Raw genomic sequence first — 111508 nt, 5'->3', positions numbered from 1 at the left:
CGGAGGTCGGATGATGGCCATGAACCGCGTGCGATTCCCGGCCTGTCGCTGCCACGGGTCCTTGCCTGCGGGTTCGAGTGCCGCGGCAGCAAGTACTGGCACTGCTCGGCCTTTCGCCAACAGACCAGCCTGCGCCGGGAACATTCATGGACAACAGCAATCTGCCGTGGCGCGCCTGACTGCTGGCCGTGTATCTGCGGGGCCAGGGCAAGCCCAAGGCAAGGCCAACCTGTCGGCACTGGAGTTGATGCGCCATCTGGGGTGACATCCGGCCGCCTGGCGAATGAGCCACGAGCTGATGCTGGCCGGATCGCCGTGGAGACCGTGCGAGGCAGCCATCCACGTCATGTGGTCGTCGACCTGACCCGGGAGTCGCGAGTTCGCGCTATCGCACCGGATCGCCTAGCGCTTGCGCCCGGGCTTGGATGTCTACAGCGATGGACCAGGGGCCTTTCTGCAGGGATTGAGGGCGGTCGTCGCGCGGGCTGCGAGCAGGGCAATGCCCGCTGAGTCAAGGTCGTGTTTATCGAATCGGAAGCGGTCGCTGGACGGGACCTATGACGCCTTCAATTTCGCCAAGATATGCTCAGCGCTGCCTCGCCCAGGCTATGTGGAGGCTCAGCCGCGGATGTGATCTGGAAGCACTGGTGTCGCGGCTGTTGCTCGCAGCCGCCATAACCCAGCCACGGTCAGAATCTGCCCAGAGGGTGAGCTGCCGGCCCTGCCAAGCCGGCCGCTGCTTGGCCGGGACATCGAGCCGGTAGGGAATTTGCCGCGACGCGCTTACCTTCGGCTGATCAATCAGTGCGCTTTTTTGGCCTGCGCGAGGTCATCGAGGATCGGGCACCCGGGCCGGTCATCGCCTTGGCACTGGTGCACCAGCGTCTCGAGCGTGCGCTGCATGGCCTGCATCTCCTTGACCCTTTGTGCAAGTTCGGCTGCGTGGGCGTTGGCCAGGCGCTTGACGTCTGCGCTCGCCCGGCTGCGGTCGTCCCATAGGCTCAGCAGTTCCTTGATCTGCTTTGTCGAGAAGCCCAGCGTGCGCGCGCGCTTGATGAACTGCAGGCGCTGCACGTCAGAGTCGCTGTAGAGGCGGTAGCCGGCGAAGGTGCGGGGCGGTTCCGGGATCAGCCCGATCGACTCGTAGTGGCGGATCATCTTGGCGCTCACCGCTGCAAGCGCCGACGCCTCGCCGATGTTGTGCAGCCCCTGCTCACGGGATTGGCCGAGCTCAGGCTTGGGCGGTCTGCGGGTCATGGGCAGTCTCCGATTCGACCTGCGTGGCGGGAGCCCAGCGACGCAGCAGCAGGGTATTGGCCAGCACGCTGACCGAGGAGAAGGCCATGGCAGCGCCAGCGATGACCGGGTCGAGCAGACCGAAGGCAGCGAGCGGGATGCCGATCACGTTGTAGCCGAAGGCCCAAAACAGGTTCTGGTGGATCTTGCGGGTCGTGCGGCGCGAGATGTCGATCGCATCGGCCACCAGCGTGAGCCGCGGCCGCAGCAGGGTCACGGCGGCGGCGTGCATGGCGACGTCCGTGCCTGTCCCCATCGCGATGCCGACATCCGCCGCAGCGAGCGCTGGTGCGTCGTTGATGCCATCGCCGACCATCGCCACCGTCGCCCCCCCGCGCAGCGCCATCACCGCTTCGGCCTTCTGCGCAGGCAGGACGTGTGCGCGCACCTCATCGATGCCGATCAGGCGTGCGATCGAGTGCGCTGCACCCTCGTTGTCGCCGGAGATCATCACCGTGCGTATGCCAAGGGTATGCAGGCGAGCCACCGCCGATCGCGCCTCGGGCCGCGGTTCGTCGCGAAACGCCAGCAATCCCGCCAGCGTTTTTTCAGCGTCGGTGCCACGCGCGAGCCACGAGATCGTGTGCCCCTGGTTGCGCAGTGCGTCGGCCCGGTCCGCGAGCGGCGCGAGGTCGACGCCGGCCTCGCGCATCATCGCCTCCGAGCCCAGCAGCACCCGCTGACCGCCGAGCTCGGCTTCCATTCCGCGTCCGGCGACCGCGCGTGCCGACCTCATTGCCACGCGCGGCAGGCCGGCGGCAGCCTCGAGCACCGCATGGGCGAGGGGATGTTCGCTGCCGGCCTGCAGGCTCGCCGCCAGACTCAGCAGCTGCGATGCATTGCCATTGGCGGGGACAGCCTCCACCAGCACCGGCGCGCCGCGAGTCAGGGTACCGGTCTTGTCGAAGGCGACCACGCCGATCTCGTGTGCCCTCTCCAACGCCTCGGCATCCTTGATCAGGATGCCCGCGCGGGCGGCGACCCCGGTGCCGGCCATGATCGCGGTGGGAGTGGCCAGCCCCAGTGCACACGGACAGGCGATGACGAGCACCGCGACGGCATTGAGGATGGCTTGCGTCCAGTCGCCGCCCATCAGGCCCCACGCGAGCAACGTCACCAGCGCGATCGCAATCACTACCGGCACGAAGACCGCGCTGACCCGATCGACCACACGCTGGATCGGGGCCTTCCTGGCCTGGGCGTCCTCGACCAGACGGATGATGCGGGCGAGGGCGGACTCGGCCCCTACGGCGAGCGTCTCGACCAGCACCGGGCCTTCGCCATTGACCGCGCCGCCGGTGACCCGGTTGCCCTCGACCTTGGCCACGGGGAGCGATTCCCCGGTAATGAGCGATTCGTCTGCGTGGGTCCGGCCTTGGACGATGCGCCCGTCGACGGGGAAGCACTCGCCCGGGCGCACGATGACCGTCTCGCCCACGCGCACCTCGGCCAGGGGGACGTCCACGTCCTGATTGCCGCGACGCACGCGGGCGGTACTCGGGCGCAGCGCCTGCAGCGCGCGGATCGCCTCGGTCGTCTGCCGCTTGGCGCGCGCCTCCAGGAACTTGCCGAGCAGGATCAGCGTGATGATCACCGCCGAGGCTTCGAAATAGAGCGGCCGGATGCCGTGGTCCAGCGCCGGCTGCAGCAGGTGGTAGACGCTCAGGCCATAGCCGGCGCTGGTGCCCAGTGCGACCAGCAGATCCATGTTGCCGGTGCCCGCGCGCACGGACTTCCACGCCGCGCGGTAGAACCGTGCGCCCAGCCAGAACTGCACCGGCGTCGCCAGGGCCCACTGGATCCACCCCGGGAGCATCCAGTGCCCGCCCCAGAGCAGCGCTGCCATCGGCGCGGCCAATGGCAGCGAGAGCAGGGCGGCGATCAGCAGGTGGCGTGCTTCGCGGCTCATGCCGAACGACCCGGCCGTGGCCTCCGGCGGCTGCCCTTCGGTGTCACTCGCCGCCGGACGCTTGGCCGAATAGCCGGCATCGGTGATCGCCCGGATGAGCGCCGCATCCTCCACGCTTGCGGCTGCGGTCACTGCAGCGCGCTCGGTGGCCAGGTTGACGGTGGCGTCGAACACGCCCGGCACCCGCTTGAGCGCCCGTTCCACCCGTCCCACGCACGAAGCGCACGTCATGCCGTGGACCGCCAGGTCGACCGTGCGGGTCCCGATCCGGTAGCCCGCGTCTTCGACGGCTCGGCTGATGGTGGCCAGGTCGAGTGGTGCGGCGCCCTGTATTTCGGCCACCTCGGTGGCGAGGTTCACCTGCGCGGTCGCGACGCCGGGAATGCGGGAGAGCGCACGTTCCACGCGCCCCACGCATGAGGCGCAGGTCATGCCTTCGATCGGGACACGCAGGCTCGAGGCCGGGGCGGGCGGGGATGTCATGGCGTTCATCGTGCACCTTTGGCAGTTCGGACAGGTGCAGCGTCGAGCTTGCCATCGTGGGAAGGTCAACACGGTGTCCCAGCTGAACGTTTCCATACGCGCTGCGGCGACGGGTTTGACCTTCCCATTGGGGCAAGCCGGATGCTCTATCTCGACCGGCATCGGGCCGGGGAGGAGAACGACTCATGAAATTCAATGTCGAAGGCATGACTTGCAGCCACTGCGAGCGCGCGATCACCCGCGCCGCCGCCGCGCTCGGCGGCACCGCCCGTGTAGACATCGCGGCCGGCACCGTCGAGGTCGATGGCGTCACGGACGAGACGCGCGTTCGCAGAGCGATCGAGGACGAGGGCTACCGGGTCCTCGGCAATGATGGGGCGACGGAGAAGGACAGCGGCTGCTGCGGGAGCTGCCACACTTGATCCACCGCCGCCCGTTGGCGGGACACCTTAGCCCGACGTCCAACGTTCACCATTGCTGAACACGGGCTGCTCAACTTCGCAATGGAGTGGAATGAACGATCGAGGCCGATGCGCGACTTCGCTGCGAGTTCAGCCACTGTAACCCACGAAGTAATCACTCGAATCGTGCCTTTCGTCTCGGCCATTGCCGCAGGCTTTGCCGCTCATCGCCGGTGGGTTGCCTTCGTCAACACCGTCTTCCTGTCGATCATGGAGCGGCCCCCGAAGGGGCCGCCAAGTCCAGCAACGCTCAATGCACCAACTGCCGAGCCAGCGCCACCTCCACCGAGTCGCCGTCCTGATTCAGGACATCGAGTCCGGACTCGGGCACGTCGCCGGAGGTGGATTGCGACACCATGATCTTCTTGGCCATCAACCCCAGGCAGGTCATCTGCGAGGAGTTGGCGTAGCCCAGGTAGATCACGCGCACCGACTGCTTCTGACCGATACGCCATGAACGGCGTGCGGCCTGCTGCAGCGAATACACGTTGTAGCCCGACTGCATGAACACGATGGTCGGGAACTCAAGCAAGTCCAGGCCGGTTTTCACCAGTTCGGGATTGGTGATGAGCACGTCGATGCCACGGTCCAACTGCTCGGCGATCCAGTCCTCGCGGCGGGAGGCATCCACGCTCGCGCGCAGCACCGCCACCTTGAAGCCTTCCTGCTCCAGCAGCACCTTCAGGCGCGACGTGGTGTCGCGCGTGCCGGTGTAGACCGTATAGACCAGGGTCTTGCGACCTTCTGCTTTCTCCTGCTTGCAGATCTCGATCAGCTCGCGTTCCTTGGGCATCACCTCCAGCTCGTTGAACTGAGCCGGTACGAACGCCAAGGTGTTGCGCGTGCGCGGATGCACCACGGTTTCCGACCGGAAGCAGCAGTCCGGCCAGGCCAGCAGCACGTTGAGGACCACACCGAGCAGCGTCGTGTCGCGCTTCGCCAGGGCCTGCTTCAGCTCCTGGGTCAGGCGACCCGCCAGATCGCGGTAGGCCGCGGCTTGCGCCGTGTCCATCGCGACTTCGCGGAACTCCTCGTCGTAGGGCGGCAGCACGTTGCCACCGATGTCCTTCAACTTGAGGAAGACGGTGAACGGCAGGACGCAACGCAGCACGCCCTTGGGGCCGAAGCCCGGCGCCTTGACCGTGCGCACCGATACCTTGGTGCCCTTGGCCGTCTTGTGCGCCGTGCCGGTGCTCTCGGAATAGATGTCCTTGAGCACGCCGTGATCCCGCATGAACGCCATTGCGGCCGAGGTCATGGAACCTTGCTTGGTCGGCCGGTAGCCATCTTCGATCATCCGTCCCGGCAGGGCCCGGAACAGCAGGTGGAACAGGTCGTCGCCGTAGCCGCCCATCAGTGTGCCGGTGAGCAGCAGCGTCTTGCGCGCCTTGGCTGCCAACACCCCCATGGCCTGACCCTGGGCGGAGCCGCCGTTCTTGTACTCGTGGGCCTCGTCGGCGATGAGCAGGTCGAACGTGCCTTGGGGAAGCTGCCTCTTGATGAACTCGGAGGGCTGGTAGCCGCCCTCGCCGAAGCCGAACTCCATGTTGGCCATCGCGCGTTCCATCCGCTGGGCTTGCCGGTCCGAGAAGACCAGCTCGCCGCGGTCGTCCATCAGGTTGATGAACTCGTGGATGTTGTCCCCGAGCATCGACGCGAGGAAGGCGTCACCGAACTTCTGCATCAGCTTCTGCGCGGTGATTTCCCCGATGGTGGGGATGCGCTTCAACGCCTTGAGGACGGCGGAGGACTGGTCGCTGGCGGACAGGCCTCTGGGACGGATCAACGACCACAGCGGTGCACGGCAGTGGCTGCACTTGCGGCGGGACTCCTCGGCTTCGAGTTCGACAGGGTTGATCGGCTCGCCGTCGAGGTCGTTGATGGCATGCCCGCAATCCGGGCAGGCCCCCACATCGCCGTGAGGCGTGCGCCGCCGAACGAAGACAGGTTTCCAGTGGAACCCCATCCGCATCCGCACGCGGCCCAGGACGAAGAACTCCTGGCCCTGCGCCGGCACGCCCAACTGCTCGCGCAGTTTCAGCAGCTTGACCAGCGTGTCCGGGCCATTGAGCACCCAGACCTTGGCACCGGCCACCGTCTCCTGGATCTCGCGCCGCCACTTGTAGACCAAGTGGGGTGGCGAGAGCACCAGGGTGCGGCGGTAGCCTTCGGCGTTGAGCACGGCGGCCGTAGCGATGCCGACGGTCGTCTTGCCGCAACCCATCTCGCCATTGACGATCGCGGCGCGTTCGCCGCGGTCGACCAACAGCTCGGTGACGGCGTGGACCACATCGGCTTGCGCCGGGAACAGCTTGCGCTTGAGGGTTGCGAGGATCAATTGCCGATGCACCCGCACCTGGCCGGTGTAGACCGGAGGATTGGCGCGGTTGAGCGAATCGAGCAGCTCGTCGCCGAACTCGGACACGAAGTCCTGCAGGCTGAGCGTGAGGGGTGAAGCGGTCGCTTCGAGCAGGTCGCCCTGCACAGCGGTATCGGGAACGGTTTCGAGATCGAGTGACATGGTGATGCTCCAAAGAGATGGGGCATGCACCGACCCCTGCGGGGCAATGGCATGCCCCTGGGTGGGAAGAAAGACGCGGCAAAGAAAACTGTAGGTGCCGCTGGATGCGGATCAGTATTCGCTGGGCAACAGCAGCGTGGTGACGCTGCGATCCCATTCGGTGATGATCCAGAGCTTCAGGTCGCGCGTGACCTGGTAGGAGGAGAACAGACGATCTTCGCCGGACTTCAGCGCGGCATCGTTCTGCCGTCGATCGCTGTCGTCCAGGTCGCCCCAATCGCCATGAAGATGGCGGTGCAGGTACGGCATGGGGTTGAGCCGGCCCTGTCGGACCAGCTCGTCGACGCCGGCGGTCGTGACCACCTGCCCGGGCGAAAAGCGTGTTTGTGATGCGAGGTTGAGGATTGCGGGTGCCATGGTGATTTCTCCTTCTGGAAGAAGGGGCCACGGCACCCCATCGGGGGCAACGTGACCCCGGTGGGTGGATGAAAGCGACGGCGAACCGTCAGGGAACAGCGATCAGCGGATGGTCAGCACTTCGCCCCACGTGGGCGAGCCCGGCGTCATGTCCCAGGCGCGGATGACCGGCACGAACTTGTCGGTGAGGATGCGTGTCTCGGCCACGGAGCCGTCGTCGCGTTCGGTGTACTCCGTCTGGAGGGTCTTCTCCTTGTGGGTATCACCTTTGACGACGAGCACGCGCCCGCTCTTGGACGTCACCGTGCCGGAGATCGCGCCCGCGGCCAGGGCCAGGGCGAGATGCCAGTGGGACAAGGCCCGCGCGGGCGGACGCAGCGACTGCTGCGCGACGCCCAGGTGGGTATCGAGCGCCGGCCAGAGTCCTTGCAGCCGGCCGACTTCATCGGCGAACTGCTCGGGCTCCATCGTCACGCGATAGAAGTGCTCCGGCTCGGCCGGGCTGGCAGGGACGGTGTACGGCAGGAACGGCCATTCAAGCGGCAGTTCCTCGGCTTCGGCGTCGCCCTGTCCGATCTGCAGCAGCAGACCACGCATGGCCTTGACCGACTCCGATGCCTGGTCGCGCTGGCGAACCCGGCGGCCGAAGATCACCACCTGCTTGAACTGCGTGTCCACCGCACGGTAGATGCACAGGTCTTTGAGGTGGCGCGTCAGCCATCCGACCAGCTCGGGGTCGAGCACGTAGGACGGCACGATGAAGACCAGCACGCCGCCGTACTGCAGCAGCGGCAGCGCGCGCTGATAGACCAGCTTTTCCAGCCGTGCACGGCCCTGGCCCTGATAGCCGATGTTGCCGTTGACGTCCTTGCTCAGGTCGCCATACGGCGGGTTCAGCCACAACAGGCCGAAGCTCTGCCGGCTGATCAGCGTGTCCATCAGGTCACCGTGGATGCAGCGATCGACCAGTTGCCGTGCGTGGCGGGCACGCTCGGCGTCATACTCGACGGCGAAGGCCTGGACCTGCTCGCGCCCGAGGGCGTGGGCGGCTTCGGCAATCGCCACGCCTTCGCCGGCGCAGGGATCGAGGATGGACATGGAGCCGGGAGACGGCGCCAGTGCGGACAAGGCCCGCTCCAGCGTCGGCTCGTCGGTGGGGAAGTAGCCGTTACGGATGAAATTGCGCGCCAGGCGCGGAAACATGAGTGCCATGGATTTCTCCTGGTGATGAGGGAAGGCGGGCACGCGCGGCGCGCATGCCCGTGGGAATGGCTCACGCCACACGTCGAAGCGGTGCGTTCGCGGCCAGTTCGTACTGCGTGGCGCCGAGGGTGCCGTTGCGGATCAGCTCGCCCAACGCCTTCGTCAGCGCCGGGACATCGAGGGCCAGCCGATGGCCTTCCAGCGGCCCGAGGGCCAAGGGAAGACCGGTCAGCATCCGCCGCGTCTGCAACAGCTCCAGCACCGTGTCGCGCCAGTGGTCGAGCAGTGGCAGCGGGCAGGTGTCCTGTACCAGCGTCCACAGCCGGTCGAGCCGGTGAGCGGAATCCCTGGGCAGAAGCGCCAGCGCGCTGGCGTTGGGCTTGTCTGGCTTCACGCAGCGACCATCGAACAGCCACACGTTCGTCAGCGAACCGAATAGCGTTCGCCGATAGGCACGGGTCATGCGCTTTTCCAGGTTCTCGACGTTGCCGACGAAGACCGGGATGGACGCGCCCTGCTCGGTGATGACGTGGAACTGGTCGAGCCCCTGTTCATCCCGGCCGAGGGTCAGGCGGGCGAGGAACTCCTGAACGGCGGTGTCGCGCGCCCAGATCGATAGAAAGACGAGATTGCCCTGCTCGTCACCGACACAACCATCGGCCATGAGGTCGGGGCATTCGTCGATGCGGTACAGCGGTTTCACGGAAGAAGGTGCGGGCATGGTGATGTCCTCTTGAGTAGGAGAGGCGCCCGTGCCCCATCGGGGCGAACGAGTGCCCCGGTTCGGGTGAGAAAAGGCCGTGTCAGACGGTCGATGGCGTGGCCGCCGCTCGTCTGGTCCGGCGCTGTTCGTGATGGGCGCGCACCCTTTCACGCCACTCACTGGATTGCACGGGTGCCATGTCGAGATAGCGCAGCGGGCACGAGTAGTAGTAGGGATGCATGGATTCATCCAGGGGCTTGTGGCCCCATTCGCCGCCCGAGCCTTGCAGCAGGTCGCAGCGGATGAAAGTCGTGGATTCGCCTTCGGCGAGGTCGAGCACGCCCGCCTGCTTGGCGGTCACGCGCACCACGGACCACAGCACGTTGCCGCGCAGGGTGTGGGCGATGCTCTCCGAGCAGGCGCAGTCGCTCTCCTGCGGTCGGATCAGTTCACGGATCAGTTGGTCGCGGGTCTGCCGCGAGAAGTACCAGCCCATGGGAGTTCTCCTGTGAAAAAGGCCGGAGCACTCCCAGCCAGGGAAGTACCCCGGCGGGTGGCGGAATGCCGCGCAAGGCGGCGGTTGAATCAGGCAACCTTGAGGTGCCAGTCCTGGGACAACGGAGCGAAGTCGTAGCCGAGCTCGTCAAGACGGTCGCGCTGTTGACGCAGCACACGACGATCCACGGTCGCATCGAGCTTCACGGTCTCACCCAGCGGCCACAAGGCACCGAACAGCGCCGCGTCGTCTGCCTCGGCCCAGGCCGCAGCGGACACGGGAGCCAGGTCGGTGCCGAACGGCGTGGTATCGACCAGGGGATCACGCGGACTGCGCGGCTTCACCTTCGGCTTGGCCGGGGGCGATGCCGGCGCGGGCGCCTGCACTTCCTCGTCTATCGGATCGACTTCCTGCGGACTCAGCCGACGGGCCTCGTCGCGGCTCAGGGCGTCGATGTTGGACAGGGTCATCCCGCCCAGGAGGGCACGGATCTCGATGACCATGCGGCCGTTGGCGTGGTAGTTGGAGGGGCGGATCTCGACGATGACGAAATCACCGTCGTACTTGCCCTCGCGGTACTGATCGAGTTCGGCGTTCTTCACGACGAACTCGCCGATCGAGGTCGCCAGGCGGCCGACGTTGAAGTCGCCGTTCCTGCCGTGGATGGTCTTGATGGCCAGTTGGCCGGGGATGGTGATCATGAAAGTCTCCTGCGGAAGAAGAGAAGACAAGGCTCCGTGGAATGCGGCCTTGCGGATCAGAACGACTCGGCAACGGCCGATGCGGGGGCATCTGCAGCGTGGGTGACGGACCTGGAAGGCTCCGGTGCAGGGGCTTGCTGCTCGGCGGGCGCGTCGGATGTCACAGGGACTTCCGGGTCGCGCTCGTCGGTCTCGGTCGGCTTGGGTTCGGCCTTGTAGACGAGCTGGCCGTCGACCTTGATCCAGCTGACGAACAGCAGGCGGGCCTTGAGGCTCACTCCCTGCTCGCCGGCACGCTTGCCCTTGGAGTAGGTGAAGGTATCGGTCCACAGGTCGCCCAGGCGGAAGCCGATCATCACCTTCTTCTCGGCGTGGACCGCCTGGATGCAGCGGCGCACCAGATGCTGCGCTTCCGAACCCGATACGCGCGTGTCGAAACGCACGTACGAGACGTCATCGCTGGGACCATTCAAGGCTGCGATGTCGCAGGCCAGGAACGCATCGCCTTTCTTGGGCTTCACTTCGCGGATGCGATTGAGATACCCGAGGCCGGTGATGTGCAGATCGAAGTAGGACTTTTCGGTGGAAGTGGTCATGGTGAATCTCCTGGGAACAGTGAGGCGGAGACACACCCGACCCGAGGCGGGGAAGGTGTGAAACCCCCGCGTGGGTTGATGGAACAGCTTGGTGGCATCACCATCGAGAACCGATGGCCGTTCGCGCATGGATGCCGGTGCGAACTGGTGTGACCAACGCGGTCGGAACCGCGTCGCAGCCTTGAAGATCGTGGCTGCCTGGGCATGTCGCTGACGGACGTCAGCGGAACATGGCCGGAAGCGTGGCGCCGGGACGGCGCGCACGCGAGCGGCAATCGGCACTCGTGGCTGTCCCCATTGCCGGGAAAGAAGAAGCCCCCGGAGCGGGGGCAGGGATGGGCGATCAGTTGCCGCTGGGCGTGGGAGGAGCCGCCTGCAGCGGCGGATGTGTCGCGGTGGCGGACACATCGAGCTCGCCCTCGCTGTGCAGGAGGCGCGCACATACCCCCTCCTGCGGCTCGAAGAACCCGCCAAAGTCATCGCCGCCGAACTCGGCGCGGCACTTCGGCCACGAGCGCGCGATCGAGCACCGCGAACTCAGCCGTCCCATCTTGTCGACGATGACCTTGTCGGTGGTGGCGATGACTCTTCCCTCGGAAGGCTTCGGGTCGATGTGCAATCCCAGCATCGAAACCTTGGGCTGACCGTCGAAGATGTTGAACTTGAACGAAAGGACATTGGAAGGCACATGACCGACGACGAGCGCTGGCATCTGTGCCTGCATGGCTTGGGTAACCGTGGGGAGACTCCTTGTGGTAACCAAGGACTCCCGCCCGCAAGGAAGGTCTGTCCCTTGAAAGTGAGCTGGATGGACGCCGCATCCGTTTGGCGAAACAAACGACCAGCGCCCAGAACGGGGACGCATGTGCCTCGGGGGATGAAAAGACGGTGGGTTGTCAGGCTCGGCTCACCAGCCGTTGTAGTGCAGCGTGAGGTCGGCAATGACCTTGCGCCGCTCCAGGTCGAGGCCGCCGAGGTCGGACAGCCCCTCGAAGCCGCAACGCTTGAGCATCGCGCCGCCCTCGCGGGCGTTGTAGAAGCTGACCATCGCGGACAGGAACATCCGCTGGCCGCTGCTCAGGACGCCGAGGGCATCGATGAGCATCAGCAGGTTCGGGCGCAGATCCCATTTGGTGGTGGCACGCTGCAGGCCTTCGCGTGTGCCGTCGCCGAACCACTCGTGGCCGGCGATCTGTGCGCCGCGCTTCCAGGCCTCGAAGAAGGCCTGCGGTGCAGCCTCGAAGTGCGCCTGTTCCAGCGCCATCTTATCGAGCACGTCTTCGGGTAAAGACAGATTCATGAGAGAACTCCTTGAAGGGTGGGAATCAGGGGTGAGCGCGCTGTGTCCAGGCATCGGTATCCAGAGCGCGCTGTGCTGCCAGGCGAGTCGGGAAATACTCGACGGACTCCCGCGATACCGGGCCTTCGTCGCCTTGTGTGCCGATGTAGTGGCCGGCCGCGCTGCGCAGCACCTGTAGCGGTAGACGCTTGCCGGTCCAGGCCAGCGCCAGTGCACCACTGCGCACAGCGGTTGCAGAGGAAGATGCGGAAGGTTCAGACATGCCGTGCTCCTTGGTGGGTCGGAGAGCGCGCATCCCGCAGGGGATGGGGTTCCCCTCGGGTGAGTGAGAAAAGGGCATCGTCGCCAGGCCGGCGAGCGTCCGCGGTGGGCGATGCGAAGCGGACTGGATCGGTCAACGCGGCGAACCGCGCTGCAGTCTTGAAGACCGGGACTGCCAGGGGCATGCCGCTGACGACTGTCAGCAACGCATGGCGTGAGGATGGGCACCAGGCATGACTGCCGTCGCAGGGAAAACCGACTCGCGGACGGCCCGCTTTAGGCCAAGTCCGCGTCACGGGACAAGGCGAGGACCAGGGCGCCGAAGGCCACGCGGCCTTCGGCTGGAGAGGAAGGAAAACCACCTGTGGGCGGCGTCAGCGCAGGCCGTCGTCAAAGCCATCCGCTGCGTCAGCAATCGCACCCGACCCGTTTCGTGGCTGGGGCCGGAAATCTCTGGCGTGCATCCACACACAAAGGGAGCCCGTTGTTCCGCCGGCGGGCACCGGCACGGAATACCCTCGGCCCAAGGGGCCTCCTCACGGCTCGCGCGCCGGCAAGATGTCAGGAAGGCCCTCGTGGCCGAGGAAAGGCACACCGATCAAGGGAATGGCGGCGGACGCGATTCGTGGAGCAATGACCTTCTCGCCCCGTCGCCCGGCGGTGGGCAGACGGGGCGCGCACACCGTTGCAGAAGGAGACGCGCGCTTTGGAGTCCCACGCGGTGCGGGACGTTTGCCTCGCCGCCAGTGAAGTGGCCGGCGCGGCAGGGGCAAGCGAGGATCAGGACGCCTTGGAGGCAGCGCGCCGCTTGCGCGGTGCGCTGCGCCGGCCCGTGGGAGACTCGATCGGCAACGTGCCCTTGCAGTCTGGGTAGCGCGAGCAAGACCAGAATGCGCCGCCCTTTCCGGTACGCTGGCGCACTGGTGCACCGCACTGCGGGCAGGCCGGCGCCGGCGGCAGCCCGATCGAAAGCGTCGCGCCCCGATACTGGCGCACGAGCTGGGCCACCCAGGCGGATTGCTTGGCGATGAAGGTGTCCGGCGTCATCTGGCCGGCCTCGATCATGTCGAGCGCCTGCTCCCACACCGCCGTGGTGCCGGGGTCGGCGATGGCCGAGGGCACCGCGTCGACGAGCGTGAATGCCGCGTCGGAAGCACGGACGGCGCGGCCCTTCTTGACCAGATAGCCGCGATCGAGCAGGCCCTTGATCGTGCTGGCGCGCGTCGCCTCGGTGCCGATACCCGTGGTGTCCTTCAGCTTCTGCTTCAGGCGCGGGTCAATCACGAGCTTGGCGACGCCCTTCATGGCCTTGACCAGCTCGCCCTGGGTGTAGGGCTTCGGCGGCAGCGTTTTCAACACCTTCAGCTCGACATGCTCGACCCCGCAGCATGATCCGCTCGTCAGCGGCGGCAGTACCTGGCTGCGCTGCGCATCCTCGCCATCGGCATCGTCCGGCTCCGGTGTCGCCAGTACCTGGCGCCAGCCGCTCACGGCGATCTGCTTGCCCACCGCCACGAGCGGCTGCCCGTCGCAAGCGAGCTGCGCCACCGTGCGGTCGAATTCATGGTGTGGAAGAAACTGCGCGAGATAGCGCCCGCGGATGAGCCGGTAGACCGCCAGTTCTTTCTCCGACATGGCCGGGAGCTTGGCCGGCTCCAGCGTGGGGATGATGCCGTGGTGCGCCGTCACCTTGCCGTCGTTCCAGGCGCGCGAACGCTGGTTGCGGTCGAGCTGGCCGATCAAGGGCCGCAGGCTTGGGTCGGTGGCGAGCAGTGCATCGACCACTGCTGGCACTTCCGCGAGCATGCTTTCGGGCAGATAGCCCGAGTCACTGCGCGGATATGTCGTCGCCTTGTGCGTCTCGTACAGCGCCTGCGCGATGTCCAACGTCTCCTGCACATCGAGGCCAAGCTGACGCGAACACACTTCCTGCAAGGTGCCCAAGTCGAACGGCAGCGGCGGTGCCTCGCGCACACGTTCGGTGTCCACCGACACGACCTGCGCATCGCATGCCGCGCGAATGCGATCCGCGGCATGCTGCGCCACCCGCTGCTGAAGGCAGCGACCCGCTGCATCGGTGCTGCCTTCGGGCGGTATCCAGCTCGCAGTGAAGGACTGGCCGGCATGGGACAGCAGTACGTCCACGGTCCAATACGGCACGCAGACGAATCGCGCGATCTCGCGGTCCCGATCCACGACCAGCTTCAGCGTGGGCGTTTGCACGCGGCCCACCGACAGCACGCCGGGATAGCCCGCCTGGCGCCCGAGCAGGGTGAACAAGCGGCTCAGGTTCATTCCGATCAGCCAGTCGGCGCGCGACCGGGCGAGCGCAGAGAAATACAGCGGCAGGGTCTGGGCGGACGGCTTGAGCGCACCCAGAGCCTTGCGGATCGACGCATCGTTGAGCGCCGACAGCCACAGGCGCTGAATCGGCCCGCGGTAGTCGCACAGGTCGATGATCTCGCGGGCGATCATCTCGCCCTCGCGGTCGGCGTCGGTCGCAATCACCAACTCGCCCGCCTTGGCGACCAGCTGCTGCACGACCTCGAATTGCGCCGCGGTCGCCGCCTTGGGCTCGAGACGCCAGCGCTCAGGAAGAATGGGCAGTTGCTCGATGGCCCAGCGCTTGTATTGCGCGCCGTAGCCTTCGGGCGGAACCGCCTCCACCAGATGACCGATGCACCAGGTCACGACGACACCCGCGCCGCGGTAGCAGCCGTTGCCGCGTTGACCGGCACCCAGCACACGGGCGATGTCCTTGCCCTGGGAGGGTTTCTCGCACAGGAACACACGCATGAAGCCTCCTCGGAAATGTGCGACTCGTCGGTTGGGCGCCAGCTTGGCGGGGCCGGGAGATGCCGGCAGCAAGGAAGCCGACTGGTGCAGACACCGCTTTGTGATCGGCAGGCGATGCGTTGCCGCAGCGGCATGCGCGGCAGTGCAACGGCTGGCGCAACGGGGGCGTCGTTTCGGGAGGGCGGCTGGAATTCAGTGGACGACCCTGGCGCTATCCCCTGGGGATAGTTGGTGCATGACGGGCGTCTGACGGTTGCCACAGCCGCCCCTGTAGGGAATCAGCCCTTGGGCTTGCTTTCCTTTGGCGCCTTCGTCGCCTTGGTTTCCTTCGGCGGCGGTACTGCCGCCTCGGGTTCCAGCGTCCGGGGGCTGAGGGTCACGGTCTGGAGGCGGTACGGCAGGATGCCCACGCGCCGGGCCTCGACCTTGAACGTGACGCGCTCGTTCTCGTCAGCGTCCTCCCACTCGTCCTTCACGGTCCGGCCTTCCACCAGCACGCGCATGCCTTTCTGGTACAGGTCCTTCCAGTGGTCGGCGTCTCGATGCCACAGCTCCACCGGCGCCCAAAAGCCGCCGCGGTCCTCGAACTCGCCGTCCTTCTTCGGGATCGGGTTGTCGAAGTAGACGTTCAGGCGCAGCAAACGGCGCGGCTCGTCATTGCCGTTGGGGAATTCGCGATAGTCAGGCGCTGAACCGATATTGCCCTCGCCGACGAAGTGCGTGCTCATGATGACTCCTTGGGGGTGGTGAATGAAACGGTCGCGGTACGTCCGTGGACATGCCGCAGGTAAACCGCTTCGGCCTGGGCGGCCTTGCTGGCGCATTCCAGGGCTTGGCGAGCGATGCTGTGGGTCAGGCTGATCTGCATGTTCAGCGCGATGCGCTGCAACTCCATCGCGTACAGGTCGTCGATCAGCGAGGCCGGCGTCGCCGGGCGGTCGAGCAGCGACTCCCACAGCGCCACGCCCATGGAAGAACGGTCGTGGTTGCGCCAGCGCAGGAAGGTCGTCCCTGCGCCAGTAGCCTGCTGGGCCAGTTGCACGTCGAGCAGGGTGAAGGGATAGGCCCGCGCCTGCTTCAGCACACGCCGCTGCGCCAGCGCGATCAACTCGTCTCGCAGCGCCGTGCATTGGTTGGCCCAGGTCTCCAGACTTCCCTTACCTTTAAAGGGCTGTAAAAGGCCTTTTAGGTAGCCGGCATGTTCCAGACGTTGGAAGTCTGCCTGTTCCAGCGGCGCGAAGCGTCCCGGTTGGCCGGTCGGGGGCGATGCCATCATGGGCTGGCATCCTCAAACGCGGCATCGGCTGCGCGATTCGTGGAAGCTGGTGCCGCCGCATCAGCGGCCGGCGCAGCAGCCGGTGTGCCAGGCTTGCCTGTGCGGCGCGCGATGGGTGGCGCAAAGCGCGAACGACGCGTGCCTTCCAGCACGTCCTGCGGCAGCTCTCCAAACTTCTCTAGCGCCGCACGCGCCGCAGCATTCTTTGCCGCGAAATCGTCGCGCGTCGTGCCGGAGTAGCGGTACTGCTGGGCCAGCGAGAACAGGCTGCGCAGCGCATGCGCCCCATCGTTGAGCCAGCGTTCCAGCGTACTACGGTCGATCAGCGCGGTGTGGTGGGCGAGGATCAGCTTGCGCGCCAGGTCGTCGTAGTCGGCCAGCAGGTACACCGCCATGAAGCCGAGCTGGGCGTTCACGAACAGCGGCAGCTTGACCGGCTGCACGTTCATGTTCTCGCCCAGCGTCAGCGCCGGAGGCACATCGGCCAGCGCCTGGTCCACCTGCTCGCGCAGGGCCTGCAAGCTGGCCTTGGTCTGCGTCAGCTTGTCCTCGATGCGCAACATCCACCAATCCGAGTACGGGTCGTCCTGCTCGGCGCCGCGTTTCATCTTGTTCATCACGCTGATGTAGCCGTTGAGGCCGATGATTCCGGGCCGGCCCTCGGCCGGCGCTCGGCCGTGCCAGATGCGCGAAGCGTGATGCGTATGCAGCGTCAGCGACATCGCGCTGCGCAGCGATCCGAGATTCAGTTGCAGGGGTTCGTTGGCCATGGGTGACGACTCGCGGTAAGGGAGCGAGTCGCCAGCATTGGCATCGGCCAGAAGGCCGTCAGTCAACAAACCGCAGCCCATATGTGCCCGGTTTGTTCGCTGCCGGAAGGCTGGCTGTACCGGCTATCCCCTGGGGATAGCCTGTGAGATGACAGCAGGACGGGGGAAGCCGCCGATGCGGCACCATGACCTCGACTGGTCAGTGGGTGCGAGCCCTGTACCAGGCGGCCGCCGCCCGTCCACGTCACGGTAGCGCAGTTCGAAGAGGCGCGACTCGTGCAGCACCTGCCGCCAACTGGCGCAGCCGTACCTGGCAGGTTGCTGGTCGGGATACCGTTGCGTGATCCGTCGTCCCGCGCTGGCAACGGGTGCCCAGCCTTCCACGGCCAGCTCGACCGAGGCCTCGCGCAGGGCGCGGACGATGCCTGCTGCCGGCCAATCCACCGAGCCATCCGGGGTGATGCCATGGATCACCAGGTCACGGAAGGCGTCGGACTGCACGAACTCGGCAGCCAGGCGCCTGGCCTGGTCCATGTGTTCGGCCCAGCCCCGGAGGCGCTCGAAGTGCTGGTCGATGCGAGCGTAGGCGGCAGCCAGCGCCTCGTGCGCTTCACGACATCCGTCCGAGCTCCACAGGTCGTGCTGGTCGATGAAGTGGTGCACCAGATTATTGCGCAGCGACATCAATTCCCACAGGCCGTCCTGGGTCTGGGCATAGTCTTCCGCGGATAGGCTCAGGTGCATCCGCATGCTGAACGAGGTGACTTCTGCCGGGGCCTTGCCCAAGGCATCGGCGGATGTGTCGGCTCCATCGGTGACGACATACGATCCCAGGAACTGGCCCACCAGGGCGCCGAGCGTCTTGCCAGCGGCATCGGCAATGCGCGCCGCGCGGATCGACTCCAGTGCGTGGGCCGGCCCCGTGAGATCGTGGTACGCCACGATGGCCTTGATCAGGCGCTCGTACTGCTGGAGGCGGAGCATGCAGCGGCCGAGCAAGCGCTGGATTTCATGCTGGTGGTCTTGCAGATCGCCGTCGGCCAACTCGCTCATGAACCGAAGTCGTCCCGGAATCGGTCGATCTGGTGCATCCGCTCGTGCAGGATGGTCACGATGCCGATGTCGCCATTGGAGAGCCGGCGCCAGTAGACGAAGTGCCGTTCGTAGCGGAAGAAGTAGCCTTCGATGCCGAACTCGGCGGGAATGGGCCTGGACGATGTCCGGTGCGTCTGGATGCCGTCGAAGGCCTCGAACAGGCCGGTGATGTAGCGGTCGGCGTGTTCGGTGCCCCAGCGATCGCGCGTGTAGCGGTAGATCTGGTCGAGCCGCCAGGACGCCGCCTCCTGGACCAGGACCTTGGCCACGCAGTCAGCCTCGGTTGCGCGCGATCACGTCGGCGGCAGTCAGGGGACGGTACGAGGTCTCCGGGGCGGCAAAGGCATGGGCCAGCTCGGCCTTCAGCCGGTCGAAGGCTTCCTGCTCCTTGCGTTGCTTGTCGCGGCGGATCAGGTCGCGCATGTACTCGCTGACGTTCTCGTAGTCGCCGTGCTCGCCCACGTTGGCGGCGACGAAATCGCTGAGCGGTCCGCTGAGGCGAACCGTCATGGTCGTGGTCGTTGTCCGGGACATGGCTGGCTCCTGTTGCCGTTATCGTATTCAATATATTCAAAAACGAATACGCAGACAAGCATCCGGCCGGCAGCCGCTTCTGTGGCCGGTGCGTGTCGATCGGAAGGCTTCTTGTTGCAACCATCCCCTGGGGATCGCGCGATGTGCCGCCGTCATGGCTGCTCCAGCATCGAGCGCAGGCGCGTGATGTGAGCTTGTGCAACCTCCGGACCGGCGGCCTTTGGCACAGCGGATGCCGGACCGGACATGGCGCGGGCATTGTCTTGCCGGGCCCACGCACGGAATTCCCCGCGGATCGCCTTCTGGATGATGCCAAATAGATAGCCGGCGGGATTGCGCACCGTATTGCCGCCACAGCGTGCTGCCCACTCGTCGAGCACGGCTTGCCGCTGCGCCTCGTCCACCTGCTGCAGCGCCACCAGCGCGCCGGCCTGCTGCTCGTCCTTCAAGCGCAGGAAGCGCTCGGGCAGCCGCAGGTTCTGCAAGGCCCTCGCGCGCGGTACTGTACGTACTTCATTTATACGATCATTACGTACTGTACGGTCCTCCTTCGGAATCCGAAGAGAGCCGTCTGGCGCGGGTTTCGGCCCTCCTTCGGATTCCGAAGACGGGCGCGCGCCATTCCGAAGCAGGGCTTCATGGCCTTCTTCGGATTCGTGGTCCGCACCCTCCTGTGGATAACCTGGCGTCTTCCAGCCAGGCCGCGCCATGCGCTGCGCCAGCACTTGCAGGCGGGTCGGCAGCGTGCGCCCGCTGAGCAGCGGGTCTTCGGCGATCTCCCGCAGCGTGTTCATGCCCACGACCTGCACCGCCTTCGCCGCGTGCGTGAGCGCCAGGCTCACCAGGCCCAGGTAGTCCGGGTCGAGTTGCATCGCCTCGAAGGGTGACAGCGGTTCGTCGTGCAGCACGTAGAGGTTGCCTTGGATACGGCCGGTCTTGGGGTCGCGCCGCCGCCGCACGAGACTGAGCCAGCGCGTCAGCCGCAGCAGCGTCAAGGCGCGCGCCACGGTCTCGTGCGAGGCTTGCGCCGCACAGGGCATGGACGCCAGATATGGGCGGAGCTGGTCGTAGCTGGGAAAGGCGGTCACGCCGTCGTCATTGAGCTGCAGGCGGAACACCTGCCAGGCATTGCGCTCCAGCGGCGTCAGGCGCCGGTCGAGGAACAACGCGCGCGGCACGTTCTCGTGCCGATTGCCGCTGTAGAGAAAGCTGTCCTGGCACGGCGACGTGCCCTGCGTCGGTTCCTTCGGCTCAAGGTGCCTCAGCGCCTCGTCGAACAACGCCGACAGTGCAATGGGGCCTTCGCGCCGTGGTGCGCCCCCGGTGGTCATGGCCTACACCAGCCCCTGGTCGACCCAGTCCCGTATCGCCGACCAGATCACCGACATGGGCAGGGTCATGGCCTCGGCCAGGTCCATGGTCAGCGCCAGCATCGCCATATCGTCATTCAGCACGATCTGCCGCTCCTTGAGGCCGGCCTTCCAGCGTTCCCACAAGGCCGCGTCCTGCGCCTCGTCGAGCACCGGATGCCGGCCCTTGCGCTTGGGCAGCCCGAGGATGTCGCGGCGCAGCGCCACCTCCTGATGCGTGAGGCCATAGAATTTGCTGACCATCTCCGTGCTCGCCCCCAGGCGCAGCATGCGGTCCACCGTGGCGATCTCCCGCTCCACGTCGTGCACCTGGCTCAGCAGCCGCTTCAACACTTCCCGGTTCACCGACACCGAACACCACGACACCGTGGCATTCACCAGCATGCTCACGAGTTCGGGGTGTTTCAGGGCATCCAGCTCCTCCTCGCCGAAGCCCATGGCCTTGCAGCGGCGCAACTGGCCATTGCGCAGGTCATGCAGGGCCTGCGCGATCACGGCCTGGTTGAGCGGGTGCGGTGCCGACATACGGAAGCCTCCTGCGCGCTCAGGACTCGTGGTCCGAGCCGCCGGTGTCCAGATCCAGCAGCCGGCGCGCCAGGCGCAGCAGACGGAAAAGCTTCACCAGCCCGGAATCACTCAGGCGCATGGCCATGCCGCCGTGACCATGCAGCAGCGGCCCAAGTTCATCGGGTAGCCGCGCGCGATCCAGCTCAGCCGCAGATGCCGGTGCCGCGCTCAGTGCGTCCAGCAGGGTCAGCACCGCGCGAGCAAAAGCCGGCAGTACGTTCGCCTGGCCCAGGGCCGGCGCTACGCAGATGAAGCCGATGCCGCCGTCGCTGACTTCGATGTGATCGGCTACCGCCGCTTCCCCGGCGATTTCGCGCGCGAACTGCGCGATGTGCGCGCGCAGGCGATCCGGCACGTCCAGCCCCGGCTCGACGTACCAAACGTCCGAGATGGGGTAGAGCCCGCCGGCCTGCACGGGGATCGCCCGCAGCGCATCGGCCTCGAAGTCTGGCAGCTTGTCGCCGAGCTGGTCCGCGACCATCCGCTGGATGGACTGCAGGCGCTCGGTGGTCGGTGCCGGTGTCACGATGTGTCCTTGCAGGCGCTCGTCGCGTTGCCCGTGCTGTTCCTCCGGCGTTTCGGGCGATGCAGGCGGTGTCGCTGCTGGCGCCGGATGCGCGACCGGCGTGGTGTCGCGCGGCACAGACGAGGCGGATGGCTGCTGAGCCGCGGAGACAGCCGGGGAAGGGGTAGCAGGCAGGTCAGGCGCTGCCGGTGGCGTCGGCACCGCCGGTTCGCTGCTCAGCGCACGCTGGCGGCTTTCGCTGTCGTTGATCTCCAGCGCCAGTGTGTCGTAGTCCGCCTCCAGCAGCTCGGCCATCTGCCCCACCAGCTCGTCCTGCACCCGCTGCGGCGAGAAGTCGTCGGGCCGTGTGTCGAACTGCGTCAGCACGTCCTGAAACAAGGTGGCGAAGTCCACGGCCACGGTGCGGCCGAGCGCACGCCGTTCCCAGGTGCGCTCGCACGCCTTGCGCAGCACCGCGAGCCGCTCCACCTGATGCCGGCCCAGCCCGCCGTAGAGCAGCGTCGGGATCGCCGGCAGCAGATAGCGCACTGCATCGTTCATGCGGCTGATGTGTGACTGCGGCACCGGATAGCCGTCGGCAGCCAGCCGCCGCGCCAGTTCGCTCTGCGACAGCGCCTGGCCAAATTCCTGCTCGTAGAACTCGCGCGCCTTCTCGATACCCAAGGCCCGCTCGATGAAGGTCAGCCCGCCGCGCAGCTCGTTCTCGGCCAGATGCCCGGTCAGCGCCACGATCTCACCGCGCGCCGGCCACGGGCGGAACAGGCATGCAATGCGGAAGAAGCGTTCCTCCTTGGTCTCGCTCCACAACTCGCGCAGGATCGCCAGCCGCGTGTTGCCGCCGTTGCGAATGATGTAGTGGGCCTCGCCCGGCCTGCGCGTGATCGCGGGGGGCGCGTCCAGCCCGCGTTCGCGGATGGACGCCTTGATCTCCGCATAGGCCGGGTTGCGCGTCACGCGCGGGTCGTGGTCGTAGGGCCGCAACTGATCCAGCGTCACCACCATCGGCGTGTCGGCGATGGGGTCGCTCAAGGTCGCGGCCGAAGGGCCGCTGCGCTCGAAGCTGGTGGCCAGCAGCTTGGCAGCCATGTCCTGCGGCGTCAGCTCAGCCATGGCCGTTCTCCTGCACTTCCCGGTCGGCGCGGCGAAGCTGCGCACGGGCGTTGCGGTCGGCACGGTGGTCGCTCGCAGTCGAGCTGGTGTAGATCGACGCGCAGCCTGCTTTCGTGAATTTCAGGTGCCCACCGGACGTGCGCACCACGCGCCAGCCTTCGCCCAGCGCGAACTCGATCAGCGCGCGCAGCCGTTCACGGCCGCGCGCCAGTTCATGCGCGTTCGCCATGGCCGCCCCCTCCCGCATTGGCCCGGCCGGTGACCAGCGCGAAGCGCTCCCGCCACGCGGGGAACAGCTCACCGGCCAGCGTGCGCATGGTGTCCAGCGCCGCGGGCGCCGTACGCCCCGCCGGCTGCCGGTACTCCACCCGATGCACCGGCAATCCTCGTGTCGCAGCGCGCGGATAGGCTTCGATGGCCGGCACGTCGGTGCCCAACACCTGCACGCCGGCCTGCTCCTGGAACACCTGTCGCAGCGCCTGCTGGACCAGCCGCGCGTTCGACGACACCGGATGCACACGGTTGATGAGCAGGCGCAGCGGCGGTGGCTCGATGCCGAGGTGCCGATACGGCGCGATGTCCTCGATCAGCTGCAGCGTGCCGCGCCGTAGCTCGCGCGCCCCGAGAATCTCCGGCGTCACCGGCGACAGCGCCAGGTCGGACGCCAGCACCGCCATCTCCAGCAGCACGCTGCGTGCGCCCTGGGTGTCGATCAGCAGCAGGTCGTAGTGCTCGCGGAAGACCGGCAACAGGTTGCGCAGCCGCAGGCGCCCGTCGGGCGCGTGCAGCAGCAGTGTGTTCAGTTCGCCGCGCTCGTCGTTGGAGAGCACCAGGTCCAGGCCTACGATCGCGGTGCGCGACACCAGTTGCTCGTTGCGCCGCTCGTTGAAGGCGAGCATCTCGTAGATGCCGCCGGGCGCGTGCACGTCAAGCGTGAAGTAGCTCGACAGCGTGGGCTGCACGTCCAGGTCCAGCAGCAGCACGCGCAGCCCGGCATCGGCAATGAAGCCGCCCAGGTTGGCCGCCGTCGTGGTCTTGCCCACGCCGCCCTTGGTCGAAATGATGGACACCACCTGCATGGGCTTCTCCTCGTCGAATGGCATGAACCGAGAAGAAGCGTCAGGCGCGTTCCCTGAGGCGATCGACGATCCACTGTTCGATCTCCACTGAGTCCCAGCCCACCGCGCGCACGCCCAGACGCAGTGCCTTGGGGAACTTGCCTTCCTTCATCAGGCTGTAGATGTGCGCGCGCTTGAAGCCGGTCCTGGCCTCGACCTCGGCGCGGCGCAGGATGCGGTGTTCGGTCGGTGCTGCCGTGGCGGCGGTCTGCGAAGACATGAGGGTCACTCCTTAACGCTCGGCGGCGCTGATTGGCGTGACTCGAATTAAGAACGCCCGCGTTGAAGAAGGACACCGCAAATGCGGTATCCACGACCGCAGATACAGGTTGGCATCGCTCAGGAATTGGTGCTCTGCAGCCTGCGCCGAGCCAGTGCGAACTTGGCCTGCAGGGTGCGCTCGGTGATACCCATCGCGTTGCTGTGGTGCGCCACCATTGCGCTGATGATGGCCTCCTGAGTCAGGAAGCTGGAATACGGCATTCCGCTAGGCGACTTGCCCAGCAGCAGCGTCAGCAACCCGCCAATGATGTTCAGGTAGGTCGTTTCGCTGCGCGGCCCCGGCGCATTCGCACGCTCCGCGTCGGCCGCGCAGGCGGCGTGCGTTTTCAGCAGCGCCTCGTGCTCGGCGCGCAGCGACTCGTACACGCTCAAGTGTTCCGCCAGCCGTGCCTTGATCGCTTCCCGCTCGACCAGCAATGTGCCCACTGTGTCCAGGCTGATCGCCGGGTGAAGCGCACGCTCGATCTCATCGAACAGAAACGCCGGTTTCTCGCCGGGGTAGTAGTGCGCCATCCAGGCTTTCAGATCGACGTGCCGCACGGTCAGCGACGAGTCGTCCATCGCCAGACCCAGCGTGTCCCGCCCCAGGCCATCCTTGCCATACGGCATTTCGCCGTGGGCCAGCGCATCGAAGATTCTTTCGGCATTCAACCGCAGCATCGGCCAGCGCGGAAACTCCGTTACCTCCGGCAGAGGCCGCTGTTTCAAGGTCGCCAGGATGCGCTGTTCGAAGCGCAGCAACCCACTCCAGCGGATTGCCGCCTCGATCGGGCGGTAGTAGATCTTGGCGCCATCGGCCAGGCTGCTCGACTTCGGCATACCGCGCGCCTCCATTCGTCATCGCATCGAGTCCATGCACGCGCACCCGCCATACAGGCGGCGTGCGTGGCTGTCCAGGAATCTCCGGGCGAAACGAGCAGGCGGCGAAACGGCGAATACCGTGACCTCGGTTTCGTCGCGAGATGTGCGCCTTGTCGCGCAAGGCGCCAGCACTCACAACGCGTAAGCGGTGAAACGTGCTGTCACCAGCGTCATTCGCGGGCACCATGCCCGACCCGGATAAACCAGGCCGAAGTCTTTGCATGGGAAAAGGCCCAGTAAAGCGCGATCAGCTCAACACGCCAGAGCCGATGCACATACGGAAAGCACTGTTGCGCCCCGGGTCTTCGCTGTGACGCGCCGCGGGGGCATGCGGATTCCATCGCAGGATGCCGACCGCAAGTGCGAGCAACGCCTGAGTGCAGCGCTTCAATGGAATTCCACTGTGGAAAAACAGGTCTGGCGCTTTGACCAAAATGGAATCGGCCAACCCGCCTGAATCAACCTCATGCGAGGCGTCGCGCATCCAGCGGCATCTGACCCACACGCTGCGCACGCTCGATGAAGTGGCGCAGCGGCTCCGCCATCGCGCCCTCGGGATGTAGCAGGTAGGTCGTCAGCACTGCCGAGTCTTCATCCAGCGGCCGGACGATCACCTCTGCCTGCCGGCATGCCGCCACGTGCGCTGTGTTGGAAAATCCCACACCATAGCCGGCCGCCACCAGGGCCAGCATCAACGAGTGGGTCGTCACGTACTCGGCCACCACCGGCGGTGTCTCCACGCGGCGCAGCAGCCGCTCGCATTGCCGGCTGCACTCCTCACATACCTGCGGGCGGCACAGCACCAGCGGGTAGCCCACCACCTCTTCCAGTGGCACCCGCTTGTGCGCCAGCAAGGGGTGCCGCGCGGGTATGGCCACTACCAGCGGGTCTTGCCACACAGGGGTGGCGACCACCCCGGTCACCATCTCGCCGGCCATCGCAAGGATGGCGTCGTACATGCCGTCGCTCAATCCGTCTACCGCCTGCGACAGCGGTGCTTCGAACAGCCGGATGCCGAGTTCCGGCGCCTCCTCCCGGCACAGCGCAAGCAGTGCCGACAGCCGGACCCGCCCGATGCAGCCGGCCAAGGCGATGCGCAAGGTGCCCCACTGTCCCGCCGCTACCACTCGCGCCTTGGTCTGGGCTTGCTCAACGGCCAGCAGCACGCGCCGGCACTCGCCGAGGAACACCTGCCCGGCCGGGGTCAGGCGCAGGCCGCGCTGCATGCGGTCCAGTAGCGTCACCCCCAGGGCTGCCTCCAGTTGGCGAATCGTGCGCGACAGAGGCGACTGCTCCACATGCAGCCGCCGCGCCGCCCGGCCGAAGTGCAACTCCTCGCCTACGGCGATGAAACAGCGAAGATGTCGTAAGTTCATGTCCTTCCCCAGAAAGTGGAGTCCATTCCTCTGTCCGTAGGGAATCGCATGAGTGCTTCCCGGGGGCGATGTCGATCACAGAGGCTTTCCAGTTGCCCGCGTCCGGCCTTGTTCAGTCGCTGGAGATACGGTGAGCATCCAAGCAGGGCCGTTCTTCAATCGGTGTTGCGATACCACACAACACCGCGCACAATCAATAAGCAGGATTAGTATCTGTGTCTGAATGGAGGGAAGCAGATCGAGCGCGATGTGGCGATCCACCCGTCAACATTCATGGCAGCGTGCAACGAGGAACACATGGGCGACGAGCAGCTCGCACAGCGGCTGCAGGTATACGCGCCGCGTCGGCCGCGGCCCGGGGATTTCATCGGGGGCGACCGTTTGGTAGGCCTACCAGCGCGTTGCTCAGATGTTGGCCGCTGCGGAGAATTTCGGCTGTGGAAACTGGGCTCGTGACCGCCCCGGCAGCGATCACAGTGAGCCGGAAGACCTCAATGAAACTGCATCGGCACGTCCACCCTGACGTCGGCTTGACGTCGTCGGTTTCGCCGAACCCAAGCTGCAGCATAAGTGAGCGACTGCGGTGTGCCCAACGCCCCAGCAGGCATGAGGCTTTGGCGCGATGCCACGGAAGATGGGCAGATGGGGCGCGGATGGCAGTGCTGGCGGCTGGGAAGCCGGACCAGGAGAGGTAAAAAGGGAGGTAGCATTCTTGGAGTTCAGATTGCTGCGTTACTTTGTCGCAGTTGCGGAAGAACTGCATCTGGCCCGTGCGGCCGAACGTCTCGGCGTCGAGCAATCGCCCGTGTCACGCGCGATGCGCGATCTGGAAAACCAGCTTGGCGTAAAGTTATTCGATCGGAGTACACGCCAGACGCGGCTGACATGGGCCGGTCAGGTCTTCCTCGGCGAGTGCCGGCGCGTGCAGGCCAGCGTGGAGCAGGCAATCAAGAGTGCCAAGGCCGCGGCGCAGGGCTACCAAGGCCATCTGCGCATCGCAATCTGCGACAGCTTGGCGCAGCCACGCATCGCCACCCTGCTGGCACGCAGTCGCGAGGATGAACCCGAGCTGGAGATTCGCGTCTTCGAACTGCCATTCGCGCAGCAACTCAAGATGCTGCACAACGATCTGCTGGACATCGGCTTTGCGTTGTCAAACGCGGTACACGATGGCTTGGTCGCCGAGCCGATATGGACCGATCCGCTGTCGGTGATCCTGCCCGCACGCCATCCCTTGCTGGCACACGTGCAGGTGCCGCTGGGCGAAGCCTTGAAGTTCCCGCTGGTTCTGTGCCATCCCGAATCGGGATCGGGCTGCCGCCATCAGATTCAAGCGATGCTGGAAGACACAGGTACACCCCTCAAGCTGGTCGATGAAGTGGCCAGCCTGGGCGTGATGTTGACCCTGGTTGGCGCTGGCTACGGCATCGGCTTCGCCATCGCCTCCCAGGTGCAGACGCTACAGCGTCCGGACATCTCCATTCGTCCTCTGGCCGGCATACCGCCGATGCTCTCTACCTACCTGCTGCGCCGCCAGGGCGAACCCTCGGAACCCATGAAGCGGTTCATGGAGCGGGTAATGGCAATGACTGCACGGTCGGAGGATTGAGCCCCGTTTTCGTGAAGGTCGCAGGCGCCAGCGAGGCAAGTGCAGGACGTGCTACAACGGTAGACGGCTAGTGTACCGTTCTGTTCTTGAGGGAAGTTGGATGAAATCCATCACTCCAACACTCTACGAGGACGAAGAGTGGAGAGTGCAAGTGCGAGTTGCCCCCCCTCCGTGCCAAGCTCCCCTGAGACCGCTCTTGCTCTGAATCATCTGTAGCATTCCCCATCAGAGAGGCGGTAGGAGAAGCGAAGTGCCCAAGCCGTCCGTTGTGAAGCCTGAAGGTTCCGAAGTGATCGCCGATGAGGTTCTGGATGGCCGTCGGCGTCGAACATTCTCGGTGCAGTTCAAGCGCCGAATACTGGAGCAAGCCACTGCCTGCGAGAATCACGGCGAGATCGCCGTGCTGCTGCGCAAGCATGGCCTGTACAGCTCCCACCTTGCCCAGTGGCGTGCGCAGTTCAGCGAGGGTGGAAATGCCGCCTTGGCTGCGAAGCCCGCCGGCCGCAAGCCCAGGCAGAACATCAAGGATCAGCGGATTGCCGAACTCGAACGGCAGCTTGCCAAGCTGACCAGCCGGCTGGATCTGTCCGAGAAGCTGGTTGCACTCCAAAAAAAAGCGCAGGAACTGTTCGCAGCCCTGGCGTCAGCGGAGACGACCCGGTGACCGCGCTGCTTGTACAACGCGACCCGATGATCTCGCTAACCCGCGCTTGCTCGGCACTCGGCGTTTCCCGGGCCACGATGCATCGCAGGAAACAGCCCCCGGCGGTCAAGCAACCGCGAGCCAAGCCGACATCGGCGCGCGCGTTGAGCCAGGCCCAGCGCAGTGAGGTGATGGCGGTCCTGCACAGCCCCGAGTTCGTCGACCAGCCGCCGCGCGAGGTCTACGGAACCCTGCTCGCGAACGACACTTATCTGTGCTCGGTCAGGACCATGTACCGCCTGCTCACCAACCTCGGAGAAAGCCGGGAACGCCGCGACCAGCGGGCGCCTGTGCACCATGCGGTGCCGCGCCTGTCCGCCACTGCCCCCGACCAGGTGTGGACCTGGGACATCACCAAGCTGGCCACCCTGACCACCGGTGTGTTCCTCAATCTGTACGTGATCCTCGACCTGTTCAGTCGTTGCATCGTCGGCTGGATGGTGGCCAGACGCGAAACCAGCGCACTGGCCCAGCAACTGATCGTCCGCAGCATCGAGCACGCCGGCATCGGCGCTGGCCAGCTCACCCTGCACAATGATCGCGGGGCGCCGATGACTGCGCACACGTTCGACGCGATGCTGACCACGCTCGGCATCGAGGCTTCTCGCAGCCGGCCACGGGTGAGCAACGACAACGCGTTCAGCGAGAGTGGTTTCAAGACACTGAAGTACCAGCCGGACTTCCCCGGGCGCTTCCACGACGCCGAGCACGTCCGATCCTGGATGCGCCAGTTCACGCCCTGGTACAACGAGCAGCACCGCCACGAAGGCCTCAACGGATTCACTCCCAACGAGGTGTACAGCGGTCGCCACGTCGAGCTCTCGGTAGAGCGTCAAGCCACCCTGGACGCCGCTTACGCGCGCCATCCCGAGCGCTGGATCAGCAGACCACCGCTGCTGCCGAAGCCGCCGACCATCGTCACGATAAATCCAGCACCGCCACTACCATCCGCCGCACCACCCGCACTGCAAAACGAAGTCGTCCCCGTCGAATCCAGCGTCGTCAGCTACACCAACTCACACAGAACCAACCGTACATAGATTTCTGAAATTTACGGTCTCAAAGTCCTTGACACGTTCCGCCTCCCGTATTCGAGAACATCAATTTCAGTCTGGAGCAGGGCGAGTTCGTCTGCGTGATTGGCCACTCCGGCTGCGGCAAGAGCACCATCCTCAATGTGCTCGCCGGCCTGGAGGAGCCGAGCAGCGGCGGAGTCATCATGGCTGGCAAAGAAACCGCCGGGCCGAGCCTGGACCGTGGCGTGGTGTTCCAAGGGCACGTTCTGATGCCTTGGTTGACGGTCGAGCAGAACATTGCCTTTGCCGTGAAGTCCCGGCACCCGTCCTGGTCGCGCCAGCAGATTGCCCAGCATGGCGCACGCTTCATCGAAATGGTCGGCCTGACCGGCGCTGCGCAAAAGAAGCCGGCGGAGCTGTCCGGCGGCATGAAGCAGCGCGTCGGCATCGCCCGGGCCTTCGCCGTCGAGCCGAAGATGCTGCTGATGGACGAGCCGTTTGGCGCGCTCGATGCGCTGACCCGCGGGGTGATCCAGGATGAACTCGTGAAGATCTGCGCCGCGACCCGGCAAACGGTGTTCATGGTCACTCACGACGTCGACGAGGCCATCCTCTTGGCGGACAAGGTGATGCTCATGAGCAACGGGCCAAAGGCGCGGATCGCCGAAATCATGATCAACACGCTGCCCCGCGAGCGGACCCGCGAAACCATCCATCACGACCCGCAGTTCTACCGGATCCGCAACCACCTCGTGGACTTTCTGGTGCGTCGCTCGAAGACCATCCAGCAAGGTGGCGAAGGTGTGCTTGGTGACCAGCCGCTGATCGTCCGCCCGGGCCTTGATGAAACCGACCCACCTCCCCCAGATCCGCAAACGCAGCAACCGCTGCGCCGCATTCACGCTGTATGAACCTACCTACTGAAGGAATCGATCGATGATTACCGACCGCGCACAAGTCACCCAGATGATCATCTCCGCCAAGGTCACCAAGGGCATCAAATGGAGCCAGGCCGCCGAGGCCATCGGCAAAAGCAAGGAGTGGACTACAGCCGGCTTGCTGGGGCAGATGGCCTTCGACAAGGGCCAGGCCGAAACCCTCGGCAAGCTGTTCGGCCTCACCGACGAGGCGGTGGCGTGGCTACAGATCGTACCGTACAAGGGCTCACTGCCTACCGCCGTGCCAACCGATCCGCTGATCTACCGCTGGTACGAGATCGTCAATGTCTATGGCAGCACTATCAAGGAGCTGATTCACGAGGAATTTGGCGACGGCATCATGAGCGCCATCGACTTCTCCATGGACATCCAGCGCCAGCCGGACCCGAAAGGCGATCGCGTGAACGTGGTGCTGTCGGGCAAGTTCCTGCCTTACAAGAGCTACTGACCAGCCCGGCCCTGCTTTCCGGTTTCAGGCTCGACACGCCGCAGTCACTGGCTGCGGCTCCGAGCCGGCGAGCCCTCCTAGTGTACCGTTCTGTTCTTGAGGGAACTTGGATGAAATCCATCACTCCAACACTCTACGAGGACGAAGAATGGAGAGTGCAAGTGCGAGTTGCCCCTGAGATTGTGCTGAGCGACGAGGAACGAGCCGAGTTGACGAGACTGGTTCGCTCCAAGCTCACGAGCGTGAGGCTGGCGCAGCGCGCCCGCATGGTGCTGCTGGCTGCGGACGGCGCGCAGAACAAGGAGATCGCCGAGCAAGTAGGGGTGGGGCGCGTACAGGTCTCGCGGTATGCGCAGTCGCGGATGGCCGGGATCGAGCGCGACTTGCCGCGCGGAGCGCCGCCGGCCAAGGTCGACGCGGCGCGGCTGGTGGAGTTGACCACGCAGAGCCAGCCGGCGGCGGCCACGCACTGGAGTACGCGCAAGATGGCCGCCGAGCTGGGCGTGAGCCCCAGCACCGTGATGCGGCATTGGCACGCCCACGGTTTGAAGCCGCACCTTGTGCGCAGCTTCAAGGTCTCGCGCGACCGGCAGTTCGTCGAGAAGCTCGAAGACATCGTCGGCCTGTACCTGTCGCCGCCCGAGCATGCGCTGGTGCTGTGCTGCGACGAGAAGAGCCAGGTGCAGGCGTTGGACCGCACCCAGCCCGGGTTGCCGCTGAAGAAGGGCCGCGCGCAGACGATGACGCACGACTACAAGCGCAATGGCACGACCACGCTGTTTGCTGCGCTCAACGTGCTCGACGGGCAGGTCATTGGCCAGTGCCAGCCGCGCCACACCCACGTCGAATGGCTGAAGTTCCTGCGCCAGATCGACCGCCAGATCGACCGCCAGACGCCCAAGGACAAGACGCTGCATCTGATCGCCGACAACTACGCCACCCACAAGCATCCCAATGCCCAGAAGTGGCTGGCCAAGCACCCGCGCTTCACCATGCACTTCACGCCTACCTCCGCCTCGTGGCTGAACATGGTTGAGCGCTTCTTCCGCGACATCACCACCGAGCGGCTGCGCCGCGGGGTGTTCACCAGCGTGCCCGAACTGACCGCCGCCATCGACGAGTACCTCGCGCATCACAACACCAAACCCAAGCCGTTCATCTGGACCAGAAGCGCCCGCGACATCCTGCAGAAGGTGATCCGCGCCAATCAGCGCTTAAGTTTCAAATAGAATGGAACACTATGCTAGCAGCAGCGGTGCGGGATCGTGGCGAAATCGCGATCCCCGCGCATCTGTCAGGACACCAAGCGCGCGCGGCGGGCGAATCTCGCCTGAGGGTCTGACAAGGAATTGTCGCGGCGAAGCAGGTAAGCCATCACGATCGTTGGTGCGCCGGCCAGCGGCCGCACGGCGATGCCTCGGCGCAGGTAGCTCGCCAGTCTTGCGGCCGGCGCAATGGCGATTCCGTACCCGGCGGCAACCAGCGTCATCGCCACGTCGAATGTCTCCACCGTTTGCTCCCGCTCCTGCAGCCCGTTCTCGAACACGCGCTGCACGGTCATGCGCCATGGTTCATCGGCCGTCGACTGCGCGCAGATCAAGGGCTGCCTGAGTACTTCCTCGCACGGCACTTCACGATAGGCCAGCAGGTGGGAGCGCTTGGCCACGGCGACCGCCAGCGTGTCATGCCACAGCGGCTCGCATACCCAGCCAGGCCACTGCCGGGCAACCGCAGACAAGGCGAAGTCGAAGCCGTCGCCCGGCAGCTCCGCGCTTCGAACTTGATCTGTCCATCCGGCCAGGACGGCATGAGTCTCCGGCTCTTCGGCGCGCTGCAGGGCGAGCACGTCGGCGAGCTGGGGAGGCACCCATTCGCCGAGGATGGCCATGCGAATTTCGGCAGTGATGTCACTCGATTCCACGTCCAGCTTCCCCAGGCAGTGAACTCGCGGCAGCTGCTCTCGGACCGTTTAATGAGTTAAGTTTAACGTGGTTTAGATCGTGCCTGCGTTCGACGCTCTTGGCAATGCCAAAGCGTTCGATCCAAAGGGGCCGCCCCACGGGCACCACGACCTACGAAGCGGAACCAGCCATCGCGTTTGGGGCTGCCGTGCGGGAAGAAAGAACCAACCAAGGCATCGCTCAGGAAACGCTGGCCCACATGGCCGGCATCGAACGGTCGCACATGGGCAAGATCGAGCGGGGCGAGCATGTCCCCACGCTCCCCCTCATCCTTAAGATTGCCCGTGCGCTGAAATGCAGTTCCGCCCACTTGATGACAATGACCGAAGCCAGGCTGGCAAAGTCGGCCCCATCCGCGGATTGAAGCCGGCTCGCATAGCGGTCGCATGCCTACGCCTGATCGTCGTCCTTTCCCCCAAGGGCTGAATCTTCGCGCCTTGCGGCCTCGTCGAGGAGCCGCAGGTATGGGTTGTCTGGCGGCGTCTCCTGGAACAGCGCATCCGGGCTGGCGAGCAGGTAGCCATGCAGCCGGCGCGACTTGCGTGGCCCCGTGACTTCGCAGGTCCAGATGTTCAGCCCGCTGGGCTGCTTGCGGTGCTGTCCCAGCTTCTCGAAGCGCTTCTGTACCCACTGCCACCCCTCCAGCTTCTCCTGCTTGGCCAGCGCGGCGACTTGAAGATGCTCCTGCGCGTAGCGCTGGAACACGCCGGGACTGACGAGGTAGGTCGTACCGGCGACGGTATGCACCAGGGCCTTGGCGTCGTTGATGATGAGCTTGCGCGTCTGGATGCTCTGACGCAGCCAGGCCATGAAGTGCGTCCCGGACGGCTCCGCGCGATCCTGGGTAGGCGCGAGGTTCGTCTGTGGCGGGGGCACGGCCGAAGGGGTAGGCTCGGGCTCGGCGGCAGGGCAACTCGGGATCTCCGGTGCTGTGGGTGGAGCGGTGTCGCCCAGCAGGTCGAGCAGCGCGGCCACGCCGGTGTCTGTGGCTGTGGATGCGATCGGCGCCGTGCGCGCGGGTGCAGCTTCGATGCCTTCCACGCGCGGCCCATCGGCCACCGCCGGCGCCTGCGGCTCCGCTTGTTCCTCTTCGACCTGCACTCGGCCTGCGAACGGCGCCGGCCGGTCGGTGGCATCCCAGATCATCGCCGGCGAGAGTTTCAGGAAGGTGAAGGCGTGCGACCAGCCGGAGTCGCTGGTGACGGCAGCCTTCCAGATCGCCTTGCCCTCCGGCGTCGGTTGCACGATGCCGTGATCCTGCAGCACATTGAACACCGCTGTATTGCTCGCCGGGATGCCGTCGATGCCCTGCGACAGCAGATGGGCGCGCAGCTTGTCGGAGACGGTCTTGCTCACCAGCCACAAGGCGTCCTGGGTCAGCCAGCCGTCCGCCGGGCCGGCCTGGTTCAACTTGAACTCTTCCTTGAGCAGGTAGCGCAAGCCGTCGAGCAATTTGCGTTGCAGCGCATGCTTGGGTGCCGCCAGTGCCTTGCTGGGATCGCCGCCGAGTTCCTGGGCGACCGAGGCCTGATCGGCCTGCACGACCAGCTCGCCGAGCGTACCGGCGTGCTCGTACTGGCCGGCCAGCACGTACAGCAGCACGGCCCAGAGGTCGGGATAGCCGCTGAGCCAGTCGAAGATGTCCCGATCGAGAATGCGCGTGTAGAGCAGCCCGGTGGCGGCGTTGTGCAGGCGGTACTCACGCTCCTTTCGGTAACGGAAGCGGTAGGGCTTTCGCAGCGGGCCGTGCCAGGGATGCCAGACGCTGCCGTCGGCATGCTCGACGTGCAGATCGACGGCGATCTTGCCGATGTCGTGCAGCAGGGCCGCATAGGCCGTGCCTGCGGTCCAGGCTTCGGCCTGGGCCGCCTGTGCCTCCGGCGTGACGCCCGCAGGCAGCAGGTATGACTGCCGCAATTTTAGCGCATAGGCGACGATCTCCAGGCCGTGGTCCAGCATGCCGCCCGGATAGGCGTGGTGGTGGCTCTCGGAGGCCGGGAACTGCTGGACCAGCTCGGCGTAGCGCTCCAGTGGGGCGAGGTAGAGCGTGGTGAACTGTCGGCGCGAGAGTGATGTGCGCTGCCAGATGTGTTCCAGCAGTTTCTGCCGACGCGGCGTCGCCAGCAGCGATGCGGCCGGTTCCGGCCGCATCGACCCTTTCGGAGTTTCGATGGCGGAGGTGGGCGGTGTGCCGGCGGTGGGTGGCACCGGTTTGCGCTGGAACAGCGAGAGCATGGCGAACCTCGGATGAGGGGCTGCTCAGGGGTGCCTTTTGACCTTTTCAGGATAGGGCCTTTCCCCTTGGCGCCCTTCCTTTCCCCCTTCCCAGCCCTTTGGCCTTTGTCGGAAGCCTTCGGGTATAGGGCCGCTGCTGCGCGGGTGCCACGATGAATGCGGCATGGGGCGATCCCAGCAAGCTGGAAGCTGACGTCGAACACAGCCAAGGCGGCGTCGGTTACGTCAGCCCGCAGCAGCGCCACGCCGGGCAGGACGTGACCCTGCTCCAGGCGCGCCATGCGCTGTACCAGCAGGCCCGCCAAGCCAATCCGGCACGCTGGAGCGGGCCAACCTGAGACTGGGATCCCATCGGCGCAGTGGCGTTGAATCCGGAGAAAAAGGCGGTCGTGGCGGCAGCGACCAAAACACAAAAAGCCGCATGAACCAGGCGACAACTATCTTGACTGCATCACTCAGCGTGCGGCACTTGGCCCAGGCTGATCAGGCGCTGTGCACTTTTGGCATCCAATGGGCGAAACACGGCCACCCGCAAACGCCTTGGGTGCAAGAACCTCTCGCCAAGAACAGGCAAGGGATGCGTGTAAGAATGGAAGCGTGGCTGCTGCAAAGGCGTCGCAGCCGATTGCAGCGAAGCAAAAAGCGGGTACTTAAGCGGGGTATCTCAGGTTTATTTCTTCCTTAATTTCTAGGAAATACAGAGAGTTAGATCACGTATGCTGCTGATGATCGACAACTACGACAGCTTCACCTACAACCTCGTGCAGTACCTGCAGGCGCTGGGGGCCGAGGTCGAGGTGGTGCGCAACGATGCGCTGAGCGTGGATGAGATCGCGCAGAAGGCGCCGCAGCGCATCGTGATCTCGCCTGGCCCGTGCACGCCCAACGAGGCCGGCGTGTCGCTGGAGCTGATCCAGCGCCTGGGCGCAACCACGCCGATCCTGGGCGTGTGCCTGGGCCACCAGAGCATCGGCCAGGTCTATGGCGGCCAGGTGGTCCGCGCCGGCCGCATCATGCACGGCAAGGTCTCGCCGATCCGGCATCAAGGCCGCGGTGTGTTCGCCGGCCTGCCGGACCGCTACGAAGCCACGCGCTACCACTCGCTGGTGGTGGACAAGGCCAGCCTGCCCGATGCATTGGAAGTCACTGCCTGGACCGAGCACGAGGACGGTTCGATGGAAGCGATCATGGGCCTGCGCCACCGCGAATTTCCGGTGGAAGGCGTGCAGTTCCATCCCGAATCCATCCTCACCCAGCACGGCCATGCGTTGCTGAAGAACTTCCTGGAAAAATAATTCCGCAGCAGCGCCCGACGGGCGCGAACTTTCACCCGAAGCATCAAAGGCGCGCGCCCCCGGGACGCTCCTACGAGAAGGCCCAGAACGTGTCCATCACGCCACAACAAGCCCTGCAGCGCACCATCGAACACCGCGAGATCTTCCACGACGAGATGGTCGAGCTGATGCGCCAGATCATGCGCGGCGAGATTTCTCCGGTCATGACGGCCGCCATCCTCACCGGGCTGCGGGTCAAGAAGGAAACCGTCGGCGAGATCGCCGGCGCGGCCAAGGTGATGCGCGAGTTCTCGCGCCCGGTGGAGGTGGCCGATCGCACCCACATGGTCGACATCGTCGGCACCGGTGGCGATGGGTCGCAGACCTTCAACATCTCCACCTGCGCGATGTTCGTGGCCGCCGCGGCCGGGGCGAAGGTGGCCAAGCACGGCAATCGCAGCGTCTCGTCCAGATCCGGCAGCGCCGATGCCTTGGAAGCCCTGGGCGCGAAGATCGAGTTGCAGCCCGAACAGGTGGCCGCGGCCCTGGCCAGCACCGGCATCGGCTTCATGTTTGCTCCGCTCCACCACCCGGCGATGAAGGTGGTCGCGCCGGTTCGGCGCGAGATGGGCGTGCGCACCATCTTCAACATCCTCGGGCCGCTGACCAATCCGGCCGGTTCGCCGAACATCCTGATGGGCGTGTTCCATCCGGACCTGGTCGGCATCCAGGCGCGGGTGCTGCACGAACTCGGCGCGCAGCGGGCGCTGGTGGTCTGGGGCCGCGATGGCATGGACGAGCTGTCACTGGGCGCCGGCACCCTGGTCGGCGAACTGCGCGACGGCCAGGTCCGCGAATACGAACTGCATCCGGAGGATTTCGGCATCGCCATGTCGGCCAGCCGCAACCTCAAGGTCGAAAGCCCCGAGCAATCCATCGCGATCCTGCACGCGGTGCTGGCCGGCCAGCCAGGCCCTGCGCTGGATATCGTCGTCTTCAATGCCGGCGCGGCGCTGTACGTGGCCGGCATCAGCGACTCGATCGCCACCGGCATCGCACGCGCGCGGGCGGTGATCGCCGACGGCAGCGCCGCGGCCAGGCTGCGCCAGTACGTGGATTTCACCCGCGCGTTGGCATGAGCGTTGGCGCCCCCGCCTTCGCCGCGGCGGGTGCCGCCGGCCGGCGCGACAGGGGACAGGGACAGGGACAGGGACAGGGACAGGGACTTTCAGCGCCGCGCGGTCAGGATCTAACGCGCCGGTGGCGACCCGGTTGGTCAGGACTGGGGCCACACGAAGGTGCGGTGGGCGGACGGGGACGCCGGGTCAAAGCCTGGCCGATACGGTTCAAGGGCATTGTCGCGTTCTGCCTGCCGTTGTCAGGGCTGGTTCCGGCGGGAGTTGACGAGGCGCCTCAAGCCGCGAAGATGGTGCCTGGAGGCTCGGAGCAGGTTGTTAAGGGCTTCGAGGAGGCTGTTGGTTCGCGAGTCTGCGCCCAGACGAGATGTCTATCAGTCGTCTGTGCGCTTAGATAATGGCGCAGGATTACTCCCTAGCGCATTCGAAATCTGCACCGCTGCCTCCAGCAGGTCAGCTACGGTCGTTGGATTAGCAGTAGCTGGCAGGTAGTGGATGGATCCCACGATGGCGATGGTTCCGAACAGCGAGCCATCGGCCTGAAACAGCGGTGCCGCCAAAGCGTTGATACCGGTGTAGAGCTCTTCGGGCGCATCTGCCCATCCGCGACGTCTCGCTAGTTCCACTTCGCTTCGTAGCCGATCTGGGTCGGTGATGGTGCGCTGGGTCAGTCGAGGCAGCGGGCGATCAAGCACGGCTTCCAGCAGCGTTGAAGGTCCATAGGCCAGCACGATCTTTCCCTGGGCTACGCTGTTGAGGGCGTAACGCGTGCCTTGGCGCAGGCTGATTTCTATCGCTGACGTTCCTCGCAAGATGTCGATCACTACGACCTCACTTTCCGTGAAGCTGGAGACGACCACTGTTTGGCCCACCTTGTCGCGCAGACGTTCCAGCATTGGCTTGGCCAATGACATGATGTCGAAATGCCGGCTGCAGGCTTGGCCAAGCAGGTAGAGCTGCCATCCGGCCTGATAGGTGCTGGTGCGCGGATCTTGGGTCACATAACCATGTTCACGCAGCACCGTCAGATGACGATGCATGCGTGCTTTGGGCATCCCCAGCAGCTGCCCGAGTTGGGTAACTCCAAGGCCGGGTGGTGTTGAAACCAGGGCCTCGATGATCTTCAGCGAGACAATGGCCGTCGGTGTAGCGCAATCAACCTGCAAGGCCTCGGTTGTATCGGCATCAGCCGTTGAGGTAGAGCGCTTCATATCGGTTGATGGGATGCCATGTCGTATTCCAGTTTACCGAATACAGAATTGTCCTGTCTCGCTCATCGTGACAGCGGCCTAGGCGGGCAACGTGATGAAGCGCTCCGAGAAGACCCGGTATTCCTGGACTTTGGGCGCGCGCGCATCCTCGGGACGGACGTAGCGGATCGAGCTGACTCCCCTGAGCTGTCGTGGCAGAAGGAAGCAGCGAATGAAGGCCGTCCGCTCCTGCTCGGTGGTCGGTGCGAGCACGGGCGCATGTCCAGGTTCGAACCATGCTTCTCCGGCGTTGTAAACGTGCCGCTCACCAAGAGTCTCGATGGCGATCTGCCCATGGTGCAGGACACGGATGCCAGGACCTTGGTGAACATGGGTCAAGGCAACGCCGCCTGGAGGAAAGTCCACGCGATCGCACCGCATCAGCCAATCAAAACGTCGATCCAAACTGACTTCATGTTCAAGAAGCAATCGGCTGGTGGTTGCGGGCGCAGACGGCAGCCCCGCAGAAGGTGCGCGCGAGGACTCCTCCAGCTCCCAGCGCCAGAGCACTGTGTCGGCCACGCCAGCCGCAAGGGTCAGAGTGCCGTCATGGACATGACCTTGGCCGGCCTCCACGAGACGTCCACCACGATCGTCGTTGGCGGTCACACCCCCATCCCGGACATAGATCGCGCGGGGTAGATGGGGCAGGTAGATGGTCGGGCATCCGCCAAGCAGGCGGTCTTCATACAGGCGTAGCGTCAAATCAGTCATGACAGCTCCTCTCGTTCGCTCTCTTTGCATCAAAGTTAATACCACTTGTATCGATCATAGATACAGTAGACGAAAGAATAATATATTTGCATTTTGATCGGATCTTACAATACGAGCGTATCGACTGTCGATACACCCTTTGGGAGGGGTATTATGAGTCGCACCGAGTCGCTTCAGCCCGCGCGCAGCGCGTCAGACCGATGGTGGAAGGGCGCCACCGGCCAGCAATGGAACACGTTCCGCAGTGCTTATCTGGGCTGGGCCTTGGACATCATGGATCTGATGCTGTTCGCCATGGTCATCAAGCACGTGGGAGCGGAGCTGGGTTTCGATAAGTCCGCTGCAGGCATTGTCGTGTCCGCAACCTTGCTGGCCACCGCAGCAGGCGGATTGGTGTTCGGTTATCTTGCCGATCGGATCGGCAGAGCCAAGTCCATGATGCTCAGCATCATCTGCTACTCGATCGGTACCGCGCTCTGCGGGCTTTCCAACAGCCTGGGCCAGCTCATGGTGTTTCGAATCATTGTCGGCCTGGGCGTCGGCGGTGAATGGTCGGCTGGATCGGCGCTGGTCAGTGAAACCTGGCCGGCACAGCACCGCGGCAAGGTCATGGCGTGGGTGCAAAGCGCGTTTGCCGCAGGTTACGCCTTGGCTGCGATCGTGGCTGCTGTGGTCCTGCCAATCGCCGGCTGGCGCTGGGTGTTTGCGGCCGGTTTGATTCCCGCGCTTCTGGCTTTTTATGTGCGCCGGCATGTCCAAGAGCCAGAAATCTGGTCACAACAGACCAAACGATTGGGTTTTACCGAGACCATCCGCGTGCTTTTCACCGGACATGCCCGAGGCACCATTGTCGGTCTGGCTTTCACAATGGCCGCAATGTGCGGTTACTGGGGATTGTTCACGTGGATTCCGACTTACCTCGCAACACCCGTTGCCGAGGGCGGCCCTGGCCTGGACCTGGTCAAGTCGACGGTCTGGATTGTGATCATGCAGATCGGTTCGGTCTTTGGCTTCATCACGTTTGGTTACATCGCCGACTACATCGGCCGCAAGAAGACCTTTATTCTGTTCTTCGTCGCTTCGGCCGTATCAGTGCCGATCTTCGCGATGATCCAGCAACCGGTCATCCTGATGGTGTTCGGCATCGTGGTTGCCTACTTCGGGACCGGGTTTTACAGTGGGTTTGCCCCCACCTTTGCAGAACTCTTCCCTACCCCGGTCCGCGCCACTGCGCAGGGCTTCGTCTACAACGGCGGTCGCGCCTTTGCGGCAGTGGCGCCAGCCTTGGTCGGATACTTCGCCACCAATTACGGCGTTAGCGTTGGGTTGGTGGCGACTGCAGGATTCTTCGCGCTGGCGGCGCTCATTGTGCTGCTGTTCCTGCCGGAAACACGCGGCGTTGAGCTCACCTGAGGACTGTCATGCCCATCATCCAGGTCACACTCGTCGAAGGGCGGGCCGAAGAAAAGATTCAGCAGTTCATCCGCCAAGTGGCGCGGGTCGCTTCGGAAACCCTCGACGCGCCAATACACACCGTACGGGTGATGGTGACTGAGGTCCCGCCAACCCGATTTGCTGTCGGAGAACGGCTCAAGAGCGATCCGCCAGGAGACTGACGAGCCAGGCTCGATTGAGGAGCACCAAAAAAAAGCCCGACCTGGGGAGAGGCCGGGCTTCACGCGCGGCGATGCGGGAGAGAGGCGCTTCGCCGGCTGTATTCGCGGAAGATCTCCAGCGAGTACGGGTCGAGTGTCCGCCCGGCCGTCGTAATCACGCGTGAATATTGTACTTAACGGTTTATTAATTCAGGTGGCAGTCCGGGAGCTCAAGAGCGCGTGTCCGCCATGGGTCAATCCCTGTCGGCACGGCGCCGTGCCGCGGTTCAGTGCGCGCCCATCAGCAGCTCGATGTCGCCGCCGGCCGCAGTGGTGTTGACCGTCACGCAGGTTTCGCTGCAGAAGCGCGGCAGGTAGTTCGGGCCGCCGGCCTTGGGACCGGTGCCGGACAGGCCGTGGCCACCGAAGGGCTGGACGCCGACCACTGCGCCGATCATGTTGCGGTTGACGTAGACGTTGCCGACCTCGGCCTGGGCGGCGATGGCCTGGGCGCGGCTGTCGATCCGGGTCTGCACGCCGAGCGTGAGGCCATAGCCGAGCGCGTTGATCTGCTCGACCAGGGCCTGGACCTCGCCCTTCCAGCGCAGCACCTGCAGCACCGGGCCGAACACTTCCTCGCGCACCTCATCCAGCGAGGACACCTCGAAGGCCACCGGTGCGATGCTGTTGGCCGGCGCATCGGCCGGCAAGGGCGTGCGGGCGATCAGGCGCGCGCGGTCTTCCAGCGCCCTGATCTGGCCCTGCAGGGTCTGGAAGGCCTGCACATCGATCACCGGGCCCAGGTCACTGGCCAGCAGCGCCGGATCGCCGAGGTCCAGCAGCGCCATCGCCCCGGACAGCATCTGCATCAGCGTCTCGGCGATCTGCTCGTGCACGCACAGCACGCGCAGGGCCGAGCAGCGCTGGCCGGCGCTGCGGAAGGTGCTCTGCACCACCGCATCGACGACCTGCTCGGGCAGGGCGGTGGAGTCGACGATCATGGCGTTGAGGCCGCCGGTCTCGGCGATCAGCGGCACGATCGGGCCGTCCTTGTCGGCCAGCGTGCGTGAAATCGCCTTGGCCACCGCGGTCGAACCGGTGAAGGCCACCCCGGCGATCCTTGGATGCGCGACCAGCGCCGCGCCGGTGTCGCCGGCGCCGTACACGCCGATCAGGACATCGGTGGGCACCCCGCACTGGTGCAGCAGGGCGATCATCGCCGCGGCCACGCCCGGGGTCTGTTCGGCCGGCTTGGCGGCCACGGCATTGCCGGTGACCAGCGCGGCGACGACCTGGCCGGTGAAGATGGCCAGCGGGAAGTTCCAGGGCGAAATGCACGCCCACACGCCGCGGCCGCCCAGCGCATAGGTGTTGCGCTCGCCGGTCACGCCCGGCAGCAGCTGTGGGCGCATCAGGTCGCGCGCCTGCAGGGCGTAGTAGCGGCAGAAGTCGGCCGCCTCGCGCACTTCGGACACTGCATCGCCCCAGGTGCGATGGCCCTCGCGCACGATCAGCGCGCACCACTGGGCCAGGTCGCGCTCGAGCACGGCTGCGGCCTGCTCGAGCGCGGCGGCGCGGGTCTGGACCGCAGTGGCATTCCAGGCCTTCTGGCCGCGCGCCAGGGTCTGCACGATCGCATCGATCTGCGCCACCGGTGTCAGCGCCGGGGTGGGCAGTGCGGTGGCCGGATAGGCCGCCAGCAGCAGCTGGGCCATCGGCTCGCAGGCAAGATCGGTGCCGGCGGTGTTGCGGCGCGCGCCCAGGATGTCCAGCGGCAGGGTCACCGCGCTGACCGGTTCGATGTGCAGCGGCGAGCGCAGCAGCGCGCTGGCCGGCACCGATGGATCGGCCAGCTGGTGGACGAAGGAGGAATTGGCCCCGTTCTCCAGCAGCCGCCGCACCAGGTAGGCCAGCAGGTCCCTGTGCGGACCCACCGGCGCGTACACGCGCAGGCCCACCTGCGGATACTGCCGATGCACGGCTTCATGCACCGCCTCGCCCATGCCGTGCAGGCGCTGCAGTTCGAACGGCACCCCGGCCGCGCGCGCCAGGTGCAGCGCCGCGGCGATCGTTGCGGCGTTGTGGCCGGCGATCTGCGGGTAGATCGCATCGGGCATGGCCAGCATCGCCTGCACGCAGGCCAGGTAGGACAGGTCGGTGTGGTGCCTGTGGGTGAACACCGGAAACGCGGCCAGGCCCAGCTCCTGGGCGCGCTTGATCTCGTAATCCCAGTAGGCGCCCTTGACCAGGCGCACCATGAAGCGGACCTTCAATGACCGGGCGATGCGCGCCACTTCCTCGATCGTCTCCAGGGCGCGGGTCTGGTAGGCCTGCACCGCCAGGCCGAAGCCGTTCCACTGCGGGTACTTGGCGGCGGTGCGTGTGGCCACCGCTTCCAGCACCTCCAGCGACAGCTCCAGGCGCTCGCTTTCCTCGGCATCGATGGTCAGGTTGAGGTCGGCCTGGGCGGCGGCTTCGGCCAGTGCGCACACGCGCGGCACCAGCTGCGCCATCACCTGGTCGTGCTGCACCGCTTCGTAGCGCGCGTGGATGGCCGAGAGCTTGATCGAGACGCCGTCGGCCTGTTCCACCGGCACGCTGCGCTCGCGCGCGGCGGCCAGCGCGGCGATGGCCGCCTGGTACCTGTGCATGTACTTGAGCGCATCGGCCTCGGTGCGCGCGCCTTCGCCCAGCATGTCGTAGGAAAAACGCAGACCGCCGCGCGCCTTGCGCTGCTTGCGCGCGTCATCCAGGGCCTCCTCCAGGGTCTGGCCCATGACGAACTGCCTGCCCATCAGCTGCACCGCGCGCACGGTCGCGGCGAGCACGGCCTTGGCGCCCACGCGCGCAAAGAACCCGACCTTGTGCCCGTCCTCGCCCAGCATCTTCTTGGACAGGCTGATGGCCTGGTTGGACAGGGTGGCCAGCCACGACTGCGAGGCGCCGGAAAAATCCGCGCGGCCCAGCTGGTCGGCGGTCAGGGCCATGGCGGTGTCGGCATCGGGCACGCGCAGCAGCGCCTCGGCCAGGCGCATCAGGGCCAGGCCTTCGGCGCTGGACAGGGGGAATTCGCGCAGCAGGGTTTCCATGGCAAAGGCCGAGGGCTTGCCGGCGCGGACCTGGTCGATCCAGCCGATCGCATCGATGCTGGCCAGGGCCCAGTCCAGGCCGTGCAACCGCTGCAGCAGGGGCGCGAGCACCTCGGCCTCTGGACGGTAAGGGATTGGCAACCGCATCAATGACCACCTGGTGCTGCATGGACTGGAGATATGCCATTCTCATCCCGCGCGTGCCGGATTTTTATCCGTTCACAGGCCTATGATCGGGAGATGAGCCAGCTCCCCGCCACCCTGGACCGCACCGACCGCAGAATCCTCGCCCTGCTTCAGCGCGACGGCCGGATCACCAACCTCAAGCTGGCCGAGGCGGTGCACCTGTCGCCCACCGCCACCCTGGAGCGGGTCAAGCGGCTGACCGCCGAGGGCTACATCCTTGGCTACCGTGCCCGGCTCGATCCGCAGAAGCTTGGCGCCGGGATGCTGGTGTTCGTGGAGATCCTGCTGGACCGGACCACGCCCAACATCCTGGAGCAATTCCAGGCCGCGATCCGCGGCCAGCCGGAAGTCATGGAATGCCACCTGGTGGCCGGCGGCTTCGACTACCTGATCAAGCTGCGCGCGGCCGACATGGCCGACTACCGGGCGCTGGCCGGCAGGATCCTGTGGCAGCTGCCCGGCGTGCGCGAGACCCGCACCTATGCGGTCATGGAAGAGGTCAAGAACAGCGCCGACCTGTACCTGGGCGTGTGACCGGCGGGAGCCGCTGCAGCGGCGATGGGCCTTCACGGGAAAGCCCTTCGCCGCCATGGCGGCTCCCACCAAGAACGCCGTTGTGGTGCCTGGCGCGACTGCCTGGATCAGACCAGGGTCAGCACCACATCGACATTGCCGCGGGTGGCGTTGGAGTACGGGCAGACCTGGTGGGCGGTGTCGACCAGCTTCTGGGCGGTTTCGCGGTCCACGCCGGGCAGTTCGATTTTCAGTTCGACGGCGATGGTGAAGGCGTTGCCGGCCGGGCCGATCCCGACGTGGCTCTCGATGGCCACATCGTCGGGCACCTTGATGTTCTCGCGCGCACCGACGGCGCGCATCGCGCCGATGAAGCAGGCCGCATAGCCGATCGCGAACAGCTGCTCGGGATTGGTGCCCGGGCCGCCGGCGCCGCCCAGTTCCTTGGGCGTGGACAGCTGCAGGTCCAGCGGACCGCCCGGGGTGATGCCGCGGCCGTCGCGGCCGCCCTTGGCGATGGCGGTGGCGGTGTAGAGGATCTTGTCAGGTTGCATCTCATGACTCCTTTGGTTGTCAGCGATTGAATCGCGCACGATTTTTATGACGTGGCGCGAGGTGGGGAAGTGCAGGGGGTGGCTCAGGCGACGCGGCCCAGGTGGTCGCGCAGGTCTTCCAGCTGCGACTTGAGCTGCAGCAAGGCCTCCGGCGGACAGGCCAGGGCGCAGGACAGGGCCTGCGGCACGGCGCTGGCGCGGCCACGCAGCGCCCGGCCGGCCTCGGTCAGGCCGATCTCCACCTGGCGCTCGTCACCGGTGGCGCGGGTGCGGGTCACCAGACCAGCGGCCTGCAGGCGCTTGAGCAGCGGGGTCAGGGTGGCCGAGTCCAGGAACAGCTTCTGGCCGATGGCCGACACGGTCTGGCCTTCCTGCTCCCACAGCACCAGCATCACCAGATACTGCGGATAGGTCAGGCCCAGCCCGGCCAGCAGGCCGCGGTAGGCGCGGGTCAATGCCAGGTTGGCCGAATACAGGGCGAAGCACAGCTGCTGGTCCAGGTGCAGCAGGTCGTGGGCCGGGGCGTCTTGGTCGGGCATGGGCAGCAATTTAAATCGCACGCGATGTAATTGCAAGCGATCGTGTCAGCAGCGTTCAGGCGCCACCGGCAAAGCCCTGCTGGCGCCAGGCCTCGAACACCATGATCGCCACCGTGTTGGACAGGTTGAGGCTGCGGTTGTCCGGCCGCATCGGCAGGCGCAGGCACTGCGCCGGCGGCACTGACTCGAGCACCTCGGCCGGCAGGCCGCGGGTTTCCGGGCCGAACAGCAAGGCGTCGCCCGGGGCGTATTGGACCGCGTCGTAGCGGCGGGTGCCGCGCGTGCTCAGCGCAAACAACCGGATGGGCGCGATCGCGGCCAGGGCCGCGGGCAGGTCGTCGTGGACCTGGACAGCGGCGTACTCGTGGTAGTCCAGCCCGGCGCGCCGCAGCTGGCGGTCTTCGAGCTGGAACCCGAGCGGGCCGATCAGGTGCAGGCGCGCGCCGGTGTTGGCGCACAGCCGGATCACGTTGCCGGTGTTGGGCGGGATCTGGGGCTGGTAGAGCAGCACATCCAGCTGGAACGGCGCACTCATGCGGCGCAGGCTTCACTGGTGGTGGCGGCGCGCAGTGCGGGGGAACGGTGCGGGTGCATGTGGGCGGAGGCAGGTCCTGGGCCCGGCAAGTCTAGAGGCCTGGCCGCTCCTGTTCCGTTGGCGGCCGCGGCGCGGTGGGGCGGCGCATGCCGTGCCCGCGTGCGACATGGTCCTAGGAGCCTGTCGGACTTTGGCCGGCCGGGCTGCAAAACCGGCTGTGCGGTCCATATTTCCGTCGCTTCTTGCCCCATAGAACCACGATGGGGCGGCGAATCGCCAAAAATCTGTCCTCGCGCAGCCGAATTTTCGCCTCGACCGCCAAAGCCCGACAGACTCCTAGCGGGCGGCGACGTCGCCGACCAGGGACCCGGCACCGGCGGCGAGCCGTGCATCCATCCGCTGGGCCTGGACCGCGATCTGGCCGGCCTGTTGCGACAGGTACCAGGCCAGGTCGCCGGCGGCCGGCCGGACGCTGACGGTGGCCAGGTCGACGATGCGCTCGGCAGCGCGTGCCGCCTGAAAGTAGGCCAGGTCTGCCATGTCCGGGGCTACCTTCACCGCCGGCAGGTCCACCACGCGCTGTGCCTGGGTGGCGTGGAAATGGGCCAGGTCGGCCGGATCGGGACGGACGCTGACGGTGGCCAGGCCGACCACGTGGTTGACGGTCGGCGCCTGGGCCACGCCAGTCTGCGTGCGGGCATGGCGGGACAGGAGCCCGGCGCACACGACAACAAGCGCGGCGGCGGTCAGGGAAAGCAGGACGCTGCGGTTCATGGCTTTTCTCCGTAGTGATGTTGTTGTGCGGTGTTGTAGTAACGTATAACACCGAATCATGAGCGGTCAAGCACGGCTTGCGGGTCATCCGCTTGCGTTCAGCGTTTGTTCAACGTATGGATTGGTGGGACGGGGCTTGTCCCCCCCTCATGCGGGGCGCGTGTCTATCGCAACGCCCTGTTTTTACTAAGAAGGCTTGAAGCCGACATCAGCAAGGGACCAAAACCCCGCCTTGCCCGCCTCAATCGCCCGTTTTGCATGACGAGACCGACCGCAAGTGCCCGGCCATGGCTTGTGGCCTAGTGAAAATCGGCCGGCCGGGGCCTAGCATCGCCGGGTCGTCCCTTCACCCGCCGCGGCATGCGCCGCACGGACACCGCAAAACTCAAGGAGCTTCAATGCGCACTTCGCCGCGTCCCCAGATCCGCCTGCTTGCTCTTGCCCTGTCCACCGCCCTGCTCGGTGGCGTGGCGACCACCGCCGTGGCCCAGGCGCCAACGGCGGCCGCCGCGCCAGCCACGGCGCCGGCCAGGGTCGATATTCCCTACGAGCAGTTCACCCTGCCCAACGGCCTGCGCGTGCTCGTGCACACCGACCGCAAGGCGCCGATCGTGGCGGTCAACCTGTGGTACCACGTGGGCAGCAAGGACGAGCCGGCCGGCCGCAGCGGCTTTGCGCACCTGTTCGAGCACCTGATGTTCAACGGCAGCGAGAACGCGCCGGGCGAGTTCTTCGCCCCGTTCGAGCAGGCCGGTGCGACCGACATGAACGGCACCACCAACACCGACCGCACCAACTATTTCGCGAACATCCCCACCACCGCGCTGGACATGGCGCTGTGGATGGAATCGGACCGCATGGGCCACCTGCTCGGGGCGATCGACCAGAAGACCCTGGACGAGCAGCGCGGGGTGGTCCAGAACGAAAAGCGCCAGGGCGAGAACCAGCCCTACGGCCAGCTGCGCCAAGTGATCGCGCGCACCATGTACCCGGTGGGCCACCCCTACCACCACACCACGATCGGCTCGATGAACGATCTCGATGCCGCCTCGCTGGACGACGTCAAGACCTGGTTCAAGACCTGGTACGGCCCCAACAACACGGTGCTGGTGCTGGCCGGCGACATCGACCTGGCCACGGCCAGGGACAAGGTCACCCGGTACTTCGGCGATATCCCGGCCACCCCGACCATGGCCCAGCCCAAGGTCGACATCGCCGTGCTCAAGCAGGACGGCCGCACCGAACTGGAAGACAAGGTGCCGCAGATCCTGGTCCAGCGCCTGTGGAACGTGCCGCAGGCCGGGACCCGCGACGCCGACCTGCTGGACCTGGTGTCCGACGTGCTCGGCGGCAGCGCCAGCTCGCGCCTGGACGCGCGCCTGGTCCACCAGGACCAGCTGGTCGACAGCGTCAGCACCGCCAACTACAACGCGCAGCTCAGTGGCAGCTTCTCGATCCGGGCCATGGTCAAGCAGGGCGTGGACCAGGCCCGGGTCGAGGCAGTCATCAATGAGGAACTGGCTCGCCTGATCACCGACGGCCCGACCGCCGAGGAACTGGAACGGGCCAAGACCAACTACCGGGCCGGCTTCATCCGCGGCATCGAACGCATCGGCGGCTTCGGTGGCAAGGCCGATGTGCTGGCCTCGTGTGCGACCTTCACCGGCGATCCGGGCTGCTTCCGCCAGTCGCTGGCCAACGTCGAGGGCGCCACCGTCGCCCAGGTGCGCGAGGCGGCGGCCAAGTGGCTGGGCAACCCCAGCCACACCTTCGTGGTCAAGCCCGGCGTGCGCCAGCCGCTGGCCGAAGAGCCTTCGGTCGAGCCGGCTGCGTTCAACCCGCCCAAGCCCGACCCCAGGTACACCACCCTGGCCAGTACCGTGGATCGCAAGGCCGGTGTCCCCAGGGTCGAGACCTTCCCGGACCTGAAGTTCCCGGCCCTGCAGCGGGCCACGCTGAAGAACGGCAGCACCGTGATCCTGGCCGAGCGCCACGAGATCCCGGTGGTGAACATCAGCTACGCCTTCGACGGCGGCTACGCCAGCGACCACGGCGGCAAGCTGGGCACGGCCGGTTTTGCCAACGCCATGCTCGACGAAGGGGCCGGCGAGCTGGGCTCGCTGGCGTTCAAGTCGCGCGCCGAGGAACTGGGCGCGGCGCTGGAGGCCGGCGCCTCGCTGGACGGCGCCACCGCCTCGCTGTCGGCGTTGAAGGAAAACCTGGATGCATCCGTTGGCCTGTTCTCGACCATGCTGCGCGCGCCGCGCTTCGAGCCTGCGGAGATCAACCGGGTCAAGGCGCAGTGGATCGCCGGCATCGCCCAGGAGAAGGCACGTCCGCAGACCGCCGCGCTGCGCGTGCTGCCGCCGCTGCTGTATGGCCAAGCCCATCCCTACGGCATTCCCTTCACCGGCACCGGCACCGAGCAGGCGATCGGCTCGCTGGATCGCCAGGACCTGCTGAACTACCAGCGCCAGTGGCTGCGTCCGGAGCAAGCCACGGTGATCGTGGTCGGCGACACCACCCTGTCCCAGGTCGTGCCGGTGCTGGACAAGTACTTCGGTGACTGGAAGGGCCAGGGCCAGGCCAAGGCCGGCGTGGCGATCCCCGAGGCCAGGCGCCCGGCCGCGCCGCGGGTGTTCCTGATCGACCAGCCCGGCGCGGTGCAGGCCAACATCTATGCCGGCCAGCTGGTGCCTTCCAGCAAGGACCCGGGCGCGGTCCAGCTGGAGATGAGCAACGAGGTGCTGGGCGGCTCGTTCACCTCGCGCATGAACATGAACCTGCGCGAGGACAAGCACTGGTCCTATGGCGCCCGTACGCTGCTCACCGGCGCGCTGGGCCAGCGTCCGTTCCTGTCGGTGGCCCCGGTCCAGATCGACAAGACCGCCGAATCGGTGGCCGAGATGCAGCGCGAGATCGGCGACTACGCCAGCGGCAGGAAGCCGGCCACCCAGGCCGAGATCGACAAGGTCGTGGCCAACGAACTGCGCAGCCAGCCCGGCGCCTATGAAACCGCCGCGGCGGTGATGAGCACCATCGGCGACATCGTGCGCTACGGTCGCCCGGACAACTGGGTGCAGGTCCGCAACGCGCAGGTCGAGGCCTTCACCCCCGAACAGGCCAACGCCGCCGCCAGGAGCATCGACCCCAACGCGCTGACCTGGGTGGTGGTGGGCGACCTGTCCAGGATCCAGGCCCCGATCGAAGCGTTGAAACTGGGGCAGGTGAAGGTGATCGACGCCGATGGCAAGCCGGTCGCCGCGGCCGGCACCGGTGCCAAGCCAGCCAAATAGCCTTCCCGCCGCCGCAACTGAAGGCCCCGGCCCGCCGCGCGCATGCCGGGGCTTTTTCATGGACCGACCCGCGTGAGGGGGCCTTCCTCGTTCATCGGCACTGCGGCACCATGCGGGCCTTCCCGCCGCATCCCCTGCACCGGAGCCTTTCATGCGCCTGATCGTCCTTGCCGCCCTGCTGCCCGTCCTGTCCGCCTGCACCTGGGTGGAACTGTCTCCGCAGGCCAACGCGATCAAGGTCGTTCCGGCCGGCCGCCCCAGCAGCTGCCAGAAACTGGGCGAAGTGGCGGTCTCGGTGAAGGACAAGGTGGCCTTCTATCAGCGCAACGACGTCAAGGTGCGCGACGAGCTGGAAACCCTGGCCCGCAACGAGGCGCTGACCCTGCACGCCGACACGATCCAGCCCATGGGCGAGCCGGTGGACGGCGAACAACGCTTCGGCGCCTACCGCTGCCGCTGAGCCGGTTGGCCGCATTTGGTCACGATGCTGGCCCGTAGCGCGACGTAGCCGGCGACCAGGCCGGCGTTGCGCGCCGCGTCAAAGATGCGGCGACCCCCGGAAACGGCTAACCTTGGTGCCCCTTCGCCTGAACCTGGGCACCCGTCCAATGCTTTTCCAGAACGTCTCCATCGCGGGACTGGCGCATGTCGATGCGCCGCACACGCTGACCTCCACCGAAATCAACGTCCGCCTGCAGCCGACCTTCGACCGGCTGGGAATCAAGACCGACGTGCTCAATGACGTCGCCGGCATCCATGCCCGTCGCCTGTGGGACGACGAGACCCAGGCTTCGGATGCGGCCACCATGGCCGCGCGCAAGGCGCTGGACGATGCCGGCATCACCATCGACAAGATCGGCCTGCTGATCAACACCTCGGTCAGCCGCGACTTCCTGGAGCCGTCCACCGCCTCGATCGTCTCGGGCAACCTGGGCGTGAGCGACCACTGCGTGGCCTTCGACGTGGCCAATGCGTGCCTGGCCTTCATCAATGGCATGGACATTGCCGCGCGCATGCTCGAGCACGGCGAGATCGACTACGCCCTGGTGGTCGATGGCGAGACCGCCAACCTGGTGTACGAAAAGACCCTGGAGCGCATGACCTCGCCCACCGTGACCGAGGCCGAGTTCCGCGGCGAGCTGGCCGCCCTGACCTTGGGCTGTGGCGCGGCGGCGATGGTGATGGCGCGCCGCGAGCTGGTGCCCAACGCGCCGGTCTACAAGGGCGGGGTGACCCGCTCGGCCACCGAGTGGAACAAGCTGTGCCGCGGCAACCTGGACCGCATGGTCACCGATACCAAGCTGCTGCTGATCGAGGGCATCAAGCTGGCGCAGAAGACCTTCGTGGCGGCCAGGCAGGCCATGGGCTGGGCGGTGGACGAGCTGGACCAGTTCGTGATCCACCAGGTCAGCCTGCCGCACACCGCCGCGTTCGTGAAGTCCTTCGGCATCGACCCGAAGAAGGTCATGACCATCTTCGGCGAGCACGGCAACATCGGCCCGGCCTCGGTGCCGATCGTGCTGAGCAAGCTCAAGGAACTGGGCCGCCTGAAGAAGGGCGACCGCATCGCCCTGCTGGGCATCGGCTCGGGCCTGAACTGCTCGATGGCCGAGGTGGTGTGGTGATCGGCCTGCTTGAATCGGCGCCGGATTTTCCTTGCGCCGACTCAATCGCCTTTTAAGAAAAAAATGATGTATAAATTTCCTTACAGGCGCAATTGCGGACCGTAAGGAATATTCGATGTCCCGCCAGACCACTGGGCATTACGTCCCCGGCTCCCTTGCCGGAAGCCGCTACCGGGCCTTCATCCCCGATCCACTGCCGCCCCGGCCGCCCCTGGATTTCACCATGGCCGAGCTGCTCTCGCGCAAGGAGCGCGCCGACCAGGCCTTGGGCCGCCTGGATGGCATCACCCTGATGCTGCCCGACCCGGAGCTGTTTCTTTACCAGTACGTGCGCAAGGAAGCCTTGCTGTCCTCGCAGATCGAAGGCACCCAGTCCTCGCTCTCGGATCTGCTGCTGTTCGAGATGGACGCCGCGCCAGGCGTGCCCATCGACGATGTCGAGGAAGTGTCCAACTACGTCGCAGCGCTCAACCATGGCCTGCGCCGGATGCGCCAGGACGACTTCCCGCTGTCGTTGCGCCTGATCCGCGAGATGCATGCCCTGCTTCTGCAGGGCGGGCGCGGAGCCAGCAGGCAGCCGGGGCAATTCCGCAAGGGCCAGGTATGGGTTGGCGGCGCATCGCCGGCGCTGGCGCACTTCGTGCCGCCACCGCCCGATGCCCTGCCTGCCGCACTGTCTGCATTCGAGAAATTCCTGCACATGCCGCCTGGCCAGATGCCGTCCCTGGTCAAGGCTGCGCTGGCCCACGTGCAGTTTGAGACCCTCCATCCTTTCAGCGACGGCAATGGCCGGCTGGGGCGTTTGCTGATCACCTTGATCCTGTGCAACGAAGGCGTGCTGCGCGAGCCCAGCCTGTATCTGAGCCTCTACTTCAAGCGCCGCCGCGCCGACTATTACGAGCGCCTCAACGCGGTCCGGGTGACCGGTGACTGGGAAGGGTGGCTGGGTTTTTTCCTGGATGGGGTGGCTGAAACCGCGCAGCAGGCGGTGGATACCGCACAGCGCCTGCTGTCACTGTTGGCCCGCGACCGCGCCCGCATCGCGGCCTTGGGCCAGCGCGCCGGCAACGTCGGCCTGGTGTTCGAGCAGTTCGCCAGGCGTGTGGTGCTGACGGTGCCGCAGATCGCCCCGCATCTGGCGCTCAGCGCACCCACCATCCGCGCCGCGGTGCGCACCCTGGAAGCGCTGGAAATCGTCAACGAACTCACCGGCCAGCAGCGCCACCGCGTGTTCGCCTACCAGGCCTATCTCGACATCCTCAGCGAAGGCGCGCAGCCGCTGTGAAAAGGACTCCCGCATGCCGTTGAGCCTCAATGAAATCCGCGACCGCGCGCGTGCGTTCGCCAAGGAATGGTCGGGCGAAACCAGCGAACGTGCCGAGGCGCAAAGCTTCTGGAACGACTTCTTCAACGTCTTCGGCATCAGGCGTCGCAGCGTGGCGATCTACGAACAGAAGGCCAGGCGCTTCACCGGCAGCCAGCACGGCCGCATCGACGTGTTCTGGCCCGGGGTCATGCTGGCCGAGCACAAGAGCGCCGGAGTCGATCTGGACGCGGCCTTCGACCAGGCCACCGATTACTTCGCCGGCCTTTCTGAGGCCGAAAAGCCGCAGTACGTGCTGGTCAGCGATTTCGCCCGTTTCCGCCTGCACGACCTGGAAGGCGATGCGGTGCCGGTGGAGTTTCCCCTGGCCGAGCTGCACCGGCACATCGGCCGGTTCGGGTTCATCAGCGGCTATCAGACCCGCAGCTACAAGGAAGAAGATCCGGTCAACGTGCAGGCCGCCGAGCGCATGGGCCGGCTGCACGACGCGCTCAAGGCCGCCGGCTACGACGGCCACGCGCTGGAATTGCTGCTGGTGCGGCTGCTGTTCTGCCTGTTCGCCGACGACACCGGCATCTTCGCGCGGCAGGCCTTCCACGACCTGATCTGGCAACGCACCAGTGCCGACGGCGCCGACCTGGGACTGTGGCTCGGCCGCCTGTTCCAGGTCCTGGACACGCCGCCGGAAAAGCGCCAGCGCACCCTGGACGCACAACTGGCCGAGCTGCCCTACGTCAACGGCAAGCTGTTTGCCGAAGCCCTGCCGCTGGCCGACTTCGATGCCGCCATGCGCGGCCTGCTGCTGGATGCCAGCGCCCTGGACTGGAGCCGGATCAGCCCGGCCATCTTTGGCTCGATGTTCCAGTCGGTAATGGATGCCAAGGCCCGCCGCAACCTGGGCGCGCACTACACTAGCGAAAAGAACATCCTCAAGCTGATCGGACCGCTGTTCCTGGATGGCCTGAAGGACGAGCTGGCCAAGGCCGGGCACGACGAGAAGAAGCTCGCGCAGCTGCACCGCACCCTGGCCACGCTGACCTTCCTGGACCCGGCCTGCGGCTGCGGCAACTTCCTGGTGATTGCCTACCGCGAACTGCGCGCGCTGGAACTGGAGCTGCTCAAGCGCCAGTTTGCCCGCCAGCAATCGGTGCTGGCGCACGTGCAGGACCACGTGCTGGTGGACGTGGACCAGTTCCACGGCATCGAGATCGAGGAATTCCCGGCCCAGATCGCCCAGGTGGCGATGTGGCTGATGGACCACCAGATGAACCTGCGCGTGGCCGAGCAGTTCGGCGAAAACGTGGTGCGCCTGCCACTGAAGAAGTCGGCCACCATCGTGCACGGCAATGCGTTGCGGATGGACTGGAACGAGGTCGTGCCTGCCGGGAAGCTGGACTACCTGCTGGGGAATCCGCCGTTTGTGGGCCATCATTACCAGAGCGATGCGCAGAAGGGCGACCAGGCCCATGTGATGTGGGAAATCCGTGCGCACGGGGTCCTGGATTTCGTGGCGAACTGGTACATCAAGGCGGCCGATTACATACAGGCCAATCCAGCGATCCGTTGTGCGTTCGTTTCGACCAATTCAATCACCCAGGGCGAACAGGTCGGGCTGCTGTGGCCGTTGCTGTTGTCGAAGGGGGTGCACATCCAGTTCGCGCATCGCACTTTCCAGTGGAACAACGAAGCTCGGGGCATCGCAGCCGTGCACTGCGTCATCATCGGGTTCGGATTGCGCGATCCTGCCAACAAGCGGATCTTTGATTATTCCGATATCCGCGGCGAGCCGCACGAGCTTTCAGCGGCGAACATCAATCCATATCTGGTCGATGCGCCAGATGTGGTCTTGGCCAATCGCAGCGATCCGATCAGCGATGCGCCGCGCATGTCGTGGGGAAACAAGCCCACAGATGGCGGTCATTTCATCCTGTCACCGGACGAAAAAGATCGGTTGCTGGAGAAGGAGCCAAACGCCGGCAAGTTCGTGCGCACCTACATGAGCGGTGGCGACTTCATCAATGGGGAGCAGCGCTATTGCCTGTGGCTGAAAGATGCCACGCCCCAGGAGCTGAAGGCGCTGCCGGAAGTGATGAAGCGAGTGGAAGCGGTGAAGCGCAGCCGGCTTGAAAGCAAGGCGGCATCGACGCGCGATTATGCCCACTATCCCACGCGGTTCCGGCAGATCTCGCAGCCCGATTCTGATTATCTTGCCATCCCGGAAGTCTCTTCGGAGCGGCGCACGTACATTCCCATCGCGTTCCTGTCGAAGGATGTGATTTGCAGCAACAAGATCCAGTTCGTTCCAGATGCGACGTTATTCCACTTCGGCATATTGAGCTGCGCCATGCACATGGCTTGGGTCCGCGCCGTTTGTGGTCGTCTAAAAAGCGACTTCAGTTATTCAAACACCATCGTCTACAACAACTTCCCGTGGCCCGAGCTGGCCAGCCCTTCTCCCTCCGGGAGAAGGTGCCCCGAAGGGGCGGATGAGGGCGCTTTGCCCACCCGCAAGCGCCCACTCCCGGCCGAAACCATTGCCTTCGCCCGCGGCCTGCGCCGCGACGCCACCGATGCCGAACAGCGCATGTGGCAGCTGTTGCGCGACCGCCGTCTGGGCGGGTTCAAGTTCCGCCGCCAGCAGCCCTTTCCTCCTTATACGGTGGATTTCTATTGCGATGCCGCCAGGTTGTGCATCGAACTCGACGGCGGCCAGCATGCGGACGATGTGGGACGCGATGCACGGCGCGATGCCTTCCTGCAAGCGCGCGGCCTGCGGGTGCTGCGCTTCTGGAACGATGCGGTCCTGCGCGAGACCGAGAGCGTGCTGGGTGTGGTGTGGGATGCGTTGCATGAAGAGCTGCCCTCATCCGGCGCTGCGGGGCACTTTCCCCCGGGAGGAGAAGGGCATCCCTCATCCGCCCCTTCGGGGCACCTTCTCCCGCGGGGAGAAGGGAACAGCGGGCTTATACCGGGGAGAGAAGGGAACAGCGGGCTTATACCGGGGAGAGAAGGGAACAGCGGGCTTATACCGGGGAGAGAAGGGAGCAGCGGGCTTATGCCGGGGGAAGAAGGGCACAACAAATATCGCGTTGCCATCGAGGCGGCTGCGCAGGCCGTGCTCGATGCCCGTGCGCAGTTTCCGGATGCCACGCTGGCCGATCTCTACGACCCGCTGACCATGCCGCCGGCCTTGGTCAAGGCGCACCAGAAACTGGACAGGGCGGTGGACGCAGCTTACCTGGCCGCCGAAAAAGCCGCTGGCCGCAAGCCGCCGAAACTGGGCAGCGACGCCGAGCGGGTGGCATTCCTGTTTGAACGCTACCAGGCCCTGACCAGTCTGTTGCCTGCCGTCAAGCCCCACTCCGCGCCACCCAGGCGCGCACCCCGAACAACGCCATGAATCTTCCCGGTTACCCCTTCACCCCCAGGCGCTTCGACGTACGTCCGGGCATTGCCATGTCCTACCTGGACCAAGGTCCGCGCGAAGGCGAGGTGGTGGTGATGCTGCACGGCAATCCGTCGTGGAGCTACTACTGGCGCAAGCTGGTCAGCGGCCTGTCCGATAAGTATCGCTGCATCGTGCCCGACCACGTGGGCATGGGCCTGTCGGACAAGCCCGACGATGGCGGCGGGCTGGCCCATCCGCACGGCCGCGGCGCGCCGGCCTACGACTACACGCTGGCCTGCCGGGTGGAGGACCTGCAGGCGCTGCTGCGCCATGCCGGGATTGACGACACCACGCCGGTGACCCTGGCGGTGCACGACTGGGGCGGCATGATCGGCTTCGGCTGGGCGCTGTCGCATGCCGCGCAGGTCAAGCGGCTGGTGATCACCAACACCGCCGCGTTCCCGCTGCCGGCGGCCAAGCCGATGCCCTGGCAGATCGCGCTGGGTCGTGATTCGCTGTTCGGGTCCTTCATCATCCGCGCGTTCAATGCCTTTTCCGGCGGCGCCTCGTACCTGGGCGTGGCGAAGAAGCTGCCGGCCGATGTGCGCCGCGCCTACGTCGCACCCTACGACAGCTGGGCGCACCGGATCTCCACGGTGCGCTTCATGCAGGACATTCCGCTCTCGCCCGCCGACCGTGCCTGGGCGTTGCTGGAAGCGGCGGGCCGGGCGCTGCCGGCGTTCGCCGATCGTCCGGCGTTCATCGGCTGGGGCCTGAAGGACTTCGTGTTCGACAGGCACTTCCTGGATGGCTTCCGCCGCGCGCTGCCCGCCGCCCAGGTCAGCGCCTTCGACGATGCCGGCCACTACGTGCTGGAAGACAAGGCCGCCGAACTGGTCCCTGCGATCCGCAGGTTTCTGGATGCCCATCCGCTGTGATCTGGCTAAGATGAACCGGCGCCAGGCGTGCCTCACCGACGATGTGTCGGGATTGTGGAGAACAGGTAGATGCTGATCACTCGACTCAAGCTGAAGAATTGGCGCAATTTCCGCGAATTCGATGCGCCGCTTGAGCTGCATGCCTTCGTGATTGGCGCCAACGCATCAGGTAAATCCAACCTTTTGGATGTCTTTCGTTTCCTGCGCACCGTTGCCCAAATCGATGGTGGCGGTTTGCAGAAAGCACTCAAGGAGCGGGGCGGCATCAGCAAGCTTCGCAGCCTTCATGCCCGCAAGGACCCCGAGATCAGCATCGAGGTCGAGTTGAGTGAGTCCTCGGATGAAGACGCTGCCAGGTGGACCTATGCCTTGGCCTTCAAGGCTGAAGGCAAGGGTGCACAGCGTGTTCTGATCACACGGGAAGTGGTGTCCCACAACGGCTTGGAAATCCTGAATCGCCCGGAAAAGGTTGATTTGGAGGATGAGGTGAGGCTGACCCAGACCCATCTCGAACAAATCAATAACAACGCCAGTTTCCGGCAACTGGCTGACTTTTTTTCCGCGACTACTTATCTGCATCTTGTCCCCCAGTTGCTGAAGTTCAGCGATGAAATCAGCGGCAGGGTGCTGGAAAGTGATCCTTTCGGACAGGGGCTCCTGCAGAGGATTGCGCGGACGCCGCAGAAGACCCAGGCGGCGCGACTGAAGAGGATCGCTCAAGCGCTCGCTGTCGCTGTTCCGCTGTTTTCGGAGTTGCAGTTCAAGAAGGATGATGTCACCGGGGCGCCACATCTGGAGGCGCGTTTTACCCACTGGCGCGAACATGGCGCCTGGCAAAGAGAAGAGCAGCTTTCGGATGGCACACTGCGATTGATTGGCCTGCTCTGGGCGCTCCAGGAGGGCGACGGATTACTTCTTTTGGAAGAGCCTGAGCTTTCTCTCAATGATGCGATTGTTGAATACATTCCATTGATGATCGAGCGTGTGCTGCGCAGCCGGAAAAAGGGTGAACGACAGGTCCTGGTCACGACGCACAGCGATAACCTGATTGCCGCGGTCAGTGATCCGAGCGCTGTTCTTCTTTTGGAGCCGGGCCAAAACGGCACCACGGCACGTGCGCCGAACGAGGAGGAGCTTGCAGCCATGGAGAATGGCCTGAACCCTGCGGAGGTCCTGCTTCCGAAGACTCGCCCAGCGCGTATCGAGCAAATGGGCTTGTTCTGATGGACCAGATGTATGTGATTGGCGAGGACGCGGTCAGTTGCGCGCTGGGTGCCTGTCTGGTCACAAAGGTGCTTGGAATGCGCCTGGCTCAGCCGGCGATCGACACCGGTGGCGTGACCAAACTGCAATCCAATCTGCACCGTTACTTTGGCCTGGCCAACCTGGCGCCGGTCCTGTGCATTGCAGACACCGATGGTGGCTGCGCGGTCCAGTTGCTGCAACAATGGCTTCCGGCCAAGCCACCTTCAGGGTTTTTCCTGAGGCTGGCGATTCCAGAGGCAGAAAGCTGGCTGCTTGCAGACAGGGAAGGGATGTCGATTTTTTTCGGGGTCGCACAGGCCAAGGTCCCGCCCCGGCCGGACGCACTGATAGACCCGAAGCGCGAAGTGTTGAAGATCGCACTTCGCTCGAAGCGGCGCATCTTCAGGCAAGAAATGGTCTCGCCCAGCGACCAGACCAAGCAGGGTGCTGGCTACAACCTTCATCTTTGCGACTTCGTCGCGCGCCACTGGGACCCCGAACGATCCCTGCCCAATTCCCCCAGCCTGGCCCGTGCGGTGCAGCGCTTGGAACATTTGAGGCAGCGTTAGCGCAGTAATGTCGACCAGTCTTCGGGCGTCAGCAGCGGCAGGCCGTGGGCGGTGCGGGCCTTGTCGCATTGGGCGCTGGCCACGCCGTGTTCCCAGGACGCATCCACTTCGCGGCAGACGCTGGGCCGCAGCGGATGGATGGTGCAGCGCGAGCGGGTGCCGATGTCGGCATCCAGCGCGATGCAACGCGGCTGGCGTTCCCAGGTGCCGCGCATGGCCAGGCGGTGGGCGTCGAGCCTTTCGGTCAGCGCCTCCGGGACGCTGCCACCCAGCTCCGGATCGGCTTCGGACCAGTGCAGGCTGACGCGGTAGGTGGCGCAGCAGGCGCCGCAGCGCAGGCAGGGATGCATGGGGGCAAGACCGAAGCGGTGGACGGTGGAAGCAAAGGGATCGCGGCGCCGATCATGCCCGAAGCCGGCCTGCGCGCAAGCCATTGGCCGCGCCGCCGGCCCAGCGGCGACAATAGGCCGATGACCACCGTCTGCAACATCGCCGCCCGTTTGCCGGAGCTGGCCCGCGAACGCCCCGACCAGGTCGCGCTGCGCTGCCCGGGGCGCAAGGGCGCCTACGACATCCAGCTGAGCTACGCACAGCTGGACGCGCGCAGCGATGCCATTGCCGCGGGCCTGGGCCAGTACGGCATTGGCCGCGGCACCCGCAGCGTGGTGATGGTGCGGCCCTCGCCGGAGTTCTTCCTGCTGATGTTCGCGCTGTTCAAGGCCGGCGCGGTGCCGGTGCTGGTCGATCCGGGTATCGATCGGCGCGCGCTGAAGCAGTGCCTGGATGAGGCGCAGCCTGAGGCCTTCATCGGCATCCCGTTGGCGCAGGTGGCGCGCCTGGCGCTGGGCTGGGCGCGCAGCGCGAAGAAGATCGTCACGGCCGGCGCCAGACTCGGTTGGGGCGGCACCACGCTGGCACGGATCGAGCGCATCGGCACCGGCGCCGGTCCGCAACTGGCCGCGACCGGTGGCGAGGACCTCGCCGCGATCCTGTTCACCAGCGGCTCGACCGGCGTGCCCAAGGGGGTGGTCTACCGGCATCGCCATTTCGCAGGCCAGATCGAACTGCTGCGCAATGCCTTCGGCATGGTGCCCGGCGGGGTGGACCTGCCGACCTTCCCGCCGTTTGCCTTGTTCGATCCGGCCCTGGGCCTGACCAGCGTGATCCCGGACATGGATCCCACCCGCCCGGCGAATGCCGATCCGACCAAGCTGCATGCGGCGATCAAGCGCTTCGGGGTGACCCAGCTGTTCGGTTCGCCGGCGTTGATGCGGGTGCTGGCCGAATACGGCCATCCGCTGCCGACAGTGAAGCAGGTGACCTCGGCCGGGGCGCCGGTGCCGCCGGAGATCGTGGAGAAGATCCGCAGCCTGCTGCCTGACGATGGCCAGTTCTGGACGCCCTACGGCGCCACCGAATGCCTGCCGGTGGCGGTGATCGAGGGCCGCGAACTGGAAGCCACGCGCGCGGCCACCGAAGCCGGCGCCGGCACCTGCGTCGGTCATGCGGTGGCGCCGAATGAAGTGCGCATCATCGCCATCGACGATGCCGCCATTGAGGACTGGTCCGGCACGCGCGAAGTGCCGCCGGGCGTGGTCGGCGAAATCACCGTGGCCGGACCGACCGCGACCGACAGCTACTTCAACCGCGACTCGGCGACCAGGCTCGCCAAGATCCGCCAGACGCTGGCCGATGGCAGCACCCGCATCGTCCATCGCATGGGCGATCTCGGCTATTTCGATGCGGCCGGGCGGCTGTGGTTCTGCGGGCGCAAGACCCAGCGCGTGGAAACCGCCCATGGCCCGCTGTACACCGAGCAGGTCGAGCCGGTGTTCAACGTCCACAGCCAGGTGCGGCGCACCGCGCTGGTGGGCGTGGGCAGGCCAGGGGCGCAGCGTCCGGTGCTGTGTTTCGAACTGCGGCCGGGGGTGCCGCCCGGCCAGCGCGATGCCATCAAAGTTGCGTTGCGTGCCATCGCCGGCCGGCACGATGCGCTGCGCGGCATCGACACGTTCCTGTGCCATCCGGGCTTTCCGGTGGACATCCGCCACAACGCCAAGATCGGCCGCGAGAAGCTGGCCGTGTGGGCGGCCCGACAACTGGAGCGCAGCGCATGAGGATCCTGGTCACCGGCGGCGGTGGGTTTTTGGGCCAGGCGCTGTGCCGTGGGCTGGTCGAACGCGGACATGCGGTCATCAGCTTCCAGCGCAGTCATTCGCCGGCGCTGGCTGCGCTGGGCGTGGACCAGCTCCAGGGCGATCTGGCCGATGCGCATGCGGTGACCGGCGCGGTGGCCGGCTTCGATGCGGTGTTCCACAACGCCGCCAAGGCCGGCGCCTGGGGCAGCTACGCCAGCTATCACAGCGCCAATGTCATTGGCACCGACAACGTGATCGCGGCCTGTCGCGCCAGCGGCGTGGGCCGGCTGGTCTACACCTCCACACCCAGCGTGACCCACCGCGCCACCCATCCGGTCGAAGGCCTGGGCGCCGATGAAGTGCCCTACGGCGAAAACTTGCAGGCGCCGTATGCGGCAACCAAGGCCATCGCCGAAAGGTCGGTGCTGGCCGCCAACGATGCGCAACTGGCCACCATCGCGCTGCGTCCGCGCCTGATCTGGGGCCCGGGTGACCAGCAGATCCTGCCGCGCCTGGTCGAACGCGCGCGCAGCGGGCGGCTGCGCCTGGTCGGCGACGGCAGCAACAAGGTGGACACCACGTATATCGACAACGCCGCGCAGGCGCACCTGGATGCGTTCGATCATCTGGCGCCGGGCGCGGCCTGCGCGGGCAAGGCGTACTTCATTTCCAACGGCGAGCCCTGGCCGATGCGCGAGGTGCTCAATGCGCTGCTGGCGGCGACCGGCACGCCGCCGGTGCACAAGACCCTCTCGTTCAGGGCCGCCTACCGCCTCGGCGCGGTCTGCGAGGCGGCCTGGCAGCTGCTGCCACTCAAGGGTGAGCCGCCGCTGACGCGTTTTCTGGCCGAACAGCTGTGCACCCCGCACTGGTATTCGATGGAACCGGCGCGGCGTGATTTCGGCTACGTCCCGCGCGTGTCGATGGCCGAAGGGTTGCTGCGCCTGAAAACCGCGTGGAAACAACCGCGCTGATCCTCACGCCGCCGCGATGTCACAGACGACAGGCTGCGCGCACGCCGATCCGCGCGTACCTCAAGGGACCACCGACATGCTGCACTACGCCATCGTCTTCCTGGTCATCGCCCTGATCGCCGGGGTGCTGGGTTTCAGCGGGATCGCCGGCACTGCCTCCAATATCGCCTGGATCCTGTTCGTGGTGTTCCTGATCCTGGCGGTGGTCTCGTTCTTCCGCAAAAAGGTCTGACGCCAAGGCTTTTGTGTGGGCAGGCGGCACCGCCAACCGGCCCGCCGTGGGTAGGCCACGTTTGGCACTGCTGGGCGAAGCCGTGGAAGTCGATCGCGCTCGGCAGGGGATTGGCGCCGCGTCCTGCGCCTGGAGCTGGGCGCTGGTCTGCCCGGCGACTGCGCTCGGCCCGCGGTTAGAATGCCGGCCATGCCGCCGACCCCCTTTGACGCCCTCAAACCGCTGGCCGGCCGCGCGCTGGAGGCTGCCCTCAACCGCGCCATCGCGCTGGACCTAGACACCCGCGACGCGCTGGCGCCGTTGGCCGGCCGCCGCATCCAGATCACCGTGGACTCGCCGCCGCTGGCCCTGGAGATTGCGGTCGAGGCCCAGCGCCTGCATGTCGGTCCGGTCGGGGCCGGCGAGGAGCCTGATCTGGCCGTGCGCAGCACCGTGGGCGGCCTGCTGGGCCAGCTGCCGTTCTTCCGCAGGGATGACGCGCCTGCGCCGGTGGGCAAGTTGCACGTGTCCGGCGATGCCGATCTGGCGCGTCGCCTGCAGACCCTGGCCATGCGCTTCGATCCGGACTGGCAGCAGCCGTTGGTGACGCTGTTTGGCGAAGTGCTGGGCGTGCAGATCGCCCAGGGCGTGCGCGCCGCACTGCTCAGGCTGCACGAAACGGGCAGCGAGCTGGCCACCAGCGCGGCCGAATACGTCACCGAGGAGTCGCGCGACGTGGTCGCCCGCGCCGAACTGGAAGCCTTCCACGACGACGTCGATGTCCTGCGCGATGACCTCGAGCGCCTGGCTGCGCGCCTGAGCCGCCTGGCTGCCCGCGCATGATGCTGCCGGGCATGAAGAGCGTGCGCGCGGCGCTGCGCGCCAACAGGATCGGCCGCGTGTTGATCCGCTATCGCCTGGATGCGCTGCTGGACGGCACCCCGGCCGAGCCGTGGCTGAAGCTGGCGCGGCCGTTCGTGCCACGCGCGCGCGAGGACATCGCCGCGCTGAGCCGCGGCGCGCGCCTGCGCATGGTCCTGCAGGAACTGGGGCCGATCTTCGTCAAGTTCGGCCAGATCCTGTCCACCCGCCGCGACCTGATGCCGCCTGACGTGGCCGAGGAACTGACCCTGCTGCAGGACCGGGTCAAGCCATTCGATGGCGACACCGCGCTGCGCATCGTCGAAAAAGCACTGGGCATTCCGATCGAGGTGGCGTTCGCTTCGTTCGACACCACGCCGCTGGCCTCGGCCTCGATCGCCCAGGTGCACGCGGCCACGTTGCATGACGGCCGCCAGGTGGTGGTCAAGGTGCTGCGTCCGGACATCGAGGTGCAGATCGCCGGCGACATCGCCCTGCTCAAGTCCGGCGCGGCGCTGATGGACTACGCGCACCCGTCGGCCGACAAGATCCGGCCGAAGGAAATCGTCGCCGAGATCGAAGGCACCCTGGCCGCCGAACTGGACCTGCAACGCGAAGGCGCCAACGCCAGCGTGATGCGCCGGTTCTGGAAGGATTCGCCGGACCTGTACGTGCCGGAGATCATCTGGAGTCACACCGCCGAGCGCGCGCTGACCATGGAGCGCGTCGACGGCATTCCCTCCGACGACATCGCCGCCCTGGATGCGGCCGGCATCGACCGCAAGGCGCTGGCGGCCAAGGGCGTGCGCGTGTTCTACACCCAGGTGTTCCGCGACAACTTCTTCCATGCCGATGCCCATGCCGGCAACATCTGGGTCGACACCGACCCGGCGCGCAAGGCCAACCCGCGCTTCATCGCGCTGGATTTCGGCATCGTCGGCCAGCTCTCGCAGCAGGACCAGTACTACCTGGCCGAGAACTTCATGGCCATCTTCAACAAGGATTACCGTCGCATCGCCGAGCTGCACGTGGAAGCGGGCTGGATGCCGGCCACGGTGCGCATCGACGAGCTGGAGGCCGCGGCACGGGCGGTGTGCGAGCCGTACTTCACCCGGCCGCTGAGCGAGATCTCGCTGGCGCAGGTGCTGATCAAGCTGTTCCGCACCGCGCAAAAGTACGAGCTGACCCTGCAGCCGCAGTTGATCCTGCTGCAGAAGACCCTGCTCAACATCGAAGGCGTCGGCCGCCAGCTCGATCCGCAGCTGGACATCTGGGCGGTGGCCAAGCCCGTGCTGGAGCGCATCCTGGTCGAGCGCTACAGCCCCAGGCGTGCGCTCGAGGAACTGCGCAAGCGGCTGCCGGAAATCCTGACCCACGCCCCGGACATGCCGCGCCTGGTGCACAGCTGGCTCAAGCAGCAGGTGGAGGGCAAGCACGAACTGGCCATGCGTTCGAAGGACCTGGCCGCGCTCAACCTGACATTGCAGCGCCTGCAGCGGCGCGTGGTCACCGCGATCGCCGGTGCCGGTCTGTTGGGCGCCGCTGCGGTGCTGCACGCCTTCGGCGTGGGCGGCCCGGTGTTGTTCCATGTGCCGCTGTGGACCTGGTTGAGCGGCGGCCTAGGCGCGATCGCGCTGCTGTCGGCGTGGTGGCGGCGCTGAACGGTGTGCTTCCTTCCTTCTCCCCTCGGGAGAAGTTGTCCGAAGATCGGTTGTCCAAGCTGCTTCAAGCGGCCCGGCTCGATCGTCAGTGGCCCGCGGGGTTCGTGATTTCGTGCCGAAAACCTCGCCCAGGGCGGGAAAAGCGCGCAGGCGCCGTCATGCCCGCTGAGGCGCAGATCAGCGGGCCGACCTTAATGAACAGGGGAGCCTCACGCGTGGTTAGACTAAAGTACAACGAAAATTTAAGGAATGGGTTGTGCACGTCAGTGGCGGGGACCGTCGCGCTCATGGAGAATGGGTCCGTACTGCTGCGCATGGAGGCCGCGGCGCTGGGTTTGCAGCTGAAATGATGCGCAGGCCAAAAAATGGAATGCTTTTTTCTTATTCAAATATTGGCAGTGATTGATAAAGGCGAGGGAAAATCATGTTGACGAGCAAAAATGTGTTGGCGGTGGCTGTGGGTGCCGTCTGTGCGGCCGTGAGCGGGAGTGGATTTGCTGCGGCGCTGGATCGCTCCGGACAGTCCATTGCAGCATTTCTCAGGCCGGGTAATTATGCGGAGTACGGTGGCTCGTTCCTCAATCCCGCCGTGGAGGGCAAGGACAAGAGTGGCAATCCCACGGGAGACATGGCTGGTAGCTATAACTTCATCGGTGCAGCGATAAAGTTCCAGCCCACCGAGCGATTCTCTTTCGGGTTTATCTATGACGAACCTTTTGGGGCCTCTGCCGGGTACCGGGGCAACAACGATTTTGTCTCCAGGCCGACGGACGTGGTATTGGCCGGCCTGCCGGTCGTCACCGGGCCAAGCATTGTCAGTAATGGCCAGCTGGCTGCATTCGGCCTGAATACCGATCTCACCGGCAATACCGATGTCTCGGTGACCACCAAAAGTCTCTCGGCGATCGTTGGGTTCAAGCCCGTGGAAGGGTTGACCCTTTATGGTGGTGGCGTCTATCAGGAACTTGAAGGGAATGTGCAGCTGCATGGCTCGACCTATTCGGCATTCAACGGCTATGGCGCTGAGCTGAGCACCGAGCGCGAGTGGGGCTGGCTGGCTGGCGTTGCGTACGAGATTCCCGAGATTGCGCTGAAGGTCTCGCTCACCTATCGATCCGAGATCGATTACGAGTTCGATGCAAAGGAATCGCTGCCGCTGGCCGATGCGCTGGGCGCCAACAGTGCACAGCTCGGTGGCCTGGTGCAGGGGCTGGTCGCGGCAGGAAGCATTCCCGCGCAGAACGGCCAGGCCATCATCGGCATGCTGAACGGGCTCAGCGGTGGCTTGCCAGGAGGCACCACCGACATCACCTCGCCGCAGTCGGTCAATCTCGATTTCCAGAGCGGGATCATGGCCGACACGATCGCCTTCGGTAACGTCCGCTGGGTGCAGTGGTCCACATTCGCCATTCGTCCTGCGCAGTTTGGTCAGCTCGCCGAGGCTCTTGGTCCCCTGATCGGCCAGCCGAATGGATTCAATCTGGTGGACTACTCCAAGGACCAGTGGTCGGCCAACCTGGGCCTGGGGCGCAAGCTCGGCGAACAGCTCGGCGGCTCGTTTTCGGTGGGTTGGGACAGTGGTGCCGGCAACCCGGTGACCACGCTGGGGCCGACCGAAGGCTATTGGAATGTGGGGCTTGCGCTTCGCTACAACCCCACGCCCAAGGTCGAGATTTCCGCCGGCATCAAGTATTTCTGGCTTGGCGATGCCGAGGCCCAGACCGGTGCCCACAGCTACGCGGGTGATTTCGAGAACAACAATGCGATAGCGGGCGGTGTGAAGTTCGGCCTGAATTTCTAAGGCTCGCGCACAAGCGCCGATCCTGACCGCACCTGCTGGCGGCCCCTTGGCCGCCAGTTTTTTTTTGGGGCTGGCCGGTATGGACGTTGCGGTGACCACGGGGATGGATAATCGCGGCTGCGAACCCTGCCGTGACCCAATGCCCGAATTGACCTCGATTGCCATCCTTTATCAGGACGATCTGCTTGCCGTGGTCGACAAGCCGGCCGGGCTGATGGTCCATGACAGTGGCCTGGCGCGTGGCCAGGACCAGTTCCTGGCCGAGCACCTGCGCGCGCAGCTGGGCAAGCCGATCTTCCTGATCCATCGGCTGGACCGCGGCACCAGCGGTTGCCTGCTGGTGGCCTTCGACCGCGACACGGCCTCGGCGCTGGGCAAGGCCTTCATGTCGCGCGCCGTTGAGAAGGATTACCTGGCCGTCTGCCGCGGCTGGCCGGAGCAGCAGTTCACCATCGACCACGACCTGGATGGTGGGCCCGGCAGGCCGGCCAGGAAGCAGGCCATCACCGGTTTCGTGCGCCTGGCCACCGGCGAGCTGGACATCCCCTCAGGCGGCTTTGAGACCTCGCGCTATGCGTTGCTGCGCTGCCGCCCGCACACCGGGCGCTTCCGCCAGATCCGTCGGCATCTCAAGCATGCCTTCCATCACCTGATCGGCGATACCAGCCACGGCGAGGGCCGGCACAACCGCGCGTTCCGCATGCGCGGCGTACAGCGCATGCTGCTGCATGCGCGGCGGCTGTCGTTCCTGCATCCGGCCACCGGCGTGCGGATCGAGGCGCTGGCGCCGCTGGATGCCGAGTTCGCCAGGGCACTGGACCTGTTCGGCTGGGACCACCGGCTGCGTTAGGCGTGCAGGCTTACGCCACGCCCAGTGCGGCCATCACCAACAGCGCCAGGGTGCAGCTGAAGCCGACAAACCACACTAGGCTGCGCAGGCCGGCGTGACCGGCGATATAGGCCAGGCCGTGGGCGACGCGCGCGGCCAGGATCACCAGGGCCAGTGTTGCCACGGTGTTGGCGCCGACATGGGCGGCCTGGGCCATCAGCACGCCAGCGGCAAACATCGGGAAGGCCTCGAAGCCGTTGAGCTGCGCCGCGTGCGCCCATTGCGAGCGCGGGTTGTCCTGCCGGGCCTGCCAGGCGCGCGGATTGCGGTTGTCGTAGCGGGCGCCGGCGCTGGCCTTGGCCACGCTGGTCCACAGGTAGGGCAGCAGCGCGACGATCAGCACGCACCAGTAGGCGACGGCGTAGGACATGGAAAGAGTTCCAGCGAAAGGGCGCGCGCAGCTTAGCGCCTGCGCCGATCGATGAAGCAAAAGGAAAGGCGCCTGGCGGCGCCTTTCTGATTTCTGCGTCCAAGCCGGCAGGTTATTTTCCTGCCGACGCCTTCATCATCCTGTCGCGCGCGGCCTTGAACGGGTTGCCGTCGTACCAGTTGGGCCACTGGCCGTCGCTGGCCAGCGACTTGCCCACGCCGTAGACCAGCTCCAGGTCCTGCACGGTGCCGTCCAGCTTCCAGCTCGCCGGGTCGTATTCGTCGGCCGGGGAGTGGTAGCGGTGTTCGCCATAGTCCTTGGCGTAGGCCTCGCCGGCGGCCTTGCCGCCTTCGACCAGGTCATCGCCGCCATCGGTGTACAGCGCCGGCACGCCGGCCTTGGCGAAGTTGAAGTGGTCCGAGCGGAAGTAGAAACCGCTCTGCGGCGAGGACTCGGCATGCAGGGTCCGGCCCTGCATCTCGGCCAGCGGCTTGAGGATGTCCTCCAGCTGCGAGGCGCCGTAGCCGGTCACGGTCACATCGCGCGCCTTGCCCGCCACCGACATCGCATCGAGGTTGATCACTCCGGCGATCCTGTCGAGCGGGAAGGTCGGATGGGCCACGTAGTACTTGGAACCGAGCAGGCCCGATTCCTCCAGGGTCACCGCCAGAAACACCACCGAACGCTTCGGCCTGGGATCCTGGTGGGCGAACGCTTCGGCCACTTCCAGGATGCCGGCCACGCCGGTCGCGTTGTCGACCGCGCCGTTGTAGATGTTGTCGCCGTCCTCGCCCTCGTGCTTGCCCAGGTGGTCCCAGTGGGCCATGTACAGCACGGCCTGGTCCGGCTGCTCGCTGCCGGGCAGCACGCCGATCACGTTGCGCGATTGTTTTTCGGCGATGGTGCTGTTGAGGTCCAAGGACAGCCTGGCCTTGAGCGGCACCGGCTTGAAGCCGCGCCTGGAGGCATCCTTGTAGGCCTGGTCCAGGTCCAGCCCGGCCTTGGCGAACAGCGCGCGCGCCACGTCCTGGGTGATCCAGCCCTGCGCCGGCACGCGCGGCTCGGGATCGTCCCGGGCCGGCAGGTCGTACTGCGCGCCGGCCCAGGAATTCTTCACCACGTCCCAGCCATAGCTGGCGCCGAGCGGGTCGTGGATGATGATCGCCGCATCGGCGCCCTTGCGCGCGGCCTCTTCGAACTTGTAGGTCCAGCGGCCGTAGTAGGTCATCTTCTTGCCGTCGAACAGCGCCGCATCATCGGTGTGGAAGCCGGGGTCGTTGACCAGCATCACCACGGTCTTGCCCTCCCAGCGCTTGGCGCTGCCGTAGTCGTTCCACTTCTGCTCCGGCGCATCCACGCCGTAGCCGACGAACACCAGCTCGCTGTCCCTGATGCTGACCTGCGGCTTGCCGCTGCGCGTGCCGATCACCATCTGGTCGCCGAAGCTCAGCGTCTGGGTGCTGCCGTCGGCCTGGGTCACGGTCAGCGTGGTGGACGGATCGGCCGTGGTTTCCACCATCGGCACATCCTGGCTCCAACTGTCGCCGTTGCCGGGCTTCAGGCCGATGCGCTGCATCTGGGCGGCAATGTAGGCCACGGTCATGTCCTCGCCGGGCGAACCCGGCGCGCGACCCTGGAAGGCATCGGAGGACAGGGTCTTGACCCGTTCGGCGAAATCTGCGGCGGTGATCTGCGGGGAGAAGGCATGCGGCGCGTCCGGCGCGGCCGGGGCCGGGACCGACGGCGTGGAGGCGGCAGGCGCCGGCGCCGGATCGGGTTTCTTGCAGGCCGACAGCGCGATCAGCGCGGCCAGGCCCAGCAGCAACGTGCGGGACATGCAGGTTCCTTGCAGGTGACGTCAGGAACCGGGGATTCTAGCCCGATGCGGGCGCCGGCAGCGCCGGGCCCGCCTGTCCGGGCTGGCACAGTGCGGTCATTGGCCCGGGGCGGTGTCGCTGCCGTAGGCCAGGGCCCAAGGCCAGGCCGAGGGCGGCGCAGGGCAGCTGGCCGGTGCGGCCGGCCATGGTGGAGATTTCCTTTCGTGCTTGCCGGGACGGGATGCAGCCTGTGCACGGAAGATTCAAAGCCGGGTCCTGCATCGAGACGGGGCGTTGCAGCGGGCGCCGCTACAATCGGCGCCCTGTCACCGCAAGGAAATCCCCGCCGTGTCCGAGTCCGTCCAGCGCCCCAAGCCCGTCGTCCTGCTGATCCTGGATGGCTGGGGTTACCGCGAAGACCCCACCGACAACGCCGTGGCCCAGGCCACGCTGCCCAACTGGCGACGGCTGCTCAAGACCTGCCCCAACACGCTGATCCACACCGAGGGCCGCCATGTCGGCCTGCCGGACGGGCAGATGGGCAATTCGGAAGTGGGGCACATGAACCTGGGCGCCGGCCGCATCGTCTACCAGGACCTGACCCGGATCGACGCGGCCATCGAGGACGGCAGCTTCTTCGACAATGCCGAGCTGAGCGCGGCTTGCGAGGCGGTCAAGGCCGATGGCGGCACCCTGCACCTGATGGGCCTGCTCTCGCCAGGGGGCGTGCACAGCCATGAGCGTCACCTGTGGGCACTGCTGGACCTGGCCAGGCAGCGTGGCGTGGCCCGGGTCGCCGTGCATGCCTTCCTGGACGGGCGCGACATGCCGCCGCGTTCGGCCAAGGCCAGCCTGGAGAAGCTCCAGGCCAAATGCGATGAAGTGGGCAACGCGCACCTGGCGTCGGTGTCCGGGCGCTATTTCGCCATGGACCGCGACAAGCGCTGGGACCGGCTGCGCAAGGCCTGGGATGCGATCGTGGAGGCCAAGGGCCAGTTCACCGCTGCCACCGGCATTGAGGCGCTGGAAGCGGCCTATGCGCGCGGGGAGAACGACGAGTTCGTGCTGCCGACCGTGATCGTCGGCGACGGCCACCGGTCAGGCACCGGGCCGATGGCCGATGGCGATGCGGTGGTCTTCTTCAACTACCGCGCCGACCGCGCCCGCCAGCTGACCGGCGCGTTCGTGTTGCCGCAGTTCGAGGGCTTCCAGGTGCGCAGGCCCAGGCTGGCGCGCTTTGTGTGCATGACCGAATACGACGCCAGGCTGCCGGCGGCGGTGGCCTTTGGCCCCGACGACCTGCGCAACACGCTGGGCGAGGTGGTGGCCGCCCATGGCCTGACCCAGCTGCGCATTGCCGAGACCGAAAAATACGCGCATGTGACCTTCTTTTTCAGCGGCGGGCGCGAGGACCCGTACCCCGGCGAGCAGCGCATCCTCGTGCCCAGTCCAAAGGTGGCCACCTATGACCTGCAGCCGGAGATGAGCGCCCCGGAAGTCACCGACAGGCTGGTCGCGGCGATCGCGGCCGACAGCTTCGATGTGATCATCTGCAACCTGGCCAACCCGGACATGGTCGGCCACAGCGGCATCCTGCAGGCGGCCATCAAGGCCGCCGAAGCGGTGGACGTGGCCATCGGCAAGATCGAGGCCGCCGTGCGCGCCGCCCACGGCGCGCTGGTGATTACCGCCGACCACGGCAACCTGGAAATGATGGCCGACCCCAAGACCGGCCAGCCGCACACCGCCCACACCGCCGCGCCGGTGCCGCTGGTGTACGTGGGCGAGCGCACCGATGTGCGCCTGCGCCAGGGTGGGGCGCTGCGCGATGTCGCCCCGACCCTGCTGGAGCTGCTCGGCCTGCCCAAGCCGGCCGAGATGACCGGCGAGAGCCTGATCGCCGGATGAAGCAGGCATCGCGGCGCTTCGGACGGCTGGCGCTGCTGCTCGCGCTGGCCACGGCCGGCTGTGGCCTCGCCCTGGCGCAGGGCCAGACCGAGGCGCAGAAGAAGCTCGAAGGCATCCGCAAGGAACTCAAGCGCGTGGCCGCCGAACGCCGCGAGCTGGAGGGCCAGCGTGGCCAGGCCTCGCGCCAGATGCGCGCGGCCGACGAGCAGGTCGGCACCAGCAGCCGCGAGCTGGCTGAAACCCGGTCCGCGCTGAAGAAGGAAGAAGCCGCCCTGGCGCAGCTGCAGGCCAAGCGTGACAGCATGCAGCAGCAGCTGTCCGGCGAGCGCGCCGCGCTGTCGCAGCTGGTGCGCGCGGCCTACATGACCGGCGCCAACGCGCCGCTGAAGGTGCTGCTGTCGCAGGACACGGTTGCCGAGGCAAACCGCGCGCTGGTCTACCACCGCTACGTGCAGGCCGATGTCACCCGGCGCATCGACGCGCTCACCGTCCAGCTGGATGCACTGCGCACGCTGGAACAGGACATCCAGACCCGCCGCGCCGCGCTGCAGGCGGCGCACCAGGAACAACAGCGCCAGCTCGCCCAGCTCGAGCGTGATCGCAGCGAGCAGGCCAGGCTGGTCAGCCAGCTTGACCAGCGCTACGAAGACCGCAGCGACCGCGTCCAGGCCCTGGGCCGCGATGCCAAGGCGCTGGAAACCCTGCTGGCCAACTTGCGCGCCGCCGCCGCACGCGCCGAGGCCGAGCGCCGTGCTGCGGCCGAACGGGCGCGCCGTGAACAGGCCGCGCGCGAGGCCAGCGCCCGCGAACAGGCACAGAGGGAACGCGACACTGCCCTGGCCCAGGGCCGTCCCGCCCCACCGCCGCGTAAAACCCCGCCACCTCCGCCGCCGGCCAGGGTCGCCAGCGCACCGGCGCTCAAGGTCGGCGGCCTGGGCTGGCCGGCCTCGGGCAACCTGCTGGCCCGCTTCGGCGGCCAGCTGCCCGACGGCCATGCCAGCCAGGGCGTGCTGATCGGCGCGCCGCTGGGCAGCCCTGTCACCGCCGTGGCCGACGGCACGGTGGTCTTTTCCGAGTGGATGACCGGCTACGGCCTGATCCTGATCATCGACCACGGCAACGGCTACATGAGTCTGTACGCGCACAACGAGTCGCTGCTGCGCGATGCCGGCGACACGGTCAGCAAGGGCGATGCCATCGCCAGGGTCGGCCGCTCCGGCGGCTGGGGAAGCCCGGCGCTGTATTTCGAACTGCGCAAGGGCGGCGCGCCGGTGGATCCGTCCTCGTGGCTGCAGCAGCGCTGAGCAGGGCGGCCAAAACGAGCCGTGGGCGCGGCTTGGCGCATAATCCAGACCGCTTTTAACCTCCCCCCATGATCCGCCGGAGTTGCCGCATGCGCGTGTCCCTGTTGCTGACCTCCCTGCTGCTGGCGCTGGCGCCGGTGGCCCTGGCCCAGGAGGTCGCGCCCGCAGCGCAGGACACCCCGCAACAGCAGGCCCCCGCGCGGCCGGCCCAGGCCCAGGAGGACGATGAGGACCAGACCGGGCAGGTCGGTTCCAGCGACGACCCCTCAGCGGCCGAATCCACGCCCTCGGAGGTCCCGCTGGAGGAGATCCGCCGCTTCGTGGCGGTGTTCAACGCGGTCCGGCAGGCCTACGTCGAGCCGGTCGACGACAAGAAACTCATGCACTCGGCCATCCGCGGCCTGCTGTTGGACCTGGACCCGCACAGCGCCTACCTGGACAAGGAGGACGCGCAGAGCTTCGATGAGCAGGCCAATGGCGCCTACGACGGCATCGGCGTGGAACTGCTGGCCCAGCCGGACGGCACCTTGAAGGTGGTCGCCCCGATCGATGGCACCCCGGCCGCGCGCGCCGGCATCCAGTCCGGCGATGTGATCATCGCCATCGACGGCAAGCCGCTGGGCAGTGGGGAAGATTCGATGGGTCCGTTGCGTGGTGCGCCCGGCAGCAAGGTCACCCTGACCATCGTCCGCGACAAGATCGCCAGGCCGTTCGACAAGACCCTGACCCGCGAGACCATCCGCGTGGCCAGCGTGCGCTCGCGCCTGCTCGAGCCGGGCTATGGCTACATCCGCATCAGCGCCTTCCAGGCCGATACCGGCGCCGATTTCCAGAAGGCCGTCGATGGGCTCAAGGCCAAGGGCCCCCTCAAGGGCGTGGTGCTGGACCTGCGCAGCAATCCCGGCGGCCTGCTGACCTCGGCGGTGCAGGTCGCCGACGACCTGCTGGACAAGGGCACCATCGTCACCACCCGCGGCCGTATCGCGATCAGCGACACCAGGTTCGACGCCACCCCTGGCGATCGCCTCAGGGGCGTGCCGATGGTGGTGCTGGTCGATGCCGGTTCGGCCAGTGCGGCCGAGGTGCTGGCCGGCGCGCTGCGCGACAACGGCCGCGTGCGCATCATCGGTTCGCGGACCTTCGGCAAGGGCTCGGTGCAGACGGTGCTGCCGCTGGACAACGGCGACTCGGTCAAGCTGACCACCGCGCGTTACTTCACGCCCAGCGGCAAGTCGATCCAGGCCACCGGCATCGGGCCCGACGTGGTGCTCAAGCCCGACCAACCGGCTGACCAGGACCTCCCCGCCGCGCTGGCCGACTACAGCGAAGCCGCACTTCCCGGTCACCTGCAGGGTGATCAGGAAGGCAGCGAGGGCTACACCGCCGGCGAGGTGCTCAACGGCGACAAGCCGGTCGACCAGGCCCTGGCCGAGTTGAAGCAGCCGGGCTCGGTGGCCGCAGCGATGAAGGCCGCCGCAGCCAGGCCCAAGCCAGCGCCCAAGCCAGCCGCGGTGCCCGCCAGGCCTGCAGCCGCCAGGCCAACCGCGCCGGCCACCCAGGTGGCGCCGACGCCGGTCCCTGCGCCGGCCACCCCCGCCCCGCCACCTGCAGACACCAACGGCAAGCGGTGATCCCGGCGCGCCGCGTTCACTGCTCGTCGTCGGCAATGACGACCAGCATCGGTCAGCGCGGTCGTGCGGGCATCGGAAACGGGGTGACGACCTTCTCGCCGCTGGCCGCGTCGCGGATCGCGCTGGCGCCCTTCTTCTCCACTTCCTCCACCCGCACGATGCTCTGCATCGGCAGGTGCAGCACGCGGGTGTTGCCGAACTCTTCGCGCAGGCGCTCCTCGGTCGGGTCGATGACCAGGCCCTCGTGCACGTCGAACACCAGTTCGCCAACCTCGGTGAAGCCCCACAGCGCGTTGGAGGAGGCCACCCGGTGCGCGTAGAGCTCGTACACCTTGCCGTGGTTGAGGAAGGTCACCTTGTAGAGGGGCTTGGACATGGCCTGGATCTGCGAAAAGGCAAAAGGATGCCGCACAACATGGAGGCGCGCATGCCGCTTTTCCACCGGCGCGGTCAGTAGCCGTGGCGTCGGCGCATCCGCCGGGCAATGGCCGCACGCACAAACAGCGCGAACACCACGCCGAACACGAATCCGGCCAGGTGCGCCGACCAGGCCACCGCGCCAAAGGCCGGCCCGATGTAGGCAAACAGCACCTGCAGCAGCGCCCACACCCCGATCAGGACCGAGGCCGGGGCCCTGACGAACTGCAGGAACAGGCCCAGCGGCACCACCACCCCGAGCTTGGCATTGGGAAACAGCGCCAGGTATGCGCCGATCACTGCCGACACCGCGCCGCTGGCGCCGATGATCACCCGGTCCGGCGCGCCGATCACCAGCACTGCGGCCAGGTTGGACAACGCCCCGCCCAGCAGGAACAGCAGCAGGAACCGCCACGGGCCCATCGCCCGCTCGGCCGGCAGCCCGAAAATCAGCAGGAACACCAGGTTGCCCAGCAGGTGGGCCCAGTCGGCGTGCAGGAACAGCGCGGTGAACAGGCGCAGCACCGAGCCATCGGTCAGGCCCTGCAGCCAGTCGCGCGGGGTTTCCAGCCCGCTGGTCAGCGCGCCCCACTTCAGCAGCAGGTTGCCGTACAGGCCGGCCGGGCGGGTGACCGCCCACAGGAACGCCAGCCACAGCAGCGCGAACAGCACGGGGGTGGCCCAGCGCACGGAGGGCTTGCGGCGGGAAGGGGTGGCGATGAACACGGTCGGAGCGGTCCAGGGGACGGGCGTGCCATTCCAGGCCTGAACCCGGCTGAATCTGTCTGAACCTTGCGGTTGGGTTAACTCGAGCCGGCATACTGGCACACCGCGTCGCATGTCGGGAGTTGCTTCCGTCACGCAAGGTGCCTCAGCCGCATGCACCGGGCGCCTGGCTCACCATCGACCCTGGGTTCGGTCCAGCCGGACAACACCCGGCCCGTCAACGATCACGACACGACCGTCGGCCCGGCGGGTCGGTCGATGCGAAACAACCCCGCCTGCCGCGGGGTTTCCCCTGTCTGCCGCCTGCGCGTCGCTCAGGCCGCCTGGCGCAGTTCCACGCGGTTGCGGCCGCCGTGCTTGGCCGCATACAGCGCCTGGTCCGCCAGGGCCATCAGGTCCGAGACCGGCATGTTCCGTCCGCTGCAGGCCACCCCGACGCTGACTCCGACCTGCAGGCTCCGGTGCTGCGGCAGCTGCAGCTGCTCGGTGGCTGCGCGGATGCGCTCGGCCAGCTGGCCGGCCTGGTCGCAGTCCAGTCCGGCGCTGACCACGATGAATTCCTCGCCTCCCGTGCGCGCGAACAGGTCTTGCTGGCGGATGCAGCGGCGCACCGCGTCGGAAAACGCCTGCAGCACCTGGTCGCCGGCCTGATGGCCGTGCTCGTCGTTGATCGCCTTGAAGCGATCCAGGTCCAGGGCCAGCACGGCCAGGACTTCGCGCAGGCCGGCCGCATCCGGTGCGCGGCGCTGGTCCAGCCCGCGGCTCAGGCCGCGTCGGTTGAGTGCGCCGGTCAGCGGATCGATCAGCGCGCTGCGGCGCAGCGCTTCGGCCGCATGGAAGCTGGTCAGGGTCAACATGCAGAAGTTGAGCATGAACCACAGGGCCAGGTCGGTGCTGACCCAGATGTCGTCGATGCCGAACCGGCCGCGGAACCAGCCCGGCACCACGCTGGCGTAAATGCCGATCAACAGCGCGCACGAGGCCATCATCAGGCGCGCCGGTACCCGGTCGGGCGACTCACGCAGGGTGCGCAGCTGCCAGATCATCACCGTCAGGGCGAGCACCTCGACCACGGTCAGCGCCACGCCTTGCGAGGCCTGCGTGCCGGCGATGCACCAGGCCGCCACCGGCAGCAGCAGCGCCAGCGGCATCCATATCAGTTCGCCGCGGCGCAGGCGCCGCTGCTGGACGAACTGCACCACCGCCCAGGCCAGCCCGGTCATGCCGGCGCAGGCGGCGATGCCACTCAGGTTGGTCGTCAGGCTGGCGCCCACGGGATGGCCACGTGCGCGCAGCGCTTCGGTGCCCAGGTCCATCAAGGCCGCGCCCAGGGTGTAGGCCAGGTGCGCCGCGCCCCAGGTGCCCACGCCATGCAGCGTGCGCGAGATCCGGCTCACGTAAAGAAACAGGAAGAACAACGCCAGCGACAGCGCGCAGTCGTTGATCAGGCTGAAGAACACCGAGTTGGCCATGGTCGTGCCCCCGTTGCGGACAGCGCCGCGCGGCATGGGTCGGGCCGCGTTGCTGTGACAGCACATCTAGCAAAGACCGTGCCAGCCTGTTCATCTTCGTTCGCCCGGCCGGGGGCATACACGTTTGGGCCGTCAACGACGGGGCGATGGCGGCCAGCTTCGTCCTGGGGCGGACCTTCAGGGCTGTTTCGGCCACGATCGGTCACCTCGGGTAGGCCTGGATGCACGCCTGGTCTGGTCCATTGGTGCAATGGCGCCGCGCGATTTTCCGTCACCGGCGTTGGCCCAAGCCCCTGTGAAACCGGCGGACTTCGTCGGCAGCGGAAGCGCGCCAGGCCCATCCGGCGCGGAAAAACGCCCCGGCGCAGGCAGAATCTGGCATCGGATTGCCGGCGTTTTTGGGGGTCGCTCACGTGCGTTTGCACAAACGCCGGCTTGGTTGCCCAAGGGGTCCTGCGGGGCTACCATTCAGACGTTTTCCGCAGCGCGCAGGGCCAGGGCCGTGATCGAAGTGGCGACACAGGGTTCGCAGGGACGGGACGCGCGGCTGACGCTGCGACCGCCCCGCGCCCTGACTGCCGCCCAGTTCATGTGGCTGTTTCTGGCCTGCACGGCCCTGATGTGGGCGGCGGCGGCGATGGGGTGGTGGGCCGGCAACGTGTTCGCTCCCCTGTTCGCGGTCCTGCACAGCCTGCTGGTCGGGCTGGCGCTGCGGGCGGTGTGGAAGTCCGGGCAACGCGATGAAGTGATCGCGATCGGCCCGGAGCTGGTGGAGGTGCGGCGCTCGACCCAGCCTGTACCCGCGTTCCGGGCCCATCCCTACTGGGTGCGGCTGGGTGTGGGCAGGGACGGTGAACGGGTCACGCTCTCTTCCAGTGGCAGGTACGTGGAAGTGGGAGCGCTTCTGGGGCCGGCCGAGCGAATGGAGTTGGCAACACAGTTACGCGCTTTACTGGCGGCCGCGCTGCGGCCGTGACCGATGGCACTGGGTGGGGTCTAGGCAATGACGCAACTGAAAGCTTGGTGCAGGCACGCGGGCATGCTGCTGGCGCTGGTGGCACTTCCCGGGATGGCCCTGGCACAGCAGGCCGATCCCAAGCAATGGCAGCTCAACATGGGCAAGGGCGTGACCCAGACCGCCCGGATGGCCTACGAGGCGCACATGGTGGTGCTGTGGGTGTGCGTGGTCATCGGGGTCATCGTGTTCGGCGCGATGGGCTATGCGATGTTCAAGTTCCGCAAGTCCAAGGGCGCGGTCGCCGCCCAGTTCAGCCACAACACCACCGCCGAACTGATCTGGACCATCGTGCCGGTGATCATCCTGGTCGTGATGGCCTGGCCGGCCACGGCCAAGCTGATCGCCATGTACGACACCCGTGATTCGGAGATGACCATCAAGGTCACCGGCTACCAGTGGATGTGGAAGTACGAGTACCTGGGCCAGGGCGTGGAGTTCACCAGTCGCCTGGACCGCGGCTCGGACCAGATGCGCCAGTCGGGCCAGGTCCCCACCGCCGCATCAAACCCGCACTACCTGCTGGACGTGGACCATCCGCTGGTGCTGCCGGTGGACACCAAGATCCGCTTCGTGATCACCGCCGATGACGTCATTCACTCGTGGTGGGTGCCGGCCCTGGGCTGGAAGCAGGACGCGATTCCCGGCCTGATCAACGAGGCCTGGACCAACATCGAGCAGCCCGGCGTCTATCGCGGCCAGTGCGCCGAACTGTGCGGCAAGGACCACGGCTTCATGCCGATCGTGGTGCGTGCACTGCCCAAGGCCGAGTTCCAGCAGTGGCTGGCCGCACGCAAGCCGGCCGCGCCGGTGCCCCCGGCGCCGGCCGAGGGCTCACCCGCGCCGGACATCACCCCGGAGCAGGCCGCGCCGGCCGCGACCAGTGCCAGCGCTCGGTCCGACGCCACGCAAGCTGCGCCTGCCCCGCAGGCCTGATCCTTCTTCGCCACATTCGCTGCTTTCGAGGAACACGCCCATGGCCCACTCCGCCGCAGAGCACCACAACGATCACCCCGGCGCCCACAGGCAGGGGTTCGTCGAGCGCTGGTTCTTTTCGACCAACCACAAGGACATCGGCACGCTCTACCTGATCTTCAGCTTCATCATGTTCGTGATCGGCGCGGCGATGAGCGTGGTCATCCGCGCCGAGCTGATGGAGCCGGGGTTGCAGTTCGTCAAGCCCGAGTTCTTCAACCAGATGACCACCGTGCATGCGCTGGTGATGATCTTCGGCGGGGTGATGCCGGCCTTCGTCGGCCTGGGCAACTGGATGATCCCGCTGCAGATCGGCGCGCCGGACATGGCCCTGCCGCGCATGAACAACTGGTCGTTCTGGCTGCTGCCGGTGGCCTTCACCATGTTGCTGCTGACCCTGTTCCTGCCCGGCGGCGCGCCGGCCGGCGGCTGGACGCTGTACCCGCCGCTCTCGCTCCAGGGCGGGGCCAGCGTGGCGTTTTCCGTATTTGCCATCCACGTGGCCGGGATCAGTTCGATCATGGGGGCGATCAACATCATCGCCACCATCCTCAACATGCGTGCGCCCGGCCTGGACCTGCTGAAGATGCCGATCTTCACCTGGACCTGGCTGATCACCGCCTTCCTGTTGATCGCGGTGATGCCGGTGCTGGCCGGCGCGGTGACCATGCTGCTGACCGACCGCTTCTTCGGCACCAGCTTCTTCAACGCGGCCGGCGGTGGCGACCCGGTGATGTACCAGCACATCTTCTGGTTCTTCGGGCATCCGGAGGTGTACATCATGATCCTGCCGGCCTTCGGGGTGGCCAGCGAGATCATCCCGACCTTCAGCCGCAAGCCGCTGTTCGGCTACCAGGCGATGGTCTACGCGACCGCCTCGATCGCCTTCCTGTCCTTCATCGTGTGGGCGCACCACATGTTCGCCGTGGGCATGCCGCTGGGCGGAGAGTTGTACTTCATGTACGCCACGATGCTCATCGCCATCCCGACCGGGGTGAAGGTGTTCAACTGGGTCTCCACGATGTGGAAGGGCTCGCTGAGCTTCGAGACGCCGATGCTGTGGGCGGTGGCCTTCGTGCTCCTGTTCACCATCGGCGGCTTTTCCGGGCTGATGCTGGCGATCGTGCCGGCCGACTTCCAGTACCACGACACCTATTTCGTGGTGGCCCATTTCCACTACGTGCTGGTCACCGGCGCACTGTTCTCGATCATCGCGGCCACCTATTACTGGTGGCCCAAGTGGACCGGGCGCATGTACAGCCAGTTCTGGAGCAAGTTCCATTTCTGGTGGACGGTGGTGTTCGTCAACGTGCTGTTCTTCCCGCAGCACTTCCTGGGCCTGGCCGGGATGCCGCGCCGCATCCCCGATTACAACGTGGTGTTTGCCGACTGGAACTTCGTCAGTTCCATCGGCGCGTTCGGCATGTTCGCCACCCCCTTCATGATGGCCGCGATCCTGGGCTGGTCGCTGCGCAAGGGCGCGCGCGCCGAGGATCGTTCGTGGGAGGGTGCCAAGGGCCTGGAGTGGACCGTGCCCTCGCCGGCACCGGCGCATACCTTCACCACCCCGCCGGTGCTCAAGCCCGGTGACCTGGCCCATGAGGACATTGGCCACTGATGCCCGCGCCGCGCGCTCCCATCGATGCCGCTCCGCTGAGCGCTGAGCAACAGCAGCGCCGCCGCCGGGCCACGCGCACCACCGCACTGGTGGTGGGTGCGATCGCGGTGGCGATCTATGTGGCCTTCATCCTGTCCGGCGTGTTGCGCACATGACCCCGCATTCGGCAGACCACACGCCGCAGACCGACAGCCGGACCGCCGGCCTGCCGCGGCTGATCGGTGTGGTGGTGGCGGTGTTCATCCTGACCTTCTCGCTGGTGCCGCTGTACCGGTTGGCGTGCGAGAAGGTGTTCGGCATCCGCCTGGACAACCGGCCGGCGCAGTCGCAGCTCTCCGGCGCGCCGGCCAGTGCGCGGCTGGTGACGGTGGAGTTCGACGGCGGGGTCAATTCCAAGCTGCCGTGGGCCTTCCATCCGCAGGTCCAGCGCATGCAGGTCACGCCCGGCAAGCTCTATGATGCGCAGTTCTTCGCGCGCAACGAGGGCAAGCGCGCGATCGTCGGCAGCGCGGTGCCGTCGGTGGCACCGGCGCGCGCCTCGCAGTATTTCATCAAGACCGAATGCTTCTGCTTCACCGCCCAGACCCTGGATGCCGGCGAGAGTCGCGACATGCCGGTGCGCTTCATGCTCGACCCGGACCTGCCGGCGGACGTGTCCACCGTGACCCTGTCCTACACCTTCTTCAAGAACGATGCCCTGACCGCGCGGCTCAACGGCAGCGCGGGCAACTCCACGGCGCGCTCTGCGCCTTAAGTGACCCAAGGAACGCGTGATGGCGCAGACCCACTCCCCCGAGACCGATGTCTATTTCGTGCCGCAGCAGAGCAAGTGGCCTTTCGTCGGCTCCGTCGCGATGCTGGTGCTGATGGTCGGTGTGGCCAGCTGGCTCAACGATGCGGCCTGGGGCAGGTGGACCTTCTTCGCCGGCATTGCGATGCTGGCGGCAACCTTGTTCATGTGGTTTGGCGATGTGATCCGCGAGTCGGTGGCCGGCCGCTACAACAAGCAGGTCGACGTGTCCTTCCGCATGGGCATGGTGTGGTTCATCTTTTCCGAAGTGATGTTCTTTGGCGCGTTCTTCGCTGCGCTGTTCTACACCCGCACGCTGGCCCTGCCCTGGCTGAGCGGCATCGGCGATGGCGCGATGACCAATGCGCTGCTGTGGGAAGGCTATTCGGCCGGCTGGCCGACCAATGGGCCGGCGGCAATCGGCGGTCAGTTCCAGACCATCCCGGCCTGGGGCCTGCCGCTGCTCAACACCCTGATCCTGCTGACCTCGGGCGTGACCCTGACCATCGCCCATCACGCGCTCAAGGCCGCCCGCCGCGGCGCGGTGCTGCTGTGGCTGGGTCTGACCGTGGTCCTGGGCGCGACCTTCCTCTACTTTCAGGTCACCGAGTACGTGCATGCCTACCGCGAACTCAATCTGACTCTGGGTTCGGGCATCTACGGCTCGACGTTCTTCATGCTTACCGGCTTCCACGGCGCGCATGTGTTGCTGGGCACGCTGATGCTGGCGATCATGTGGCTGCGCACGCTCAAGGGGCATTTCACCAGGGACAACCACTTCGGCTTCGAGGCGGCTGCCTGGTACTGGCACTTCGTGGATGTGGTGTGGCTGGCGCTGTTCCTGTTCGTCTACGTGATCTAGCAGCCTGTCGGGCCGGTTGGGTCACGGGGTGATTCCATGCGGCTTGATCACGCCGCTCCAGATGCCCAGCACGATCAGTGCGAACAAGGTCACCGACAGGCCGATGCGCCAGCTCAGCGCGCGCACGGTGCGCTTGGTCTGGCCACGGTCGATGAGCAGGTAATACAGGCCGGCGCCGAGGTTCCACACGATCATGATCATGAAGGCGACGATCAACAGCGTTTTGAGCGAATCGTTCATGCAGGCCTCCGCGCGGCACGGGGCCGCATGAGGCGATTATCGCAGTCGTGCGCGGGGCCGGCGTGAGTCGGCGGCTGCCGACCTCGATCGGTTGGGTGCTGGCGATCGCGGTGGCGGCCGGGTTCTGCGCACTGGGAAGCTGGCAGCTCGGGCGCGCGCAGCACAAGCGCGCGATGCTGGCCCACGTTGCGCAGGTGCTGCGCGAACGCCAGCCGCTGCCGCTGGCTGCCGCGGCGCAGCACGAGCGCGCGCAGACCTTCGACTGGTCGGCCGGACGCGGCCACTTCGCGGCCGGGGCGGCGGTGCTGCTGGACAACCAGGTCCGCGATGGCCAGCCCGGCGTGCGCGTCTATCGTCCGTTCCTTCCCGCCGATGGCGGTCCGGCGCTGCTGGTCGAACTGGGCTGGCAGCCGTTGCGAGGCGATCGCACGCTGCCGGTGGTTGCCCCTTTGCCGGGATCGCACCGCGTTGCCGGGCTGCTGGCGCCGCCGCCTTCACCTGGCCTGATCCGCGCCGCGCCGGCCATGCAGGCCGATGGCGATCTGCTCGCCGTCGCGCTGCAACCGGCTGCGCTGGCGGCGCCGTTGAAGCTGCCAGGCCTTGCGCCACGGGTGTTGAAGCTGGATCCGGCGCTGCCGATCGGCTATCGGCGCGACCTGGACGTCCTGCCCAACACCCTGCCGCCGGAGCGGCACTTGGGCTATGCGGTGCAGTGGTTCGGGCTGGCGCTGGCGGTGCTGGCCACCGCGGCGGTGCTCACGCGGCGGCGGCGGGGCGCTGCGCGTGAGAAAATGGGGGCATGATCCTCCCTGATGTTCCTCCTGGCCGCGGCCGCGGCCGACTGATCCTGCTCGGCCTGTTCGTGCTGTTCTTCGGCAGCGTGCTGGGTGCGGGCGTGCTGCGCTTCTCCGGCTGGCAGCCGGACGGGATGAAGAACCATGGCCAGCTGCTGCATCCACCCGGCGACGTGCGCGCACTGAACCCGGCCCTGGCCGATGGCGGCACCTACCGCTGGCAGCAGCCGCAGCGCACCTGGCGCATCGCGCTGGCGCCGCCGGTCGCCTGCGTGGCGGACTGCGTGGCCCTGTCGCAGCAGCTGGACACGGTATGGCGGCTGTTCGGCCACAACGCCGACCAGGTGCACATCCTGTGGATCGGCACGCCGCCGCCGGGCGCGGCGCAGCCGTCCTCGCTGCGGGTGCTGGCGCGCGACCCGGCGCTGCTGGCCGCGCTGCCACGGGTGGACGACCCGGCCGGCGTGCCGGTGTACGTGATCGATCCCAATGGCTTCGTGGTGATGCGCTTCGCGCCGGGGTTCGATCCGGCCGAGCTGCGCGCCGACCTGGCCAAGCTGCTGAAGCTCATCTGACTTGCGAACCCCACCGTAATGCCTGCCTCCCTACGCCTGCCGTTCCGGCATTTCCACCGCATCGCCTGGCTGGCCGTGCTGATGACCGCCAGCACGATCGTGTTCGGTGGCTTCGTGCGCCTGTCCGATGCCGGCCTGAGCTGCCCGGACTGGCCCACCTGCTATGGCCGCGCCGCCTGGCCGCAGGCGCCGTCGGAGGTGGTCGACCACGCCGCCACCAGGATCCGCCCGCTGGAGACGCACAAGGCCTGGCGCGAGCAGGTGCACCGCTTCCTGGCCGGCATGCTCAGCATCGAGATCTTCGGCCTGGCGCTGATGGCGGTGCGCCGTCGCCGGCTCGGCGTGGCCGGGGTGATCGTGGCGGCGGTGCTGGTGGCCGCGGCGATCCCGCTGTACATGAAAGGCCTGCACGTGGCGGCCAGTGCGGTGGCGCTGGTCGGCGAGGGCCTGCTGCTGGTCGCGGCCTGGCGCTGGTCCTCGGCCTCTGCACCGGGCGGCGGAGGCGATCTGTCCCGGGTGGCGGTGCTGACCCTGGCGATGATCATCTTGCAGGCGCTGCTGGGCATGTGGACGGTGACCTGGCTGCTCAAACCCATCGTGGTGATGGGCCATCTGCTGGGCGGGCTGGCGACCTTCGCGCTGCTGGTGTGGATGGCCTGGCGCGCGACCCAACTGCCGATCCGGCTGGGCGAGGCCGACCTGCTCAAGCGCTGGCTGGGGATCGGGCTTGGCTTGCTGGTGGCCCAGATCGCACTCGGCGGCTGGGTCAGTTCCAACTACGCGGCGCTGGCCTGCGGCGGCGGCAGCTGGCGGATGGAGAACTTCCCGCAGTGCGTGGGCCAGTGGTGGCCGCCGCACGACTTCCGCGAAGGTTTCACCCTGTGGCGCGGCATCGGCGTGGATTACGAAGGCGGCGTGCTCGATGGCGCTTCGCGCATCGCCATCCAGATGGCGCACCGGCTGATGGCGGTCGTGGTGTTCTGCTGGCTGCTGGCCTGCAGCCTGCGCCTGTGGCGCGTGCCGAGCATGCGCGGCTGGGCGGTGGGCCTGGTGCTGGCGCTGCTGGCCCAGGTGGCGCTGGGCGTGCTCAACGTCAAGCTGGCCCTGCCGCTGACAGTGGCGGTGCTGCACAACGCCGGCGCGGTGCTGCTGACCTTCCTGCTGGTGTCGCTGCTGGCGCGGCTGAAGGGGCCGGCATGAGCGCCTGGCGTTTCTCGTTTCGCGACTACTGGGACCTGACCAAGCCGCGGGTGGTGGCGCTGATCGTGTTCACCGCGTTCGTCGGGATGATCCTGGCCATCCCGGGCCTGCCCGATGCCACCCAGCTGCGGCATGGGCTGCTGGGCTTTCTGGGGATCTGGCTGGCGGCCTCGGCCGCGGCGGCGATCAACCAGCTGCTCGATGCGCGCATCGATGCGCAGATGGCGCGCACCGCGTGGCGGCCGCTGGTGGTGGGCAAGGTCAAGCCGTGGCAGGTGCTGGTGTTCGCGCTGGTGCTGACCGCGGCCTCGATGGCGATCCTGGTGCTGTGGGTCAACGTGGTCACCGCGGTGCTGACCTTCTGCTCGCTGATCGGCTATGCGGTGATCTACACGGTGTACCTCAAGCGCGCCACGCCGCAGAACATCGTCATCGGCGGCCTGGCCGGCGCCACCCCGCCGCTGCTGGGCTGGGCGGCGGTGACCGGCATGCAGGGCCCGTGGGACTGGGGCCACAGCCTGCTGCTGGTGCTGATCATCTTCGTCTGGACGCCGCCGCATTTCTGGGCGCTGGCGATCTTCCGCCGCGAGGACTACGCCAAGGCGCTGATCCCGATGCTGCCGGTCACCCACGGGGTGGTCTACACGCGCTGGCAGATCCTGTTCTACACCGTGCTGCTGGTGGAGGCGACCCTGCTGCCGGTGCTGTTCGGGCTGAGCGGGCTGTTCTACCTGGGCGGGGCGCTGGTGCTGGGCGCGCGCTTCCTGTGGTACGCATGGAAGCTGCTGGACCCGCCGGACGAGTTTTTCGCCATGCGCACCTTTCGCTATTCCATCGTCTACCTGATGGCGCTGTTTGCCTTCCTGCTGGTGGATCACTGGCTCGGGCCGCTGCTGCCCGGCATCGCCGGGCGCAGGCTGGGCTAGTACCGTAGCCCGGAGATAACGGAACATGGTGAAAGTGGTGGATTCAAGTCCAGGGCAAGGCGCAAGCCGCCGCCAAGGCTGGCCGCCTTGGCAAGGCTTGCAACGCCGCCCTGGGCTTGAAGACGCGCTTTCACGTTTCGATATCTTCGGGTTGCGGTACTAGTATCGCCACCGGCCCTGCACCAGGCCCGCCGCGGCGCATGCACGTTGCATCGCGGCTGCGGCACCGGGCGATGTGCCGGGCAGCGCCGCGCCGGGCCACTGCAGGCCCTTCCTTTCCGCCGATCCCGTTGCCATGAGCGCAGAGCGCCGCCGCACCAAACGCAGCCCCCGTTTCACCGAGATCGCGCTCGAGGCCGGGGTCAGCCCCAGCACCGTGGACCGCGTGCTCAACGAGCGCGGCAGCGTGTCCGAGAGCCTGCGCCGCAGGGTGGTCGAGGCGGCCAAGCGCCTGGGCACCAACCGGCTGCTGCCGGACGTGCGCCACGGCGTGCTGCATTTCGACGTGGTGCTGGTACACAGCGAGGTGGCCCATTTTCGCCGCATCAACAACGCGCTGGAGCGCTATTCGGGCCTGATCGGTCCGCGCGTGACCGTGCATCGCAGCGCCTGGGGCGAGCGCGACGACGAGCGCCTGGCGCAGTTCCTGGAACAACCGCCGTATCCGCGCCACGGCCTGCTGATCGTGGCCCGCGACAGCGAGCGCATCCGCCAGGCCCTGCACGTGGTCAACGCGGCCGGCACGCCGGTGGTGACCCTGTCCTCGGACATCACCGGGGTCCAGCGGCTGGCCTACGTGGGCATCGACAACACCCTGGCCGGACGCACCGCCGGCTACCTGGCCGGGCGCTTCACCCGCAGCGCCGGCAAGGTCTGGATCGCGGTGAGTTCGATGGAATTCCGCGCCCACATCGAGCGGGTGGAAGGCTTCACCCAGATCGTGACCGAGCAGTTCCCGCACCTGGACCCGCTGCCGCCGGTGGAGATGTTCGACGATGTCGAACGCGCCTACGCCCAGCTGCACGATGCGCTGCGCCACCACCACGACATCGTGGCCATCTACAACACCGGTTCGGCCTCGGCCGGCATCCGCCGCGCGCTGCGCCGGCATCCGCTGGCCACCTCGCCGGTGTGGATCGGCCACGAGGCCACCCGCGAGCACGCCGACCTGCTGCGTGCCGGCGACATGGCCGCCACCCTGGACCAGGACCCGGAAGGCCAGGTGCTGTCCGGCCTGCAGCACCTGCTGCATGCCAACGAGGAGCTGGAGCAGGCGCCGGAAGGCCGCACTCGGTTCCGCCTGATCACACCGGAAAACCTGGGCCAGTTCGAACTGTTCGCGTAGGGCGGGTCTTGACCCGCCAGGCATGGTTCAACGGGCATCGCGGTGGCGGGTCAAGACCCGCCCTACTGGCGCGCGTAGCGCTGGGCGACCACCGCGCACACGATCAGCTGGAGCTGGTGGTAGATCATCACCGGCAGCACGATCGCGCCCAGCGCACTGCTGGCGAACATCACCTTGGCCATCGGCACGCCGGTGGCCAGGCTCTTCTTGGAGCCGCAGAACACGATGGCGATCTGGTCGGCGCGCTCGAAGCCCAGGCGCCGGGCCAGGAAGGCGACCAGCGTCATCGCCACGCCCAGCAGCAGCGCCGCCAGCACCACCACGGCCAGCAGCGACCGCAGCGGCGTGTCGCGCCACAGGCCTTCGCTCACCGCCGCGCTGAAGGCGGTGTAGACCACCAGCAGGATGGTGCCCTGGTCGGTGTAGCGCAGGATCGCGCGCCGCCGCGCCACCCAGCCGCCGATCCACGGCCGCAGCAGGTGACCGGCCACGAACGGCACCAGCAGTTGCAGCAGGATCTTGCCGATCGATTCCAGCGGACTGCCCATCGCACCCTGGCCACCGGCGATCAGGGCCAGGATCACCGGGGTCAGGAACACGCCCAGCAGGCTCGAGACCGAGGCCGAGACCACCGCCGCCGGCACGTTGCCGCCGGCCATGGATGTGAAGGCGATCGAGGACTGCACCGTGGACGGCAGCGCACACAGGAACAGCAATCCCAGCGCCAGTCCCGGCGTGAGCAGGTGGCTGGCCAGCGGATGCAGGGCCAGGCCCAGCAGCGGAAACAGCACGAAGGTGCACGCCAGGATCGTCACGTGCAGGCGCCAGTGCAGCGCCCCGGCCAGCACCGCCTCGCGCGACAGCCGCGCACCATGCAGGAAGAACAGCGCGGCGATGGCGATGTCGGTGATGTGGTCCATCCACACCGCCGCGGTGCCATGGACCGGCAGCAGCGAAGCCAGCAGCACGGTGCCCAGCAGGGTCAGGGTGAAAGGATCGATGCGCAGGCGCTTGAGCAGGTTCACGGCAGATCGCGTTGCAGATGCAGGAAGTGCAGCTTAACGGGGCGCCGCCGAATGCGCCTTGTCTGGTGGCATAGGCCATGTATGGCGCGCGTCTTGAGCTCCCTGGGCACCGCGCGCGGTCGCTTGAGCCCCTCTCCCACCGGGAGAGGGGTTGGGGTGAGGGTCTGGCGGAGTCCGTGCAGGTGCAAGCGTCGTTGGTTTCGCCGGACCCTCATCCGCCCCTACGGGGCACCTTCTCCCGAGGGGAGAAGGGAAGCGTCGTCACCATCATGCTCAATGCCCGCCGGCGCGAATCTTCAGCAGCTCGCGCAGCTCGTACTTGTCGGTTTCGTCCAGACCCTGGGCGCGCTGCTTGGCCAGCAATTCGTCCAGGCGCTGCTGCAGGGTCTGCTTCTCCAACTGGATCACCGCATCGTGCAGCTCCTGGCGCCAGGCCGGTTCCTCGCCGGGCAGGTCGTGGATCATCAGCTGCTGCAGCGCAGGCAGTTCCTCGCGCTCGGCGAAGTGCTCCAGCAGCGCGCCGGGGGTGATGTCCGGGCGCGTGCGGATGATGTCCAGCAGCTCGGTCAGCAGTTCCACCCCGGGCTGGCGCAGGCCGGCGAAGGTGTAGGGCGTGGGCACGTCCAGCGCCAGCGACGGCGCATGCAGCACGCGCACGATCGCGCTGCGCACCAGGCTGGGCCGCTGCTGCGGGCCACGGGCGGTGCCGCGCGGTGGCACGCGGCGCGGCGCCGGCGGCGGGTTGGCGCCCACCCCGGTGATCCGGGTCAGCTGCGCGCGCATCAGATCGCCGAACGCCCCCTCGGGAATCTGCGCCAGCAACGGCTTGGCCTTTTCCGCCAGGCGCGCCTTGCCGTCGAGCGTGCCCAGGTTGATCTCCTTGGACAGTTCGTCGAAGAAGAATTGCGACAGCGGCGTGGCTTGGGCCAGACGCGCGGCGAAACCTTCGGCGCCTTCCTTGCGCACGATGCTGTCCGGGTCCTCGCCGTTGGGCAGGAACAGGAACAACGCCTGGCGCCCGTCCTTCATCCGCGGCAGCACCGATTCCAGCGCCCGCCAGCCGGCGCGCTGGCCGGCCGCGTCGCCATCGAAGCAGAAGTACACGTCGGCGGCATTGCGGAACAGCAGTTCGGCATGATCCGGCGTGGTCGCCGTGCCCAGGGTGGCCACCGCACAGGTGACGCCGAACTGGAACAGGCTGACCACATCCATGTAGCCCTCCACCACCACCAGCCTGTCGATCTTCTGGTTGACCTGGCGCACCTGCCACAGGCCGTACAGCTCGCGGCCCTTGTGGAACAGCGGGGTCTCGGGGCTGTTGAGGTACTTGGGGCCGTCTTGCTTGTCCAGCACGCGGCCGCCGAAGGCGATCGTGCGCCCGCGCCGGTCGGCGATCGGGAACATCACCCGGTCGCGGAACTTGTCATAGACATGGCCGCGCTCGTTCCTGGAGAACATGCCGCCGCGCTCGAGCAGCTGGATGCGGCGGGCATCGGACCCCAGCGCATCCTTCAGCGCCGAATAGCCGTCGGGCGCGTAGCCGATGCCGAACAGCGTGCGGGTGGCTTCATCCACGCCGCGCGCCTCCAGGTAGGCCCTAGCCTTGTCGCTGCCGGCGAGTTGGCGCTGGAAAAACCTGGCGCTGGCGTCAAGGACCGCATACAGGTCGCGGCTGTCCTGGTTCTGCTGATGTTGGACCGCTTCGCGCGGCACCTCCATGCCGGCGCGCCTGGCCAGTTCATCGACTGCGTCCAGGAACTCCAGGCGGTCGTAATTCATCAGGAAGCTGATCGCCGTGCCATGCGCGCCGCAGCCGAAGCAGTGATAGAACTGCTTGGTCGGCGAGACGGTGAACGAAGCCGAACGCTCGTCGTGGAACGGGCAGCGCGCCGAGTATTCCTTGCCCTGTTTCTTCAATGGCACGCGCGCGCCGACCACCTCGACGATGTCGGTGCGGGCAAGCAGGTCATCGATGAATGCGTCGGGGATGCGGGCCATGGCAGGCAGCTAGGATGCCATGCCGGTCAAGCCACGCATGGGCCCAGGGATTTCAGGTGCGCGGCGCGGGATCGTGCTGCTGCGCGGCCAGGCCTTGCGCCGGCAGGTCGTCCCGATCCGGATCCAACGCGCCCGGCGGGCCTTCGTGCTGCCCGCGCTCTGCGGCCAGCCGGGCCTGCTTGCGTGCGGCGTGGGCATCGACGCGCTCGTCGATCACTGCGGTGATCAGCGCGCCGACAAAGAACACCACCGTGGCGTAGTAGATCCACACCAGCATGATCACCAGCGCGCCCATCGAGCCGTACGCGCTGCCCGGTTCGGTCCGGACCAGGTACAGGCCAATCGCATAGCGGCCCAGGATGAACAGCCCGGCGGTGATCGCCCCGCCCAGCAACGCCTGGCGCCATTCCACGGTGCGATCGGGCAGATATCGGTACAGGAAGCCGAAGGCCAAGATGTACAGCGCCAACGTCACCGCGTTGCCCAGGACCGGCAGCAGCGAGGGCACGTTGGCGAAGAGCACCTGCACCGCGGTGCTGGCCAGCATCGACACCAGCAGCACAAAGCCCAGCGCCAGCACCACGCCAAAGGAAAACACGCGCTTCTTCAGCCAGGCCAGCAGGCCGCCGCCCAGCTCCTGGGCATCGGTGGAAAAGATCAGGTTCAGCGCCGCCTGCAGCCGCGCGAACACCGCCGTGGCGCCGAAGAACAGCAGCAGCGTGCTCCAGATCCCGGCCAGCGAGCCGAGGCTGGGCCGCGCCTTGGCGTTGTCCAGCACCGCCTGGGCCACGCCGCGCGCCTCATTGCCCGCCAGCGTGCCGATCTGGTCCATCAACGCATCCTGGGCCGAAGGGTAGGCCGAGGCAGTCAGCCACAGCAGCAGCACCAGCAGCGGCGCCAGCGACAACAGGGCATAGAACGCCAGCGCGGCGGCCTGGGTCATCAGGTCGCTGTCGGAAAAGCGCCTGGCCATCGCCACCGGCAGGCTCTGCTGCAGGCTGTTGAGGCGTCGCTGCAATTTGTCGGCGGAAGGCAGCTGCACGGATGCGCCATCGATGGAGAACACGCCCGAGCATGCCCCGGTGCGGCGTCACCATGCAGTGAGCGCGAAGTTCAGATTGCGTGTTGCCGCCTGCACCCTGCGACCATGCGCTGTTGCCTTGGAAACGCGCGTGCCGTGCTTGCTGCCGCCAGCAGCAGCGCGTCGGCCCGCGGCGAGGTGTCAGCCGGCCAGCTTCTGCTTGATCAGCCTGGACACCAGGCCCATGTCGGCCTGGCCGGCCAGCTGCGGCTTGAGCACGGCCATCAGCTTGCCGATGTCGGCCGGGCTGCTGGCGCCGGTCTGGGCGATGGCCGCCTCGATGGCCGTCTCGATCGCGGCCTGGTCCAGCTGAGCCGGCAGGTAGGCCTGGATCACCTCGATCTCGGCGCGTTCGATGGCGGCCAGGTCCTCGCGGCCGGCCGCTGCATACTGGCTGACCGAGTCCTTGCGCTGCTTGACCATCTTCTCCAGCACCGCCAGCACGGCCGCATCGTCCAGCTCGGTGCGCTCGTCCACCTCGCGCTGCTTGATGGCCGCATTGATCAGGCGGATCACGCCCAGGCGCTGTTTCTCGCCGGCCTTCATGGCGATCTTCATGTCATCGGTGAGGCGTGCTTTGAGGCTCATGGGCTTTCCGGATAGGAAATGCACCGCGCGTGCGCGCCGTGCGTGGGAGTGCGGGGAACCATTTTTTAATGAACGTGAGGAACGACAAAAAGCCGGCGACGCTCGCGCGTGCCGGCTCCTGGTCGCAGCCCCCACCTGCCTGCTGCGCAGCGCAGCTACCGGTGGGGCGACCTGCCTGCGCTCAGTACAGGCGCTGGCGCTTGGTGACGTCGCGCGAGGAGCGACGCAGCTGGCGCTTCACCGCGGCGGCGGCCTTGCGCTTGCGTTCCTGGGTCGGCTTTTCGTAAAACTCGCGCTTGCGGGTTTCGGCCAGGACACCGGCCTTCTCGCAGGTGCGCTTGAAGCGACGGAGCGCAAATTCAAAAGGCTCGTTTTCGCGGACTTTGACGCTGGGCATGGATTCTCCGGACACAAAAGACCGGGCTTCGACCCGGTGAGCCGCGTATGATAGCCAGCCTCCCGCCCCACATGCAAGCCTGCTTCGGCCCGGCCTTTGCTCCTGCCCCTCGGTTCTCACTTCTCCCCCCACTCATTCCTTAGCTTTATGCGCGTGCTCGGCATCGAAACCTCCTGCGACGAAACCGGCGTGGCCGTCTACGACACGGCCCTGGCCGGCGCGGCCGGGCTGCGCGCCCACGCGGTGTACAGCCAGATCGCCCTGCACGCCCGCTACGGCGGGGTGGTGCCGGAACTGGCCAGTCGCGACCACGTGCGCAAGCTGCTGCCGTTGATCCGCCAGACCCTGGACCAGGCCGGTCTGCACGCGCGCGATCTGGACGGGGTGGCCTACACCGCAGGTCCCGGCCTGGTCGGGGCGCTGTTGGTCGGCGCCGGCGTGGCGCGGGCGCTGGCCTGGGCGCTGGACCTGCCGGCGCTGGGCGTGCACCACATGGAAGGCCACCTGCTGGCGCCGCTGATGGAGGACGACCCGCCACAGGCGCCGTTCGTGGCGCTGCTGGTGTCCGGCGGCCACACCCAGCTGGTGGCCGTCGAGCAGATCGGCCGCTACCGGCTGCTGGGCCAGACCCTGGACGATGCGGCCGGCGAAGCCTTCGACAAGACCGCCAAGATGATGGGCCTGCCGTATCCGGGCGGTCCGCAGCTGGCGGCGCTGGCCGAGCAGGGCACGCCGGGCCGGTACAGGTTCGCCCGCCCCATGACCGACCGGCCGGGGCTGGATTTCAGCTTTTCCGGGCTCAAGACCCAGGTGCTGCTGGCCTGGCGAGACAGCGACCAGTCCGATGCGACCCGCCGCGACATCGCCCGTGGCTTCGAGGATGCGGTGGTGGACACCCTGGTGATCAAGTGCCAGCGCGCGCTGGAGGCCGCCGGCAGCAAGGTGCTGGTGGTGGCCGGCGGGGTCGGCGCCAACCAGCGCCTGCGCGCCAGGCTGCACGAATCGGCCGCGCGCCACGGCGGCCGGGTGTGCTTCCCGCGCCCGGCGCTGTGCACCGACAACGGCGCGATGATCGCCTTCGCCGGCGCCCTGCGCCTGCAAGCCGGCCAGCACGACGACGCCCAGGTCAAGGTCACCCCGCGCTGGGACATGGCCACGCTGCAGGCGCTCGCGCCGGCGGCGTGAGTGAGCTGTTCCTGCCGTGCCGATCGCATCACCCACGGCGCGGCGGGTGACCTGACGCGCACATCGCGGCATGCTGGCCGACTGTTCTTGCCAACGCGTGCTGCCATGTCCGATCCCGAACCCCGCATCCAGCTTGAGCCGTCGTGGAAGGCGCGGGTGGGCGATTGGCTGCTGCGGCCGGAGATGCAGCAGCTGTCGGCGTTCCTGCGCCAGAGCAAGGCGGCCGGCGTGCACGTGTTTCCGCCGGGGCCGCAGATCTTCGCGGCCTTCGAGGCCACGCCCTTCGACAAGGTCAAGGTGGTGATCCTGGGCCAGGACCCCTACCACGGCGCCGGCCAGGCGCACGGGCTGTGCTTCTCGGTGCCGCCGGGCGTGCCGGTGCCGCCATCGCTGCAGAACATCTACAAGGAACTGGCCAGCGACGTCGGGGTTGCGCCACCCGACCACGGCTGCCTGAGCCCGTGGGCGCGGCGTGGCGTGCTGCTGCTCAACGCGGTGCTGACGGTCGAGGAAGGCCGCCCCGGCGCACACCGGGGCAAGGGCTGGGAGGGCTTCACCGACCAGGTGATCCAGGCCCTGGCGGCCGAGCGCGAACACCTGGTGTTCATGTTGTGGGGCAGCTATGCGCAGGCCAAGGGCAAGGTCATCGATCCCGCCCGGCACCGGCTGCTCAAGGCGCCGCATCCCTCGCCGCTGTCGGCGCATCGCGGGTTCCTGGGCTGCCGGCATTTCTCCCAGGCCAACCAGTACCTGGAACGCCACGGGCTGGGCGCGGTGGACTGGACGCTGCCGCGGCGCGCGCAGCTGGAAGCCTGACCGCCGGTCAGGGCTCCTTCTGGGGGGTGGTCGTCTTGGTGGCCGTGCCTGACTTGCTGGACGAGGACTTCTTGCTGCTGGTGGACTTCTTTCTGGTGCTGCTGGTCGCCGGCTTCTTGCGCGCTTCCGGCGGCGATACCGGCGGGGCCGGGAGCGGCTCGGCCGAGACGGTCTTGACCTCGGCCTGCAGGGCTTCCAGCTGCGGGATCATCTTCTGCTGGATGGCCACCATCAGGGTCTGCATCATCACCGGGGTCCGGTCGAGCAGGTGCTGGCCGGCCCTGGACTCGTAGAACCTGGTCATCGCCTTGACGTCGTCGTCGTCGAAGGTCTTGCGATACACGTCCAGGTACACCGGGCGCATCGATTCCCAGGCCAGCGCCTGGCGCACGATGTTGGAGGTCTTCAGCTGGATCTGCTGGATCTCGGCCTGCTGTTCGGGGCTGAGGGTCTTGCCCTGGGTCAGCTGGGCGAACTGCTCGCGCTGCATGGCTTCCACCTGCGGCTGGATGCCCGCCAGCATGCTCTGCGCGCGCGAGGCGGTGAGCAGGCGCTCGATCTCCTCGTCGGTGGGTTCGCGGGCCAGCGCGGGCGGGGCGATCGCAGCCATCAGGGACATCAGCAGCAGGACAGGTGCGAATCGGGGATATGGCATGCGCAGCTCGAGCGTGAAGCGAGGCAGGCGATGGTGCCGAGGTGGCGCGTGCGCCGTGTAAAAATTTCACTAAATGGTCGCAGTGGTCAGCCGTGGGTAGCCACGCCGATCCCCTACAATGCCGGCCCATGGCCGCCGGCTCCCTGCAGATCACGCCCCAGCTGACGATCCCCGACGACGAACTGGTCGAGCGTTTCGTGCGCGCCAGCGGTGCGGGCGGACAGAACGTCAACAAGGTCGCCACCGCGGTGGAGCTGCGCTTCGACGTGGCCGGCTCGCCCTCGCTGCCCGAGCTGCTGCGCAGCCGCCTGCTGGCCCGGCGCGACCGCAGGCTCACCGATGAAGGCGTGCTGGTGATCGAGGCCCAGCGCTTCCGCACCCAGGACCGCAACCGCCAGGATGCTCGCGAGCGGCTGGCGCAGATCATCGCCCAGGGCCTGTCGGTGCCCAAGCCGCGGGTCGCCACCCGGCCCACGCGGGCCTCCAGGCTGCGCCGGCTCGATGCCAAGAAGACCCGCAGCCAGGTCAAGCGCAACCGGAACACCCGTGACTGGGACTGAGCCCACGCCACGGCCGCCCGGCCAGATCCCGGTTGCCCCGCCCAACATGCCCCGGGTGAAGCCCAACCGCTTCACCCGCTGGTGCGGGCGCAGCCTGCTGCGCCTGTGCGGCTGGCGCATCGCCGGCGAGCTGCCCGACGTGCCCAAGCTGGTGATGATCGTGGCGCCGCACTCGTCCAACTGGGACGGGCTGTGGGGCATGGCGGTCAAGATCGCCTGCGGCTTCGAGGTCAAGGTGCTGGGCAAGGCCCAGCTGTTCTGGTGGCCGCTGGGACCGCTGCTGCGCCGGCTGGGCGCGATCCCGGTGGACCGCGCCAACGCCGGCGGCGTGGTGCGCCAGGCGGTGGACGCCATTCGCGCCGCCCCGCGCATCTGGTTCGTGGTCACCCCGGAAGGAACGCGCAAGCGCGTGGAGAAGTGGAAGAGCGGCTTCTACAAGATCGCCGTCAGCGCCCAGGTGCCGATCCTGCTGGCCTACTTCCACTACCCGGAGAAAATCGTCGGGCTGGGGCCGTTGTTCCATCCCACCGGCGATGCCGAGGCCGACATGGCCGCGATCCGCGCCTGGTATGCCCCGTGGATGGGCAAACACCGCGGCAGCACCTGATCGGTTGCGCGGCGCGCGTTGCGCGTCTTCATGGCAGGCGCGCGCCCCCGCTGTTGTGCACGAACAGGGCGCAAGCCTTGTTCCGCGCCTTGCCGCCTGGCGCACGCGCACGTAGATTTCCGGGTGCAGGCCTTGCAGGCCGTGCAGCTCGTCAGCGCATGCCCGCACCATGGCCGCGGCGAAGGCCAGCAAGCCACCGCTGCCAGTGCAGTCCCCGGCCGACCAAAGCCCGACGGGCTGCTAGGAGTTCCCCGCCGGGCCACGGGTCTTCACCAGCGCGACCCCGTCGGCCACCGAGATGTCGTCCGGCGAACCGAGCCAGGCACGGATCTGGATGTCGTCCACTTCCCGCTCAAGCTCCAGCTGCATCTCGATGCGGCCGGTCGGATCGGGCAGCGCCCAATGCTGGGCCAGCACCTTGCCCTGGCCATCCATCGCCTCGACCCAGAATGCGTGGCTGGGGCGATGGCGGGTGTTGAGCGTGACCTGGTAGCGCCCTGGCGCGGTCTGGCGCAGGGCAGATCCGACCATCACCAAGCCGTGTGCAACCGGCAGATCGCCACCACACGGGGCCTGGCCGGGAAACGGTCAGGCTCCATGTCGGCCCGGTGCTGTCCAGGGATGCCCGCGCCGGGTGAGGCGTTCCGAAAGGTCGCGCACGGCCACCGCCTCGCCCGGGCCAGGGGCGAGGCGGCCATTTGCGCGCGTTGGCGGCAAGAAGTTCCCGATCGGCCAACCAGGCAGAGCCAAGTGCGCGGCGGCGTCTTCACCCTTCGCTGCCATCGGGCCGGTCATTAGTACCAAGGTGCCGGCGTCGGCTGGGTTGCGCCGGTTTCGTGAGCAATGCCGCCAGGCCGCCCGCGCCCGTTCACCAGTGAGTCCACCAAGATGCATGTCCCCAACTCCGGGCTCGCGCCCGCCAGACCGCTTCCGTTCTACCGGCACCTGTACTTCCAGGTGATCGTGGCCATCGTCATCGGGGTGCTGGTCGGTTACTTCGACCCCCGGCTGGGCGAATCGCTCAAGCCGCTGGGCGATGCCTTCGTCAAGCTGGTCAAGATGATCATCGGCCCGGTGATCTTCCTGACCATCGTCACCGGCATCGCCGGCATGACCCAACTGAAGAGTGTCGGCCGGGTGTTTGCCAAGGCGATGATCTATTTCCTGTTCTTTTCCACCCTGGCGCTGATCGTGGGCATGGTGGTGGCGCACGTGGTCCAGCCAGGCGCGGGAATGAACGTCAACGTGGCCGACCTGGACCAGAGCAAGGTCGATGAGTACGTCACCGCGACCCACGAGATGACCGTCACCGGCTTCCTGATGGACATCATCCCCAAGACCCTGGTCAGCCCGTTGGTGGGCGAGAACATCCTGCAGGTGCTGTTCGTCTCGGTGCTGTTCGGGATCGCGCTGGCGCTGGTGGGCGAACGCGGCCGCCCGGTCCTGGATTTGCTCAACGCGCTGACCACCCCGGTGTTTCGCCTGGTCCATCTGCTGATGAAGGCCGCGCCGATCGGTGCCTTCGGTGCGATCGCCTTCACCATCGGCAAGTACGGCCTGGCGGTGCTGGCCAACCTGGCCTGGCTGGTGGGCAGCTTCTACCTGACCTCGCTGCTGTTCGTGCTGGTGATCCTGGGGCTGGTGGCGCGCCTGTGCGGCTTTTCCATCCTCAAGCTGATCGGCTACCTCAAGGCCGAGCTGCTGCTGGTGCTGGGCACCTCCTCCTCCGAGTCGGCACTGCCCTCGCTGATGGAAAAGATGGAACAGGCCGGCTGCAGGAAGTCGGTGGTCGGCCTGGTGGTGCCGACCGGCTACTCGTTCAACCTGGATGGCACCAACATCTACATGACCCTGGCGGCGCTGTTCATCGCCCAGGCGACCAACACCGAGCTGACCCTGGGCCAGCAGATCACCCTGCTGCTGGTGGCCATGCTCAGCTCCAAGGGCGCCGCCGGCGTCACCGGTGCCGGCTTCATCACCCTGGCGGCCACGCTGTCGGTGGTGCCGGAAGTGCCGGTGGCCGGCATGGCGCTGATCCTGGGCGTGGACCGCTTCATGTCCGAGTGCCGCTCGCTGACCAACTTCATCGGCAACGCGGTGGCCACCATCGTGGTCTCGCGCTGGGAGAACGCGCTGGACCGCGACCAGCTCAAGGCGGCGCTGGACGGCAAGCTGGAAAGCGACCCGGACCGGCTGCCGATCCGGGGCTGAGCCATGGCCGACCACAGCCGACAAGCCCCTGGCGGGTCGGTCGTGGGAACCGATACCGCGTCCGTGGGAGCCGCTTCAGCGGCGATGGAGCCTTCCCGGTAGAGCCCATCGCCGCTGAAGCGGCTCCCACATCGCCTTTGTCGGCCGCGCCGCCAAATGGGAGATGCACCCCCGCTGCCGGTTCGGTCAGCGACGCGGGGCTAGAATCGACCCTCGCCAGCTTTCCAGGACGCCTCGCCGCCGATGTCCAAAGAAGACCTCAAACAAGCCGCCCTGGACTATCACAGCCAGCATCCGCCGGGAAAGATCAAGGTCACCGCGACCAAGCCGATGATCACCCAGCGCGACCTGGCCCTGGCGTATTCGCCGGGGGTGGCCTTTGCCTGCGAGGAAATCGCCGCCGATCCCAAGGCCGCCAGCAGGTACACCGCGCGCGGCAATCTGGTGGCGGTGATCACCAACGGCACCGCGGTGCTGGGCCTGGGCGAGATCGGCGCACTGGCGGCCAAGCCGGTGATGGAAGGCAAGGGCGTGCTGTTCCAGAAGTTTGCCGGCATCGATGTGTTCGACATCGAGATCGACGAGAAGGACCCGCACAGGCTGGTGGAGATCATCGCCTCGCTGGAGCCGTCCTTCGGCGGGATCAACCTGGAGGACATCAAGGCGCCGGAGTGCTTCATCGTCGAGCGCGCGCTGCGCGAGAAAATGAACATCCCGGTGTTCCATGACGACCAGCATGGCACCGCGATCATCGTCGGGGCGGCGGTGCTCAACGCCATGATCGTCACCGGCAAGAAGATCGAGGAGGTCAGGCTGGCCACCACCGGCATGGGCGCGGCCGGCATTTCCTGCGTCAACATGCTGGTTTCGCTGGGCCTGAAACCGGAGAACATCCTGGCCCTGGACCGCGACGGGGTGATCCACACCGGGCGCAGCGACCTGGACCCGGAAAAGCAGCGCTACGCGCGCGACACCGACAAGCGCACCCTGGCGCAGATCGTCCAAGGCGCGGACATCTTCCTGGGCCTGTCGGCGCCGGGCATCCTGACCCAGGACATGGTCCGCACGATGGCCGCCCGGCCGATCATCTTCGCCCTGGCCAATCCGAACCCGGAAATCCTGCCCGAGGATGCCAGGGCCGCGCGCCCGGACGCGATCATCGGCACCGGCCGCTCGGACTATCCGAACCAGATCAACAACGTGCTGTGCTTCCCCTATCTGTTCCGTGGCGCGCTGGACTGCGGCGCCACCGGCATCAACGAGGCGATGAAGGTCGCCTGCGTCAAGGCCATCGCCGGCCTGGCCCGGCGCGAGGCCTCCGACCTGGGCACGGCCTATGGCGGCGAGACGCCCAGCTTCGGCCCGGATTACCTGATCCCGCGCCCGCTCGATCCGCGCCTGCTGGTGGAGCTGTCCTCGGCCGTGGCCCAGGCGGCGATGGACTCGGGCATCGCCGAGCGCCCGATCGCCGACATGGGCGCCTACCGCGAGCGGCTGAGCCAGTTCGTCTATCGCACCAGCCTGATGATGAAGCCGGTCTACGACCGGGCGCGCAGCAAGCGCAAGCGCGTGGTCTATGCCGAAGGCGAGGAGGAAGTGGTGCTGCGCGCGGTGCAGGCGGTGGTCGACGAAGGCGTGGCCTTCCCGATCCTGATCGGCCGCCCGGACGTCATCGCGCAGCGTGTCGCCCGCATGGGCCTGCGCCTGACCGCCGGCAAGGATTACGAAGTCACCAACATCCACGACGATCCGCGCTTCAACGAGTACTGGCAGGCCTACCACGCGCTGACCGAACGCAAGGGCGTCACCGTGGCCGCGGCCAAGAACCTGATGCGCTCGCGCCCGACCCTGATCGGCGCGCTGATGGTGGCCCGTGGCGAAGCCGACGCCATGCTCACTGGCATCGTCGGCCGCTTCCACAAGAAGCTGGGCTACGCGCGCAGCGTGATCCCGCTGGAAAAGGGCTTGACCTCCACCTCGGCCATGACCGGGGTGATCAACCAGCAGGGCGCGTTCTTCTTCGTCGACACCCACGTGCAGGACGATCCCACGGCCGAGCAGCTGGCCGAAGCCACGCTGCAGGCGGCCTATCGCCTGAAGCTGTTCGGCATCGAGCCGAACATCGCACTGCTGTCGCACTCCAACTTCGGCAGCCACGACTCCAGGGACGCGTTGAAGATGCGCGCGGTGCGCGAGCTGCTGCTCAAGCGCAAGCCGGACCTCAACGTCGACGGCGAGATGCAGGGCGACACTGCCTGGGACGAGGCGCTGCGCCGGCAGATCATGCCCAACAGCACCCTGAAGGGGCGCGCCAACCTGTTCGTGCTGCCCAACCTGGAAGCGGCCAACATCGCCTACAACCTAGTGCGGGTGTTCACCGAGGGCGTGGCGATCGGCCCGATCCTGATGGGCATCTCCAAGCCGGTCCACATCCTCACCAGCAGCGCCACCCCGCGCCGGGTGCTGAACATGACCGCCATTGCCGCGGTCGACGCGCAGATCCGCGAGCAGCTGGCGGCGGAGAAGGGCGCCGGGTAGGGTGCGCTGCAGGATTGGCTGCCCTTTCCATATCCAGTTTGCAAAAAAATGACAATCGGACGTCCGCGCCGCAAACGGCTGCGTTTTTGGGACAAGGTCATGGACCCGATCGCGCCCAGTCTCAACACGCGCCCGCGCGCACGACACCAGTTCCAATCGCCGCTCGAGGTCTACAAACGCACAGCTACAATTTTCCGACACCTGTACCGGTATCACCACCAACTACTGTTGCGCCTCGACCTTGAAGCCGCCAAATGAATGCCGTTGACGAAAACATCAATCAACACAATGCAGGGTGGTCATTCGAGAATATAAGCGAGAGCTTTGATTCCCATATTCAGAAGTCGATCCCCCTGTACGCCAGCGGCCACAGGCTGATCTGTCACTACAGCGACTTCTTTCTGAAGCCGGACAGCACCGTTTACGATATCGGCTGTTCCACCGGCCAGATGCTGCTCAGGCTGGCGCAGCAACACCCGAAGAAAGAGGGGCTGAACCTGATCGGCATCGACACCGTGCTGGACATGGTTGAAAAGGCGGCAAGTCTTGCAAAGCATGATCCGCGGCTTTCCTTTATCCATGCAAATGCGCTCGATATCGAGCTGCAGCCCTGCGACATGGTGGTCGCCAATTACACCGTCCAGTTTATGCCGCCAAGAGTCAGGCAGAAAATCATTGAAAATATATATCAGGCATTGAACTGGGGCGGCGCATTTTTCATGTTCGAAAAAGTCCGCGCCCCTGACGGAAGGTTCCAGGACTATGCCAATCAGGTCTACATTGAATTCAAGATCGATAACGGGTTCAGTGAAGCGGAAATCATCAACAAATCCCGGAGCATCAAGGGCGTCATGGAGCCGTTTTCAACGCAAGGCAATATCGACCTGCTCAAGCGGGCGGGATTTCAGGACATCATGACGATCCAGAAATACGTGTGCTTCGAGGGCTTTCTGGCGATCAAGTAAACAGCCTTCAACCCCGACGCCCCTTCAGGGCCTGCGGGGGCAGGTCTGGATCACCCTCGCAGAGGAAATGGCGCATGACAAAGGAAATCGGAAAATTCCTGTTTCGCTATCGGAACATATTGGCGCCATTGCTGTTCATCCTGGCTGCCGTCATCGGCCGGCCTTCGTATCCGCTGGGCCGGGCTGACCTGAACATGGCGCTGGACATCATCGGCGTCCTCGTCGGCCTGAGCGGACAGGCGCTGCGTGTGGTCACGATCGGTTACGAGTACATCAAAAGGGGCGGCCAGGATCGCCAGGTCTACGCAGACAAGTTGATAGAAGGCGGCGTTTTTGCACACTGTCGCAATCCGCTTTATGTCGGCAACATCCTGATGGCGGTGGGCCTGGCGCTGATCATGCACTCGCTTGCGTTCTATCTCATCTTCGTCCCGCTCATTATTTTTGCCTACGTCAGTATCGTGGCGGCAGAGGAGGATTTTTTGAGGGCGAAGTTCGGCCAGGAATACGATGCGTATTGTCGCCGTGTGAATCGATGGGTGCCGCGCTGGAAAGGCTGGAAACGCTCAACGGCAGCAATGACCTTCAACTGGCGGCGGGTCCTTCTCAAGGAATACAACACGTTTTTCGTGTTTATCGTCACCCTGGCCGCCGCGGAGATCTGGAGCCAGTACCGCGTCGCCGGGCCCAGCGCGTTGCCAAGCACCGGACTTGTCATCGCCGGATTGGCGCTGTGGCTCGCCCTATATGTCCTGGTGCGTTCGCTGAAGAAAACCGGCTTGGTAAAGGTCTGAATATCCGATTTGCAGGAGTGATTTCAGAAGGAACGGATCGGTCGGACTGATCCACGATGCCTGCAATCCGGCGCCGACCTTCCTGGGCATGGGGCAAGGCGTTCAGGGTGCTGAACCAGAACAGCACGCGGTGATGGGGCAGGCCCGTCTGCGAGGCGGTCATCCTGGCCGCCCCTTCGAAGGCTCACTCCGGCTTCAGGTCTCGCCGAACCCGCGGCTGGATTGCGCGGCGGCGATCACCGGTGCGGGCGTGAATTCGGCCGAGCGGGTGCCAAGCAGCGCATCGCCGTGCGGCGGGGAGGCATCGCCGTAGTCGATTTCATAGTCAGTCATTGGCGCACGCGTCGGCTGGCGCTGTTTCCACAGCCTGTAGGCGATCACACCTGCCGCGCCCAGGGCCAACATTTGCAAAAGTTTCATCTGTATCTCCGCGGGTTGAGTCGGGGTTTCAGCATCGGCGTGGCGCGGTTAGGCAGGCGTGACCATGGCGGCACACTGCGTTCAGGGCAGCGTGCCGACCCGCTCCAGCGCGGGCGAGGCCGCCATGTCGTTGGGGTTGGTGCCGGGCTGGTCCTGCGGCACGTCCATGCCCTTGTCGCGGTAAAAGGCAATCCAGTACGGCGAAATCTGGCCGGTCTGAGGATTCTGGAAGTTCATTGGCTGCAGCGCGAACACGTGATGCGCGCGGAAGGCGCGTTCGATGAAGTCCGAGCAGTAGTAGCTGTCCTCGGCCTGCACGTAGGTGAAGTTGTACGGCCGGCCAAGCATCGTGCGCGCCTGGCGGATCGCAGTGGGGATGGCATCACGCGCTTGGCCCTTGAGGCGGTACAGCACCACCTGCCGGTGCCGGGCCCTGGCTTCATCCATGAACGCGGCAAGGGTCTGCCGGCGCGAACCTTCCTCGTCGGCATGCAGCACGATCGCCGTGCCCGGGTCGTGGGCGACCAGCGCCACGTGGTCGTAGCTGGCCTGGCCCTGCCTGCCGGTGGCATCGTCGATGGCGCCGCTCAGGCCGGCCTTGGCGGCGGTGACGAACAGCAGGTCGCCAGCGCGCGCCTGCAGCTCCGCCGCAGAGGCGGGCATGGCCGGAGCCAGCAGCAGACAGAGCAGGAGCAGGAACGTTCGCATGGGCAGGGTGCGGCGCCAGGAAGGACGCCTCATTATCGCCAGGCCCTGGCGCAGCCGGTGGGTGGCATCGGGCGGGAGCACGGCCACGGCCGAAGGACGCGCTGACCCGCGCCACGGGTCGATGGCCAGTTCGGCGAAAAGCGACCCCTCCCCGGCCCTCCCCTTTGCTGCGCAAAAGGGAGGGGGCGAAAAGCGGTCGCTTCGATGTTGCAGGCAGAGGCCTTGCCGATCCCGGCAGCCTGCGCCAGGCCCAGCCTTGGATGATCTCCAGCTCCGCGCGCAGGGCGCCGGCGCGCTTGAGCGCTTCCAGGATCGCCACCAGCTCACCAGGCGCCGGCTCCACGGCCACTGCTCCGCCCCCTCCCTTGCGCAGCAGGGGAGGGCTGGGGAGGGGTTGCTCGTGCTTTGGCTCTGCGCTGGAGGCACAAAAGCGACCCCTCCCCGGCCCTCCCCTTTGCTGCGCAAAAGGGAGGGGGCGAAAAGCGGTCGCTTCGACTGCAGGCAGAGGCCTTGCCGAATCCCGGCAGCCTGCGCCAGGCCCAGCCTTGGATGATCTCCAGCTCCGCGCGCAGGGCGCCGGCGCGCTTGAGCGCTTCCAGGATCGCCACCGGCTCACCAGGCGCCGGCTCCACGGCCACTGCTTGGCCCCTCCCTTGCGCAGCAGGGGAGGGCTGGGGAGGGGTTGCTCGTGCTTTGGCTCTGCGCTGGAGGCACCTGCCAGGTGCAGGTGATGCAGTCGCAATCGTGCCTGTAACACTTCGGCTGGCTCTGCCGGCGGCACGTCTATCGGTGATGACGGCAAGGAGCATGTCCGTGGGCCCGATCGCGCCATTGACTTTTCATCGATGAGCATTGGCCAGGTGCTTGACCAGCAGGCGCTTGCGCGCGGTGATGCAAACCGCCTGTTTGCGGTCGGGCGCTACCAGGTCATCCCCAGCACGATGAATGCTGCGGTGATCAGCCTGGGCCTGGACCGTAATGCCGCATTCACCGATGCGGTGCAGGACCGGATCTTTTCGGACTACCTGATCACCCGCAAGCGGCCCTCCATCCGGAACTACATCACCGGTGCAGAAGGCGCGACGCTGCGGTCGGCGCAGTTGGCGCTGTCGCAGGAGTGGGCCAGCATCGCCAACCCGAGCACGGGCAAGAGCTATTACGACGCCCCTGGCGGTGCCAACCATGCCTGGATTACCGCAGAGGAGACTGCAAATGCGTTGAACAAGATGCGCGATCAGTACCGCAAGGCGATCGCCGAGGGAAAGACACCCGATCAGGCCTGGGCACAGATCAACGCGCAGCCCGCGCAAACCGTCGCTCCAGACCCAGCCAGCGGCGACCCCATGGCCGATGGCATGCTGGTCCAGGGCGAGCAGGGTGAGGCGGTCAAGGCAATGCAGGAGAAGCTGGGCGCACTGGGATACCTCGGAGCCGATGGCAAGCCGCTGGTGGCTGACGGTGATTTCGGCAGGAACACGCGGGCGGCAGTGGAGCAATTCCAGCGTGACCGCGGATTGGAAGTGGACGGCAAGGCCGGCAAGCACACCCTGGAGGCATTGGGTGCGGCGCAGAAGGCCGCGGACCAGGCACCGCGGCGGCCGCGCGGTCGTCGCTCGTACGCACGCCGAGCCAGGCGCAGGAGACCTTGACGCTCGCCGATGTTGTCGGGCATCGGATCACCCCGGGCCACGGTCTGGCGGCGGAGAAGCTGCAAGGCCCCAAGCTACAGGCGGGGGGTGCCGCTGTCCGCAAGCAGGTGGAAGTGGAAAACCGGGTCGGGCGGGTGAGCTTCGAAAGCAGGGTTGCCGGCATGAGTGAGGTCAGCACGATCGGGGCTTGGTGCAGAGGGGAATGACCGAGTCCCCGCAGCCGCGGCGCCAGTACGCATGCTGCCCTGCAGACCAGGCTGGAATGATCCGGCGACACACTCGATTCCACCGCGCAGGGATGCGAACATCGGTCGCCGCGCCGCGCCGCGCCGCGCCGCGCGCCGCATTCCCTTGTCCTCTCGCCTTCGCCATGCCTGCCACCCCCGATCCGCCTGAGCCTGCAATGCGCGCGGCCGTTGCCGAGGCGCCGGGTCCGCTGCGCGCGGCCTGCCGGCGCCTGGCCAGGATCATCGCGATCCTGCTGGCCAGCGTGGTGCTGATGCCGCTGCAATGGCTGGTGATGCGCTTCACCCGCGGCCCAAATGCGTTCGTGGTGCCGCGCTGGTGGTTTGGTTGCCTGCGCCGGGCGATGGGGATCCAAGTGGAGATGATCGGCACGCCGCGCACCGGCGGCGGCACGCTGCTGGTCGGTAACCACCTTTCGCACTACGACATCGTGGTGCTGGGCAGCCTGCTGCCGGCGCGCTTCATCGCCAAGGACCAGATGCAAGGCTGGCCGGGCATGAAGTTTGTCGGCGAGCTGGCGCAGACGCTGTACATCAGCCGGCGCCAGCGCGATGCGGCCGCGGTGGCCGCGCAGCTGGGCGCGCAGCTGCGCGGCGACCATGACCTGGTGCTGTTTCCCGAAGGCACCACCTCCTCCGGCGAGCGGGTGGCGCCGTTCAAGTCCAGCCTGTTCGCGTTGTTCCTGCAGCGGCCGGCGGGCGCGCCAGGATGGACGCTGCAGCCGTTCACCCAGCAACTGCTGTCGGTGGACGGCGTGGCGCTGGACGCAGGCGGGGATCGCGCGGCCTATGCCTTCCATGGCGAGATGCGGGCCGGCCCGCACGTGAAGCATTTCCTGGGGCTGTCGGGTGCGCGCGTGCGGGTGACCTTCCATCCGCCCGTCACCATCGGCGACGGGGTCGATCGCAAGGCCCTGGCGCTGCGGCTGCACGCCATCGTGGCAGGCGCGCTGCCCACGCATGCCGAACCGGTGGGGGGCTGATCCTCGCGCCTGGTCGCAATTGGCCTGCTCGGCCTGGGCAAGGACGGCACCGGCACGCCCGGTGCTGGCCGTGGATCCGGGGATCCGTTCGCGGCATCGCCGCCGTTGCCGAGCATGCGCGGGGAGCGGTTTTTCGCCACCTCGGGCCTGCTGAGGCGCGCTTCAATGCCTGCCGATGCATTGCAGCGCGCATCAGCGGCGCGTGGCCAGCACCCCATCCAGCGCCAGCCGGGCGCTGAAGCCGGCCTTCTCCAGGCGCCGGGCGACCTCGCCTGGCACGTCGCGGCCGCTGGTGAGCCGATTGGGACTGCCGGTGTAGTGGAACAGCCGCCCGCCGCGCTTGAGCACGCGCGCCAGCTGGTCGTAAAAGGCCTGCGAATACAGCTCGCCGGCAATGCCGAAGCGCGGCGGGTCGTGCAGTAGCGCATCGACCGAGGCATCGCCAAGCCCGGCGATCGCCTGCGACACGTCGCCGTGGGTCAGCTCCAGCCGTCCGCCGCTGGCGGGCGCGTCCGCATCGGGCGACCATGGGTTGAGCGTGCGCAGCCACAGCACGTCGGCGTTCTTCTCGAAGGAGATCACGCGCGCCGCGCCCGCCTCCAGGCAGCACGCGGCGAAGTAGCCCAGCCCGCCGCAGGTATCCAGGACCACCTTGCCGCGCGGGGCGACCAGGGCAACCTTGCGCCGCGCATCGTCCAGCGGCGATTCCTTCGAGGTGGGCAACATCTTGATGCCGTCGATCTCGAAGGTCGGCACGCCCCACTCGGTCGGCACCAGCTTGATCAACGCGCCGCCGAAGTGCGACACCGGCGCGAAGTCCTCGCCGTCCCAGGAATAGACCGTGCGGTCCTTCAGCTTGCCCGGATAGGGATAGGCCTGGCCGCGCCAGGTCCAGGTGTCGGCGTGCAGCAGCGCCGTGCCGGTCGAACGGCCCAGGTCCAGCGAGCCGGTCCACTCGGACAGGCCTGCTTCGCGCGCGGCGATGATGGCGCGGGCGGTGGACAGGAGCAGCAGCGGCGCAGTCGGGTGGGGCACGGGAGGCGCGGCCAGCAGCGCGAGGTGGTTGGAAGACGGGCTGGCATCGTAGCCGAGCCGCTCGCGGCGCGGGTCCTTCCGGATCCAGGGAGGATCGGGACATCGCATCGTGCATCGGGTGGGATCACCCGGCTGCGTGCGTGCCAGTCGCGCCCTTCGGCCGCGCAAGGGGTTCACGCGGCTCCGGTGCGCGATGGGCGAGCGAGGCGTGCAGCCAGGGGGTTCACATGGGTGGTCGCGGCTGCGATCCTTGTGCTGCCGCGCAGGCGCCGATCACGCTGGTCTCAGGACGCTTGGTCAGGATGGCGGGCGCACCAGGCCGCCAGCTGCTGGCGATAGCGTGCCACTTCCTCATTGTGGAGGTCGTAGACGCATCGATCGCAGCCGCTGTCGCAGCAGTCGCCGGGGAGCGGGGCCTCGGGCGCAACCGGGCGGGGGTCGTCGTGTTCGCTCATATGCCGATTATCCGCAGTCGCGGCCTTCACGACCACAGCGCCGCGGACATTCACCATGGTCCGTGCCAGCAACGGACATACCCTCTTTCCACCACACAGGAGTACAGATGAACTGGTTGACCCGATACACGGTGCTGGACAACAGCCTGCAGGCCTGGCTGACTGCCATCGGCATCATCGTCCTGATCCTGGTCGTGTTGGCCGTCGCCACACGGGTGGCCGCCAGGCGCCTGGGTACATTTGCCAGGCAGGGCACCGCCCTGGACCGGGTGTTGGAGTCGATGGCCTTCATGTTGCGCGGCACGCGCTGGTGGCTGATGTTCTTCGTGGCACAGCATTTCGGCCTGCAGGTGCTGGACCTGCCGCAGCGCGCCTACACGCTGGCTGGCAAGGCCGCCGCTGTGGCCTTGCTGCTGCAGATCGGGGTGTGGGGCTCGCGCCAGGTGAAGTTCTGGATCGCCGACTACCGCGACCGCGCCGCGCAGGAGACCAACCTTGGCGCCACCACCAGCCTGGGCGCGATCAACTTCATCGGCATGACCGTGCTGTGGGCGCTGGTGCTGCTGACCGTGCTGCAGAGCATGGGCGTGAACATCACCGCGCTGGTGGCCGGCCTGGGCGTGGGCGGCATCGCGGTGGCGCTGGCGGTGCAGAACATCCTGGGCGACCTGTTCGCCTCGCTGTCGATCGTGATCGACAGGCCATTCGAGGTGGGCGACTTCGTGGTGGTGGATGACTTGGCCGGCACGGTCGAGCAGGTGGGCCTGAAGACCACGCGCGTGCGCGCGCTGTCGGGCGAGCAGCTGGTGTTCGCCAACAGCGATCTATTGGGTGCGCGCGTGCACAACTACAAGCGCATGCAGACCCGGCGGATCGTGTTCGAGTTCGGGGTGCTGTACTCGACCCCGCACGACAAGCTGTCCAGCATTCCGGCCACGGTCAGGGAGATCCTCGAAGGCATCGACAACGCCAACTACGATCGCTCGCACTTCAAGGCCTTCGGTGCCTCGTCGTATGACTTCGAAACGGTGTACATCATGCAGACACCGGACTTCAACGCGTACATGGACGTGCAGCAGACCATCAACCTGGAACTGGTACGCCGCTTTGCCGAGCAGGGCATCAGCTTCGCCTTCCCGACCCGCACGATTGATTTCTCCAATCCGTTGACCATCCGCCCGCTGCAGGGGGCGGACGCCAAAGCGGATGCGGGCGATGGATCCACGCAGGCAGGCCTCATCGGCTGAGGCCGGTCCAGGTACAGCGCTGCCCTCTAATGGCAGGGCAGGGGCGCCGGGCCGCGCAAGGCATCTGCCCGGGGCCGGTCAATGGCAGGGCGAGCCTGGTTTCGTCCGTGCCGGCCGGGCTGCTGCCGAAACCTGATTTTCGGCGCAGGCCGCCCCAGCCGGCCCCGTTGGCCGCAGATGAACAGGCGGCCTTGACGCCGCGCTAGCGGCGATTTCATCGGGCGCATGTGTGGGCGCAGCCAGCATGGTGCGCTCTTCAACGCGCCAAGGAACTGCCATGAGTGCCGTACCCGAAAAACCATCCAGCGATCGCGTCCGCCTGCATGTGGAAGACAGTGGCGGCGCGGGTCGCCCGGTCGTGCTCATCCACGGCTGGCCGCTGTCAGGCCAATCCTGGACGGCGCAGGCGGGTCCGCTGCGCGATGCCGGCTACCGCGTGGTGGTCTATGACCGCCGCGGATTCGGCCGCTCGGACAAGCCGTCCAGCGGCTTCGACTACGACCATCTGGCCGACGACCTGGCCGGTGTGATCCAAGACCTGGACCTGCGCGATGCCACGCTGGTCGGGTTCTCGATGGGCGGCGGCGAGGTGGCGCGCTACATCAGCCGCCACGGCCAGGGTCGCCTGCACAGCGTGGTGTTCGCCGCCGCGGTGACGCCGTACATGCTCAAGACGCCGGACAATCCCGAGGGCCCGCTCACCCAGGACAAGGCGCAGGCCATGGCGTCGGACCTGAAAGCCGATCGCGAGGCCTTCTTCGAAGGCTTCACCCGGGACTTCTTCAGCGCCCAGGGCGAACTGAAGGTCAGCCAGGCGCAATGCCAGCAGGCCATCGCGCTGTGCAGGCAGTCCGACCAGGCCGCGGCCCTGGGCTGCATGCAGGCCTTTGCGACCACCGACTTCCGTGGCGACCTCAAGCAGGTCAGCGTGCCCACGCTGGTGCTGCATGGCGATGCCGATGGCGTGGTGCCGCTGGAAGGTTCGGGCCGGCGCACCCGGCAGGCCATTGCCGGCAGCGAGCTTCAGGTGCTCAAGGGTGCCCCGCATGGCTGCAACGTCAGCCATGCCGACGCGTTCAACACGGCATTGCTGACCTTCCTGGCCAGGTAGGCGCCCTCCATCGCGCTGGAAAAAGGCGACCGGCGCAAGCCGGTCTCTCCATGTGCGCGCTGCACCGGCCTGCCACATCGGGGTTCGACTCCATCGCATCGCATGCGCGTCGCGGTCGCGCCGTACCATGACTTCAGACGTTGCTGGGCAATGACGACGACTGCCCACTGTCGGCGATTCGCGAGCCGGCGGCTGAAAGGTCGAGGGCGCGATCCGGCCGTTTGCCGGGCGCC

General features: G+C 66.7%; 110 protein-coding genes. 56 read left to right on the top strand and 54 right to left on the bottom strand.

All coding sequences use genetic code 11. The features are described from left to right. Positions 1-801: 801 nt before the first annotated feature. Both cueR and D9R12_RS04700 read right to left on the bottom strand, forming a co-directional pair. Positions 802-1257 (bottom strand): Cu(I)-responsive transcriptional regulator, encoded by a 456-nt coding sequence (cueR, locus tag D9R12_RS04705; RefSeq protein WP_122228562.1) that lies wholly within the window; start codon positions 1255-1257, stop codon positions 802-804. Beyond that, positions 1232-3688 (bottom strand): heavy metal translocating P-type ATPase, encoded by a 2457-nt coding sequence (locus tag D9R12_RS04700; RefSeq protein ID WP_280518422.1) that lies wholly within the window; start codon positions 3686-3688, stop codon positions 1232-1234. The genes cueR and D9R12_RS04700 overlap by 26 nt, the downstream gene beginning before the upstream one ends. A gap of 185 nt (positions 3689-3873) precedes the next feature. On the opposite strand from D9R12_RS04700, the gene D9R12_RS04695 reads away from it, so the two are divergent. Further along, positions 3874-4110, top strand: coding sequence for a heavy-metal-associated domain-containing protein (locus D9R12_RS04695; RefSeq protein ID WP_122228556.1), 237 nt, complete (start codon positions 3874-3876; stop codon positions 4108-4110). 289 nt (positions 4111-4399) lie between these two features. On the opposite strand, the gene D9R12_RS04690 is transcribed toward D9R12_RS04695, so the two are convergent. The 25 genes from D9R12_RS04690 to D9R12_RS04560 form a co-directional block, all read right to left on the bottom strand. Next, on the bottom strand, positions 4400-6670 hold the full coding sequence (locus D9R12_RS04690) for a helicase-related protein (protein ID WP_170159155.1): 2271 nt from the start codon (positions 6668-6670) through the stop codon (positions 4400-4402). Positions 6671-6781: 111 nt separating this feature from the next. After that, entirely contained in the window at positions 6782-7087 is a 306-nt protein-coding gene (locus tag D9R12_RS04685; protein ID WP_122228550.1) for a hypothetical protein, read from the bottom strand. Positions 7088-7189: 102 nt separating this feature from the next. Further along, positions 7190-8332 (bottom strand): DUF6094 domain-containing protein, encoded by a 1143-nt coding sequence (locus D9R12_RS04680; protein WP_425479041.1) that lies wholly within the window; start codon positions 8330-8332, stop codon positions 7190-7192. A 28-nt stretch (positions 8333-8360) separates the two neighbouring features. Continuing rightward, on the bottom strand, positions 8361-9011 hold the full coding sequence (locus tag D9R12_RS04675; RefSeq protein WP_122228543.1) for a hypothetical protein: 651 nt from the start codon (positions 9009-9011) through the stop codon (positions 8361-8363). Positions 9012-9093: 82 nt separating this feature from the next. Further along, a complete protein-coding gene (locus D9R12_RS04670) occupies positions 9094-9489 on the bottom strand; it encodes a hypothetical protein (protein WP_122228540.1) in 396 nt (131 codons plus the stop codon). A gap of 89 nt (positions 9490-9578) precedes the next feature. Next, the gene (locus tag D9R12_RS04665; protein ID WP_122228537.1) at positions 9579-10190 is read right to left on the bottom strand and encodes a DUF3275 family protein; all 612 of its coding nucleotides are present in this window, start codon (positions 10188-10190) and stop codon (positions 9579-9581) included. Between the two features lie 56 nt (positions 10191-10246). Continuing rightward, positions 10247-10786: an STY4534 family ICE replication protein gene (locus D9R12_RS04660; protein ID WP_122228534.1), complete on the bottom strand. Its 540-nt coding sequence runs from the start codon at positions 10784-10786 to the stop codon at positions 10247-10249. Between the two features lie 343 nt (positions 10787-11129). Then, positions 11130-11510, bottom strand: coding sequence for a hypothetical protein (locus D9R12_RS16015; protein ID WP_244671915.1), 381 nt, complete (start codon positions 11508-11510; stop codon positions 11130-11132). Between the two features lie 183 nt (positions 11511-11693). Then, on the bottom strand, positions 11694-12086 hold the full coding sequence (locus D9R12_RS04650; protein ID WP_122228532.1) for a hypothetical protein: 393 nt from the start codon (positions 12084-12086) through the stop codon (positions 11694-11696). A 25-nt stretch (positions 12087-12111) separates the two neighbouring features. Next, positions 12112-12348 carry a hypothetical protein gene (locus D9R12_RS04645; RefSeq protein WP_122228815.1) on the bottom strand — a complete coding sequence of 79 codons (237 nt, stop codon included), beginning with the start codon at positions 12346-12348 and terminating at the stop codon, positions 12112-12114. A gap of 779 nt (positions 12349-13127) precedes the next feature. Then, positions 13128-15143 (bottom strand): DNA topoisomerase III, encoded by a 2016-nt coding sequence (locus tag D9R12_RS04635; RefSeq protein WP_122228529.1) that lies wholly within the window; start codon positions 15141-15143, stop codon positions 13128-13130. A gap of 278 nt (positions 15144-15421) precedes the next feature. Beyond that, a complete protein-coding gene (locus tag D9R12_RS04630) occupies positions 15422-15871 on the bottom strand; it encodes a single-stranded DNA-binding protein (protein WP_122228526.1) in 450 nt (149 codons plus the stop codon). Further along, positions 15868-16419, bottom strand: a complete 552-nt coding sequence (locus D9R12_RS04625; RefSeq protein ID WP_122228523.1) for a DUF3158 family protein — start codon at positions 16417-16419, stop codon at positions 15868-15870. Before D9R12_RS04625 ends, D9R12_RS04630 begins: the two co-directional genes overlap by 4 nt. Next, positions 16416-17189 (bottom strand): PFL_4669 family integrating conjugative element protein, encoded by a 774-nt coding sequence (locus tag D9R12_RS04620; RefSeq protein ID WP_122228520.1) that lies wholly within the window; start codon positions 17187-17189, stop codon positions 16416-16418. Before D9R12_RS04620 ends, D9R12_RS04625 begins: the two co-directional genes overlap by 4 nt. Positions 17190-17312: 123 nt before the next feature. Continuing rightward, positions 17313-18242, bottom strand: a complete 930-nt coding sequence (locus D9R12_RS04615) for an OST-HTH/LOTUS domain-containing protein (RefSeq protein WP_244671916.1) — start codon at positions 18240-18242, stop codon at positions 17313-17315. Then, complete coding sequence (locus D9R12_RS04610) at positions 18239-18553, bottom strand: type II toxin-antitoxin system RelE/ParE family toxin (protein WP_122228517.1); 315 nt, start codon at positions 18551-18553, stop codon at positions 18239-18241. Before D9R12_RS04610 ends, D9R12_RS04615 begins: the two co-directional genes overlap by 4 nt. 4 nt (positions 18554-18557) lie before the next feature. Next, positions 18558-18794, bottom strand: coding sequence for a ribbon-helix-helix domain-containing protein (locus D9R12_RS04605; protein WP_014159721.1), 237 nt, complete (start codon positions 18792-18794; stop codon positions 18558-18560). 176 nt (positions 18795-18970) lie between these two features. Beyond that, positions 18971-20149 carry an STY4528 family pathogenicity island replication protein gene (locus tag D9R12_RS04600; protein WP_122228514.1) on the bottom strand — a complete coding sequence of 393 codons (1179 nt, stop codon included), beginning with the start codon at positions 20147-20149 and terminating at the stop codon, positions 18971-18973. A 3-nt stretch (positions 20150-20152) separates the two neighbouring features. Continuing rightward, on the bottom strand, positions 20153-20713 hold the full coding sequence (locus D9R12_RS04595) for a DUF2857 domain-containing protein (RefSeq protein ID WP_122228511.1): 561 nt from the start codon (positions 20711-20713) through the stop codon (positions 20153-20155). Between the two features lie 19 nt (positions 20714-20732). Beyond that, positions 20733-22436 carry a ParB family protein gene (locus D9R12_RS04590; protein ID WP_425479040.1) on the bottom strand — a complete coding sequence of 568 codons (1704 nt, stop codon included), beginning with the start codon at positions 22434-22436 and terminating at the stop codon, positions 20733-20735. Then, positions 22384-22620, bottom strand: a complete 237-nt coding sequence (locus D9R12_RS04585) for a type II toxin-antitoxin system HicA family toxin (protein WP_122228504.1) — start codon at positions 22618-22620, stop codon at positions 22384-22386. Before D9R12_RS04585 ends, D9R12_RS04590 begins: the two co-directional genes overlap by 53 nt. Next, positions 22604-23470 carry a ParA family protein gene (locus D9R12_RS04580; RefSeq protein WP_122228501.1) on the bottom strand — a complete coding sequence of 289 codons (867 nt, stop codon included), beginning with the start codon at positions 23468-23470 and terminating at the stop codon, positions 22604-22606. The genes D9R12_RS04585 and D9R12_RS04580 overlap by 17 nt, the downstream gene beginning before the upstream one ends. 40 nt (positions 23471-23510) lie before the next feature. Beyond that, positions 23511-23729, bottom strand: coding sequence for an AlpA family transcriptional regulator (locus tag D9R12_RS04575; protein ID WP_122228498.1), 219 nt, complete (start codon positions 23727-23729; stop codon positions 23511-23513). Positions 23730-23848: 119 nt separating this feature from the next. After that, positions 23849-24610, bottom strand: a complete 762-nt coding sequence (locus D9R12_RS04570) for an ATP-binding protein (protein WP_170159143.1) — start codon at positions 24608-24610, stop codon at positions 23849-23851. Positions 24611-25116: 506 nt separating this feature from the next. After that, a complete protein-coding gene (locus tag D9R12_RS04560) occupies positions 25117-26028 on the bottom strand; it encodes a LysR family transcriptional regulator (RefSeq protein WP_122228492.1) in 912 nt (303 codons plus the stop codon). Between the two features lie 724 nt (positions 26029-26752). Between D9R12_RS04560 and D9R12_RS04555 the strand changes: the two genes are divergently transcribed. The 6 genes from D9R12_RS04555 to D9R12_RS04530 all read left to right on the top strand — a co-directional run bounded on the left by D9R12_RS04555 (position 26753) and on the right by D9R12_RS04530 (position 31971). Further along, positions 26753-27637: a LysR family transcriptional regulator gene (locus D9R12_RS04555; RefSeq protein WP_425479039.1), complete on the top strand. Its 885-nt coding sequence runs from the start codon at positions 26753-26755 to the stop codon at positions 27635-27637. Between the two features lie 250 nt (positions 27638-27887). Next, the gene (locus D9R12_RS04550; protein WP_170159142.1) at positions 27888-28301 is read left to right on the top strand and encodes a transposase; all 414 of its coding nucleotides are present in this window, start codon (positions 27888-27890) and stop codon (positions 28299-28301) included. Continuing rightward, entirely contained in the window at positions 28298-29380 is a 1083-nt protein-coding gene (locus tag D9R12_RS04545; protein ID WP_147475047.1) for an IS3 family transposase, read from the top strand. Before D9R12_RS04550 ends, D9R12_RS04545 begins: the two co-directional genes overlap by 4 nt. A gap of 59 nt (positions 29381-29439) precedes the next feature. Then, a complete protein-coding gene (locus tag D9R12_RS04540) occupies positions 29440-30267 on the top strand; it encodes an ABC transporter ATP-binding protein (RefSeq protein WP_210539050.1) in 828 nt (275 codons plus the stop codon). 25 nt (positions 30268-30292) lie between these two features. After that, the gene (gene cynS, locus D9R12_RS04535) at positions 30293-30742 is read left to right on the top strand and encodes a cyanase (RefSeq protein WP_122228480.1); all 450 of its coding nucleotides are present in this window, start codon (positions 30293-30295) and stop codon (positions 30740-30742) included. A 161-nt stretch (positions 30743-30903) separates the two neighbouring features. Further along, entirely contained in the window at positions 30904-31971 is a 1068-nt protein-coding gene (locus D9R12_RS04530; RefSeq protein ID WP_122228813.1) for an IS630 family transposase, read from the top strand. A 65-nt stretch (positions 31972-32036) separates the two neighbouring features. Here the strand turns inward: D9R12_RS04530 and D9R12_RS04525 are convergent, their stop codons facing one another. After that, positions 32037-32663: a substrate-binding domain-containing protein gene (locus D9R12_RS04525; protein WP_122228477.1), complete on the bottom strand. Its 627-nt coding sequence runs from the start codon at positions 32661-32663 to the stop codon at positions 32037-32039. Between the two features lie 104 nt (positions 32664-32767). Here D9R12_RS04525 and D9R12_RS04520 point away from each other — a divergent pair, with 104 nt between their 5' ends. After that, entirely contained in the window at positions 32768-33067 is a 300-nt protein-coding gene (locus tag D9R12_RS04520) for a helix-turn-helix domain-containing protein (protein ID WP_112292521.1), read from the top strand. 26 nt (positions 33068-33093) lie between these two features. Here D9R12_RS04520 and mobH read toward each other — a convergent pair whose 3' ends face one another. Further along, entirely contained in the window at positions 33094-34938 is a 1845-nt protein-coding gene (gene mobH, locus D9R12_RS04515; RefSeq protein WP_122228475.1) for a MobH family relaxase, read from the bottom strand. 152 nt (positions 34939-35090) lie between these two features. Between mobH and D9R12_RS04510 the strand changes: the two genes are divergently transcribed. From D9R12_RS04510 to trpD, 3 genes are all read left to right on the top strand, one after another. Next, positions 35091-35276: a hypothetical protein gene (locus D9R12_RS04510; protein ID WP_122228472.1), complete on the top strand. Its 186-nt coding sequence runs from the start codon at positions 35091-35093 to the stop codon at positions 35274-35276. 378 nt (positions 35277-35654) lie between these two features. Beyond that, positions 35655-36233, top strand: a complete 579-nt coding sequence (locus tag D9R12_RS04505; RefSeq protein ID WP_122228469.1) for an anthranilate synthase component II — start codon at positions 35655-35657, stop codon at positions 36231-36233. A gap of 89 nt (positions 36234-36322) precedes the next feature. Further along, a complete protein-coding gene (gene trpD / locus D9R12_RS04500) occupies positions 36323-37351 on the top strand; it encodes an anthranilate phosphoribosyltransferase (protein WP_122228466.1) in 1029 nt (342 codons plus the stop codon). Positions 37352-37722: 371 nt separating this feature from the next. Here trpD and D9R12_RS04495 read toward each other — a convergent pair whose 3' ends face one another. Both D9R12_RS04495 and D9R12_RS15555 read right to left on the bottom strand, forming a co-directional pair. After that, the gene (locus D9R12_RS04495) at positions 37723-38559 is read right to left on the bottom strand and encodes an IclR family transcriptional regulator (RefSeq protein ID WP_122228463.1); all 837 of its coding nucleotides are present in this window, start codon (positions 38557-38559) and stop codon (positions 37723-37725) included. Between the two features lie 78 nt (positions 38560-38637). Further along, positions 38638-39312, bottom strand: coding sequence for a cupin domain-containing protein (locus tag D9R12_RS15555; protein WP_147475046.1), 675 nt, complete (start codon positions 39310-39312; stop codon positions 38638-38640). A 153-nt stretch (positions 39313-39465) separates the two neighbouring features. On the opposite strand from D9R12_RS15555, the gene D9R12_RS04485 reads away from it, so the two are divergent. Next, a complete protein-coding gene (locus D9R12_RS04485) occupies positions 39466-40725 on the top strand; it encodes an MFS transporter (RefSeq protein ID WP_122228458.1) in 1260 nt (419 codons plus the stop codon). Positions 40726-40733: 8 nt separating this feature from the next. Beyond that, positions 40734-40928: a tautomerase family protein gene (locus tag D9R12_RS04480; RefSeq protein ID WP_014161918.1), complete on the top strand. Its 195-nt coding sequence runs from the start codon at positions 40734-40736 to the stop codon at positions 40926-40928. A gap of 266 nt (positions 40929-41194) precedes the next feature. Here D9R12_RS04480 and D9R12_RS04475 read toward each other — a convergent pair whose 3' ends face one another. Then, entirely contained in the window at positions 41195-44143 is a 2949-nt protein-coding gene (locus D9R12_RS04475) for an L-glutamate gamma-semialdehyde dehydrogenase (protein ID WP_122228456.1), read from the bottom strand. A gap of 93 nt (positions 44144-44236) precedes the next feature. On the opposite strand from D9R12_RS04475, the gene D9R12_RS04470 reads away from it, so the two are divergent. Continuing rightward, on the top strand, positions 44237-44716 hold the full coding sequence (locus D9R12_RS04470; protein ID WP_122228454.1) for an Lrp/AsnC ligand binding domain-containing protein: 480 nt from the start codon (positions 44237-44239) through the stop codon (positions 44714-44716). A 107-nt stretch (positions 44717-44823) separates the two neighbouring features. Here D9R12_RS04470 and D9R12_RS04465 read toward each other — a convergent pair whose 3' ends face one another. The 4 genes from D9R12_RS04465 to D9R12_RS04450 all read right to left on the bottom strand — a co-directional run bounded on the left by D9R12_RS04465 (position 44824) and on the right by D9R12_RS04450 (position 47097). Further along, on the bottom strand, positions 44824-45249 hold the full coding sequence (locus D9R12_RS04465) for an organic hydroperoxide resistance protein (RefSeq protein ID WP_122228452.1): 426 nt from the start codon (positions 45247-45249) through the stop codon (positions 44824-44826). Positions 45250-45332: 83 nt separating this feature from the next. Then, the gene (locus tag D9R12_RS04460; RefSeq protein WP_122228449.1) at positions 45333-45788 is read right to left on the bottom strand and encodes a MarR family winged helix-turn-helix transcriptional regulator; all 456 of its coding nucleotides are present in this window, start codon (positions 45786-45788) and stop codon (positions 45333-45335) included. Between the two features lie 55 nt (positions 45789-45843). Continuing rightward, positions 45844-46323 carry a tRNA (cytidine(34)-2'-O)-methyltransferase gene (locus D9R12_RS04455; RefSeq protein ID WP_122228445.1) on the bottom strand — a complete coding sequence of 160 codons (480 nt, stop codon included), beginning with the start codon at positions 46321-46323 and terminating at the stop codon, positions 45844-45846. 336 nt (positions 46324-46659) lie between these two features. Further along, the gene (locus D9R12_RS04450; RefSeq protein ID WP_122228442.1) at positions 46660-47097 is read right to left on the bottom strand and encodes a hypothetical protein; all 438 of its coding nucleotides are present in this window, start codon (positions 47095-47097) and stop codon (positions 46660-46662) included. A gap of 398 nt (positions 47098-47495) precedes the next feature. On the opposite strand from D9R12_RS04450, the gene D9R12_RS04445 reads away from it, so the two are divergent. From D9R12_RS04445 to D9R12_RS04410, 8 genes are all read left to right on the top strand, one after another. Further along, positions 47496-50393: a M16 family metallopeptidase gene (locus D9R12_RS04445; protein WP_122228439.1), complete on the top strand. Its 2898-nt coding sequence runs from the start codon at positions 47496-47498 to the stop codon at positions 50391-50393. Between the two features lie 151 nt (positions 50394-50544). Beyond that, complete coding sequence (locus D9R12_RS04440) at positions 50545-50853, top strand: DUF4156 domain-containing protein (protein WP_122228436.1); 309 nt, start codon at positions 50545-50547, stop codon at positions 50851-50853. Positions 50854-51001: 148 nt separating this feature from the next. Beyond that, the gene (locus D9R12_RS04435) at positions 51002-52018 is read left to right on the top strand and encodes a 3-oxoacyl-ACP synthase III (RefSeq protein WP_014161909.1); all 1017 of its coding nucleotides are present in this window, start codon (positions 51002-51004) and stop codon (positions 52016-52018) included. 115 nt (positions 52019-52133) lie between these two features. Next, a complete protein-coding gene (locus D9R12_RS04430; RefSeq protein ID WP_210539024.1) occupies positions 52134-53303 on the top strand; it encodes a Fic family protein in 1170 nt (389 codons plus the stop codon). Positions 53304-53316: 13 nt separating this feature from the next. Then, a complete protein-coding gene (locus D9R12_RS16120) occupies positions 53317-56742 on the top strand; it encodes a DNA methyltransferase (RefSeq protein WP_122228433.1) in 3426 nt (1141 codons plus the stop codon). Then, positions 56739-57668 carry an alpha/beta fold hydrolase gene (locus D9R12_RS04420; protein ID WP_122228430.1) on the top strand — a complete coding sequence of 310 codons (930 nt, stop codon included), beginning with the start codon at positions 56739-56741 and terminating at the stop codon, positions 57666-57668. The genes D9R12_RS16120 and D9R12_RS04420 overlap by 4 nt, the downstream gene beginning before the upstream one ends. A gap of 69 nt (positions 57669-57737) precedes the next feature. Next, positions 57738-58892, top strand: a complete 1155-nt coding sequence (locus D9R12_RS04415; RefSeq protein ID WP_122228427.1) for an AAA family ATPase — start codon at positions 57738-57740, stop codon at positions 58890-58892. Continuing rightward, the gene (locus D9R12_RS04410) at positions 58892-59482 is read left to right on the top strand and encodes a hypothetical protein (RefSeq protein WP_122228425.1); all 591 of its coding nucleotides are present in this window, start codon (positions 58892-58894) and stop codon (positions 59480-59482) included. The genes D9R12_RS04415 and D9R12_RS04410 overlap by 1 nt, the downstream gene beginning before the upstream one ends. Here the strand turns inward: D9R12_RS04410 and D9R12_RS04405 are convergent. Next, positions 59479-59832: a YkgJ family cysteine cluster protein gene (locus tag D9R12_RS04405; protein WP_122228422.1), complete on the bottom strand. Its 354-nt coding sequence runs from the start codon at positions 59830-59832 to the stop codon at positions 59479-59481. The genes D9R12_RS04410 and D9R12_RS04405 overlap by 4 nt on opposite strands. Positions 59833-59952: 120 nt before the next feature. Between D9R12_RS04405 and oleC the strand changes: the two genes are divergently transcribed. The 7 genes from oleC to D9R12_RS04370 all read left to right on the top strand — a co-directional run bounded on the left by oleC (position 59953) and on the right by D9R12_RS04370 (position 67978). Then, the gene (gene oleC, locus D9R12_RS04400) at positions 59953-61599 is read left to right on the top strand and encodes an olefin beta-lactone synthetase (protein ID WP_122228809.1); all 1647 of its coding nucleotides are present in this window, start codon (positions 59953-59955) and stop codon (positions 61597-61599) included. Continuing rightward, positions 61596-62594, top strand: a complete 999-nt coding sequence (gene oleD / locus D9R12_RS04395; RefSeq protein WP_122228419.1) for a 2-alkyl-3-oxoalkanoate reductase — start codon at positions 61596-61598, stop codon at positions 62592-62594. Before oleC ends, oleD begins: the two co-directional genes overlap by 4 nt. Before the next feature lie 76 nt (positions 62595-62670). Next, a complete protein-coding gene (locus tag D9R12_RS04390; protein WP_014161900.1) occupies positions 62671-62826 on the top strand; it encodes a DUF1328 domain-containing protein in 156 nt (51 codons plus the stop codon). 189 nt (positions 62827-63015) lie between these two features. After that, positions 63016-63648: a ubiquinone biosynthesis accessory factor UbiJ gene (locus tag D9R12_RS04385; RefSeq protein WP_122228416.1), complete on the top strand. Its 633-nt coding sequence runs from the start codon at positions 63016-63018 to the stop codon at positions 63646-63648. Between the two features lie 20 nt (positions 63649-63668). Further along, positions 63669-65327 (top strand): ubiquinone biosynthesis regulatory protein kinase UbiB, encoded by a 1659-nt coding sequence (ubiB, locus tag D9R12_RS04380; protein WP_122228807.1) that lies wholly within the window; start codon positions 63669-63671, stop codon positions 65325-65327. A 427-nt stretch (positions 65328-65754) separates the two neighbouring features. Then, complete coding sequence (locus tag D9R12_RS04375) at positions 65755-67128, top strand: outer membrane protein transport protein (protein ID WP_211327649.1); 1374 nt, start codon at positions 65755-65757, stop codon at positions 67126-67128. A gap of 139 nt (positions 67129-67267) precedes the next feature. Next, a complete protein-coding gene (locus D9R12_RS04370) occupies positions 67268-67978 on the top strand; it encodes a pseudouridine synthase (RefSeq protein ID WP_122228413.1) in 711 nt (236 codons plus the stop codon). A 10-nt stretch (positions 67979-67988) separates the two neighbouring features. Here the strand turns inward: D9R12_RS04370 and D9R12_RS04365 are convergent, their stop codons facing one another. After that, complete coding sequence (locus D9R12_RS04365) at positions 67989-68387, bottom strand: MAPEG family protein (RefSeq protein WP_122228410.1); 399 nt, start codon at positions 68385-68387, stop codon at positions 67989-67991. Between the two features lie 112 nt (positions 68388-68499). Beyond that, positions 68500-70224, bottom strand: coding sequence for a M28 family metallopeptidase (locus D9R12_RS04360; RefSeq protein ID WP_122228407.1), 1725 nt, complete (start codon positions 70222-70224; stop codon positions 68500-68502). A gap of 328 nt (positions 70225-70552) precedes the next feature. Between D9R12_RS04360 and gpmI the strand changes: the two genes are divergently transcribed. From gpmI to D9R12_RS04345, 3 genes are all read left to right on the top strand, one after another. After that, complete coding sequence (gpmI, locus tag D9R12_RS04355) at positions 70553-72112, top strand: 2,3-bisphosphoglycerate-independent phosphoglycerate mutase (protein ID WP_122228404.1); 1560 nt, start codon at positions 70553-70555, stop codon at positions 72110-72112. Further along, entirely contained in the window at positions 72109-73416 is a 1308-nt protein-coding gene (locus D9R12_RS04350; RefSeq protein ID WP_122228401.1) for a murein hydrolase activator EnvC family protein, read from the top strand. Before gpmI ends, D9R12_RS04350 begins: the two co-directional genes overlap by 4 nt. Before the next feature lie 89 nt (positions 73417-73505). Beyond that, positions 73506-75047: a S41 family peptidase gene (locus tag D9R12_RS04345; protein WP_122228398.1), complete on the top strand. Its 1542-nt coding sequence runs from the start codon at positions 73506-73508 to the stop codon at positions 75045-75047. A 52-nt stretch (positions 75048-75099) separates the two neighbouring features. Here the strand turns inward: D9R12_RS04345 and D9R12_RS04340 are convergent, their stop codons facing one another. The 3 genes from D9R12_RS04340 to D9R12_RS04330 all read right to left on the bottom strand — a co-directional run bounded on the left by D9R12_RS04340 (position 75100) and on the right by D9R12_RS04330 (position 77698). Continuing rightward, complete coding sequence (locus D9R12_RS04340; protein WP_014161890.1) at positions 75100-75423, bottom strand: DUF1820 family protein; 324 nt, start codon at positions 75421-75423, stop codon at positions 75100-75102. Positions 75424-75497: 74 nt separating this feature from the next. Further along, positions 75498-76190 (bottom strand): rhomboid family intramembrane serine protease, encoded by a 693-nt coding sequence (locus D9R12_RS04335; RefSeq protein ID WP_014161889.1) that lies wholly within the window; start codon positions 76188-76190, stop codon positions 75498-75500. 314 nt (positions 76191-76504) lie between these two features. Then, positions 76505-77698, bottom strand: coding sequence for a GGDEF domain-containing protein (locus tag D9R12_RS04330; RefSeq protein ID WP_170159141.1), 1194 nt, complete (start codon positions 77696-77698; stop codon positions 76505-76507). A 466-nt stretch (positions 77699-78164) separates the two neighbouring features. On the opposite strand from D9R12_RS04330, the gene D9R12_RS16005 reads away from it, so the two are divergent. The 6 genes from D9R12_RS16005 to D9R12_RS04305 are packed head-to-tail and all read left to right on the top strand — an operon-like array spanning position 78165 to position 82922. Beyond that, on the top strand, positions 78165-78638 hold the full coding sequence (locus D9R12_RS16005; protein ID WP_043290742.1) for a DUF2244 domain-containing protein: 474 nt from the start codon (positions 78165-78167) through the stop codon (positions 78636-78638). Between the two features lie 27 nt (positions 78639-78665). Further along, a complete protein-coding gene (gene coxB, locus D9R12_RS04320) occupies positions 78666-79613 on the top strand; it encodes a cytochrome c oxidase subunit II (RefSeq protein WP_043290740.1) in 948 nt (315 codons plus the stop codon). 40 nt (positions 79614-79653) lie between these two features. Next, entirely contained in the window at positions 79654-81270 is a 1617-nt protein-coding gene (ctaD, locus tag D9R12_RS04315; RefSeq protein WP_014161885.1) for a cytochrome c oxidase subunit I, read from the top strand. Beyond that, entirely contained in the window at positions 81270-81425 is a 156-nt protein-coding gene (locus tag D9R12_RS15700) for a hypothetical protein (RefSeq protein ID WP_170159140.1), read from the top strand. The genes ctaD and D9R12_RS15700 overlap by 1 nt, the downstream gene beginning before the upstream one ends. Continuing rightward, positions 81422-82024 carry a cytochrome c oxidase assembly protein gene (locus D9R12_RS04310; RefSeq protein ID WP_014161883.1) on the top strand — a complete coding sequence of 201 codons (603 nt, stop codon included), beginning with the start codon at positions 81422-81424 and terminating at the stop codon, positions 82022-82024. The genes D9R12_RS15700 and D9R12_RS04310 overlap by 4 nt, the downstream gene beginning before the upstream one ends. 19 nt (positions 82025-82043) lie before the next feature. Next, positions 82044-82922: a cytochrome c oxidase subunit 3 gene (locus tag D9R12_RS04305; RefSeq protein WP_122228389.1), complete on the top strand. Its 879-nt coding sequence runs from the start codon at positions 82044-82046 to the stop codon at positions 82920-82922. A gap of 21 nt (positions 82923-82943) precedes the next feature. Here the strand turns inward: D9R12_RS04305 and D9R12_RS04300 are convergent, their stop codons facing one another. Continuing rightward, positions 82944-83162, bottom strand: a complete 219-nt coding sequence (locus D9R12_RS04300) for a twin transmembrane helix small protein (RefSeq protein ID WP_014161881.1) — start codon at positions 83160-83162, stop codon at positions 82944-82946. A gap of 62 nt (positions 83163-83224) precedes the next feature. Between D9R12_RS04300 and D9R12_RS04295 the strand changes: the two genes are divergently transcribed. The 5 genes from D9R12_RS04295 (at position 83225) to D9R12_RS04275 (ending at position 88002) form a co-directional block, all read left to right on the top strand. Next, positions 83225-83965 carry an SURF1 family protein gene (locus D9R12_RS04295; protein ID WP_244919626.1) on the top strand — a complete coding sequence of 247 codons (741 nt, stop codon included), beginning with the start codon at positions 83225-83227 and terminating at the stop codon, positions 83963-83965. Beyond that, positions 83962-84531: a thioredoxin domain-containing protein gene (locus D9R12_RS04290; RefSeq protein ID WP_122228384.1), complete on the top strand. Its 570-nt coding sequence runs from the start codon at positions 83962-83964 to the stop codon at positions 84529-84531. The genes D9R12_RS04295 and D9R12_RS04290 overlap by 4 nt, the downstream gene beginning before the upstream one ends. A gap of 18 nt (positions 84532-84549) precedes the next feature. Next, positions 84550-85731, top strand: coding sequence for a COX15/CtaA family protein (locus D9R12_RS04285; RefSeq protein ID WP_122228381.1), 1182 nt, complete (start codon positions 84550-84552; stop codon positions 85729-85731). After that, positions 85728-86657 (top strand): heme o synthase, encoded by a 930-nt coding sequence (gene cyoE, locus D9R12_RS04280; RefSeq protein ID WP_014161877.1) that lies wholly within the window; start codon positions 85728-85730, stop codon positions 86655-86657. Before D9R12_RS04285 ends, cyoE begins: the two co-directional genes overlap by 4 nt. A 295-nt stretch (positions 86658-86952) precedes the next feature. Next, positions 86953-88002, top strand: coding sequence for a LacI family DNA-binding transcriptional regulator (locus tag D9R12_RS04275; protein WP_014161876.1), 1050 nt, complete (start codon positions 86953-86955; stop codon positions 88000-88002). A 62-nt stretch (positions 88003-88064) separates the two neighbouring features. On the opposite strand, the gene D9R12_RS04270 is transcribed toward D9R12_RS04275, so the two are convergent. The 5 genes from D9R12_RS04270 to rpsU all read right to left on the bottom strand — a co-directional run bounded on the left by D9R12_RS04270 (position 88065) and on the right by rpsU (position 93091). Further along, complete coding sequence (locus tag D9R12_RS04270) at positions 88065-89027, bottom strand: bile acid:sodium symporter family protein (RefSeq protein WP_122228378.1); 963 nt, start codon at positions 89025-89027, stop codon at positions 88065-88067. A 273-nt stretch (positions 89028-89300) separates the two neighbouring features. Then, the gene (dnaG, locus tag D9R12_RS04265; RefSeq protein ID WP_122228375.1) at positions 89301-91025 is read right to left on the bottom strand and encodes a DNA primase; all 1725 of its coding nucleotides are present in this window, start codon (positions 91023-91025) and stop codon (positions 89301-89303) included. Positions 91026-91077: 52 nt separating this feature from the next. Next, on the bottom strand, positions 91078-92091 hold the full coding sequence (locus D9R12_RS04260; protein ID WP_122228372.1) for a YihY/virulence factor BrkB family protein: 1014 nt from the start codon (positions 92089-92091) through the stop codon (positions 91078-91080). Positions 92092-92247: 156 nt separating this feature from the next. Continuing rightward, positions 92248-92694: a GatB/YqeY domain-containing protein gene (locus D9R12_RS04255; protein WP_122228369.1), complete on the bottom strand. Its 447-nt coding sequence runs from the start codon at positions 92692-92694 to the stop codon at positions 92248-92250. 181 nt (positions 92695-92875) lie between these two features. Then, entirely contained in the window at positions 92876-93091 is a 216-nt protein-coding gene (gene rpsU, locus D9R12_RS04250) for a 30S ribosomal protein S21 (RefSeq protein ID WP_002808376.1), read from the bottom strand. Positions 93092-93238: 147 nt separating this feature from the next. Between rpsU and tsaD the strand changes: the two genes are divergently transcribed. Together tsaD and ung are read left to right on the top strand one after the other, a co-directional pair. After that, positions 93239-94276 (top strand): tRNA (adenosine(37)-N6)-threonylcarbamoyltransferase complex transferase subunit TsaD, encoded by a 1038-nt coding sequence (tsaD, locus tag D9R12_RS04245; RefSeq protein WP_122228366.1) that lies wholly within the window; start codon positions 93239-93241, stop codon positions 94274-94276. Positions 94277-94381: 105 nt separating this feature from the next. Further along, positions 94382-95092 carry a uracil-DNA glycosylase gene (gene ung, locus D9R12_RS04240; protein ID WP_122228363.1) on the top strand — a complete coding sequence of 237 codons (711 nt, stop codon included), beginning with the start codon at positions 94382-94384 and terminating at the stop codon, positions 95090-95092. 7 nt (positions 95093-95099) lie between these two features. On the opposite strand, the gene D9R12_RS04235 is transcribed toward ung, so the two are convergent. Then, a complete protein-coding gene (locus tag D9R12_RS04235; protein ID WP_014161862.1) occupies positions 95100-95747 on the bottom strand; it encodes a DUF2059 domain-containing protein in 648 nt (215 codons plus the stop codon). A 128-nt stretch (positions 95748-95875) separates the two neighbouring features. Here D9R12_RS04235 and arfB point away from each other — a divergent pair, with 128 nt between their 5' ends. After that, complete coding sequence (gene arfB, locus D9R12_RS04230) at positions 95876-96307, top strand: alternative ribosome rescue aminoacyl-tRNA hydrolase ArfB (RefSeq protein WP_122228361.1); 432 nt, start codon at positions 95876-95878, stop codon at positions 96305-96307. 46 nt (positions 96308-96353) lie between these two features. Then, positions 96354-96914: a lysophospholipid acyltransferase family protein gene (locus tag D9R12_RS04225; RefSeq protein ID WP_122228359.1), complete on the top strand. Its 561-nt coding sequence runs from the start codon at positions 96354-96356 to the stop codon at positions 96912-96914. A gap of 240 nt (positions 96915-97154) precedes the next feature. Here the strand turns inward: D9R12_RS04225 and D9R12_RS04220 are convergent, their stop codons facing one another. Beyond that, positions 97155-97445, bottom strand: a complete 291-nt coding sequence (locus D9R12_RS04220) for a hypothetical protein (protein ID WP_122228356.1) — start codon at positions 97443-97445, stop codon at positions 97155-97157. A gap of 357 nt (positions 97446-97802) precedes the next feature. Between D9R12_RS04220 and D9R12_RS04215 the strand changes: the two genes are divergently transcribed. The 4 genes from D9R12_RS04215 (at position 97803) to D9R12_RS04200 (ending at position 103422) form a co-directional block, all read left to right on the top strand. Next, positions 97803-99125 carry a dicarboxylate/amino acid:cation symporter gene (locus tag D9R12_RS04215; RefSeq protein ID WP_122228803.1) on the top strand — a complete coding sequence of 441 codons (1323 nt, stop codon included), beginning with the start codon at positions 97803-97805 and terminating at the stop codon, positions 99123-99125. 243 nt (positions 99126-99368) lie between these two features. Then, the gene (locus tag D9R12_RS04210; protein ID WP_122228353.1) at positions 99369-101663 is read left to right on the top strand and encodes an NADP-dependent malic enzyme; all 2295 of its coding nucleotides are present in this window, start codon (positions 99369-99371) and stop codon (positions 101661-101663) included. Positions 101664-101917: 254 nt separating this feature from the next. Continuing rightward, positions 101918-102628, top strand: coding sequence for a methyltransferase domain-containing protein (locus D9R12_RS04205; RefSeq protein WP_122228350.1), 711 nt, complete (start codon positions 101918-101920; stop codon positions 102626-102628). Between the two features lie 74 nt (positions 102629-102702). Next, a complete protein-coding gene (locus D9R12_RS04200) occupies positions 102703-103422 on the top strand; it encodes a methyltransferase family protein (protein WP_122228348.1) in 720 nt (239 codons plus the stop codon). Between the two features lie 195 nt (positions 103423-103617). Here the strand turns inward: D9R12_RS04200 and D9R12_RS04195 are convergent, their stop codons facing one another. Both D9R12_RS04195 and D9R12_RS04190 read right to left on the bottom strand, forming a co-directional pair. Beyond that, positions 103618-103842 carry a hypothetical protein gene (locus tag D9R12_RS04195; protein ID WP_147475045.1) on the bottom strand — a complete coding sequence of 75 codons (225 nt, stop codon included), beginning with the start codon at positions 103840-103842 and terminating at the stop codon, positions 103618-103620. 81 nt (positions 103843-103923) lie between these two features. Next, positions 103924-104550 carry a YiiX/YebB-like N1pC/P60 family cysteine hydrolase gene (locus tag D9R12_RS04190; protein WP_122228801.1) on the bottom strand — a complete coding sequence of 209 codons (627 nt, stop codon included), beginning with the start codon at positions 104548-104550 and terminating at the stop codon, positions 103924-103926. Positions 104551-105503: 953 nt separating this feature from the next. Between D9R12_RS04190 and D9R12_RS04180 the strand changes: the two genes are divergently transcribed. The 3 genes from D9R12_RS04180 (at position 105504) to D9R12_RS04175 (ending at position 107427) form a co-directional block, all read left to right on the top strand. After that, a complete protein-coding gene (locus tag D9R12_RS04180; RefSeq protein ID WP_244919624.1) occupies positions 105504-106199 on the top strand; it encodes a peptidoglycan-binding domain-containing protein in 696 nt (231 codons plus the stop codon). Further along, positions 106196-106405: a hypothetical protein gene (locus tag D9R12_RS15550; RefSeq protein WP_147475044.1), complete on the top strand. Its 210-nt coding sequence runs from the start codon at positions 106196-106198 to the stop codon at positions 106403-106405. Before D9R12_RS04180 ends, D9R12_RS15550 begins: the two co-directional genes overlap by 4 nt. Before the next feature lie 197 nt (positions 106406-106602). Further along, entirely contained in the window at positions 106603-107427 is an 825-nt protein-coding gene (locus D9R12_RS04175; protein WP_210538789.1) for a lysophospholipid acyltransferase family protein, read from the top strand. Positions 107428-107619: 192 nt separating this feature from the next. Here the strand turns inward: D9R12_RS04175 and D9R12_RS04170 are convergent, their stop codons facing one another. Beyond that, entirely contained in the window at positions 107620-108570 is a 951-nt protein-coding gene (locus tag D9R12_RS04170) for a class I SAM-dependent methyltransferase (protein WP_244671764.1), read from the bottom strand. Between the two features lie 176 nt (positions 108571-108746). Continuing rightward, positions 108747-108917, bottom strand: coding sequence for an oxidoreductase-like domain-containing protein (locus tag D9R12_RS04165; RefSeq protein WP_122228336.1), 171 nt, complete (start codon positions 108915-108917; stop codon positions 108747-108749). A gap of 107 nt (positions 108918-109024) precedes the next feature. Between D9R12_RS04165 and D9R12_RS04160 the strand changes: the two genes are divergently transcribed. Then, positions 109025-110164 (top strand): mechanosensitive ion channel family protein, encoded by a 1140-nt coding sequence (locus D9R12_RS04160; protein ID WP_210538787.1) that lies wholly within the window; start codon positions 109025-109027, stop codon positions 110162-110164. Positions 110165-110441: 277 nt separating this feature from the next. Then, entirely contained in the window at positions 110442-111275 is an 834-nt protein-coding gene (locus D9R12_RS04155; RefSeq protein WP_122228333.1) for an alpha/beta fold hydrolase, read from the top strand. Positions 111276-111508: the final 233 nt, after the last annotated feature.

It is taken from the genome of Pseudoxanthomonas spadix (assembly GCF_003703395.1).
GTDB classification, from domain to species: domain Bacteria; phylum Pseudomonadota; class Gammaproteobacteria; order Xanthomonadales; family Xanthomonadaceae; genus Pseudoxanthomonas_A; species Pseudoxanthomonas_A spadix.
This window is presented reverse-complemented; position numbering and strand designations above follow the sequence as displayed.

What these genes read in the sequence shown, in the direction of transcription:
- D9R12_RS16120 (WP_122228433.1), top strand. Translation starts at nt 53,317, where the DNA reads ATGCCGTTGAGCCTCAATGAAATCCGCGACCGCGCGCGTGCGTTCGCC.
- D9R12_RS04440 (WP_122228436.1), top strand. Translation starts at nt 50,545, where the DNA reads ATGCGCCTGATCGTCCTTGCCGCCCTGCTGCCCGTCCTGTCCGCCTGC.
- oleD (WP_122228419.1), top strand. Translation starts at nt 61,596, where the DNA reads ATGAGGATCCTGGTCACCGGCGGCGGTGGGTTTTTGGGCCAGGCGCTG.
- D9R12_RS04165 (WP_122228336.1), bottom strand. Translation starts at nt 108,917, where the DNA reads ATGAGCGAACACGACGACCCCCGCCCGGTTGCGCCCGAGGCCCCGCTC.
- D9R12_RS04505 (WP_122228469.1), top strand. Translation starts at nt 35,655, where the DNA reads ATGCTGCTGATGATCGACAACTACGACAGCTTCACCTACAACCTCGTG.
- D9R12_RS04285 (WP_122228381.1), top strand. Translation starts at nt 84,550, where the DNA reads ATGCCTGCCTCCCTACGCCTGCCGTTCCGGCATTTCCACCGCATCGCC.
- D9R12_RS04605 (WP_014159721.1), bottom strand. Translation starts at nt 18,794, where the DNA reads ATGACGGTTCGCCTCAGCGGACCGCTCAGCGATTTCGTCGCCGCCAAC.
- D9R12_RS04160 (WP_210538787.1), top strand. Translation starts at nt 109,025, where the DNA reads ATGAACTGGTTGACCCGATACACGGTGCTGGACAACAGCCTGCAGGCC.
- D9R12_RS04695 (WP_122228556.1), top strand. Translation starts at nt 3,874, where the DNA reads ATGAAATTCAATGTCGAAGGCATGACTTGCAGCCACTGCGAGCGCGCG.
- D9R12_RS15555 (WP_147475046.1), bottom strand. Translation starts at nt 39,312, where the DNA reads ATGACTGATTTGACGCTACGCCTGTATGAAGACCGCCTGCTTGGCGGA.
- D9R12_RS04585 (WP_122228504.1), bottom strand. Translation starts at nt 22,620, where the DNA reads ATGGCGAACGCGCATGAACTGGCGCGCGGCCGTGAACGGCTGCGCGCG.
- D9R12_RS04290 (WP_122228384.1), top strand. Translation starts at nt 83,962, where the DNA reads ATGATCCTCCCTGATGTTCCTCCTGGCCGCGGCCGCGGCCGACTGATC.
- D9R12_RS04430 (WP_210539024.1), top strand. Translation starts at nt 52,134, where the DNA reads ATGTCCCGCCAGACCACTGGGCATTACGTCCCCGGCTCCCTTGCCGGA.
- mobH (WP_122228475.1), bottom strand. Translation starts at nt 34,938, where the DNA reads ATGCTCTCGCTGTTCCAGCGCAAACCGGTGCCACCCACCGCCGGCACA.
- D9R12_RS04385 (WP_122228416.1), top strand. Translation starts at nt 63,016, where the DNA reads ATGCCGCCGACCCCCTTTGACGCCCTCAAACCGCTGGCCGGCCGCGCG.
- D9R12_RS04345 (WP_122228398.1), top strand. Translation starts at nt 73,506, where the DNA reads ATGCGCGTGTCCCTGTTGCTGACCTCCCTGCTGCTGGCGCTGGCGCCG.
- D9R12_RS04685 (WP_122228550.1), bottom strand. Translation starts at nt 7,087, where the DNA reads ATGGCACCCGCAATCCTCAACCTCGCATCACAAACACGCTTTTCGCCC.
- D9R12_RS04620 (WP_122228520.1), bottom strand. Translation starts at nt 17,189, where the DNA reads ATGGCCAACGAACCCCTGCAACTGAATCTCGGATCGCTGCGCAGCGCG.
- D9R12_RS04300 (WP_014161881.1), bottom strand. Translation starts at nt 83,162, where the DNA reads ATGAACGATTCGCTCAAAACGCTGTTGATCGTCGCCTTCATGATCATG.
- D9R12_RS04155 (WP_122228333.1), top strand. Translation starts at nt 110,442, where the DNA reads ATGAGTGCCGTACCCGAAAAACCATCCAGCGATCGCGTCCGCCTGCAT.
- D9R12_RS04190 (WP_122228801.1), bottom strand. Translation starts at nt 104,550, where the DNA reads ATGCGAACGTTCCTGCTCCTGCTCTGTCTGCTGCTGGCTCCGGCCATG.
- cynS (WP_122228480.1), top strand. Translation starts at nt 30,293, where the DNA reads ATGATTACCGACCGCGCACAAGTCACCCAGATGATCATCTCCGCCAAG.
- D9R12_RS04615 (WP_244671916.1), bottom strand. Translation starts at nt 18,242, where the DNA reads ATGAGCGAGTTGGCCGACGGCGATCTGCAAGACCACCAGCATGAAATC.
- D9R12_RS04445 (WP_122228439.1), top strand. Translation starts at nt 47,496, where the DNA reads ATGCGCACTTCGCCGCGTCCCCAGATCCGCCTGCTTGCTCTTGCCCTG.
- D9R12_RS04310 (WP_014161883.1), top strand. Translation starts at nt 81,422, where the DNA reads ATGACCCCGCATTCGGCAGACCACACGCCGCAGACCGACAGCCGGACC.
- coxB (WP_043290740.1), top strand. Translation starts at nt 78,666, where the DNA reads ATGACGCAACTGAAAGCTTGGTGCAGGCACGCGGGCATGCTGCTGGCG.
- D9R12_RS04520 (WP_112292521.1), top strand. Translation starts at nt 32,768, where the DNA reads ATGCCAAAGCGTTCGATCCAAAGGGGCCGCCCCACGGGCACCACGACC.
- dnaG (WP_122228375.1), bottom strand. Translation starts at nt 91,025, where the DNA reads ATGGCCCGCATCCCCGACGCATTCATCGATGACCTGCTTGCCCGCACC.
- D9R12_RS04665 (WP_122228537.1), bottom strand. Translation starts at nt 10,190, where the DNA reads ATGATCACCATCCCCGGCCAACTGGCCATCAAGACCATCCACGGCAGG.
- D9R12_RS04275 (WP_014161876.1), top strand. Translation starts at nt 86,953, where the DNA reads ATGAGCGCAGAGCGCCGCCGCACCAAACGCAGCCCCCGTTTCACCGAG.
- D9R12_RS04700 (WP_280518422.1), bottom strand. Translation starts at nt 3,688, where the DNA reads ATGACATCCCCGCCCGCCCCGGCCTCGAGCCTGCGTGTCCCGATCGAA.
- D9R12_RS04365 (WP_122228410.1), bottom strand. Translation starts at nt 68,387, where the DNA reads ATGTCCTACGCCGTCGCCTACTGGTGCGTGCTGATCGTCGCGCTGCTG.
- D9R12_RS04450 (WP_122228442.1), bottom strand. Translation starts at nt 47,097, where the DNA reads ATGAACCGCAGCGTCCTGCTTTCCCTGACCGCCGCCGCGCTTGTTGTC.
- D9R12_RS04570 (WP_170159143.1), bottom strand. Translation starts at nt 24,610, where the DNA reads ATGCCGAAGTCGAGCAGCCTGGCCGATGGCGCCAAGATCTACTACCGC.
- D9R12_RS04215 (WP_122228803.1), top strand. Translation starts at nt 97,803, where the DNA reads ATGCATGTCCCCAACTCCGGGCTCGCGCCCGCCAGACCGCTTCCGTTC.
- D9R12_RS04625 (WP_122228523.1), bottom strand. Translation starts at nt 16,419, where the DNA reads ATGATGGCATCGCCCCCGACCGGCCAACCGGGACGCTTCGCGCCGCTG.
- D9R12_RS15700 (WP_170159140.1), top strand. Translation starts at nt 81,270, where the DNA reads ATGCCCGCGCCGCGCGCTCCCATCGATGCCGCTCCGCTGAGCGCTGAG.
- D9R12_RS04495 (WP_122228463.1), bottom strand. Translation starts at nt 38,559, where the DNA reads ATGAAGCGCTCTACCTCAACGGCTGATGCCGATACAACCGAGGCCTTG.
- D9R12_RS04255 (WP_122228369.1), bottom strand. Translation starts at nt 92,694, where the DNA reads ATGAGCCTCAAAGCACGCCTCACCGATGACATGAAGATCGCCATGAAG.
- D9R12_RS04420 (WP_122228430.1), top strand. Translation starts at nt 56,739, where the DNA reads ATGAATCTTCCCGGTTACCCCTTCACCCCCAGGCGCTTCGACGTACGT.
- D9R12_RS04410 (WP_122228425.1), top strand. Translation starts at nt 58,892, where the DNA reads ATGGACCAGATGTATGTGATTGGCGAGGACGCGGTCAGTTGCGCGCTG.
- ung (WP_122228363.1), top strand. Translation starts at nt 94,382, where the DNA reads ATGTCCGATCCCGAACCCCGCATCCAGCTTGAGCCGTCGTGGAAGGCG.
- D9R12_RS04595 (WP_122228511.1), bottom strand. Translation starts at nt 20,713, where the DNA reads ATGTCGGCACCGCACCCGCTCAACCAGGCCGTGATCGCGCAGGCCCTG.
- D9R12_RS04210 (WP_122228353.1), top strand. Translation starts at nt 99,369, where the DNA reads ATGTCCAAAGAAGACCTCAAACAAGCCGCCCTGGACTATCACAGCCAG.
- rpsU (WP_002808376.1), bottom strand. Translation starts at nt 93,091, where the DNA reads ATGCCCAGCGTCAAAGTCCGCGAAAACGAGCCTTTTGAATTTGCGCTC.
- D9R12_RS04405 (WP_122228422.1), bottom strand. Translation starts at nt 59,832, where the DNA reads ATGCATCCCTGCCTGCGCTGCGGCGCCTGCTGCGCCACCTACCGCGTC.
- D9R12_RS04470 (WP_122228454.1), top strand. Translation starts at nt 44,237, where the DNA reads ATGAGCCAGCTCCCCGCCACCCTGGACCGCACCGACCGCAGAATCCTC.
- D9R12_RS04175 (WP_210538789.1), top strand. Translation starts at nt 106,603, where the DNA reads ATGCGCGCGGCCGTTGCCGAGGCGCCGGGTCCGCTGCGCGCGGCCTGC.
- D9R12_RS04480 (WP_014161918.1), top strand. Translation starts at nt 40,734, where the DNA reads ATGCCCATCATCCAGGTCACACTCGTCGAAGGGCGGGCCGAAGAAAAG.
- D9R12_RS04670 (WP_122228540.1), bottom strand. Translation starts at nt 9,489, where the DNA reads ATGGGCTGGTACTTCTCGCGGCAGACCCGCGACCAACTGATCCGTGAA.
- D9R12_RS16015 (WP_244671915.1), bottom strand. Translation starts at nt 11,510, where the DNA reads ATGCAGGCACAGATGCCAGCGCTCGTCGTCGGTCATGTGCCTTCCAAT.
- D9R12_RS04170 (WP_244671764.1), bottom strand. Translation starts at nt 108,570, where the DNA reads ATGCGATGTCCCGATCCTCCCTGGATCCGGAAGGACCCGCGCCGCGAG.
- D9R12_RS04630 (WP_122228526.1), bottom strand. Translation starts at nt 15,871, where the DNA reads ATGAGCACGCACTTCGTCGGCGAGGGCAATATCGGTTCAGCGCCTGAC.
- D9R12_RS04560 (WP_122228492.1), bottom strand. Translation starts at nt 26,028, where the DNA reads ATGAACTTACGACATCTTCGCTGTTTCATCGCCGTAGGCGAGGAGTTG.
- D9R12_RS04360 (WP_122228407.1), bottom strand. Translation starts at nt 70,224, where the DNA reads ATGTCCCGCACGTTGCTGCTGGGCCTGGCCGCGCTGATCGCGCTGTCG.
- D9R12_RS04650 (WP_122228532.1), bottom strand. Translation starts at nt 12,086, where the DNA reads ATGAATCTGTCTTTACCCGAAGACGTGCTCGATAAGATGGCGCTGGAA.
- D9R12_RS04690 (WP_170159155.1), bottom strand. Translation starts at nt 6,670, where the DNA reads ATGTCACTCGATCTCGAAACCGTTCCCGATACCGCTGTGCAGGGCGAC.
- D9R12_RS04635 (WP_122228529.1), bottom strand. Translation starts at nt 15,143, where the DNA reads ATGCGTGTGTTCCTGTGCGAGAAACCCTCCCAGGGCAAGGACATCGCC.
- D9R12_RS04370 (WP_122228413.1), top strand. Translation starts at nt 67,268, where the DNA reads ATGCCCGAATTGACCTCGATTGCCATCCTTTATCAGGACGATCTGCTT.
- D9R12_RS04350 (WP_122228401.1), top strand. Translation starts at nt 72,109, where the DNA reads ATGAAGCAGGCATCGCGGCGCTTCGGACGGCTGGCGCTGCTGCTCGCG.
- D9R12_RS04225 (WP_122228359.1), top strand. Translation starts at nt 96,354, where the DNA reads ATGCCCCGGGTGAAGCCCAACCGCTTCACCCGCTGGTGCGGGCGCAGC.
- D9R12_RS04460 (WP_122228449.1), bottom strand. Translation starts at nt 45,788, where the DNA reads ATGCCCGACCAAGACGCCCCGGCCCACGACCTGCTGCACCTGGACCAG.
- D9R12_RS04580 (WP_122228501.1), bottom strand. Translation starts at nt 23,470, where the DNA reads ATGCAGGTGGTGTCCATCATTTCGACCAAGGGCGGCGTGGGCAAGACC.
- D9R12_RS04510 (WP_122228472.1), top strand. Translation starts at nt 35,091, where the DNA reads ATGAATGCGGCATGGGGCGATCCCAGCAAGCTGGAAGCTGACGTCGAA.
- tsaD (WP_122228366.1), top strand. Translation starts at nt 93,239, where the DNA reads ATGCGCGTGCTCGGCATCGAAACCTCCTGCGACGAAACCGGCGTGGCC.
- arfB (WP_122228361.1), top strand. Translation starts at nt 95,876, where the DNA reads ATGGCCGCCGGCTCCCTGCAGATCACGCCCCAGCTGACGATCCCCGAC.
- D9R12_RS04600 (WP_122228514.1), bottom strand. Translation starts at nt 20,149, where the DNA reads ATGACCACCGGGGGCGCACCACGGCGCGAAGGCCCCATTGCACTGTCG.
- D9R12_RS04235 (WP_014161862.1), bottom strand. Translation starts at nt 95,747, where the DNA reads ATGCCATATCCCCGATTCGCACCTGTCCTGCTGCTGATGTCCCTGATG.
- cueR (WP_122228562.1), bottom strand. Translation starts at nt 1,257, where the DNA reads ATGACCCGCAGACCGCCCAAGCCTGAGCTCGGCCAATCCCGTGAGCAG.
- D9R12_RS04645 (WP_122228815.1), bottom strand. Translation starts at nt 12,348, where the DNA reads ATGTCTGAACCTTCCGCATCTTCCTCTGCAACCGCTGTGCGCAGTGGT.
- D9R12_RS04330 (WP_170159141.1), bottom strand. Translation starts at nt 77,698, where the DNA reads ATGCCGCGCGGCGCTGTCCGCAACGGGGGCACGACCATGGCCAACTCG.
- cyoE (WP_014161877.1), top strand. Translation starts at nt 85,728, where the DNA reads ATGAGCGCCTGGCGTTTCTCGTTTCGCGACTACTGGGACCTGACCAAG.
- D9R12_RS04660 (WP_122228534.1), bottom strand. Translation starts at nt 10,786, where the DNA reads ATGACCACTTCCACCGAAAAGTCCTACTTCGATCTGCACATCACCGGC.
- D9R12_RS04465 (WP_122228452.1), bottom strand. Translation starts at nt 45,249, where the DNA reads ATGCAACCTGACAAGATCCTCTACACCGCCACCGCCATCGCCAAGGGC.
- D9R12_RS04435 (WP_014161909.1), top strand. Translation starts at nt 51,002, where the DNA reads ATGCTTTTCCAGAACGTCTCCATCGCGGGACTGGCGCATGTCGATGCG.
- D9R12_RS04340 (WP_014161890.1), bottom strand. Translation starts at nt 75,423, where the DNA reads ATGTCCAAGCCCCTCTACAAGGTGACCTTCCTCAACCACGGCAAGGTG.
- D9R12_RS04575 (WP_122228498.1), bottom strand. Translation starts at nt 23,729, where the DNA reads ATGTCTTCGCAGACCGCCGCCACGGCAGCACCGACCGAACACCGCATC.
- oleC (WP_122228809.1), top strand. Translation starts at nt 59,953, where the DNA reads ATGACCACCGTCTGCAACATCGCCGCCCGTTTGCCGGAGCTGGCCCGC.
- D9R12_RS04455 (WP_122228445.1), bottom strand. Translation starts at nt 46,323, where the DNA reads ATGAGTGCGCCGTTCCAGCTGGATGTGCTGCTCTACCAGCCCCAGATC.
- D9R12_RS04390 (WP_014161900.1), top strand. Translation starts at nt 62,671, where the DNA reads ATGCTGCACTACGCCATCGTCTTCCTGGTCATCGCCCTGATCGCCGGG.
- D9R12_RS04200 (WP_122228348.1), top strand. Translation starts at nt 102,703, where the DNA reads ATGACAAAGGAAATCGGAAAATTCCTGTTTCGCTATCGGAACATATTG.
- D9R12_RS04220 (WP_122228356.1), bottom strand. Translation starts at nt 97,445, where the DNA reads ATGGTCGGATCTGCCCTGCGCCAGACCGCGCCAGGGCGCTACCAGGTC.
- D9R12_RS04195 (WP_147475045.1), bottom strand. Translation starts at nt 103,842, where the DNA reads ATGAAACTTTTGCAAATGTTGGCCCTGGGCGCGGCAGGTGTGATCGCC.
- D9R12_RS04205 (WP_122228350.1), top strand. Translation starts at nt 101,918, where the DNA reads ATGAATGCCGTTGACGAAAACATCAATCAACACAATGCAGGGTGGTCA.
- D9R12_RS04485 (WP_122228458.1), top strand. Translation starts at nt 39,466, where the DNA reads ATGAGTCGCACCGAGTCGCTTCAGCCCGCGCGCAGCGCGTCAGACCGA.
- ctaD (WP_014161885.1), top strand. Translation starts at nt 79,654, where the DNA reads ATGGCCCACTCCGCCGCAGAGCACCACAACGATCACCCCGGCGCCCAC.
- D9R12_RS04475 (WP_122228456.1), bottom strand. Translation starts at nt 44,143, where the DNA reads ATGCGGTTGCCAATCCCTTACCGTCCAGAGGCCGAGGTGCTCGCGCCC.
- D9R12_RS04415 (WP_122228427.1), top strand. Translation starts at nt 57,738, where the DNA reads ATGCTGATCACTCGACTCAAGCTGAAGAATTGGCGCAATTTCCGCGAA.
- D9R12_RS04675 (WP_122228543.1), bottom strand. Translation starts at nt 9,011, where the DNA reads ATGCCCGCACCTTCTTCCGTGAAACCGCTGTACCGCATCGACGAATGC.
- D9R12_RS04305 (WP_122228389.1), top strand. Translation starts at nt 82,044, where the DNA reads ATGGCGCAGACCCACTCCCCCGAGACCGATGTCTATTTCGTGCCGCAG.